The 93,997-nt window shown below is 62.0% G+C and carries 90 protein-coding genes, 1 tRNA gene and 2 pseudogenes; 44 read left to right on the forward strand and 49 right to left on the reverse strand.

Annotation, left to right across the window (positions count from 1 at the left end; all coding sequences use genetic code 11):
* Positions 1–288 precede the first annotated feature (288 nt).
* Positions 289–1,191, forward strand: a complete 903-nt coding sequence (locus HX814_RS29175) for a LysR family transcriptional regulator (RefSeq protein WP_003208975.1) — start codon at positions 289–291, stop codon at positions 1,189–1,191.
* A gap of 9 nt (positions 1,192–1,200) precedes the next feature.
* On the opposite strand, the gene HX814_RS29180 is transcribed toward HX814_RS29175, so the two are convergent.
* From HX814_RS29180 to HX814_RS29210, 7 genes are all read right to left on the reverse strand, one after another.
* Positions 1,201–2,547, reverse strand: coding sequence for an OprD family outer membrane porin (locus HX814_RS29180; RefSeq protein ID WP_177009369.1), 1,347 nt, complete (start codon positions 2,545–2,547; stop codon positions 1,201–1,203).
* 101 nt (positions 2,548–2,648) lie between these two features.
* A complete protein-coding gene (locus HX814_RS29185) occupies positions 2,649–4,001 on the reverse strand; it encodes a citrate-proton symporter (RefSeq protein WP_003208972.1) in 1,353 nt (450 codons plus the stop codon).
* A 95-nt stretch (positions 4,002–4,096) separates the two neighbouring features.
* Entirely contained in the window at positions 4,097–5,485 is a 1,389-nt protein-coding gene (locus HX814_RS29190; RefSeq protein ID WP_008436038.1) for an amidase, read from the reverse strand.
* A gap of 161 nt (positions 5,486–5,646) precedes the next feature.
* The gene (locus HX814_RS29195) at positions 5,647–6,453 is read right to left on the reverse strand and encodes a hypothetical protein (RefSeq protein ID WP_177009368.1); all 807 of its coding nucleotides are present in this window, start codon (positions 6,451–6,453) and stop codon (positions 5,647–5,649) included.
* On the reverse strand, positions 6,441–6,647 hold the full coding sequence (locus HX814_RS29200; protein WP_177009367.1) for a hypothetical protein: 207 nt from the start codon (positions 6,645–6,647) through the stop codon (positions 6,441–6,443). The genes HX814_RS29195 and HX814_RS29200 overlap by 13 nt, the downstream gene beginning before the upstream one ends.
* Before the next feature lie 121 nt (positions 6,648–6,768).
* Entirely contained in the window at positions 6,769–7,347 is a 579-nt protein-coding gene (locus HX814_RS29205; RefSeq protein ID WP_238544244.1) for a helix-turn-helix domain-containing protein, read from the reverse strand.
* A complete protein-coding gene (locus HX814_RS29210; protein WP_177009366.1) occupies positions 7,335–9,290 on the reverse strand; it encodes an FAD-dependent oxidoreductase in 1,956 nt (651 codons plus the stop codon). Before HX814_RS29210 ends, HX814_RS29205 begins: the two co-directional genes overlap by 13 nt.
* A gap of 131 nt (positions 9,291–9,421) precedes the next feature.
* On the opposite strand from HX814_RS29210, the gene HX814_RS29215 reads away from it, so the two are divergent.
* The 11 genes from HX814_RS29215 to HX814_RS29265 all read left to right on the forward strand — a co-directional run bounded on the left by HX814_RS29215 (position 9,422) and on the right by HX814_RS29265 (position 22,633).
* A complete protein-coding gene (locus HX814_RS29215) occupies positions 9,422–10,180 on the forward strand; it encodes a class II aldolase/adducin family protein (protein WP_177009365.1) in 759 nt (252 codons plus the stop codon).
* A gap of 41 nt (positions 10,181–10,221) precedes the next feature.
* The gene (locus HX814_RS29220; RefSeq protein ID WP_003208961.1) at positions 10,222–10,860 is read left to right on the forward strand and encodes a TetR family transcriptional regulator C-terminal domain-containing protein; all 639 of its coding nucleotides are present in this window, start codon (positions 10,222–10,224) and stop codon (positions 10,858–10,860) included.
* A 154-nt stretch (positions 10,861–11,014) separates the two neighbouring features.
* Positions 11,015–11,806, forward strand: coding sequence for an enoyl-CoA hydratase/isomerase family protein (locus HX814_RS29225; protein ID WP_023658721.1), 792 nt, complete (start codon positions 11,015–11,017; stop codon positions 11,804–11,806).
* Positions 11,807–11,847: 41 nt separating this feature from the next.
* Complete coding sequence (locus HX814_RS29230; protein WP_008436052.1) at positions 11,848–13,008, forward strand: acyl-CoA dehydrogenase family protein; 1,161 nt, start codon at positions 11,848–11,850, stop codon at positions 13,006–13,008.
* 18 nt (positions 13,009–13,026) lie between these two features.
* Positions 13,027–15,126: an acetate--CoA ligase family protein gene (locus HX814_RS29235; protein WP_177009364.1), complete on the forward strand. Its 2,100-nt coding sequence runs from the start codon at positions 13,027–13,029 to the stop codon at positions 15,124–15,126.
* 11 nt (positions 15,127–15,137) lie between these two features.
* Entirely contained in the window at positions 15,138–16,748 is a 1,611-nt protein-coding gene (locus HX814_RS29240) for a 5-guanidino-2-oxopentanoate decarboxylase (RefSeq protein WP_008436054.1), read from the forward strand.
* 12 nt (positions 16,749–16,760) lie between these two features.
* A complete protein-coding gene (locus HX814_RS29245; protein ID WP_177009363.1) occupies positions 16,761–18,347 on the forward strand; it encodes an ABC transporter substrate-binding protein in 1,587 nt (528 codons plus the stop codon).
* Positions 18,348–18,512: 165 nt separating this feature from the next.
* Positions 18,513–19,472, forward strand: coding sequence for an ABC transporter permease (locus tag HX814_RS29250; protein WP_008436056.1), 960 nt, complete (start codon positions 18,513–18,515; stop codon positions 19,470–19,472).
* Positions 19,473–19,475: 3 nt separating this feature from the next.
* Positions 19,476–20,303, forward strand: a complete 828-nt coding sequence (locus HX814_RS29255; RefSeq protein ID WP_003208948.1) for an ABC transporter permease — start codon at positions 19,476–19,478, stop codon at positions 20,301–20,303.
* Between the two features lie 2 nt (positions 20,304–20,305).
* Positions 20,306–21,925 (forward strand): ABC transporter ATP-binding protein, encoded by a 1,620-nt coding sequence (locus tag HX814_RS29260; RefSeq protein ID WP_177009362.1) that lies wholly within the window; start codon positions 20,306–20,308, stop codon positions 21,923–21,925.
* 9 nt (positions 21,926–21,934) lie between these two features.
* Positions 21,935–22,633 carry an NAD(P)H-dependent oxidoreductase gene (locus HX814_RS29265; RefSeq protein WP_003208945.1) on the forward strand — a complete coding sequence of 233 codons (699 nt, stop codon included), beginning with the start codon at positions 21,935–21,937 and terminating at the stop codon, positions 22,631–22,633.
* A 124-nt stretch (positions 22,634–22,757) separates the two neighbouring features.
* Here HX814_RS29265 and HX814_RS29270 read toward each other — a convergent pair whose 3' ends face one another.
* Together HX814_RS29270 and HX814_RS31600 are read right to left on the reverse strand one after the other, a co-directional pair.
* Complete coding sequence (locus HX814_RS29270) at positions 22,758–23,834, reverse strand: 3-deoxy-7-phosphoheptulonate synthase (RefSeq protein WP_177009361.1); 1,077 nt, start codon at positions 23,832–23,834, stop codon at positions 22,758–22,760.
* A gap of 339 nt (positions 23,835–24,173) precedes the next feature.
* Positions 24,174–24,308 carry a hypothetical protein gene (locus HX814_RS31600; RefSeq protein WP_256344006.1) on the reverse strand — a complete coding sequence of 45 codons (135 nt, stop codon included), beginning with the start codon at positions 24,306–24,308 and terminating at the stop codon, positions 24,174–24,176.
* 145 nt (positions 24,309–24,453) lie between these two features.
* Here HX814_RS31600 and HX814_RS29275 point away from each other — a divergent pair, with 145 nt between their 5' ends.
* Together HX814_RS29275 and HX814_RS29280 are read left to right on the forward strand one after the other, a co-directional pair.
* The gene (locus HX814_RS29275; RefSeq protein WP_177009360.1) at positions 24,454–25,206 is read left to right on the forward strand and encodes a carbon-nitrogen hydrolase family protein; all 753 of its coding nucleotides are present in this window, start codon (positions 24,454–24,456) and stop codon (positions 25,204–25,206) included.
* A 13-nt stretch (positions 25,207–25,219) separates the two neighbouring features.
* Positions 25,220–25,654, forward strand: a complete 435-nt coding sequence (locus HX814_RS29280; RefSeq protein ID WP_087694876.1) for a GNAT family N-acetyltransferase — start codon at positions 25,220–25,222, stop codon at positions 25,652–25,654.
* A gap of 64 nt (positions 25,655–25,718) precedes the next feature.
* Here HX814_RS29280 and HX814_RS29285 read toward each other — a convergent pair whose 3' ends face one another.
* The gene (locus tag HX814_RS29285) at positions 25,719–25,958 is read right to left on the reverse strand and encodes a DNA-binding protein (protein WP_003208935.1); all 240 of its coding nucleotides are present in this window, start codon (positions 25,956–25,958) and stop codon (positions 25,719–25,721) included.
* A gap of 81 nt (positions 25,959–26,039) precedes the next feature.
* Here HX814_RS29285 and HX814_RS29290 point away from each other — a divergent pair, with 81 nt between their 5' ends.
* The 5 genes from HX814_RS29290 (at position 26,040) to HX814_RS29310 (ending at position 29,770) form a co-directional block, all read left to right on the forward strand.
* Positions 26,040–26,405, forward strand: coding sequence for a helix-turn-helix domain-containing protein (locus tag HX814_RS29290; RefSeq protein ID WP_023658724.1), 366 nt, complete (start codon positions 26,040–26,042; stop codon positions 26,403–26,405).
* 151 nt (positions 26,406–26,556) lie between these two features.
* Positions 26,557–27,198 carry a UvrY/SirA/GacA family response regulator transcription factor gene (gene uvrY / locus HX814_RS29295; protein ID WP_008436066.1) on the forward strand — a complete coding sequence of 214 codons (642 nt, stop codon included), beginning with the start codon at positions 26,557–26,559 and terminating at the stop codon, positions 27,196–27,198.
* 1 nt (position 27,199) lies between these two features.
* Complete coding sequence (gene uvrC, locus HX814_RS29300; protein WP_218170317.1) at positions 27,200–29,038, forward strand: excinuclease ABC subunit UvrC; 1,839 nt, start codon at positions 27,200–27,202, stop codon at positions 29,036–29,038.
* A 32-nt stretch (positions 29,039–29,070) separates the two neighbouring features.
* The gene (gene pgsA / locus HX814_RS29305) at positions 29,071–29,631 is read left to right on the forward strand and encodes a CDP-diacylglycerol--glycerol-3-phosphate 3-phosphatidyltransferase (RefSeq protein WP_003208929.1); all 561 of its coding nucleotides are present in this window, start codon (positions 29,071–29,073) and stop codon (positions 29,629–29,631) included.
* A gap of 63 nt (positions 29,632–29,694) precedes the next feature.
* Positions 29,695–29,770: transfer RNA gene (locus HX814_RS29310), tRNA-Gly, on the forward strand.
* A 297-nt stretch (positions 29,771–30,067) separates the two neighbouring features.
* On the opposite strand, the gene HX814_RS29315 is transcribed toward HX814_RS29310, so the two are convergent.
* Complete coding sequence (locus tag HX814_RS29315) at positions 30,068–31,111, reverse strand: LLM class flavin-dependent oxidoreductase (RefSeq protein ID WP_102368697.1); 1,044 nt, start codon at positions 31,109–31,111, stop codon at positions 30,068–30,070.
* 344 nt (positions 31,112–31,455) lie between these two features.
* On the opposite strand from HX814_RS29315, the pseudogene HX814_RS31820 reads away from it, so the two are divergent.
* Both HX814_RS31820 and HX814_RS31825 read left to right on the forward strand, forming a co-directional pair.
* A pseudogene (locus HX814_RS31820) lies at positions 31,456–32,388 on the forward strand (cache domain-containing protein); the annotation flags it as partial.
* A gap of 129 nt (positions 32,389–32,517) precedes the next feature.
* On the forward strand, positions 32,518–33,246 hold the full coding sequence (locus tag HX814_RS31825; protein WP_371132431.1) for a methyl-accepting chemotaxis protein: 729 nt from the start codon (positions 32,518–32,520) through the stop codon (positions 33,244–33,246).
* 42 nt (positions 33,247–33,288) lie between these two features.
* Here HX814_RS31825 and HX814_RS29325 read toward each other — a convergent pair whose 3' ends face one another.
* Positions 33,289–33,774: a flavin reductase family protein gene (locus tag HX814_RS29325; protein WP_087694309.1), complete on the reverse strand. Its 486-nt coding sequence runs from the start codon at positions 33,772–33,774 to the stop codon at positions 33,289–33,291.
* 321 nt (positions 33,775–34,095) lie between these two features.
* Here HX814_RS29325 and HX814_RS29330 point away from each other — a divergent pair, with 321 nt between their 5' ends.
* Positions 34,096–35,502, forward strand: a complete 1,407-nt coding sequence (locus HX814_RS29330) for a cytosine permease (RefSeq protein WP_087694308.1) — start codon at positions 34,096–34,098, stop codon at positions 35,500–35,502.
* A gap of 183 nt (positions 35,503–35,685) precedes the next feature.
* Here HX814_RS29330 and HX814_RS29335 read toward each other — a convergent pair whose 3' ends face one another.
* From HX814_RS29335 to ribBA, 5 genes are all read right to left on the reverse strand, one after another.
* Positions 35,686–36,840, reverse strand: a complete 1,155-nt coding sequence (locus HX814_RS29335) for an ABC transporter ATP-binding protein (RefSeq protein WP_087694307.1) — start codon at positions 36,838–36,840, stop codon at positions 35,686–35,688.
* Between the two features lie 17 nt (positions 36,841–36,857).
* Positions 36,858–37,667, reverse strand: coding sequence for an ABC transporter permease (locus HX814_RS29340; RefSeq protein WP_177009358.1), 810 nt, complete (start codon positions 37,665–37,667; stop codon positions 36,858–36,860).
* 6 nt (positions 37,668–37,673) lie between these two features.
* Positions 37,674–38,591, reverse strand: coding sequence for an ABC transporter permease (locus HX814_RS29345; protein ID WP_168197505.1), 918 nt, complete (start codon positions 38,589–38,591; stop codon positions 37,674–37,676).
* On the reverse strand, positions 38,588–39,613 hold the full coding sequence (locus HX814_RS29350) for an ABC transporter substrate-binding protein (protein ID WP_087694314.1): 1,026 nt from the start codon (positions 39,611–39,613) through the stop codon (positions 38,588–38,590). The genes HX814_RS29345 and HX814_RS29350 overlap by 4 nt, the downstream gene beginning before the upstream one ends.
* 228 nt (positions 39,614–39,841) lie before the next feature.
* On the reverse strand, positions 39,842–40,951 hold the full coding sequence (gene ribBA / locus HX814_RS29355; RefSeq protein WP_087694304.1) for a bifunctional 3,4-dihydroxy-2-butanone-4-phosphate synthase/GTP cyclohydrolase II: 1,110 nt from the start codon (positions 40,949–40,951) through the stop codon (positions 39,842–39,844).
* Positions 40,952–41,019: 68 nt separating this feature from the next.
* Here ribBA and HX814_RS29360 point away from each other — a divergent pair, with 68 nt between their 5' ends.
* Positions 41,020–41,313, forward strand: a complete 294-nt coding sequence (locus tag HX814_RS29360) for a DUF1330 domain-containing protein (RefSeq protein WP_087694313.1) — start codon at positions 41,020–41,022, stop codon at positions 41,311–41,313.
* 47 nt (positions 41,314–41,360) lie between these two features.
* Here the strand turns inward: HX814_RS29360 and HX814_RS29365 are convergent, their stop codons facing one another.
* Genes HX814_RS29365 through HX814_RS29395 form a run of 7 tightly spaced genes read right to left on the reverse strand, consistent with a single transcriptional unit; the run spans position 41,361 to position 46,546 of the window.
* Positions 41,361–41,924 carry an NUDIX hydrolase gene (locus HX814_RS29365; protein ID WP_087694303.1) on the reverse strand — a complete coding sequence of 188 codons (564 nt, stop codon included), beginning with the start codon at positions 41,922–41,924 and terminating at the stop codon, positions 41,361–41,363.
* Between the two features lie 2 nt (positions 41,925–41,926).
* Positions 41,927–42,679 carry a GntR family transcriptional regulator gene (locus HX814_RS29370; RefSeq protein ID WP_087694302.1) on the reverse strand — a complete coding sequence of 251 codons (753 nt, stop codon included), beginning with the start codon at positions 42,677–42,679 and terminating at the stop codon, positions 41,927–41,929.
* A gap of 23 nt (positions 42,680–42,702) precedes the next feature.
* A complete protein-coding gene (locus HX814_RS29375; RefSeq protein ID WP_087694301.1) occupies positions 42,703–43,092 on the reverse strand; it encodes a carboxymuconolactone decarboxylase family protein in 390 nt (129 codons plus the stop codon).
* A gap of 11 nt (positions 43,093–43,103) precedes the next feature.
* Positions 43,104–43,589 carry a flavin reductase family protein gene (locus tag HX814_RS29380; RefSeq protein WP_010567340.1) on the reverse strand — a complete coding sequence of 162 codons (486 nt, stop codon included), beginning with the start codon at positions 43,587–43,589 and terminating at the stop codon, positions 43,104–43,106.
* Positions 43,590–43,601: 12 nt separating this feature from the next.
* Entirely contained in the window at positions 43,602–45,083 is a 1,482-nt protein-coding gene (locus HX814_RS29385) for an aldehyde dehydrogenase (protein ID WP_087694300.1), read from the reverse strand.
* A complete protein-coding gene (locus tag HX814_RS29390) occupies positions 45,080–45,913 on the reverse strand; it encodes an alpha/beta fold hydrolase (RefSeq protein ID WP_102368700.1) in 834 nt (277 codons plus the stop codon). The genes HX814_RS29385 and HX814_RS29390 overlap by 4 nt, the downstream gene beginning before the upstream one ends.
* Before the next feature lie 42 nt (positions 45,914–45,955).
* Positions 45,956–46,546 carry an amino acid synthesis family protein gene (locus HX814_RS29395; protein WP_087694298.1) on the reverse strand — a complete coding sequence of 197 codons (591 nt, stop codon included), beginning with the start codon at positions 46,544–46,546 and terminating at the stop codon, positions 45,956–45,958.
* A gap of 278 nt (positions 46,547–46,824) precedes the next feature.
* Between HX814_RS29395 and katG the strand changes: the two genes are divergently transcribed.
* Positions 46,825–49,095, forward strand: a complete 2,271-nt coding sequence (gene katG / locus HX814_RS29400; RefSeq protein WP_177009357.1) for a catalase/peroxidase HPI — start codon at positions 46,825–46,827, stop codon at positions 49,093–49,095.
* Between the two features lie 44 nt (positions 49,096–49,139).
* Here katG and HX814_RS29405 read toward each other — a convergent pair whose 3' ends face one another.
* Positions 49,140–50,900: an EAL domain-containing protein gene (locus HX814_RS29405; protein WP_177009356.1), complete on the reverse strand. Its 1,761-nt coding sequence runs from the start codon at positions 50,898–50,900 to the stop codon at positions 49,140–49,142.
* A gap of 216 nt (positions 50,901–51,116) precedes the next feature.
* Positions 51,117–51,956 carry an EcsC family protein gene (locus HX814_RS29410; RefSeq protein WP_177009355.1) on the reverse strand — a complete coding sequence of 280 codons (840 nt, stop codon included), beginning with the start codon at positions 51,954–51,956 and terminating at the stop codon, positions 51,117–51,119.
* A 163-nt stretch (positions 51,957–52,119) separates the two neighbouring features.
* Here HX814_RS29410 and HX814_RS29415 point away from each other — a divergent pair, with 163 nt between their 5' ends.
* The 5 genes from HX814_RS29415 (at position 52,120) to HX814_RS29435 (ending at position 57,275) form a co-directional block, all read left to right on the forward strand.
* On the forward strand, positions 52,120–53,247 hold the full coding sequence (locus tag HX814_RS29415; RefSeq protein WP_177009354.1) for an alpha/beta hydrolase: 1,128 nt from the start codon (positions 52,120–52,122) through the stop codon (positions 53,245–53,247).
* A gap of 142 nt (positions 53,248–53,389) precedes the next feature.
* Complete coding sequence (locus HX814_RS29420; RefSeq protein WP_003208921.1) at positions 53,390–54,259, forward strand: oxaloacetate decarboxylase; 870 nt, start codon at positions 53,390–53,392, stop codon at positions 54,257–54,259.
* A gap of 165 nt (positions 54,260–54,424) precedes the next feature.
* Positions 54,425–55,411 (forward strand): taurine ABC transporter substrate-binding protein, encoded by a 987-nt coding sequence (tauA, locus tag HX814_RS29425; protein WP_087694293.1) that lies wholly within the window; start codon positions 54,425–54,427, stop codon positions 55,409–55,411.
* A 2-nt stretch (positions 55,412–55,413) separates the two neighbouring features.
* Positions 55,414–56,247, forward strand: coding sequence for a taurine dioxygenase (gene tauD, locus HX814_RS29430; protein WP_087694292.1), 834 nt, complete (start codon positions 55,414–55,416; stop codon positions 56,245–56,247).
* A gap of 14 nt (positions 56,248–56,261) precedes the next feature.
* Positions 56,262–57,275, forward strand: a complete 1,014-nt coding sequence (locus HX814_RS29435) for a GNAT family N-acetyltransferase (RefSeq protein WP_177009353.1) — start codon at positions 56,262–56,264, stop codon at positions 57,273–57,275.
* A 2-nt stretch (positions 57,276–57,277) separates the two neighbouring features.
* Here the strand turns inward: HX814_RS29435 and HX814_RS29440 are convergent, their stop codons facing one another.
* The 13 genes from HX814_RS29440 to paaG all read right to left on the reverse strand — a co-directional run bounded on the left by HX814_RS29440 (position 57,278) and on the right by paaG (position 70,273).
* The gene (locus HX814_RS29440; RefSeq protein ID WP_177009352.1) at positions 57,278–57,829 is read right to left on the reverse strand and encodes a GNAT family N-acetyltransferase; all 552 of its coding nucleotides are present in this window, start codon (positions 57,827–57,829) and stop codon (positions 57,278–57,280) included.
* A 248-nt stretch (positions 57,830–58,077) separates the two neighbouring features.
* Positions 58,078–60,132 (reverse strand): phenylacetic acid degradation bifunctional protein PaaZ, encoded by a 2,055-nt coding sequence (gene paaZ / locus HX814_RS29445; protein WP_177009351.1) that lies wholly within the window; start codon positions 60,130–60,132, stop codon positions 58,078–58,080.
* A gap of 29 nt (positions 60,133–60,161) precedes the next feature.
* Positions 60,162–61,808, reverse strand: coding sequence for a cation acetate symporter (locus HX814_RS29450; RefSeq protein ID WP_003208909.1), 1,647 nt, complete (start codon positions 61,806–61,808; stop codon positions 60,162–60,164).
* Complete coding sequence (locus tag HX814_RS29455; RefSeq protein ID WP_177009350.1) at positions 61,805–62,113, reverse strand: DUF485 domain-containing protein; 309 nt, start codon at positions 62,111–62,113, stop codon at positions 61,805–61,807. The genes HX814_RS29450 and HX814_RS29455 overlap by 4 nt, the downstream gene beginning before the upstream one ends.
* Positions 62,114–62,274: 161 nt before the next feature.
* Positions 62,275–63,351, reverse strand: coding sequence for a 1,2-phenylacetyl-CoA epoxidase subunit PaaE (paaE, locus tag HX814_RS29460; RefSeq protein ID WP_003208905.1), 1,077 nt, complete (start codon positions 63,349–63,351; stop codon positions 62,275–62,277).
* Between the two features lie 33 nt (positions 63,352–63,384).
* Positions 63,385–63,918, reverse strand: a complete 534-nt coding sequence (gene paaD / locus HX814_RS29465) for a 1,2-phenylacetyl-CoA epoxidase subunit PaaD (RefSeq protein WP_003208903.1) — start codon at positions 63,916–63,918, stop codon at positions 63,385–63,387.
* Positions 63,905–64,666 carry a 1,2-phenylacetyl-CoA epoxidase subunit PaaC gene (paaC, locus tag HX814_RS29470; RefSeq protein WP_177009349.1) on the reverse strand — a complete coding sequence of 254 codons (762 nt, stop codon included), beginning with the start codon at positions 64,664–64,666 and terminating at the stop codon, positions 63,905–63,907. The genes paaD and paaC overlap by 14 nt, the downstream gene beginning before the upstream one ends.
* Positions 64,667–64,674: 8 nt before the next feature.
* Entirely contained in the window at positions 64,675–64,956 is a 282-nt protein-coding gene (gene paaB / locus HX814_RS29475) for a 1,2-phenylacetyl-CoA epoxidase subunit PaaB (RefSeq protein WP_003208899.1), read from the reverse strand.
* 27 nt (positions 64,957–64,983) lie between these two features.
* Entirely contained in the window at positions 64,984–65,973 is a 990-nt protein-coding gene (paaA, locus tag HX814_RS29480; RefSeq protein ID WP_003208897.1) for a 1,2-phenylacetyl-CoA epoxidase subunit PaaA, read from the reverse strand.
* Between the two features lie 413 nt (positions 65,974–66,386).
* Positions 66,387–67,712 (reverse strand): phenylacetate--CoA ligase PaaK, encoded by a 1,326-nt coding sequence (paaK, locus tag HX814_RS29485; protein ID WP_177009348.1) that lies wholly within the window; start codon positions 67,710–67,712, stop codon positions 66,387–66,389.
* A 101-nt stretch (positions 67,713–67,813) separates the two neighbouring features.
* Entirely contained in the window at positions 67,814–69,025 is a 1,212-nt protein-coding gene (gene pcaF / locus HX814_RS29490) for a 3-oxoadipyl-CoA thiolase (protein ID WP_063029023.1), read from the reverse strand.
* The gene (paaI, locus tag HX814_RS29495) at positions 69,018–69,467 is read right to left on the reverse strand and encodes a hydroxyphenylacetyl-CoA thioesterase PaaI (RefSeq protein ID WP_177009347.1); all 450 of its coding nucleotides are present in this window, start codon (positions 69,465–69,467) and stop codon (positions 69,018–69,020) included. Before paaI ends, pcaF begins: the two co-directional genes overlap by 8 nt.
* Before the next feature lie 14 nt (positions 69,468–69,481).
* Complete coding sequence (paaG, locus tag HX814_RS29500) at positions 69,482–70,273, reverse strand: 2-(1,2-epoxy-1,2-dihydrophenyl)acetyl-CoA isomerase PaaG (RefSeq protein WP_003208887.1); 792 nt, start codon at positions 70,271–70,273, stop codon at positions 69,482–69,484.
* A gap of 361 nt (positions 70,274–70,634) precedes the next feature.
* Here paaG and paaY point away from each other — a divergent pair, with 361 nt between their 5' ends.
* The 3 genes from paaY (at position 70,635) to feaR (HX814_RS29515) (ending at position 73,201) form a co-directional block, all read left to right on the forward strand.
* Positions 70,635–71,225: a phenylacetic acid degradation protein PaaY gene (gene paaY / locus HX814_RS29505; protein WP_003208885.1), complete on the forward strand. Its 591-nt coding sequence runs from the start codon at positions 70,635–70,637 to the stop codon at positions 71,223–71,225.
* Between the two features lie 61 nt (positions 71,226–71,286).
* Positions 71,287–72,210 (forward strand): phenylacetic acid degradation operon negative regulatory protein PaaX, encoded by a 924-nt coding sequence (gene paaX, locus HX814_RS29510; protein ID WP_003208883.1) that lies wholly within the window; start codon positions 71,287–71,289, stop codon positions 72,208–72,210.
* 76 nt (positions 72,211–72,286) lie between these two features.
* Complete coding sequence (feaR, locus tag HX814_RS29515) at positions 72,287–73,201, forward strand: transcriptional regulator FeaR (RefSeq protein ID WP_003208881.1); 915 nt, start codon at positions 72,287–72,289, stop codon at positions 73,199–73,201.
* 130 nt (positions 73,202–73,331) lie between these two features.
* Here feaR (HX814_RS29515) and HX814_RS29520 read toward each other — a convergent pair whose 3' ends face one another.
* The 6 genes from HX814_RS29520 to HX814_RS29545 form a co-directional block, all read right to left on the reverse strand.
* Positions 73,332–73,853, reverse strand: coding sequence for a cytochrome C (locus HX814_RS29520; protein WP_087694284.1), 522 nt, complete (start codon positions 73,851–73,853; stop codon positions 73,332–73,334).
* Between the two features lie 124 nt (positions 73,854–73,977).
* Entirely contained in the window at positions 73,978–74,499 is a 522-nt protein-coding gene (locus tag HX814_RS29525) for a methylamine dehydrogenase light chain (protein WP_003208877.1), read from the reverse strand.
* A 19-nt stretch (positions 74,500–74,518) separates the two neighbouring features.
* Positions 74,519–75,139, reverse strand: a complete 621-nt coding sequence (mauD, locus tag HX814_RS29530) for a methylamine dehydrogenase accessory protein MauD (protein WP_008431059.1) — start codon at positions 75,137–75,139, stop codon at positions 74,519–74,521.
* 3 nt (positions 75,140–75,142) lie between these two features.
* Entirely contained in the window at positions 75,143–75,682 is a 540-nt protein-coding gene (locus HX814_RS29535; RefSeq protein WP_003208874.1) for a MauE/DoxX family redox-associated membrane protein, read from the reverse strand.
* Between the two features lie 12 nt (positions 75,683–75,694).
* Entirely contained in the window at positions 75,695–76,843 is a 1,149-nt protein-coding gene (locus HX814_RS29540; RefSeq protein ID WP_177009346.1) for an amine dehydrogenase large subunit, read from the reverse strand.
* 249 nt (positions 76,844–77,092) lie between these two features.
* Entirely contained in the window at positions 77,093–78,217 is a 1,125-nt protein-coding gene (locus tag HX814_RS29545) for a sensor histidine kinase (RefSeq protein ID WP_177009345.1), read from the reverse strand.
* Between the two features lie 211 nt (positions 78,218–78,428).
* Between HX814_RS29545 and HX814_RS29550 the strand changes: the two genes are divergently transcribed.
* The 9 genes from HX814_RS29550 (at position 78,429) to feaR (HX814_RS29590) (ending at position 86,272) form a co-directional block, all read left to right on the forward strand.
* Complete coding sequence (locus HX814_RS29550) at positions 78,429–79,577, forward strand: acyl-CoA dehydrogenase family protein (protein ID WP_102368716.1); 1,149 nt, start codon at positions 78,429–78,431, stop codon at positions 79,575–79,577.
* A gap of 17 nt (positions 79,578–79,594) precedes the next feature.
* Complete coding sequence (locus HX814_RS29555) at positions 79,595–79,966, forward strand: hypothetical protein (RefSeq protein WP_003208867.1); 372 nt, start codon at positions 79,595–79,597, stop codon at positions 79,964–79,966.
* Between the two features lie 3 nt (positions 79,967–79,969).
* On the forward strand, positions 79,970–80,440 hold the full coding sequence (locus HX814_RS29560) for a nuclear transport factor 2 family protein (RefSeq protein WP_177009344.1): 471 nt from the start codon (positions 79,970–79,972) through the stop codon (positions 80,438–80,440).
* Complete coding sequence (locus HX814_RS29565; protein WP_177009343.1) at positions 80,437–81,564, forward strand: amidase; 1,128 nt, start codon at positions 80,437–80,439, stop codon at positions 81,562–81,564. The genes HX814_RS29560 and HX814_RS29565 overlap by 4 nt, the downstream gene beginning before the upstream one ends.
* A 24-nt stretch (positions 81,565–81,588) precedes the next feature.
* Positions 81,589–82,872 carry a Rieske 2Fe-2S domain-containing protein gene (locus tag HX814_RS29570; RefSeq protein ID WP_087694279.1) on the forward strand — a complete coding sequence of 428 codons (1,284 nt, stop codon included), beginning with the start codon at positions 81,589–81,591 and terminating at the stop codon, positions 82,870–82,872.
* On the forward strand, positions 82,869–83,360 hold the full coding sequence (locus tag HX814_RS29575) for an aromatic-ring-hydroxylating dioxygenase subunit beta (protein WP_177009342.1): 492 nt from the start codon (positions 82,869–82,871) through the stop codon (positions 83,358–83,360). The genes HX814_RS29570 and HX814_RS29575 overlap by 4 nt, the downstream gene beginning before the upstream one ends.
* Positions 83,361–83,499: 139 nt before the next feature.
* The gene (locus tag HX814_RS29580) at positions 83,500–84,240 is read left to right on the forward strand and encodes an SDR family NAD(P)-dependent oxidoreductase (protein WP_003208858.1); all 741 of its coding nucleotides are present in this window, start codon (positions 83,500–83,502) and stop codon (positions 84,238–84,240) included.
* A gap of 100 nt (positions 84,241–84,340) precedes the next feature.
* Complete coding sequence (locus tag HX814_RS29585; RefSeq protein ID WP_177009341.1) at positions 84,341–85,291, forward strand: PDR/VanB family oxidoreductase; 951 nt, start codon at positions 84,341–84,343, stop codon at positions 85,289–85,291.
* A gap of 60 nt (positions 85,292–85,351) precedes the next feature.
* Positions 85,352–86,272: a transcriptional regulator FeaR gene (feaR, locus tag HX814_RS29590; RefSeq protein ID WP_177009340.1), complete on the forward strand. Its 921-nt coding sequence runs from the start codon at positions 85,352–85,354 to the stop codon at positions 86,270–86,272.
* Between the two features lie 147 nt (positions 86,273–86,419).
* Here feaR (HX814_RS29590) and HX814_RS29595 read toward each other — a convergent pair whose 3' ends face one another.
* Positions 86,420–87,025, reverse strand: a complete 606-nt coding sequence (locus HX814_RS29595; RefSeq protein ID WP_003212609.1) for a response regulator transcription factor — start codon at positions 87,023–87,025, stop codon at positions 86,420–86,422.
* A 219-nt stretch (positions 87,026–87,244) separates the two neighbouring features.
* Between HX814_RS29595 and hpaC the strand changes: the two genes are divergently transcribed.
* Positions 87,245–87,757 (forward strand): 4-hydroxyphenylacetate 3-monooxygenase, reductase component, encoded by a 513-nt coding sequence (gene hpaC, locus HX814_RS29600; RefSeq protein WP_003212611.1) that lies wholly within the window; start codon positions 87,245–87,247, stop codon positions 87,755–87,757.
* 130 nt (positions 87,758–87,887) lie between these two features.
* Here hpaC and HX814_RS31830 read toward each other — a convergent pair whose 3' ends face one another.
* The 3 genes and pseudogenes from HX814_RS31830 to HX814_RS29610 all read right to left on the reverse strand — a co-directional run bounded on the left by HX814_RS31830 (position 87,888) and on the right by HX814_RS29610 (position 91,405).
* The gene (locus HX814_RS31830) at positions 87,888–88,718 is read right to left on the reverse strand and encodes a methyl-accepting chemotaxis protein (protein WP_371132386.1); all 831 of its coding nucleotides are present in this window, start codon (positions 88,716–88,718) and stop codon (positions 87,888–87,890) included.
* A gap of 24 nt (positions 88,719–88,742) precedes the next feature.
* Positions 88,743–90,029: pseudogene (locus HX814_RS31835) on the reverse strand (HAMP domain-containing protein); the annotation flags it as partial.
* 53 nt (positions 90,030–90,082) lie between these two features.
* The gene (locus HX814_RS29610) at positions 90,083–91,405 is read right to left on the reverse strand and encodes a hypothetical protein (RefSeq protein ID WP_177009338.1); all 1,323 of its coding nucleotides are present in this window, start codon (positions 91,403–91,405) and stop codon (positions 90,083–90,085) included.
* Positions 91,406–91,631: 226 nt separating this feature from the next.
* On the opposite strand from HX814_RS29610, the gene HX814_RS29615 reads away from it, so the two are divergent.
* Together HX814_RS29615 and HX814_RS29620 are read left to right on the forward strand one after the other, a co-directional pair.
* Positions 91,632–92,021 (forward strand): cytochrome c family protein, encoded by a 390-nt coding sequence (locus HX814_RS29615; RefSeq protein WP_003212617.1) that lies wholly within the window; start codon positions 91,632–91,634, stop codon positions 92,019–92,021.
* A gap of 13 nt (positions 92,022–92,034) precedes the next feature.
* Positions 92,035–93,525: an aldehyde dehydrogenase family protein gene (locus HX814_RS29620; protein ID WP_177009337.1), complete on the forward strand. Its 1,491-nt coding sequence runs from the start codon at positions 92,035–92,037 to the stop codon at positions 93,523–93,525.
* Positions 93,526–93,997 lie beyond the last annotated feature (472 nt).

A 93,997-nucleotide genomic window follows, 5' to 3' on the forward strand; every position in this document is an offset into this window, starting at 1 on the left:
GTTTAGAAGCAAAATCAAAAGCTGAAGCGGGCACGGTCAAATGTGGGAGCTGGCTTGCCTGCGATGGCATCAACTGGGTGTACCTGATGCACCGAGTTGTCTGCATCGCAGGCAAGCCAGCTCCCACAGAAAAGCAGATTTGCTTTTGATCTTGATCTGAGCGAACGCGGGTAGTGCAGAGCGGGTAAACCGGCAGGACGCCGTGACCGAAGAAACGGATATGTACACCCGCATGGCGCAGTAATTGCGTCCTCCCCAATCCACCCCCCCAAAAAAGGAGCACCCCCCATGCAACTACGCGCCTTGCGATATTTCCACGAGGTCGCCCGCTGCGCCTCCCTGCGTAAGGCCGCCGAACGTCTTTACGTCACCCCCACCGCCGTCAGCCGCCAGATCGAACACCTGGAACACTTCTTCGGCGCCGCCCTGATTGAGCGCGGCCCCCGCGGCATCCGCCTCACCGCCGAGGGCGAGTGCCTGGCCGAACAAGTCACCTCAACCCTGCGCGGCCTCGACCAGGTACGCGAAGTCATCGCCAGCCGCCAAAGCCAGGTGGCCGGTAACATCAGCATCCATGTGTCAGAAAGTATCGTTTCCACCGTGCTCGCCCCGGTGCTCGCCACCTTCTACCGCGCCCACCCCAAGGTCACCTTCAACATCGTGATCGCCAGCGCCTCGGCCACCCTCGACGCCCTGTGCAGCGGCGAGGCGGACCTGGGCCTGGCGTTCTACCTGCAAGAGCGCGCCGACGTCGAAGTCACCGCCCACTGCCAGTTATGGCACCGGGTGCTGGTCAGCGCCGAACACCCCTTCGCCCAGCGCGACAGCATCGAATTGAGCGAACTGCAAGGCCAGCCCCTGGCGATTCCCGACTCGGCCTACGGCGTGCGCCAGGCCCTGGAAGTGGCGGCAAAAAAACGCGGCGTCACCCTCGAACCGGTGTTCACCACCAGCTCCCTGGAAGTGCAGAAGAGCCTGGCCCGGCAACGGGCAGCGGTGCTGATTTTGCCCCAGGTCGAGGCAGACGTGCGGGACCTGGGCGACGGCCTGGTCGCCGTGCCGATCGCCGATGAAGACCTCGGCCGCATCCGCATCGACCTCTGCGTGTACCGCAACCGCCCCCGCTCGGTGGCGGTGCTCAAGTGCCAGGAAATGCTGGCGGGGGCGATGCAGCGTTGTTCGCTGAACTGAGCCTGAGCCTCAGAAGATGTTGATCGGCACATTGGCGACGAGGCGGAACTCATCGTAGCTGCCGTCAATCTGCCCGCCGCTGGCGCGATGGTTGTAGACGATGGTGCGCAGTACGGTGTTCTTGAGTGTTCCGGACTGAATCACATAGGCCAGCATCAAGCCGTTTTCGTTGTGCTTGGCGCCATCCAGGCTGCGCACGTTGTAGCCGGTGTTGTGGCCGTTGCGGTCGCCATCGTAATGGGTGCCGTCGATGTCCCAACCCTTGGCGTGCCACAGGCTGGCGGTGAGGCCGGGCACACCGTAGGCGGCGAAGTCCAGGTCGTAGCGCAACTGCCAGGACTTTTCGTTGGGGCCGTTGTAGTCCGAGTACAGCGAGTTGGCCATGTAGTTGCCGGTGGACTCCCACACGTAGTCGAAGTATTCGTTGCCGAATACCTGCTGCCAGGCCAGGGTCAGGCTGTGGGCCAGGTGCGTGGCGGTGAAGGCCAGGCTGGCGGCGTTATTGTCGATGTAGCCGAGGTTTTTGTCGCCCGAGTCGCTGGTGTGGTAGTAGTTGAAGACGGTCTTCAAGGCGATGTCGCTTTTGTCACCGATGCGGTGGGTCAGGCCGACGTAGGTCTGGTCCCACATGTCTTCGAAACGCGACGCGTAGACGCTGGCTTCCAGCCCGTAACCCGGTTTTACCGTGGCTCCCAGGTAGCTGATGCGTGCGCCGCTGTAGGCGCGGTTGCCGAAGGTGGTGGTGAGCTTTTCGGCGCCGGTGCCGGTGCGTGGAATCGCCCGCTCGAAGCTGCCGCCCTGCACCGACAGCCAGTCGAATTCGTTGCTGAACAAGCCCACGCCCTGGAAGCTGGAGGGCAGGGCGCGGTTGTCCTTGTAACGCAGGATCGGATTGTCGGTCATCAGCCGACCCGCCTTGATCTCGGTGCTCGACAGGCGAAAACGCACGTCGCCCACCCCCAGGCGGCTCCAGGTGGGAATCGCATCGCCGTCGCCGTCCACCAGCACCCGGTCGCCGCCAGTGGCCACCTTGCCGTGCCCGCGCTCCAGGTTGACCGCGCTGAAGATCCCCGCATCCACGCCCACGCCAATCAGGCCCTGGGTGTAGCCGGAGCTGTACTTGAGCATGCTGGTCTGCACCCAGGTTTCCCGTACACGCGTGGGCTCGACGCCGCCGGCTTTCTTGATGCTCAAGTGGGTGGTGCGTTTGGTGTGCTGGTTGGAATAGTAGTGGCGCAGGTTCAGGTCCAGGGTGCTGCCTTCGAGAAAGCCCGGTGCGCTGGCCTGGGCGTTTTCCTGGGCGAAAGCCTGGGTGCTGGACGCCAGGGTGACGGCCAGTAAAAGACGTGGATACATGGTAAATCCCCATACAAATCAGACGTAAGGCGACCGTCCCGGCAGGCCCTCAGGTGCTGCCGGTCGGTGGCGAAAAGACGCGGGACAGTGGGAAAAGGTATTCAGCGAACCGAAGCTTCTGCGAGCCGGGTTTCGCGGGCCGGGCTGCCGGGCAGCGGCGGACGGGTTTCCTTGGCGAACCAGGCGGCGGTGAGGCACACCAGGTTGGCGATCAGCAGGTACCAGACCGGCGACATCGGGTCGCCGGTGGTGCCGATCAACCAGGTGATGATGATCTGCGCGGTGCCGCCGAACGCTGCCACACCGAAGGCGTAGACGATGGAGAAACCGGTGGAGCGCACGGATTTCGGGAAGCTTTCCACCAGCAACACGATCAGCGCCGCGCCACTCATGCCGTGCAGGCCCGAGAGTACCGCCAGGGTCAACAGGAAGGTCGCCGGGCTTGGGTGCTCGGTCATCAGTTGCAGGGCCGGGAATAAAATCAACAGCAACACCACCCGCGGTGTCATCAGGATCGTACGGCGCCCGAAGCGGTCGCAGAGCATGCCGCCAGCCACCGCGCACACGGCCATCGCGGCGCCGGCCACCAGGGTCGAGAGCATCGAAATGCTGGTGGGAAGCTTCAGTTCGGTGAGGGCGAAGGTGGTCATGTAGTTGAGGAAGTACTGGGTGATGGTGCTGCCGGAAAGGATCAGCAACCCCAGCACCAGTGCGCGCCGGTGCTTGCCGCAGACTTCCCGTACCAGGTCGCCGGTGCTGGTTTGCTCGCCGTGGCCGTGGAAGGTTTCGGCGAGGTTGCGGCGGATGTAGATGCCGATCGGCAACACCAGCAGGCCGAACACGAACGGCACGCGCCAGCCCCAGCTGTTGAGGTCTTCCGGGGACATGACCTTGGTCAGGGTGAACCCTACCAGCCCGGCCACCATGGCTGCGACGCCCTGGGCGACTACTTGCCAGCAGGCGTAGGTCCCGCGTTTGTGGGGTGGCGCCGCTTCGAGGATGTAGGTGGTGGCGGGGCCGGCTTCACCGCCCCAGGCCAGGCCCTGGATCATGCGGGTGAGTACCAGCAGGATCGGCGCCGCGATACCGATGGTCTCGTAACCGGGCAATATCGCGATGCTGCCGGTGCCCACGGCCATCATTACCAGGGTCAACAGCATCGCCGGTTTGCGCCCGACGCGGTCGGCGTAGGCGCCGATCAGTACTGCGCCCAGGGGCCGGACGATAAAGCCGATACCGAACGCCGTGACCGACAGCATCAGGCTGACGAAGGCGCTGTCGGACGGGAAGAACGTGTGGCCGATCATCACCGCAAAGGTTGCGTACACACCAAAGTCGAAAAACTCCACGGCGTTGCCCAGGACCACGGCGAAGATGCTCTTTTTGCCGGCGTCCGGGGACGGTGTTTCGGGTGCGTGATCAGGATCGGATCGTGTCAATTGCTCAGTGTGCATACCAGCCCCTCAATTTTAGTTATAGGTCGTCCGAGCTCCAGGCCAAGAGGGCCCGGAGCTGGCGTGTGGGTGGGCAGTTCTTACAGCGTCAAAAGTCAGGAAGGATTCGGCCAGTGGTGGATTGCGCCACGCCAGCTCTCGTAGGTTTTAGCGATTTGCAGCAGCCATTGATCGGCAAAACGCGGGGCGATCATCTGCAGGCCGATGGGCATGCCATCGGCGGCGAAACCGCAGTTGATCGACAACGCCGGTTGCTCGCCCATGTTCCACGGCACCGTGAACACGATGTGTTCGAACGGCAGTTGCGGGTTGTTGCTCGGTGATGGCCACTCGGCCGGGAAGGCATTGACCTGGTTAGTGGGGGACAGCACCAGGTCGAGTTCGGTGAACACCTGCGCGGCGCGGCGGCGCATTTCAAAGGTCTGGTTGAAACCCTTTACGGCTTGTACGCCGCTGATCTCGGCGCCCGGCGCGGCCCAGTCGCGGATGTACGGCAAGACCTTGTCGAACTGCTCGCTGCTCAGGGCCGACAAATCGCCCCACTGGCGGGCGCGCCAGAAATGGTCGAGGCCATCGAGTTGTGCGCGGTCCATGATTGGCGGGATCAGCGTGACCTTGGCGCCGTGGGCTTCGAACAGCCGCGCGGCTTGCTCCACGGCTTCACACACGAAGCCCTCAGGCTGCATGCCTGCGCCGGGTTCAAGCATCAGGCCGACGCGCAGGCCCCTGACTGACAGCGGCTGGTTACTCCACTGGGTGGTGAGCGGCGGAAGGCTGGTGGCATCGCGGGCATCGGGGCGGGCCAGGTGTTGCATCAACAGCACGCAGTCGTCGACGGTGCGGGTCATGGGCCCGGCGGCGCGGCCGGTGTAGTACGGGTCGATGGGGATGCGGCCCAGGGTCGGCTTGAATCCCACCAGGCCGCACCAGGCGGCGGGCAGGCGCACCGAGCCACCGATGTCGGTGCCCACGTGCAGCGGGCCGTAACCGGCGGCGGCCGCTGCGGCGGCACCGGAGCTGGAACCTCCGGTGTTGTTGGCGGTGTTCCACGGGTTGCGGGTGATGCCGTGGAAGCTCGACAGGCCGGAAGACAGCATGCCGAAGTCCGGGTTGGTGGTCTTGGCCAGGATTATCGCGCCCGCTTCACGCATGCGGGCTGCGGGCGGTGCGTCCCTGAGGGCCGGGGTCAGGCGGGTGGCCGCGCTGCCGAGGGGAATGGGCACGCCTTCGGTGGCGATCAATTCCTTGAGAGTCACCGGTACGCCATCAAGGGCGCCGTTGGGTTGGCCCTTGTTCCAGCGTTCGGTGGAGGCCTGGGCCTGCTGACGCACCTGTTGCGGGTCGAAGGCATAGAGCGCGTTGATCTGCGGCTCCCAGCGGTCGATGTGGGCCAGGAGTTGGTCGTAGTAGTCGATGGGCGCGAGTTGCCGGCTGGCAAATTGCGCCAACAGTTCGGCGGCCGTAAGGGTATGCAGGTCAGTCATCGAACGCTTCCTTGTGATGGGCCGGCTGGCTCATGGCGGGTTGCAGTAGGGACGACTATATAAACCCCGGTGTGAAGCGGCCATCACAATCGGTGCAGTTCAGTGTTGCGTTTTTGTGTGCACTGAACCCCGAGGCGCAGCCCCTGGATTATTTCAAAACCTCAGGCGCAGGCGCTTGAGGCTTTTGTCGTACGGATGGAGCGGTGATTGAAGAACGGCTCCTGTCGAGGTGGGTGGTTCGTTCGAGCGTGTGAAGTGTTCCAGGTGGTGAAGTCGAAGCGAGTGACGGAGACTACGTTTTCCTGGATGAGCATGATGGGGGCAGGGTGGCTGTTGTCTGAATAACGCGTGCCCAGGTTGACTTCCAGTGTGTCCTTGTCACGGTAGCCGCTGAGCAGGGGCAGAAGAGTGAAGGTGTGGTCCATTCCTTCTGACTCGGTGGGCATGCCCACGAATACGAAAATGCCGACATACACCTTTCGATCGTTCAAGCTGAACATGCAAGGCGTGTACTTCTGGATGGATTCTTTGAGCAGGTATTTGAAAGGCGTGCCTTCAAGGATGTTCAAGGCGAGCCGGCAGTTGAGTTGTTCATCGGATTTCAACTTCAGCTGTTTTTTCTTCGCGTTGACATACAGTCTCGCCCAGAGGGAAGGAATGACCAGGGTGGTCAAACCGGTCTGCAGCCAAAAAACCCAAAGTGCGGCATTCTTTTTGTTGGCAATATCGAGCTCTACCAACAGGGCGCCAAGATAGCTGCCGTAGTCTGTTGCAACCTCACGACCTGCAAATGCCAGAGTCAAGGCACTTGCCAGGCTAGCGACGACCAGGCAAACCAGCCCCAGTCGCGCAACCTGTAGATAGAGTAACTGCCCTTCAAAACGATGCAGCCGGCAGTAGTAATAGGGATGCTTGATACACACCAGATAACCGCTGACCAGTAACGGGAAAATGATCAGCAGGCCCATGAATCATTGGCCTCCATTTTGCGGACTTGGCGAATTGCTGCTTTGTAGGCCTCGGATTCCATGACTTCTTCGGCGGAGACTGAAATACCCCATTCTCCCTCAATCCTCATGGTTCTTTTTGACTTGATGGCTTCTACCGTATCCAAGTCATCCTGAGTCGGCTTACCGGCAAACAACGAATACAATCCAAACATGGCGACGACCTCGAAAAGATGTAGTCGTTTTTATAGCAAGCGGCCTTGACCCCCGCCATTGATGGCCGGCGTGCCAGCGTCGCCAGTTCCCGTAGGAAACGTCTCCATTCACTCCAACGGTCTAAAACGTCGGCGGCGTAATCACCCAGATCACCACCGCATCCACCTTTCCGGGGTTGCCATAGCGATGGGGCTCACTGCTGGGGAAGCTGAAACTGTCGCCTTCAACCAGCTGAAAATGCCGCTCGCCCACCCATAACTCAAACGTTCCGCTCAACACATAACCCGCCTCTTCACCCTCATGGCTATAGCTCTGCTGGCTATAGGTGCCCGGTGGAAAGCGCGAGTGCAGCATCTCCAATTGATGATTGGGCAGGGGCGTCAGCAACTGGTCGACGATCCCGTCCTCATAGTGAATGCTCTGGCGATTGTTCCTGCGCACCACAAAACCTTCATCCTCCGCTGCCGGCGTGGTCTCACTGGCAAAAAACCACTGGATCGTCACCCCCAGGCTGCGGGCGATGTTGAACAAGGCCGGGATCGACGGGTAGGCGAGGTTGCGTTCCAGTTGGCTGATATAGCCGGCCGTCAATTCGCTCATCTGCGCCAATTCGGTAAGCGTCATGCCCCGGGCCTTGCGCAAGCCGCGGATGCGGGTGCCGAGAAACAGCTGTGGCGGTTGGTCGTTCAAATGTCCCACGCTACTTTCAATCCTTCATAAATCGCCTCTTCGGCGGTACGCGGCGCCAGGCAATCGCCGATCTGCGTGAACGCCACCAGGCCTTCCAGTTCTGCGCCCAGAGTGTCCACCGGCTGGTGGCCCTGGCACAACACCAGGGTGTCGATATTTTCCAGCAACATCGGCTCGCCGCTGGCGGTGTGTTGCAGGTAGACGGTAGTGTCGTCGCAGCCGTACAAACGGGCGTAAGGGATGATCGGAATGCCCAGCCGATGCAGTTCGCCGGCCAGTTGGTCACGCACGTACAACGGCAGGTTTTCCCCGCAATGGGTGCCGTTCACCGCCAGTTGCACCTGATGGCCGGCGCGGGTGAGGCGCTCGGCAATGCCCGGGCCGATCCAGTCGCAACGCCAGTCCACGACGACCACCGAACGGCCCAGTTGCACCTCATCGCGCAGTACTTGCCAGGCATCCACCACCTGTAGCTCGCCGCCGCGTTCGAAGGCCGGCCAGTAGGGCTCGGCGCCGGTGGCGATGATCACCCGGTCAGGTTGTTCGCGTTCCACCAATGGGCGGTCGACGCGGGTGTTGCGCACCACGCGGACCCCGGCCAGTTCCATCTCGCGCTGCAGGTTGGTACTGGCGCCGCCGAACTCGCTGCGTCGGGGCAGTAACTGCGCCAGAAGCACCTGGCCGCCCAATTGGGCACTGGCTTCATACAAGGTCACCTCATGTCCGCGCTGCGCCGCCACCGCTGCCGCTTTCATCCCTGCCGGGCCGCCACCGGCGACCATGATCCGCTGGCGTCGCAGTGCCGGTTGCAGTTGGCCAAACTGCAATTCGCGGCCGGTCTCGGGATGCTGGATGCAGGAGATCGGCAGGCCTTTGTGGAAGTGGCCGATGCACGCCTGATTGCAGGCGATGCAGGCGCGTATATCCTCGGCATGGCCGCTTGAGGTCTTGACCGGCATGCGCGGGTCGCAGATCAGCGCGCGGGTCATGCCGCACACATCGGCCTGGCCGCGTTGCAGCATCAATTCGGCCTCCTGGGGCTGGTTGATGCGCCCGGTAACGAACAGCGGAATCGACAGGTGCGTCTTGAACGTCGCCGCTTCTGTCGCCAGGTACGCCGGGGCAATGGCCATGGGCGGCACGATATGGATCGCGCCGCCGAGGGAGGCCGAGGTGCCGGCAACGATGTGCACATAATCCAGGTGTGATTGCAGCTGTTGCACGGCGGCCAGGGAATCCTCTTCGGTCAGGCCTTCGGGGTCGCGTTCATCGGCAGAAATGCGCAGCCCGATGATGAAGTGCTCGTCGGTTTCGGCACGCACCGTGGCGATGATTTCCCGCAGGAAACGCAGGCGTTGTTCCAGCTCGCCGTTGTAGCCGTCGGTGCGGCGATTCACCCGCGGGTTGAGAAATTGCGCGGGCAGGTAACCATGGCTGGCGACCACTTCCACACCGTCAATCCCGGCCTGATACAGGCGCCTTGCCGCAGCGCCGTAGCCGGCGACGATCTCGTCGATCATTGTCTGGTCAAGGGCGCGCGGCATCACCCGGAAGCGTTCGTTGGGCACCCCGGAAGCCGAGTAAGCCACCGCCAGCAAACCGTCGGCCGACTCCATGATTTCCCGCCCCGGATGGAAAATCTGCGACAGCACCACGGTGCCGTGGGCGTGGCAGGTTTCGGCCAGTCGGCGATAGCCGTCGATGCAGCTGTCATCGGTGGCCATCAGCACATGGGAGGTGTAGCGGGCGCTGTCGTGCACCCCGGCCACCTGCAACACAATCAACCCCACGCCGCCTTCGGCGCGTGCCCGGTGGTAGGCGATCAACTGCTCGTTGACCTGGTTGTCGGTGGGCATCGAGGTGTCGTGCCCGCTGGACATGATGCGATTTTTCAGGCGTTTGCCGCGCAGTACCAGCGGTTCAAAAAGATGCGGAAAGGCATGGGGCGACATGGTGCGGATACTCCAGGCGCTGTTGTTATTATTTTTCTATAGGAGGTCAGCCTCAGTAAAAAATCAACTTGTTTTTTTACTGGCGACTGGATTAGCGTCAACCACATCACCCACCCGCCTGGAGAATAAAAATGCCTGGGGCCACCGAACAACAGCTGCGCGAAGAGCTTGCCGCCTGCTACCGGCTGATCGCGCACTTTCGCATGAGCGATTTGATTTTCACCCATATCTCGGTGCGTATCCCGGGGCCCGAGCATCACTTTTTGATCAACCCCTATGGGCTGATGTTCGAGGAGATCACCGCCTCCAGCCTGGTGAAGATCGGCCTGGACGGACGTGCGGTCGAGGCTTCGGCCCATGGCGTCAACCCGGCGGGGTTTGTGATTCACAGCGCGATTCACGGCGCCCGCGAAGATGCGCAGTGCGTGCTGCACACCCACACCCGCGCCGGCTGTGCGGTGGCGGCACTGGAATGCGGGCTGTTGCCGGTGAACCAGATTTCCATGGAGTTCTACGGCAAGGTCGCCTACCACGACTACGAAGGCGTGGCGCTGGACATGGACGAGCAACAGCGACTGGTGCGCGACCTCGGCGACAAGCCGGTGTTGATACTGCGCAACCATGGTTTGTTGACGGTAGGGGAGACGGTCAGCCAGGCGTTCCTGCGCATGTATTACCTGGAGAAGGCCTGCGATATCCAGATCGCCGCCCAGGCGTGCGGCAAGCTGATCCTGCCGCCTGCGCACGTGTGTGAATACACCGAGCGGCAGTTCAATGAGCCAGGCCGACCACTGGAAGAGGGCGAACTGGCAGACCCGGACGCCATGCAACTGGCATGGGCGGCATTGCTGCGGTTACTGGATCGGGTGTCGCCGGGGTTCCGGGAGTGAGGTAGAGTCGTCCAGCCGACTCAACCCAAGGACACCGCCTCATGACCCAGGAATCCCGTTTCTCCCGCATGGAACCGGAGTTGCGCAAGGCCAATCTGGTGCAGGCGACGTTGGCCTGCCTCAAGCGCGACGGCTTCCAGGGCGCGTCGATCCGCAAGATCAGCGCCGAGGCCGGGGTGTCGGTGGGGCTGATCAGTCATCACTACTCGGGCAAGGATGAGCTGGTGGCCGAGGCCTATCGGTCAATCACCCGGCAGGTCATGGACTTGCTGCGGGATGCGATGGCCAAGGCGCCGCCCAGTCCGCGGGAGCGGCTGTCGGCGTTCTTCCGCGGCTCGTTCTCCCCCGAATTGCTCGACCCGCAACTGCTGGATGCCTGGCTGGTGTTCTGGGGGGCGGTCAAGACGGCCCCGGCGATCAACCAGGCCCACGAACACTCCTATGGCGAGTACCGCACCATCATGCGTTCGGCCTTGGTGGACATGGCCGGGGAGGAGGGCTGGAAGCAGTTCGATGCCGATTTGGCGGCCATCGCCTTGAGCGCCTTGCTCGACGGCTTGTGGCTGGAATCGGGGCTCAATCCCGGCACCTTCACCCCGGAGCAGGGCATCCAGATCTGCGAAGCCTGGGTCGATGGCTTGCAGTCGGGCGGGCGCAAGCGCTTCCAGATCAAACCCTGAACTGACGATTCCGCGCCGCCTGGACGCAATGTCCGGGCCGGCATTTTCCCCTCGAAAAATATTTGCAGTTACCCGATTGCCTCCTTACTGAACACTCGTTTAGTATCGCCCCATGTCGCACCCCTCAAGCCAATTAAAATAATTCGAGGATTCCATGACTACAGATCCGTCCGTGCTCACTCAGGTGCAGGCAGGTGTTGCCTGGATCACCCTCAATCGCGGCCCCCAGCGCAACGCCCTGGACATCCCGACCCTCAAGCACCTGCATGCCTTGCTGGACGGTTTCAACCGCGACCCGGCTGTGCGCGTGGTGGTACTGACCGGCAGCGGTCGCAGCTTCTGCGCCGGTGCCGACCTTGCCGAATGGGCCGATGCCGAAGCCCGTGGCGCCCTCGAAACCTACGGCTGGACCGAAACCGCCCACGCCCTGATGACCCGCCTGCACACCCTCGACAAACCTACCCTCGCCGCCATCAACGGCACGGCGGTCGGTGCCGGCATGGACCTCACCCTGTGCTGCGACCTGCGCGTCGCCGCGCAATCGGCACGCTTCAAGGCCGGCTACACCAGCATGGCCTACTCGCCGGACGCCGGCGCCAGCTGGCATCTGCCGCGCCTGATCGGCAGCGAGCAAGCCAAGCGCCTGCTGTTCCTCGATGAATTGTGGAGCGCCGACCGCGCCCTGGCCGCCGGGCTGGTGGGCGAAGTCGTTGCCGACGAGCAACTGCATACCCACGTCGCCGAGCTGGCCACGCGCCTGGCCAACGGCCCGACCTTTGCGTTTGCCCAGACCAAAACCCTCATCCGCGAAGGCGCCGGGCGCAGCCTGCCCGAGCAGCTCCAGGCGGAACTCGCCGCCGGCCTGCTGTGTGGACGCAGCGCCGACGGTGCTGAAGCCCTGCGCGCCTCGATGGAAAAGCGCCCACCGAACTTCTCCGGCAACTGATTCCCCTTCAAAACACCCTCGAACGATCGACAGGTAGCGCCATGAATTTCCAGCCCAGCCAAGAACAAGACATGTTGGTGGACGCGGTACGCAGTTTTGTTGCCAAGGAGTTGTTGCCCCACGAGGAGGCGGTGGACCGCGCCGATGAAGTTTCGCCGGAGCTTGCCGCGCAGATTCGTGACAAGGCCATCGCTGCCGGTTTCTATGCCTTCAACATGCCGGAAGACGTCGGCGGTGGCGGCCTGGATTACCTGTCACAGGCGTTGATTGAGCGCGAGTTGTCGAAAGTCTCCTGGGCGCTGCATGTGTTTGTCGCCCGGCCGTCGAAAATCCTCATGGCCTGCACCGGCGCGCAGATTGGCGAGTACCTGTTGCCGTGCGTGCAGGGCAAGAAGATCGACTGCTTTGCCCTGACCGAACCGGGTGCCGGTTCCGACGCCAATGCGATCAAGACCCGCGCCGTGCGCAGCGGTGATGACTTTGTGCTCAATGGCAGCAAGCACTTCATCAGCCACGCCGGCCACGCGGATTTCGCCATCGTGTTTGCCGTTACCGACACCTACGAACACAACGGTCGCCAACGCAATGCCGTGACCTCGTTCCTGGTGGACCGTGGCACGCCGGGCATGACCATTCGCCGGGGCCCCAAGTGCGTCAGCAACCGCGGCTACCACACTTATGAAATGTTCTTCGACGACTGCCGCGTACCAGCCTCCAAAGTCCTCGGCGAAGTCGGCAAAGGTTGGGAAGTCGCCAATGCCTGGCTGACCGCAGGCCGGGTGATGGTGGCTGCCAACTGCGTCGGCCAGGCCCAGCGTGCGCTGGACGTTTCCCTGCAATGGGCGGCCGACCGCAAGCAGTTCGGCCAGCCCATCGGCACCTATCAAGGCATCTCGTTCAAGCTCGCCGACATGGCCACGCAAATCCGTGCGGCCGAACTGCTGACCCTGAACACCGCCTGGAAAATGGACCAAGGCACCATGACCGACGGCGAGGCCGGCATGGCCAAGTTGTTTGCCAGCGAAGTACTGGGCAAGGTTGCCGATGAAGCAGTGCAGATCTATGGCGGCATGGGTTTGATGGACGAAGGCCCGGTGGAGCGCATCTGGCGCAACGCGCGGATCGAGCGGATCTGGGAAGGCACTTCGGAAATCCAGCGCCACATTATTGCCCGCGAACTGTTGCGGCCACTGTTGCGCTGATCGGGTCGGAGAACGCTTATGTCCCAGGCTATTCGCGACAATCTCAAGCGCCTGCTGGCGCCCCGTCACCTGGCATTCGTCGGTGGGCGTAGCATGGCCCGTGCCCTCAAGCGCTGCGCAGAAGGTGGTTTTGCCGGCCAGATGTGGCTGGTCAATCCGCAGCATGACAGCCTCGATGGCATTCCCTGCGTACGCCGCGTGGCCGATTTGCCGTGCGGCCCGGACGCGGTGTTTATTGCCACCAACCGCGAGCTGACCCTGACCTGCGTTGCCGAACTGGCGGCCATCGGCACCGGTGGCGCCATCTGCTACGCCTCCGGATTTGCCGAAACCGGCGCCGAGGGCCAGGCCTTGCAGCAACAACTGCTCAAGGCCGCTGGCGAGATGGCGCTGTTGGGCCCCAATTGCTATGGCCTGCTGGATTACCTGCACAGCTCGGCGTTGTGGCCGGTGGCCCATGGCGGCAAGCCGGTCGAGAAGGGCGTTGCGGTGCTGACCCAGAGCGGCAACTTTGCCTACAACCTGTCCATGAGCGACCGTTCGCTGCCGGTGGCCTATATGGCATCGGTGGGCAACCAGGCGCAGCTGGGGGTTGCCGAGTTGATGGACGTGCTGCTCGACGAGCCGCGCGTTACAGCGATTGGCTTGCACCTGGAAGGCTTGAAGAATGTGCCGGGGTTCGCCAGTGCGGCCCACAAGGCCCTGGAAAAAGGCATTCCGATCATCGCCCTGAAAACCGGGGTGTCACAGATCGGCGCCGAGTTGGCTTTGAGTCATACCAGTTCGTTGTCGGGTTCCGATGCGCTGTACGACAGTCTGTTCGCGCGCCTGGGTGTGATCCGGGTCAGCGGGCCGGTGAGTTTTGTCGAGACCCTGAAAGCGGCGGCCTGCGGTAATCTGCCGGCGGGCAACAGCCTGATCGCCCTGGCCTGTTCCGGTGGTGATGCCGGGTTGATTGCCGACTACGCCGAGCGCAACGATTTGAGCCTGCCGAAGCTCGACGAAGGCCAGCGTGAAGAGTTGGCGCAGGTGCTGCCCAGCTACGCCAATCTGGTCAACCCGCTGGATTTCACCACGGCCATCTGGGGCAACAGCGACGCGCTTAATACGATGCTCGACACGGCACTGCGCACCGAGGCGGATGCGGCAATGCTGGTGCTCGACTACCCGGCGGAATTTACCGGTGAGCGCAAGGAGTGCGACCTGCTGCTGGAGCTGTTTTGCAGCGCACTGGCTCGCCACGGCAAGACTGGCTTTGTCACCTCTGCATTTCCTGAATTGCTCCCGGCCCACGCTCGCGAGCGTCTGCATGCCCAGGGCGTTGCCGCGTTGCAAGGCGTGGAAGATGCGCTGGCGGCCTGGGGCCGGATTGCCGACTATCAAGACAATCGCCGGGCGTTGTTGGCGCGGGGTGAGTCGATACTGGTGCCGCTGTGCCCGCAAGCGCTTGAACAACACGGACAGTCGCTTGATGAGTGGGATTCCAAGCAGGCTTTACGGGCTTTCGGCCTGACCACGCCAGCCGGTGTCTTGAGCACTCCCGAGCGGGCCATAGCCGATGCCAAAGTGCTGGGTTACCCGCTGGTACTCAAGGCCGTCAGTGCCGACTTGCCGCATAAAACCGAAGCTGGCGCCGTGGCGCTCAACCTGCAGGACGGCTTCGCCTTGACTGCTGCCCTGGCTCATATGCGCGAGCAAATCGCCGCTTATGCGCCGGATGTGCCGTTCGATCATCTGCTGCTGGAGTCCATGGCTACGTCGCCGCTGGCCGAGCTGATTGTCGGCATCAAGCGCGAAAACGACTTCGGCCTGGCGCTGGTGATCGGCGCCGGTGGAATCCTTGTGGAGTTGCTCAAGGACAGCCGCAGCCTGCTGTTGCCGACCACCGACGACGCAATCCGCAACGCCTTGCTCAGCCTGCGCAGCGCCGCATTGCTGCAAGGCTTTCGCGGACGCGAAGTGGCCGACATGGAAGCCCTGGTGGCGGCGATTCGTGCGGTGGCCGACTACGCCTGCGCCAACGCCGGGCAATTGCTGGAACTCGATGTAAACCCATTGCTGGTCAATGCCCGGGGCGCCACGGCGGTCGATGCATTGATCCGTCTCGCCCAGGCGTGAAGGAGATGACAATGCAAAGCAAAACCTTGACGGGCGGCCAGGCCCTGGTGCGATTGCTGGCCAACTATGGTGTCGACACGGTGTTCGGGATTCCCGGCGTGCACACGCTGGAGCTGTATCGCGGCTTGCCGGGCAGCGGTATTCGGCATGTGCTGACCCGCCACGAGCAGGGCGCCGGCTTTATGGCCGACGGTTATGCGCGGGTCAGCGGCAAGCCGGGGGTGTGTTTCATCATCACCGGGCCGGGGGTGACCAACGCCGCGACGGCGATCGGCCAGGCGTATGCCGACTCGATTCCGCTGCTGGTGATTTCCAGCGTCAACCACACCGCCAGCCTCGGCAAAGGCTGGGGCTGCCTGCATGAAACCCAGGACCAGCGGGCGATGACCGCGCCCATCACTGCGTTTTCAGCGGTGGCGTTGAGCGCCGAGGATTTGCCGGAGTTGATCGCGCGGGCCTACGCGGTGTTCGACAGTGAGCGACCGCGCCCGGTGCATATTTCGGTGCCGCTGGATGTACTGTCGGCGCCGATCAAACGGGACTGGAGCAATGAGGTGGTGCGCCGTCCCGGACGCGGTTTGCCATCGGCTGAAAGCCTTGATCAGGCAGTGGCAAAACTGGCCGCGGCCAAGCGCCCGATGATCATTGCCGGTGGTGGTGCACTGTTGGCGGCCGATGCCTTGCAGCGCTTGAGTACGCAGTTGGCGGCGCCGTTTTTCAGCAGTGTCGCCGGCAAGGGATTGTTGCCGGTGGAGCATCCGCTGAATGCCGGTTCGACCCTGTGTGTCGAGCCCGGCTGGCAGCTCATCGCCGAGGCGGATGTGGTGTTGGCCATCGGCACCGAAATGGCCGATACCGACTTCTGGCGTGAACGCCTGCCGATTAATGGCGAGCTGCTGCGGGTGGATATCGACCCGCGCAAGTTCAACGATTTCTATCCTTGCGCCGTCGCGTTGCACGGTGATGCCCAGCAAACGACGCTGGCTTTGCTGGAACGCTTGCCAGCCACGCCGCGCAACGCGGATGCCGCCACCGCTGCGGTCGCGACGTTACGCCAGGCAGTCAGCAGCGGCCATGGTCCGTTGCAACGCATTCACCAGGCGATTCTCGACCGCGTGGCCGCCGAGTTGCCCGCCAATGCCTTCATCAGCAGCGACATGACCCAACTGGCTTACACCGGCAACTACGCCTTTCCCAGCAACGCCACCCGCAGTTGGCTGCATCCCACCGGCTACGGCACCCTGGGCTATGGCCTGCCGGCCGGTATCGGCGCCAAGTTCGGCGCACCGCAACGGCCCGGCCTGGTGCTGGTGGGCGACGGGGGCTTTCTCTACACCGCCCAGGAACTGGCCACGGCCGTGGAAGAACTGGACAGCCCGCTGGTGGTGTTGCTCTGGAACAACGACGCCCTGGGGCAGATTCGCGACGACATGCTGAACCTGGACATCGAACCCATCGGCGTACTGCCGCGCAACCCGGACTTTGCCGCCCTGGCGCGGGCATTCGGCTGCACGGTCAGCGAGCCACAGAACCTGGATGAGCTGCAGACGGATTTGCGTAACGGTTTCAAGCGCAACGGCGTGACCTTGATCGAGTTGAAGCATGCCTGTGTGAACCTTTAGAGGAGCAACACCATGAGCGAAAACAACAACAAAATGACTCAAGCGATGCACCGGCGGGACTTCCTCAAGCACAGCGCCGTAGCCGGTGCCGTGGCCGCCGCGTTTTCCATGGGCCTGCCGCTGCAGGCCTTTGCCGAGGAGGCCACGCCCAAGCCGGGCGGCGTGCTGCGCATGGGCCTGGCCGGCGGCAGCACCACCGACTCCCGCGACCCGGGATCCTGGGTCGACACCTTCACCTTCGTCGGCTTTTCGGCGGTGTACAACACCCTCACGGAAATCGCGGTGGACGGCAGCGCTATCCCCGAATTGGCCGAAAGCTTCGAGTCGACGCCCGACGCGCGCATCTGGACCTTCAAGCTGCGCCAGGGCGTGACCTTCCATAACGGCAAAAGCCTGACCGCTGACGACGTGGTGGCCTCGATCAACCATCACCTGGCAGCCAACTCCACCTCGGCGGCCAAGACGGTGATCGGCGATGTGGCCAGTGTCAGCGCCAAGGGCAGCGATGCAGTGGTGTTCGAACTGCACTCGGGCAATGCCGATTTCGCCTATGTGGTCGCCGATTACCACCTGGTGATCATGCCCGCCAAGGACGGCGCCGCCGACTGGCAGGCCGGGATCGGTACCAGCGGTTATCGCCTGAAAAGCTTCGAGCCGGGCGTACGCATGGACCTGGAGCGCAACCCTGATTACTGGAAGCCGGGCAGGGCACACTTCGCCAGCGCCGAGCTGTTGGCGATTGCCGACGGCGCAGCGCGGGTCAATGCGCTGGTCACCGGGCAAGTCGACGTGATCAACAAGGTCGACCTGAAAACTGTGGCCTTGCTCAAGCGCAATCCCACGCTGGTCATCGAAGAAACCAAGGGCGCCCAGCACTACACCTTCCCGATGTTGTGCGACAGCAACGAGTTCAAGAACAACGACATCCGCATGGCGATGAAGCATGCGATCAACCGCGAAACCCTGCTGGCCTCGGTGCTGCATGGCTATGGCCTGGTGGGCAACGACCATCCGATCCAGCCCGGCAGCCGCTTCATCAACGCCGCCCTGGAGCAGCGCACCTACGACCCGGACAAGTCGCGATTCTACCTGCGCAAGGCCGGTGTGGAGGCGCTGAAGGTGCGCCTGCAAGCTTCCGATGCCGCCTATACCGGCGCGGTGGATGCTTCGGTGCTGTTCAAGGAGCAGGCACGCCAGGCCGGGATTGATATCGACGTGGTGCGCGAGCCGGCGGATGGCTATTTCTCCAATATCTGGATGAAGCAGCCGTTCACCACCTCGTTCTGGTACAGCAGCCTGACTGCCGACCGCATGTTCAGCATCGGCTACGCCAAGGGCGCCGCGTGGAACGAAACTCATTGGGATAACGACCGCTTCAACCAGTTGCTCAACACAGCGCGGGGCGAGATGAACGCGCCGCTGCGCCAGGAGATGTACAACGAAATGCAGAGCCTGTGCCGGGACGATGGCGGGGCGATTGTGCCGTTGTTCGCCAGCTCCGTGGCGGCCCGCTCGAACCGCGTCAGCCATGGACCGCTGACGGCGCCGTATGGGGAACTGGATGGGTTGCGGCTGATCGAGCGGTGGTGGCAGGCGTGAAGATTTCAGAAACGCCACCAATCAAATGTGGGAGCGGGCTTGCTCGCGAATGCGGTGGGTCAGTCTCTATCTGTATTGGCTGACACACCGCTTTCGCGAGCAAGCCCGCTCCCACATTGGTCCTGTGTCGCCTTCGAGAACATGCCCCACTCATGAGAACCGAACATGAATAGCCTATTCAAACTGGTACTCCAACGCCTCGCCCTTGGCCTGCTGTCGTTGTTCGCCGTCTCGGTGATCATCTTCCTGGCGGTCGGCATGCTCCCCGGTGATATCGCCCAGGCCATGCTCGGCCAGTCCGCCACGCCGGAAACCATCGCCGCCTTTCGCGCCCAACTGGGCCTGGACCTGCCGCCCCTGAGCCGGTTCGTGCAATGGCTGCTGCGCCTCCTGCACGGCGACCTCGGCGCTTCCCTGGCCAACCAGCGGCCCATCGCCGAACTGATCGGCGCTCGCCTGGGCAACACCTTGCGCCTGGCGGCACTGGCGGCGTTGGTCTCGGTGCCCCTGGCGCTGGTGCTGGGGATGCTCGCCGCGCTGTACCGCAACAGCTGGTTCGACCGCCTGCTCAACACCTCGGCCCTGAGTGCGGTGTCGTTCCCGGAGTTCTTCGTCGCCTACCTGCTGATCCTGGTGTTTTCGGTCAAGCTGGGCTGGTTTCCCAGCCTGTCCAACCTGGCGCCGGATGCCTCATTCGCCACCATTCTCGAACGTTCGGTGTTGCCGGTGGCCACCCTGAGCCTGGTGGTGATCGCGCAGATGATGCGCATGACCCGCGCCTCGCTGATCAACCTGCTGGCCAGCCCGTATATCGAAATGGCCCGGCTCAAGGGCATCAGCCAGTCGCGGATTATCTGGCGCCACGCACTGCCCAATGCCCTGGCGCCGATCGTCAACGTGATCGCGCTCAACCTCGCGTACCTGGTGGTGGGCGTAGTGGTGGTGGAAGTAGTGTTTGTCTACCCGGGCCTCGGCCAGTTGCTGGTGGACTCGGTGTCCAAGCGCGATATCCCGGTGGTGCAGGCGTGCAGCCTGATCTTTGCCGCCACCTACATCCTGCTCAATACCGGCGCCGATGTGCTGTCCATCGCCACCAACCCACGCCTGATGCATCCCAAGGGGTAGACCATGAGCCTTCTCACACAACTGGCCCGGGCGCCATTGAGCGCGAAGTTCGGCCTGCTGGTCATCGTGCTGTACGTGCTGGTGGCGTTGTTTGCGCCGGTGCTCGCACCTTACGGGGAAACCCAGGTGGTGGGTGACGGGTTTGCGCCCTGGAGCGGCCAGTTCCTGCTGGGCACCGATAACCTCGGGCGGGACATGTTCAGCCGCCTGGTGTATGGCGCGCGCAACACCCTGGGCATCGCTTTTTTGACCACGGTGCTGGCGTTTTTGCTGGGCGGTTTGAGCGGCTTGATAGCCGCGATCAAGGGCGGCTGGGTCGACCAGGGATTGTCGCGGGTGGTGGATATCCTGATGGCGATCCCGCAACTGATCTTCGCCTTGCTGATCCTCAGCGTGGTGGGCACCAATGCCACCTCGCTGGTGCTGGTGATTGCACTGCTGGATTCGACCCGGGTGTTTCGCCTGTCCCGGGCCGTGGCGATGACCGTGGTGGTGCAGGACTTCGTCGAAGCCGCGCGCTTACGTGGGGAAGGGCTGTGGTGGCTGGTCACCCGCGAAGTGCTGCCCAATGCCGCCGCGCCATTGATTGCCGAGTTCGGCCTGCGGTTCTGTTTCGTGTTCCTGTTTATCAGCGCGCTGTCGTTCCTTGGCCTGGGCATTCAACCGCCCACCGCCGATTGGGGCAGCATGGTCCGCGACAACGCGGTGCTGATCACCTTCGGTGACATCAGCCCGTTGCTGCCGGCGCTGGCAGTGGCGTTGATCACCGTCAGCGTGAATTTTGTCGTCGACTGGATGCTGCATAAATCCAGCGGCCTGAAGGAGTGTTGAGGATGGACAAGCCATTGCTGGAAATCCGCAACCTGCAGATTGAAGGGCATTACGAAGACGCCTGGCATCCGTTGATCAAGGGTATCGACCTGACGTTGCAACGGGGTGAGGTACTGGGGCTGATTGGTGAGTCTGGCGCGGGTAAATCAACGTTGGGCCTGGCGGCCATGGGTTTTGCCCGCGATGGTTGTCGCATCACCGGTGGCTCGGTGTGCTTTGACGGTATTCAGCTGTTGCAGGCCAAGCCAGAAGCGCTGCGCAAGCTGCGAGGACTGCGGATTGCCTACGTTGCGCAAAGCGCTGCCGCGTCGTTCAACCCGGCCCACCGGCTGATTGACCAGCATGTGGAAACCGCCGTGATCAACGGTGGCATCAGCCGCGCCCAGGCTGAACGTGAGGCGGTGGAGTTGTACCGCGTGCTGCGCCTGCCCAATCCGGAAACCATCGGCCAACGGTATCCGCATCAGGTCTCCGGTGGGCAGCTGCAACGGGTGATGACCGCCATGGCGATGGCCAGCCACCCCGACCTGATCATCTTCGACGAACCCACCACCGCCCTCGACGTCACCACCCAGATCGAAGTGCTGGCGGCGATTCGCGATGCGGTGAAAACCTTCGGCAGTGCCGCGCTGTATATCAGCCATGACCTGGCGGTGGTCGCGCAGATGGCCGACCGCATCATGGTGCTGCGCCACGGCAAGCTGGTGGAGGAGGCCGAGACCCGCACCATGCTCAGCGCCCCGCAGCAGGACTACACCAAGTCCCTGTGGGCGGTGCGCAGCTTTCGCACCGAGCCCAAGGCCTGTCCCCAGCAGCAGATGCCGTTGCTGGAAGTGCGTCAGGTGTGCGCCAGCTACGGGCATCAGCCGGTGCTGCATGACGTGTCGATGAGCTTGCATCGCGGCCAGACGTTGGCGGTGATCGGTGAGTCCGGCAGCGGCAAAAGCTCCACCGCACGCTTGATTACCGGGTTGCTGCCGGCTACGGCGGGGCAGGTGCTGTATGACGGTGAAGCGTTGCCGGCGGACTTTCGTCGGCGCAGCAAGGAGCAGTTGCGACGGATCCAGATGATCTACCAGATCCCCGATACCGCGCTGAACCCGCGCCAGCGCATCGTCGACATCATTGGCCGGCCACTGACCTTCTACCTCGGCCTCAAGGGCAAGGCCATGCGCGCCCGAGTCGCCGAGTTGCTGGAGATGATCGAGCTGGACCCGGCCACCTTCATGGAGCGTCAGCCCCGTGAGCTGTCCGGCGGCCAGAAGCAACGTATCTGCATCGCTCGCGCCCTGGCGGCCGACCCACAATTGATCATCTGCGACGAAGTGACCTCGGCCCTGGATCAGTTAGTGGCCGAGGGCGTGCTGAAACTGCTCAACCGCATTCAGCAGCAGTTGGGCGTGGCCTACCTGTTTATCACCCATGACGTGGCCACGGTGCGCGCCATCGCCGACGAAGTGGTGGTGATGCAGCGGGGTAGGGTGGTGGACCAGGGCAGCCGCAGCGCGATCTTCACCCCGCCGTATCAGGACTACACCGGCTTGCTGTTTTCATCGGAGCCGGAAATGGACCCCGACTGGCTCGACCATTTGCTGGCCAAACGGGCCGCGCTTACTTCTTGAGGAGTTTTTATGAAGGTGTTGATTGTCCACGCCCATCCCGAGCCGCAGTCGTTTACCGCGGCCTTGCGTGACCAGGCCACGGCTACCCTGCAAGCGCAGGGGCATGAGGTGCAGGTCAGTGATTTGTACGCGATGCACTGGAATCCCGTAGCCAGCGCCTCGGACTTCACCTCGCGGGAGAACCCCGACTACCTGGTGTATGCCCTGGAGCAGCGCCTGGGGGTGAAAAGCCAATCCATCGCGGCGGATATCCGGCAGGAGTTGGACAAGCTGCTGTGGGCCGATCTGCTGATCCTCAACTTCCCGATCTTCTGGTTCTCGGCGCCCGCGATGCTCAAGGGCTGGATTGACCGGGTGCTGGTGTCGGGCGTGTGCTACGGCGGCAAGCGGTTTTATGATCAGGGCGGGCTCGCCGGCAAGAAAGCGCTGGTCACGGTGACCCTCGGCGGGCGCGAGCATATGTTTGGCGAGGGTGCGATTCACGGGCCGTTGGAGGACATGCTGCGGCCGATCCTGCGTGGCACGCTGGCGTATGTCGGGTTTGAGGTGCTGGAGCCGTTTGTGGCGTGGCATGTGCCGTATATCAGCGCCGAGGCCCGGCAGACTTTCCTGCACAGTTACCAGCAGCGATTGGAAGGGCTGGCGGATGACCAGCCGTTGGTGTTTCCGAAGTTGGCGCAGTTTGATGAGGCTCTTTATCCACTTTAGTCAAGTGAATGAAGATCCAGTGTGGGAGCGGGCTTGCTCGCGAAAGCGGCGCGCCAGTTGATGCATGTGCTGGCTGAACCACCGCATTCGCGAGCAAGCCCGCTCCCACATTTGATCTTCATTGTCAGGCGCGATTGTGTGCCCGCAACCGCTCGGCAGCGCTGCGCAGCAGCTGTTCCGTGCCGTCCCAGCCCAGGCAGCCATCGGTGATCGACACGCCGTATTTCATCGACGGGCTCAATGGTTGGCAGCCTTCAAACAGGTGGCTTTCGATCATCATGCCGATCAGCGACGTGTCGCCCTGCAAGCGCTGCTCCAGCACGTCGTTGAACACTGCCGGTTGGCGCAGCGGGTCTTTGCCGCTGTTGGCGTGGCTGCAGTCGACCATGATCCGCGGCGCGACTTTGCTCTTGGCAAGGTCGGCGTGAACCTGGGCCACGCTCTGGCGATCGTAGTTCGGCCCACGATGGCCGCCGCGCAATACCAGATGCGTATCGGGGTTGCCCGGGGTCTGGATGATCGCCGGATGGCCCTGGCTGTCGACACCGAAGTGACGGTGCGGGTGAGCGGCGGAGCGCATGGCGTCACAGGCGATGGCCACGCCGCCGTCGGTGCCGTTCTTGAAGCCGACGGGCATGCCGAGGCCGCTGGCCATTTCGCGATGAATCTGCGATTCGGTGGTGCGCGCGCCAATGGCGACCCAGCTCAGCAGGTCATCGAGGTAGCCGGCAGCCATCGGTTGCAGCAGCTCGGTGGCCACCGGCAGGCCCAGGCGCAGCATTTCACGCATCAGTTCCCGGGACAGGGTCAGGCCTGCGGCCATGTCGTCGCTGCCATCCAGGCGTGGGTCGTAGGCCAGGCCTTTCCAACCGATGGTGGTACGGGGTTTTTCGACGTAGGCACGGATCACCAGCAGCATCTGGTCACTGACTTCATGGGCCAGTTTTTTCAGGTTGCGTGCGTATTCCATGGCCGATTCCGGGTCGTGGATCGAGCACGGGCCGACAATCACCAGCAGGCGTGAGTCTTCACCCTTGAGAATGGCGCGCACGGCTTGGCGATGGGCGTGGATCTGTTCATTGAGGAATGGGCTCAGGGGCAGTTGGTGCTTGAGCTCAAGGGCACTGGGCAAACGCTGGGTCAGCGCTTCATTGGCGCAGGACAGGGTGGAAACAGGCAGAGCGGCGATCGAGGCGTTCATATTCGGGCTTCCTGGGCAAGCGGCGGGCTGTTCCCGCACGCTCTGCCCTACTGGGGTGTTCGACAATTGGCCGTATTGGCTACGTGTGTTGGCTTGCCACCAATAGGTGACCGGTCGGAGGCGGCAGGCTGTCCCGAACGGAGCTTGCTAAATCGCCAGGCGGTGGAGGTGTCGTAGCGGTAATAGGTGGCGTAGTTCATGGCGTGAGTCCTTTAAGTGTTCGGTGTGTGGCAAAAATAATGAAGGGCTTAAAAAACAAAACCCCCGGTCGGGGAGCCGACCGGGGGTTAGATTTCTCTGGTAGGCGACCCCTTGAGTAGTGGGCGCCGATTTCAGGTATCAGGCGCGCCAGTGGCTAAACCAATACCCAAAATAAAAGCTGACCAGTGCGCTCAAACCGCTCACACGGGCAGCCACAACCGAGCGCTGGACGCTGGCAGCAGGGCAAACCTGAATGTGGGTGAGTTGCAACATGGTGTGTCTCCAAATGATGGGGGGAGCTTAACTGAGGCGAGCGGGTGGATTCAATCAGTAATTTCTATTGAGTGTGGGTACTTACGGCTATGACCCCAGTATCGATATGCTGCACCCACCTCACGATGATTGCCTGGATGCGACCATGACGGCCTTGACGATTGCTGCTGCCCAATCCATTTCCATTGCGGGCGACGTACCCGGAAATATCGCGCGTCACTTGGCTTTCATGCGCGTGGCGGCGGAGCACGGCGTGCAGTTGCTGGTGTTTCCGGAACTGTCCCTGACCGGCTATGAACCGTCACTGGCCGCCGGGCTGGCGATCGCGCCCGGCGATGAAGCGCTGGCGCCGCTGCGGGAGATGGCCCGTGAGTTGCGCATCACCGCGGTGGTGGGCATGCCGATTCGCTTGGGAGCCGCCGGTGAGGTGTTGATCGGCGCGCTGGTGCTGGGGCCGGATGGTTCGGTGTCGGTCTATACCAAGCAGCATCTGCATCCCGGTGAAGACGTGGCGTTTGCTGCGGGGCAGGGCGGGGCGGCCCTTGAATGGGGTAACGACCGGATTGCCCTGGCGGTATGTGCAGACTTCTCCCACCCCAGTCACCCACGGCAGGCAGCCGAAGCCGGGGCGAATATCTACGTTGCGGGTGTGCTGATCAGCGAAGGTGGCTACGCTCCCGATACGACGTTGCTACAAGGCTACGCCGCCGAGCACCAAATGCTGGTGCTGATGGCCAATCACGGTGGCCCGACCGGTGGCTGGACCTGCGCCGGACGCAGTGCGATCTGGGGCGCTGACGGCACTTTGATCGCAGTCGCCCCTGGTGTGGGCGATTCGTTGGTGATTGCACGTCGCAGCAGCGCTGGCCAATGGCGCGGGGAACAGGTGGCGATTTAGGAGGCGCAGGCACATGGCGTTTCAACTACAGGCTGCAACCAGCCAGCACCTGGCCTTCGCCCGAACCCTGACCCATCAGGCCATGGGCAACTATTATCGCCAATACGACTTGTCCTGGTCCGATGCCGGGTTCGATAGCGCCTGGGCGGGTCGGGAAAACTGGTTGATCTGTCGCGATACCCAGGTGCTGGGTTTCATCAGTCTGAGTCGTGACCCCAAAGCGTTGTATATCCGCGAATTGCACATCCTTGAGGCGTTTCGTCATCAAGGGGCTGGCGGCTGGGTTATCGAGCAGATGGTGTACAAGGCGCGCGCGGAAGGGCTGGGTCTTTTACGGTTGACCGTTTTCAAGACCAACCCGGCGCGACGGCTGTATCAACGCAAGGGCCTGGAAATCGTAGATGCGGAGGATTGCTTCTGGCGCATGGAGCGCAATTGCCGGCCGTGATCAGGTGTGAGTACTGCCAATTTTGGGAAAACAGGCACTTGGTTTTAATAAGCGCATACTGACTTCAAGAAATGACTTCCTGATCTTGCCTTACGGTTTCGTCCTCAACCGGGATGATCCCGTCCTTCATGCCTAACAGGACCGCGACCTTGTGGGCTTCTCCCCGCCGTCCCTTTTTGCGCCCAGCGAGCACTTGATAAGTGGTTGCCGGGTCCACGCCATGTTCCCGGGCGAACGCTTGAACAGACTTACCTTGATGTTCCAGCCAAGCCTTGGCTTGTGCAGCAGTGCGAATACCGGGCATAGTTCAAAACCGTTCAAGTTTGTGTAAAACGAGATGAGTGTGTCACCTCTTGGGGTGTGCCAAATAGGATCATACATCCAAATGAGTGGAATCGGTTTCCGGTTAAGGCAAGAAAGAGAGCGACTTGGCCTGTCGCAGAAAACTTTTGGTGAAATAGGAGGTGTAGAAGCTAACGCACAGGGGAAATACGAAAATGGCGGCCGTGCGCCCAAGGCCGATTACTTGTCCCGCGTGGCAGAAAAAGGTGTCGATATCCTGTACGTGTTGACCGGCACGCCGACGCCGACCCAACTGGAAAATCTGAGCCAAATCGAAGAAAAAGTGCTGGGCAACTACCGTGCGATGTTCAAGGAAGACCAGGATGCAATCCATCGCCTGACCTCTACCCTGGCCGAGCATTCACTCTCCACCAATGGAAAAAACCGGTCATCGGCCCCGGATTCCTGACCTTTTACCCAGGAAATTGAGCCGCCCGCCACTCGGCGGCGGCCCGTTGTGCATTGAAACTCTATATATATGACGCTTGCAGCTAGGTCTGCGCCGTGGTTTTTTGCTAAGGTGTTCAGCAACCTATAAGACCATATCGCGAGGTGTCTGCTTGATTAGGGTGCTAGTAGTCGATGACCATGATCTCGTTCGTACAGGCATTACACGAATGCTGGCTGACATCGATGGCCTGCAAGTAGTCGGCCAGGCCGAGTCAGGGGAGGAATCCCTGATCAAGGCCCGGGAGTTGAAGCCCGATGTGGTTTTGATGGACGTCAAGATGCCTGGGATCGGCGGTCTTGGCGCCACTACAAAGTTGTTGCGCAGCCATCCGGATATCAAAGTCGTGGTAGTGACCGTGTGTGAGGAAGATCCTTTTCCTACACGGCTGCTACAAGCGGGCGCGGCTGGCTATCTGACAAAAGGCGCGGGATTGGCGGAAATGGTCCAGGCCATTCGCCTGGTATTTGCCGGCCAACGCTACATCAGCCCGCAGATTGCCCAGCAGCTGGCGATCAAGTCGTTCCAGCCCACCAGCGACTCGCCGTTCGATGCGCTGTCGGAGCGCGAAATCCAGATCGCCCTGATGATTGTCGGCTGTCAAAAAGTCCAGTCGATCTCCGACAAGCTGTGCCTGTCGCCGAAAACCGTGAACACCTACCGTTATCGGATTTTCGAAAAGCTTTCCATCAGCAGTGATGTTGAATTGACCCTGCTGGCGGTACGCCACGGCATGGTAGACGCCAGCGCCTGAAATGACAGCCTCTGAAATTAAAGTGCTGTTCGATCCGAGTGCGTTCCTTGCAACCTGCAGTGGCCGTCCTGGCGTGTATCGCATGTTCGACAGCGAAGCGCGCCTGCTCTACGTCGGTAAAGCCAAGAACCTGAAGAGCCGCCTGGCGAGTTACTTCCGCAAGACCGGCCTGGCAACGAAGACGGCGGCACTGGTGGCGCGTATCGCCCAGGTGGAAACCACCATCACCGCCAATGAAACCGAGGCGCTGCTGCTTGAGCAGACGCTGATCAAGGAATGGCGGCCGCCCTACAACATCCTGCTGCGTGACGATAAGTCCTACCCGTACGTGTTTCTCTCGGACGGCGACTTTCCGCGCCTGAGCATCCATCGTGGCGCCAAGAAGCAGAAGGGCAAGTACTTCGGGCCTTACCCCAGCGCCGGCGCCATCCGCGAAAGCCTGAGCCTGCTGCAAAAGGCGTTTTTCGTGCGCCAGTGCGAAGACAGTTTCTACAAGAACCGCAACCGCCCGTGCCTGCAGTACCAGATCAAGCGCTGCAAGGCGCCGTGCGTGGGCCTGGTTGAGCCTGCGGAATATGCCGAGGACGTGCGTCACTCGGTGATGTTCCTCGAAGGCCGCAGCAATGCCCTGGCCGATGAGCTGTCCGGCGCCATGGAGCAAGCGGCCAGCACCCTGGATTTCGAGCGCGCCGCAGAGCTACGCGACCAGATCTCCCTGCTGCGCCGCGTACAGGACCAGCAGAGCATGGAAGGCGGCACCGGCGACGTCGACGTCATCGCCGCCTTCGTCAACCCGGGCGGCGCCTGTGTTCACCTGATCAGCGTGCGCGGCGGCCGGGTGCTGGGCAGCAAGAACTTCTTCCCCCAGACCGGTATAGAAGAGGAGGTCGCCGAAGTCATGGCGGCGTTCCTCGGCCAGTACTACGTCAGCAGCCCCGAGCGCGACCTGCCGAGCGAACTGATCGTCAACGTGGTGCACGAGGACTTCCCGGCGCTGATCGAAGCGATTCACGAACTGCGTGGCCGCGAGCTGGACATCAGCCACCGCGTGCGCGGCACCCGTGCGCGCTGGCAGCAGTTGGCCGTGACCAACGCCGAACAGGCCCTGGGCGCACGCCTGGCCAACCGCCAGCACGTCGCCGCGCGGTTTGACGCCCTGGCCGAAGTGCTCAAGCTCGACGAGCCGCCCCAGCGCCTGGAGTGCTACGACATCAGCCACTCCAGCGGCGAGGCTACCGTGGCTTCCTGCGTGGTGTTCGGGCCGGAAGGGCCGATCAAGTCCGATTACCGGCGCTACAACATCGAAGGCGTCACCCCGGGCGATGACTACGCCGCCATGCACCAGGCCCTGACCCGCCGCTTCAGCAAACTGAAGGACGGCGAGGGCAAGCTGCCGGACATCCTGCTGGTGGATGGTGGCAAGGGCCAACTGTCCATGGCCCGCGACGTACTCAACGAACTGGCGGTACCCGACCTGATCCTGCTCGGCGTGGCCAAGGGTGCCACCCGCAAGGCCGGTTTTGAAACCTTGTACTTGAATGATGCAGCCCATGAGTTCACCTTGAAGGGCGACTCCCCGGCGCTGCACCTTATCCAGCAGATCCGCGACGAAGCCCACCGTTTCGCCATCACCGGCCACCGTGCCCGACGTGGCAAAACCCGGCGTACCTCAACCCTGGAAGGGGTGGCAGGGGTCGGGCCGACACGGCGGCGGGACTTGTTAAAACATTTTGGTGGCTTGCAGGAGCTGTCCCGTGCCAGCATCGAAGAAATAGCCAAAGCTCCCGGTATCAGTAAAAAGCTCGCAGAGTTGATTTATGCAAATCTGCACAGCGAGTAGAATGCCTTCTCACCTCGTAGCCAGTTGTGCCGATGAATATCCCTAATCTGATCACCGTACTACGCGTCCTGCTCATACCGATTTTCATATTGCTGTTTTACCTGCCGTACGAATGGAGCTACATGGCATCCAGTTCGGTGTTTGCCTTCGCAGCCGCCACCGACTGGCTGGACGGTTACCTGGCCCGTCGCCTGGAACAGAGCACGCCGTTTGGCGCGTTCCTGGACCCGGTGGCCGACAAACTGATGGTAGCGGTCGCCCTGGTGCTGCTGGTGCAGGAACACGGCAACCTGTGGCTGACGTTGCCGGCGGCCGTGATCATCGGTCGCGAGATCGTCGTCTCCGCCCTGCGGGAGTGGATGGCCGAAATCGGCGCCCGAGCCCACGTGGCCGTTTCCAACATGGGCAAATGGAAAACCGCGGCGCAGATGCTTGCCCTGGTGATCCTGCTGGCCAACCCGTCGGATTTCTCCTTCTGGGTATTGCTGGGCTACGCCTTGCTGCTGATCGCTGCGGGCCTGACCTTGTGGTCCATGCTGCAATATTTGCGCGCCGCCTGGCCGCATCTGCGCACCGAGGTTGAAAAGAAATAAAACTTTTTTGAATCAAGGGGTTGACGGGTGATGAGGATTCTATAGAATGCGCATCACCAAGACGCGGGAATAGCTCAGTTGGTAGAGCACGACCTTGCCAAGGTCGGGGTCGCGAGTTCGAGTCTCGTTTCCCGCTCCAAACACAAAGAAAAAGCCACTCAATAGAGTGGCTTTTTTTTGCCTGCGATTTAAGGAATAGACGCTTCGGCGTCTTTTTTCGTTTCTACGCAAAACTACTGAAATCCGTCTCCAGCCACTTTTTTTAGTACATTTTTGAGTACATGGAATACGGGCAGTGGGCACAGCGGTTTTTGGGCGGAGCACCCCGGTCCGGCATCGTATACATCTCCTCGACCCGAAGCACATGCCGCATTCCCGCCACCCGAAACAACAACGCCGGCAAGTGCCGGCGCTGTGTGCGGTTCAGGCATTACCCTCAGCGAAATGCCGGCACCACGTGCTTGATAAACAGCTCAAGGGATTTTTTCTTCTCCGCGTGGGGCAAGCTGTTATCACACCAGAAGCTGAACTCGTCCACACCCAGCTCCTGGTAGTACTGGATGCGCGGGATGATTTCTTCAGGCGTGCCAATCATTGCGGTCTTGTGCAGGCTTTCCAGTTCAAACTCCGGACGCCCGGCGAATTTTTCTTCCGGGCTCGGGTCAAGGAAGCCGTTGACCGGCACGGTCTTGTTGCCGAACCAGGCATCAAAGGTGCGATAGAATCGGGCGATTGCCTTGGCCCCGACTTTCCAGCCGTCAGGGTCGTCTACCGCGTGCACGTGGGTGTGACGCAACACCATCAGTTGTGGGCGTGGCACATCCGGGTTGTTGTCCAGGGCAGCCTGGAATTTATTTTTCAGGTCGAGGACTTCTTCGTCGCCCTTCATCAACGGCGTGACCATCACGTTGCAGCCATTAGCTACCGCAAAGTTATGCGAGTCCGGGTCGCGTGCGGCAATCCACATCGGCGGGTTGGGCTGCTGGATCGGCTTGGGCACGCTGGTGGAGGTGGGGAACTTCCAGATGTCGCCGTCATGGGCATAGTCGCCTTTCCACAACGCACGTACCACCGGCACCATCTCGCGCAGCGCCTGGCCGCCGGATGAGGCGGGCATGCCGCCGGCCATGCGGTCGAACTCCACCTGGTAGGCACCACGGGCCAGGCCGACTTCCATGCGTCCGTTACTGATCACGTCGAGCAGCGCGCATTCGCCTGCCACCCGCAGTGGGTGCCAGAACGGCGCGATGATGGTACCGGCGCCCAGGTGAATGGTGGTGGTTTTGGCCGCGAGGTAAGCCAGCAGCGGCATCGGGCTGGGCGAGATGGTGTATTCCATGGCGTGGTGTTCGCCAATCCAGACGGTGCTGAAACCACCGGCTTCCGCCATCAGGGTCAGTTCGGTCAAGTCTTCGAACAACTGGCGATGGCTGACACTTTCATCCCAGCGTTCCATGTGCACGAACAGGGAAAATTTCATGACGCTTACCTCGGATCTATTGTGATCGGCCTGTCGACTGCGGGCCCTTAGGTGCTCTCGCCAATGTGAAGCTTGCCAGTGATGAAGGCTATTCGGCGGATTGATTGTTGGTATACCATAATACGGAATATCTGCAAAACTTTTCTCTCCAGCGGTCGCACATTCACTTCACAAGGAAGGCGAGCTAGATGAACATAAAACAAAAATTGATCCTGGCCTTTGCGGTGATCGCCAGCCTGCCAGTCATTCTGGTGGCAGTGATGATCATCCTCAACGTGCGCCATGAGGCACGGGACGGCTTTATCGACGGCAGCGAACGCGAGATTCGCCAGGTCGACAATGCCATGCAATTGTTTTTTGAAGGTATCAGTCAGAACGTCGCCTACCTGGCGGCGCATCCGCAGTTGCAAAGTATCAACGGTGAAGTGAAACGCTATCTGGCCAGCGACGCCGCCCAAGTCGCACTCGGCGAGCGCGATCAGCAGTTGTTCAAGCTGTTCGAGGGCCTGGCCAAGAGTCATTCGGCCTACACCTACCTGTCACTGGGTACTGAAGATGGCGGCTATGTATTCTGGCCGGGTGACCCGAAACTGGCGAGCTACGACCCGCGCACCCGGCCCTGGTACAAGACGGCCATGGCGCAACCGGGCAAGACCCTGCGCACCGAGGCGTATTACTGGGCCGCCGATGACGTGGTGCTGGTCAGTACGGTGCGAAGCTTCAATGACCGCCAGGGCAACGCGAGCGGGGTGGTGAACATCGATGTTTCCCTCAAGCAACTGACCGACCTGGTCAAACAAATCAAGCTGGGTGACAGCGGCTACCTGATGTTGATGGAAGCCAATAACACCGTGTTGGTGGACCCGAATGACCCGTCTCACAACTTCAAGAAACTTAGTGAGTTGGGCGAGGGTTACCGGCAGTTGAGCGAGGCTGGGCAGGGCCTGGTGCAGGTCGAGTTGGCAGGCGAGCGCTACATGGCGTTTGTCTGGCCGTCCAGGGCATTGGGCTGGCGGTTTGTCGGGGTGGTGCGGGAAAGTGAAGTGATGGCCGGCGCGGCGCGCCTGACCTGGCTGATCGCGGCGATCGCCCTGGTGTGTGCCGTGTTGTTTGCAGTGGTGGGCGCCTGGTTTGCCGGGCTGATCGTCAAGCCGATTCGTGGTGTGGCCAGCGGCCTGGAAGGCATCGCCCAGGGCGAAGGAGACCTGACGGCGCGCCTGCCGGTAAAAGGGCGAGACGAGACGGCACAACTGGCCGGCTGGTTCAACCAGTTCCTCGAAGCGATCCGCACGCTGATCCAGCGCATCGGCCAGGCGGCCGGGCAGATCCACAGCAGTTCGGGGAGTGCCATGGAGGTCTCGGTGGAAATGGCTGAGGTCGCCTCACGCCAACGGGAGGCCGTGGACATGGTGTCCACCGCGTTTCATGAGATGGTCGCCACCTCCAATGAAGTCGCGCGCTCCTGCAGCCAGGCCGCCGACTCTGCCGACAACGGACAGCGCCAGGCGCACACCGGCCAGCAGCAGATCGACGCAGCAGTGAGCAGCGTAGGGCGCCTGAGTGAGGAAATCGGCCACTCCGCCCAGTCCATGGAGCAACTGGAAAAAGACAGCAACGACATCCAGTCGATACTCGGCACCATCCGCTCCATCGCCGAACAGACCAACCTGCTGGCGCTGAACGCTGCCATCGAAGCCGCCCGAGCCGGTGAACAGGGGCGTGGTTTTGCCGTGGTGGCAGACGAAGTGCGGGCCCTGGCCAAGCGTACGTCGGACTCCACCGGCGAGATCGACGGGCTGCTGGGCAACCTCGCCCGGCGTACCCATCAGATGGGTAAACAAATGCATGCCAGCCTGGAGGTGTCCCAGGAAACGGTGGTGTCGATCAACGACGCACGGGCCAGTTTTGGGTTGATTCGCGAGTCGGTGGACGTGATCCGCGACATGAATACGCAAATCGCAACGGCTGCCGAAGAGCAGCACCAGGTGGCTGAAGACATCAATCGGCACATCAGCCAGATTCACGGGGATGCACAGTTGGTGGCGAGCCTGGCTGATTCCACGCGCCAGGATGCGCAGCAATTGACGACGTTGTCTCAGACGTTGAATCAGTTGGTCAGCCGCTTCCGCACCTGACCGGTGGGCGCCCGGGCTGCCGGGCGCCTGCAACGGTAACGATCAGGCAATGGCGGGCAGGGCGCCCATCTTGCCGTGGCAATACACCAGTGGCCCGGCGTTCTGCCGGGGCACGATCAGGTTCTTCACCGCACCGACCATGATTGCATGGTCACCGCCTTCATACTCACGCCACAACTCGCACTCGATCACCGCCGTGGCATTGGCGAGGATCGGGTTGCCCAGTTCACTCAACGTCCATTCGATGCCCTGCGCCTTGTCTTTGCCCTTGCGCGCAAAAGCATAGGCTTCGCTTTGCTGCCCACCGGACAGCACATGAATGGCAAAGCGCTGGTTCTTGATCAGCACCGGATAGGAGTCGGAACTGTAGTTGGGGCAGAACAGCACCAGGGCCGGCTCCATGGACAACGAGCTGAACGCACTGGCGGTAAGTCCGACTATCTGCCCGTCATCATCGAGCGTGGTGATCACGGTGACTCCGGACGGAAACGAACCCATCACTTGTTTGTAGATGGCGGCATCGATCATGGGACGGTCCTCGTAGGGTGAAGCGGATTTTATAGATTTGTAGGTCTGATGGTATACCGTAATACAATCTAATCAAGGGCTTTTTCAGGCGGCCGATGAACGTTGACCTTTGGTCTTATAGCCAATGAATACGGGGGTTAGCCCGCTGAATGAAGAGGGGCCGTGTGGCACAATAGCGGATCAGATGCGTGCCAGGACTACGGATCAGTCTTGTGAAAATGTTGGAATACCATAATATGGTGTTCGTATGGGGGTGACCAGAGAGCTCCCCCGGTTTGGCGTCAAACAACTATAAGATCAGACAAACGCGAGTTCATTTCCATGCCCCAGATGTCCCGGCAAGATCCCCTGATCGAGAATCACACGGTCGATTACGTCCCCCTCGCGGAGCGCCATGGAAAGGCCCGCGACCTGTTCACCCTATGGTTCAGCACCAACATTGCACCGCTGCCCATCGTCACCGGCGCTATGGTGACTCAGGTGTTCCATCTCAACCTAGTGTGGGGGCTGCTGGCGATTGCCCTCGGGCACATGCTCGGCGGTATTGTCATTGCCCTCGCGTCGGCCCAGGGCCCGCGCATGGGCATCCCGCAGATGGTGCAGAGCCGGGGTCAGTTCGGGCGCTACGGAGCGCTGCTGATCGTTTTCTTCGCGGCCCTGATCTACATTGGCTTTTTCATCTCCAACATTGTGCTGGCGGGCAAGTCCATCGTCGGCATCGTGCCGTCGGTACCGGTGCCGGCCAGCATCCTGATCGGCGCGCTCAGCGCCACGGCCATTGGCGTGATCGGCTATCGCTTTATCCATACCCTGAACCGCATCGGCACCTGGGTGATGGGCAGCGCATTGCTGGCGGGTTTCCTCTACATTTTTTCCCACGACCTGCCGGCAGACTTCCTCACCCGTGGCGGCTTCAATCCGGCCGGCTGGCTGGCGACGGTGTCGTTGGGAGTGATCTGGCAGATCAGCTTCTCCCCCTATACCAGCGATTATTCGCGCTACCTGCCGGCTGATATCGGCATCACCCGACCCTTTGTCGCCACCTACCTGGGGGCCACTCTCGGCACCATTTTGTCGTTCTCCTTTGGCTTGGTCGCCGCCCTGGCGACACCCGAAGGCACTGAGGCGATGGTCGCGGTCAAGCAAGCCACCGGCTGGCTGGGGTCGATCCTGATGGTGCTGTTTCTGCTCAATATCATCAGCCACAACGCCCTGAATCTGTATGGTGCGGTGCTGTCGATCATCACCTCGATCCAGACCTTCGCCAGCCAGTGGACACCCGGCATCAAAGTGCGTGTGGTGCTGTCCAGCGTGGTGCTGGCCGGATGCTGCGTGGTGGCATTGGGCGCGTCGGCGGACTTCATCTCGCAATTTATCGGCCTGATCCTTGCGCTGCTATTGGTGCTGGTGCCGTGGGCGTCGATCAACCTGATCGATTTCTACATCATCAAGCGTGGCGCCTATGACATTGCGTCGATCTTTCAGGCGGACGGCGGGGTTTACGGACGCTTTAACCTGCATGCGATCGTGGCGTATTTCATCGGCATCATCGTGCAACTGCCGTTTGCCAATACGTCGCTGTACGTGGGGCCATGGGCCAATCTGGTAGAGGGCGCAGACCTGTCGTGGCTGGTGGGGTTGGTGGTGACGTGTCCGCTGTATTACTGCCTGGCGACGCGCGAGCATAGCCGGAAGATGAGGACGGTAAAGTTGGGCTATACCGACTGATCATCGAATGAACTGAAATGCCCGGCCAATGCCGGGCATTTTTTTATCTGCAGTTAAGGCCTGCCGATGCAGCCGTATCCTTGTAGCAAGCTGGCTTGATGATCAATGACATCCGGCCAGGTCCATTGTTAGCAGGCAAAAAAAGGCCGCCACAACCCGACGTTGTGGCGGCCCAAGGGTGACTCAATGGGCGCCGGCGGCCTTGTTCAGATCGCTTTCAGCCCATGCGGTATAGACGCAAGCATCCGCCGTGGCCCAGCGCACGCGCACCGGGTCGCCGGCCTTGAGTGGCATGCCCGCAGCAGACAACGCCTTGACTGTCATCGAGGTGCCGCCAAGGGTTTTCACGGTGCAGGTCTGGCTTTCGCCGAGGAACAGCACCTCGCCTACAATCGCTGACACCTCATTCCAACCCGCCGCCAATGCCTGCTCGGTAGCTTGCTCGACACTCAGCGCCAAGGCTTTTTCCGGGCGTACCATCAACAGCACCTCCTGCTCGGTTTGCAAGCCGCTGGTCAGGCGGATCGACAGCGATTGGCCTTCAAACGATGCCACCGCATTCCCCTGCGCCTTGAGCTTGAGGAAGTTGGAGTTACCGAGGAACGAGGCTACAAACGCATTTGGCGGGTTCTGGTACAGGTCGTAGCCACTGCCCAGGCCGACAATCTTGCCGTGGCTGAAAATCGCGATGCGCTGGGACAGGCGCATGGCTTCTTCCTGGTCGTGGGTTACGTAGACGATGGTGATGCCCAGGCGCCGATGTAATTGGCGCAGTTCGTCCTGCAGGTCTTCACGCAGTTTTTTGTCGAGGGCGCCGAGGGGTTCGTCCATCAGCAGGATGCGCGGCTCGTACACCAGCGCCCGCGCGATGGCGACGCGTTGCTGCTGGCCGCCGGAGAGTTGCGAAGGGCGGCGATGGGCAAATTGCTCAAGCTGCACCAGCTTGAGCATGGCGTCGACGCGCTTCTCGCGCTCGGCGCTGGCCAGTTTGCGAATCGCCAGGGGGAAGGCGATGTTGTCGCGCACCGACAAATGCGGGAACAGCGAGTAACGTTGGAACACCATGCCGATGTCGCGTTTGTGCGGCGGCACATTGACCAGGGATTGGCCGCTCACCAGGATCTCGCCGCTGCTTGGCGTTTCAAAGCCTGCGAGCATCGACAGGGTGGTGCTTTTGCCAGAGCCGCTGGAGCCGAGGAAGGTCAGGAATTCGCCGTCCTTGATGTCCAGCGAGATGTTATCCACGGCGGCAAATTCACCGTAGTACTTGTTCAGGTTGCGCAAGCTGACCAGGGGTTGGCCATGGTTTTGCGCGGTATCTTGGATCACTGCACTCATGTCTTGCTCCTGGGCGCTCAAGCGCGGGTTTCTGTGCGCCGGCGAAGGGCGGCGGCGATGACCATGACGAGCACCGAGAGGCCGATCAGCAACGTCGAGGCGACGGCAATCACAGGCGTCAGGTCCTGGCGCAGGGTGGTCCACATTTTTACGGGAAGGGTTTGCAGGGTCGGGCTGGCCATCATCACGCTGAGCACCACTTCGTCCCATGAGACGAGAAAGGCGAACAACGCGCCGGCCACCATTCCCGGGCGAATCGCCGGGAATGTCACCATGAATACGGCCTGCAGGCGCGATGCGCCGCAGATCACCGCCGCATCTTCAATCGATTGGTCGAACAGCTTGAGCGAGTTGATGATCGAGATAATGGTGAACGGCAGCGCGACAATCACATGGCTCACTACAAAGGCGAACATCGTGCCGGTATAGCCGAGCTTGAGGAACAGTGCGTACACCGCCACCGCGATGATCACCAACGGCACGATCATCGGCAGGGTGAACAGGCCGTAGAGCAACTCGCGGCCAGGAAATCGCCCACGCACCAGGGCAAATGCGGTGGGCAGGCCCAGCGCCACGGCGAACACGGTGGTCAGTACCGCAACCTTGAGGCTCGCTACCGCCGCGTTCATCCAGTCGGCATTGGAGAAGAACTGGCCGTACCATTTCAGCGTCCAGCCCGGTGGCGGGAACACCAGCCATTGGGACGAGCCGAACGACAGCAACACGATGAACACGATCGGCAACAGCAAGAACAGGCCAATCATGCCGGTGGTGGTGTAGAGGCCCAGGCGCATCCTGCGGCTCATGGCATTGGAAGTCAGGAGCATGACGGCTTACCTCGCGTTGCTGGCGCCAACCGGGGATTCCGGCTGAAGCTTCAGGTAGAAGTAGAACAGCACCAGCGTGATAAAGATCAGCAATGCGGCGCCGGCACTCGCCAGGCCCCAGTTGAGGAACGACTGCACCTGCTGGATGATGAACTCAGGCAGCATCATGTTCTGCGCGCCGCCGAGCAGCGCCGGGGTGACGTAGTAACCGAGGGACATCACAAACACCATCAAGCCGCCGGAAAACAACCCCGGTCGGCACAGCGGCAGGAACACCCGGAAGAAGTTGGTCCAAGGGCTGGCACCGCAGATGGAGCCGGCCTGCAGGATCATCGGGTCGATGGCCTGCATGGTTGCCTGCAATGGCAGCACAATGAACGGGATCATGATGTAGCTCATACCGATCACCACACCGGTCAGGTTGTGCACCATCTCCAGCGGCTGGTCGATGATGCCCATCGCCATCAGTGCCTTGTTGATCACCCCGGAGGCTTGCAGCAATACCAGCCATGAATAGGTGCGGGCGAGCAGGCTGGTCCACATCGACAGCAGCACGATGTTCAGGATCCAGCGCCCCCAGCCGCGTGGTACCAGGGTAATCACCCAGGCCAGCGGGAAGCCCAGCAACAGGCTGAACAGGGTCACCAGGCCGGCCACCGAAAAGGTATTGAGCAGTACCCGGGCGTATGCCGAGTTAGCGAACAGTTGCTCATAGTTGCCAAGGCCCGGTACGGGCTCCAGCACGCCGCGCAGCAACAGGCCGATCAGCGGCGCGAGGAAGAACAGGCCGAGGAACAGCAGCGCCGGGATCAGGTTGCTCGACCCCCGCCAGCGCTGCGCCAGGGATGGCGCACCTGGTTTGCAGGAAACTGCGCCAGCAACGCCGAGGGCGCTCCCGGTCGGCGTGGTTGCCGTCATTTTCATTTGACTAGCCATTCATTCCACCGTGTCGCAATGGCCGGACCGTTCTTGGCCCAGTAGGCGAAATCGAGGGTGATCTGGTCCTTGGCATACGCCGTCGGCAGGTTGGGCGCCAGCACTGAGTCCAGGCGCTGCACACTGTCGATGTTCACCGGTGCATAAGCGGTCAGGTTAGAGAAGTCGGCCTGGCCCTTGGCGCTGCTGGCACTGGCCAGGAACTTCATCGCCGCGCCTTTGTTTTTGCTGCCTTTAGGCACGACCAGGATGTCCGCCATCACCAGATTCTGTTTCCAGCTTACGCCTACGGGTGCGCCATCTTCCTGCAGGGCATGAATGCGGCCGTTCCAGAACTGACCCATGCTGACTTCGCCCGAGGCCAGCAGTTGCTGGGACTGTGCGCCGCCGCCCCACCAGACGATGTCTTTCTTGATGGTGTCGAGTTTCTTGAAGGCGCGGTCCAGGTCCAGGGGGTAGAGCTTGTCGGCGGGAACGCCGTCAGCCAGCAGCGCCAGTTCGAGCACGCCAGGGCTTGGCCATTTGTAGAGGGCACGTTTGCCGGGGTAGGTTTTGGTGTCGAACAGCGCGGCCCAGTCCTGTGGCTTGCCAGCGCCGAGCTTGCCCTCGTTGTAGCCGAGTACGAAGGAGAAGAAAAACGAGCCGACGCCATGGTCGGAGACAAACCGCGGGTCGATCTTGTCGCGCTGGATCACCGAAAAATCCAGGGGTTCGAGCAGCCCTTCAGCGGCGGCGCGCAAGGCGAAGTCAGCCTCCACGTCTACCACGTCCCACTGCACGTTGCCGCTCTCGACCATGGCCTTGAGCTTGCCATAGTCGGTGGGACCGTCCTGCACCACAGTGATCCCGCTGGCCTTGCTGAAAGGATCGGCCCACGCCTGCTTTTGCGCATCCTGGGTGCTACCGCCCCAGCTCACGAAATTGACGCTTTCGGCCGCCAGGGCCGCGTGAGTGGCCGTGGCCAGCAAACCCGCGAACAGCATCGCGGTTGCACGTTTGTTCAACACCATTTTCACGCCCTCATTTGTTTTGTTATTGAGCGGGCCTGGTAATGCCCGCCTATCGGGAGCAGTAGGTCTCTCGAAGCCGCTATTGCGAAGCCTCAAAAGTCGACCGTACCAAGGCTTGTTACTGGCGCTATCCCTGGCATGCGCACTTGGCAAAAGTACTCGGTCGATGGAATATCATATTATGGTATTCCAAGCTTTGTGCAAGCACTTTGCCTTACCGGTTATCCGTCATTCGGTGAACGGAATGCTTTCCACCACCTCCAGGTCGTAGCCTGTCAGCCCGGCGTATTTCAGCGGAGGGCCAAGGTGGCGCAGCTTGCAGACGCCAAGGTCCTGCAATATCTGCGCGCCGGTGCCGACTTCCGAATAGATCCGCGACTGCGAACGGCTGAACTGGCGCGGCGTCTGGGTCAACTGCGGGACGCGTTCGAGCAGGGCCTGGGAGGATTCATGATTGGCCAGCACCACCACCACGCCGCTGCCTTCTGCGGCGACGCGTTGCAGGGCGGCCCATAAGGTCCAGTTGGAGGGGCCGCTATACTCGGCGCCCACCAGGTCGCGCAGCGGGTCGATCACGTGCACGCGCACCAGGGCGGGCGTGTCGCGGTGTAACTGCCCCATGACCATCGCCATGTGCACGCCGCCATCAATGCGGTCCTCAAAGGTGATCAGGCGGAACGTGCCGTGCACTGTGGGCAGGTCGCGCTCGCCGATGCGCACTACGGTGCGCTCGGTACTGAGGCGGTAGTGGATCAGATCGGCGATGGTGCCGATCTTGATCCCATGCTTGTGCGCGAACACCTCAAGGTCAGGGCGACGTGCCATGGTGCCGTCATCGTTCATCACTTCGACGATCACCGAGGCTGGTGTGTGCCCGGCCAGGCGCGCCAGGTCGCAACCGGCTTCGGTGTGCCCGGCGCGCGTCAAAACGCCGCCATCCTTGGCGCGCAACGGGAAAATATGCCCCGGTTGCACGATGTCGGCCGGCCCCGCATCGGCATTCACGGCCGCGGCCACCGTGCGCGCCCGGTCGGCGGCGGAGATGCCGGTAGTCACGCCGGTGGCGGCTTCGATGGACACGGTAAACGCGGTGCTGAACACGCTGCCATTGCTCGGCACCATCTGCTGCAGGCCGAGGCGCTGGCAGTGTTCGTCGGTGAGGGTCAGGCAAATCAGGCCACGCGCTTCCCGGGCCATGAAGCTGATAGTCTCGGCGGTGCAGCACACCGCGGGCAGCAACAGGTCGCCTTCGTTCTCCCGATCCTCGTCGTCCACCAGGAGCACCATTTTGCCTTGGCGGTAGTCTTCGATGATGTCTGCGATGTTGTTGAAAGACATGGTGGCTGCTCGATTTATTGGTTGTATGTATTATGGTATACCACAAAACCAAGCAAGAGGATGTCACGATGAAGGCTTACTGGATTGCCCATGTAAATGTGTCCGATGCAGAGCAGTACACGCAGTACACCCAGCGCGCGCCTGCGGCCTTCGCGAAGTTTGGCGGGCGCTTCCTGGCCAGGGGCGGGCGCAGCGCCGCGATGGAAGGCGGGCCTGCCAGGCAACGTAATGTGGTGATCGAGTTCGACAGCTACGAGCAGGCGCTGGCCTGTTATGAGTCTGCGGAGTATCAGGAGGCAAAGGCGCGTCGTGAAGGGGCGGGCGAGGCGCAGATCATCATCGTGGAAGGGCTGGTGCCTTAGGGGTATCAGGCATACATCACATTTTTGATCCGTGTCGGGTCTGACGATCAGCGGATGAAGTGAATCTTGCCGCTGTCGTCGTTACCGATGTAGATGCCATACACCCCAGCCTGGCGTTCCTCGATATAACGCTCGAGGATCTGCCGGATCGCCGGGTAGTAGATGCTGTCCCAGGGAATGTCCTCGGGCGCGAAGAACTTGTAGTCGAGGGTCTCCGGCCCGAACTGGCCGGTGATCTGCAGCGCGATGGCGCGGAAGATGATGTACACCTCGCTGATCTTCGGCACGCTGAAAATCGAGTAGGGCGAGAGGATCTCCGCGCGTACGCCGCTTTCTTCCCAGACTTCGCGTAGTGCGGCCTGTTCAGTGGTTTCGCCACCTTCCATGAAGCCGGCCGGCAGCGTCCAGGTGCCAGGACGCGGCGGGATGGCCCGCTGGCAAAGCAGATATTTGCCGTCCTGCTCGATGATGCAGCCGGCGATAATCTTCGGGTTGATGTAGTGGATGTAGCCGCAGCCCCGGCACATCAGGCGCTCATGGGTATCACCCGGTGGCAGCTGGTGACCGAGGTCACTGCTGCCACATGTCGGGCAAAAACTGGGGCTGGGCATGGTCAGTGACCTATGCGCGGTTCTTTGAGGGCGATGGGCAGTGTGATCTCGGGGATCTTGCCGGTCTCTTCCTGCTTGCGCTTGAGGTAATCCAGGGCCACGGCGGCGGCGGCGCGCACGTGGTCGACACAGGCCTGGTGGGCGGCGAGCGGGTCGCCGCTCTTGATCGCCTGGACCATACGCTCCATTTCCTGGTTGCTGGTACCGCGACGGTTTTCCTGGGATACCGAGGTCGCGCGCAAGTAGCTGATACGTGCCTGCAACTGACGCAGTTGGGTGGCCGCCACGTGGTTGCCGGAGCCTTCGAGCAACACGTCGTAGAATCCTTGTACCGAATCAATGACCTGTTGCAGCTCACCGTCCTTGAGGGCCTTGCGGTTTTCCTCGAGGGCTTTTTCCAGTGCCTTGATGTCCTTGGCCTTGGCGCGCAGGGTGAACAACTGCACGATCAAGCCTTCGAGCACGCAACGCAGTTCATAGATGTCGACGGCATCGGCCAGGGTGATGATCGCCACTTGCGGGCCCTTGGCATCGGCGAACTCCACCAGGCCTTCGGACTCCAGGTGACGCAAGGCTTCGCGCACCGAGGTGCGGCTGACGCCGAGGCGGTCGCAAAGGTCGCGTTCCACCAGGCGGTCACCCGGCAGCAGTTGGAAGTTCATGATGGCGCTGCGCAGTTTTGCCAGCACGATTTCGCGCAGGGTGACCGGGTTGTGATTGACCTTGAAGCTGTCGTCGAGTGGCAGGCGTTTCATGGGGGCTGCTCTGAATGTTGCGGTTAACTGGAGGCCTCGGCGTCGGTTTCGGCGAAGGCTTCACGGGCCAGTCGGAAACTGTCCACGGCGGCGGGAACCCCGCAATAAATGCCGACCTGAAGCAGAATTTCGCGTATTTGTTCACGACTCAGCCCGTTACGCAAGGCGCCGCGCACGTGCAGCTTGAGTTCATGGGGCCGATTGAGGGCCGAAATCATCGCCAAGTTTATCATGCTGCGTTCTTTAAGCGACAAACCCTCACGGCCCCACACATGGCCCCAGCAGTATTCGGTGACCATCTCCTGCAGGGGGCGAGTGAAGTCGTCGGCGTTCTCGATCGAACGTTGCACATAGGCTTCGCCCAGCACTTGCGTACGGATTTTCAGGCCCCGTTGGTACTTGTCGTCGCTCATCAATCAGCTCCTCAGGCCAGGGTGGGCAGCGGGCCCAGCTTGCCCTTGTGGTAGATCATCGGTGTGACCGGTTGCTCGGGCAGGATCAGGTTTTTCACCGCTCCGACGATGATCGCGTGATCGCCACCGTCGTATTCGCGCCACAACTCGCACTCGATGATCGCCGTTGCCTTGGCCAGCAGCGGATTGCCCAGTTCGCTCAAGTGCCACTCGATGCCCTTGGCCTTTTCCTTGCCCTTGCTGGCAAAGGCATAGGCTTCGGCGGTCTGGTCGGCGGACAGCAAATGAATCGCAAAGCGCTTGCTGTCGCGCAGGATCGGATAGGTGTCCGATGCATAGTTGGGGCAGAACAGGACCAGTGCCGGGTCGATCGACAGCGCACTGAATGCGCTGGCGGTGATGCCGACGATGCCGCCATCCGGGTCGAGGGTAGTGACGACCGTCACCCCGGACGGGAATGAACTCATGACGTCTTTGTAAATGCCGGGTTCGATCATGGTCGGGGTCTCTTAACGCATCACAAAAGGATCAGGCATGGGCGCCTGGGAAAGGTTGATCCACACCGTCTTCAGCTCGGTGTAAGCCAGTACCGAATCGATGCCACTTTCACGTCCATAGCCGCTGTTCTTGAAGCCGCCAATGGGCGCCATGGCCGAGACGGCGCGGTAGGTGTTGACCCAGATAATCCCCGAACGCACGTCGCGGGCCAGGCGGTGGGCACGACCGAGGTCGCGGGTCCAGATGCCGGCGGCGAGGCCGAACTGAGAGTCGTTGGCGATGGCCAGGGCTTCGGCTTCGTCCTTGAAACGGATGACCGAGGCCACCGGGCCGAACACTTCTTCCTGCATGATCTTCATCGAGTTGCGGTCGCACTCGAACAGGGTCGGCTCATAGAACCAGCCTTCGCCCAGGTTCTGCGGACGCTTGCCACCGGTACGCAGGCGCGCACCTTCAGCGATGGCATCCGCCACCAGGCCTTCGACCACGGCCAGTTGCTGTGCGGTGGCCATGGGGCCCATTTCACTGGCGTCGTCCTGCGGGTTGCCGATGCGAATGCGTTTGGCGCGCTCTACCAGGCGCTCGACGAATTCGTCGTAGATTTCATCCTGCACCAGCAGGCGCGAGCCAGACACACAGCTTTGCCCCGACGCCGCGTATATCCCGGCAATCGCACCATTGATGGCGCTGTCGAGGTCGGCATCGGCAAAGATGATGTTCGGTGACTTGCCGCCCAGTTCCAGCGACAGCTTGGCGAAGTTCTCGGCGCTGCTGCGTACTACGTGCCGCGCCGTGGCTGCGCCGCCGGTAAAGGCGATCTTGCGCACCAAAGGGTGGCGGGTGAGGGCGGCGCCGGTGCTTGGGCCGTAGCCAGTCACCACATTGACCACGCCCGGCGGAATGCCAGCCTCCAGGGCCAGGCGCGCCAGTTCGAGGATGGTCGCCGAGGCGTGCTCCGACGGTTTGATCACGATGGTATTACCCGCTGCCAGGGCCGGCGCGAGTTTGATCGCGGTCAAGTACAGCGGGCTGTTCCATGGAATGATCGCGGCCACCACGCCCATGGCTTCGTGCACGGTGTAGGCGAAGAGGTCCGGCTTGTCCAGCGGCAGGGTGCCGCCCTCAAGCTTGTCGGCCAGGCCTGCCGTGTAATGGAAGAACTCCGGCAGGTAACTGACCTGACCGCGTGTCTCGCGGATCAGCTTGCCATTGTCGCGGCTTTCGAGCTGTGCCAGTTGTTCCTTGTTTTCGGCAATCAAATCTCCCAGGCGGCGCAGCAGTTTGCCCCGCGCGGTAGCGGTGAGGCCACGCCAGGCCGGGCTGTCGAAGGCGCTTTGCGCGGCCTGCACGGCGCGCTCCACATCCGTCTCGTCGGCGTCGGGCAGTTGCGCCCAGGGTTCGGCCAGGGCCGGGTTGAGGCTGTCGAAAGTCTTGCCGGACAGAGCATCGACCCATTCACCGCCGATGCACATCTGGAAGCGTGCGAGTGTCATGCAACGATCCCCTTTATTGGATTTTTTTGGGTGTACACCGTGTCAAGAAAGCCCAGCAGCAGTTGGTTGACCAGCCGCGGCGATTCCACTGGCATCATATGCCGTTGCTCGGCCAGCACTGCAACCGTCGCACCGGGAATGCGATCGGCCAGTTGCCGGGCCATCTCCGGGGTCGAGCCCGGGTCGAGTTCACCGGTGGCGACCAGGGTCGGCGCGCGCAAACCCTTGAGGTCGTCGGCGCGGTACATGTCCTGGGTCGCGAACAGCTCGTACGTGGTGAGGTAGCCCTGGGGGTCGTTGCCCGCCAGGGTTTCACGCAGCGCAGCGATCTGCGCCGGGTTGGCTGCCTGGTACTCGCGGCTGAACCAGCGTGACAGCGCGGCTTCGGCATTCGCATCCGGGCCATGCTCGGCGGCCTGGGCAGTGCGTGCGATCACCCCGGCACGCTGTTCGGCGCTGCGGTTGAACACACTGTTGAGCACCACCAGGCCTTGCAGGCGTTCGGGGTAATGCAAGGCAAACGCCCGCGCAACCAGGCCGCCCATGGAAAACCCGATCACCGTTGCCTGAGGCAGTTGCAGGTGGTCGAGCAGTTCCAGCAACTGGTCGGCATACCCCAGCAGCGGGGTGCCGGCAGCCGGGCGCGGGCTGGCGCCATGGCCCAGCATGTCATAGGTGATCACGCGATAATTCGTGGCCAGGCCAACGACTTGCCCGCCCCACATTTCTTTATTCAGGCCCACGCCGTGGATCAAAACCACAGGCTGGCCTTGGCCGGTCGCCAGATAACTGGTGCCAGCCGGGGTGCGATCAGCGGTGAGCTGAATCATGGAGCGCTCCTGCATGTTTTTTGTTTGGGTGACCGGTCTTGCTTACTGGGCTTTCTCGGCTGCCAGCTCTTCCAGGTCGATGTAACGGTTGCCGATGCGTGGGTGCAGGCGGCCGCCGTCGGCGCACCCAAGGACCACCACGATCTCGTCGGCACGCGGGGAATCTTCTATCTGCATTTCCAAGGTGATGTAGTGCGAGCGCAGCCCTTCGTCATCCTTGTGCATCATCGGGATTTGAATCGATGTGCCCGGGCCACCGCGCTTGTTGGTAAAACTCAGGTAGCTCTTGGCCTTGACCGCTTCGCGGTAGTGGTTGCCAAAGCGCAGGGTATGGATGATTGCCGAGGCGTGTTCGATTTCACCGTCGGCACCGACCACGGCGGCCTTGCCATAGGCTTCGATATTGTCTGCACCACCGATAATGCCAATCAGGCGCTCCACCATCAGTGCGCCGAGATCCGAGCAGTTGGCACGGATTTCCGGTTTCAGGTCTTCGACAAAACCGCGACCCAGCCACGGGTTTTTCAGGACGACAGCCAGGCCCACCATAGTCACTGGCGTGTCGGAGGCCTTGCCGCCTTCAATAAAGGTTTCTTCTACATAGCTGACGATCTTGCGGATTTCAAAACTCATGGCTGCTCCACCTGGGTGCTGATTGGTTTGTGTATGATGGTATACCATAATACCGCAAGCGCAAGAGCTGCAAGCAAACTGAAGATGGGTTCGCGCGATAAAAGGTCGAGCGGATGGCTTTTTCTGGTCTTGAGATCCCAGTGGCTCTTATGCAGGGCGGGGCCCCAGGACGGCTTTCAATCCCAAGAACAGGTCTATCAGGGGATAACGTTGCAGCTATTAGAGTTTTCTGCGAACGAGGCTAATCTTTGAAAACGTCACTAAAAGGTGTGCCAAGCATGTCAACTGAATCGAAATGCCCTTTCAACCACGCTGCGGGTGGCGGCACCACGAACCGAGACTGGTGGCCCCAGCAACTGAACCTGAAGATCCTGCATCAGCATTCCTCCCTCAGCGACCCCATGGGTCAGGGCTTCGATTACGCCAAGGCGTTCAAGAGCCTTGACTTCGAAGCGGTCAAGCAGGATTTGCGCGATGTCATGACGCAATCCCAGGACTGGTGGCCTGCGGACTTTGGCCATTACGGCCCGCTGTTCATTCGCATGGCCTGGCACAGCGCCGGGACCTACCGTACCGCCGACGGTCGCGGCGGTGCCGGTTCCGGTCAGCAGCGCTTTGCACCGCTCAACAGCTGGCCTGACAACGTCAGCCTGGATAAGGCCCGTCGCCTGATCTGGCCGGTCAAGCAAAAGTACGGCCGGCGGATTTCCTGGGCCGATTTGATCGTACTCACCGGTAACGTCGCGCTGGAGTCCATGGGGTTCAAGACCTTCGGGTTCTCCGGCGGTCGCCCGGATGTCTGGGAGCCGGACGAGGACGTTTACTGGGGCGCCGAGACCACGTGGCTGGGGGGAGAAGAGCGTTACGGCGTGCAAAAGAAAATGCAGCAGCCGGGTGATGGTCCGTTGGTGGCTGAACCGCAGAACCATGGCAACGAAGAAAGCCGCACCGGAGGCGGTGAGCGCAACCTGGAAAATCCCCTCGCCGCTGTGCAGATGGGCTTGATCTACGTGAACCCGGAAGGGCCTGAAGGTGTTCCGGATCCGGTCGCCTCGGCGAAGGATATCCGTGAAACCTTCGGTCGCATGGCGATGAATGACGAAGAGACCGTAGCCCTGATCGCCGGCGGTCACGCCTTCGGCAAGACCCACGGCGCAGGTCCGGCGGATAACGTCGGCCCGGAACCGGAAGCGGCTGGCCTGGAAGAGCAGGGGCTGGGCTGGAAAAACAGCTTCGGCAGCGGCAAGGGCGGTGACACCATCACCAGCGGGCTGGAGGTGACCTGGACTTCGACGCCGACAAGATGGAGCAATGAGTACCTCGAAAACCTCTTCGGCTTTGAATGGGAACTGACCAGGAGCCCGGCGGGCGCCCATCAGTGGACACCGAAGAACGGTGCCGGCGCCGGCAAGGTTCCGGATGCCCATGATGCCGGCAGGCGGCATGCGCCGAGCATGCTGACCTCGGACCTGGCGCTGCGTTTCGATCCGGCGTACGAACAAATCTCCCGACGTTTCCTGGCCAACCCGGACCAACTGGCAGACGCCTTTGCCCGTGCCTGGTTCAAACTTACCCACCGCGACATGGGCCCGCTTGCGCGTTATCTCGGCCCGGAAACCCCCGCGGAAGAGTTGCTGTGGCAGGACCCGATTCCTGCGGTCGATCATCCACTGGTGGATGAGCAGGATGTGGCGGCGCTCAAGCAGAAGATTCTCGCCGCGGGGCTGACGGTCTCGCAGCTGGTTTCGACGGCATGGGCAGCGGCGTCCACCTTCCGCGGCTCCGATAAACGCGGAGGAGCCAATGGCGGGCGCCTGCGCCTGGCTCCGCAGAAGGACTGGGCGGTCAACCAGCCTGAGCAACTGTCGGGCGTACTGAAGCGTCTCGAAGCTATTCAGGGCGACTTCAATGCCGCACAGACGGGAGGCAAAAAGATTTCCCTGGCCGATCTGATCGTGCTGGCGGGCAGCGTGGGAGTTGAGTTGGCGGCAAAAAATGCCGGCCGCCAGACCACGGCGCCTTTCACGGCAGGGCGCACGGATGCTTCCCAAGAGCAGACGGATGTCGAGTCGTTCGGTTTCCTTGAACCGGTCGCCGATGGCTTTCGCAACTACCAGAAGGGGCACTACAAGGTGTCGGCCGAAGCGTTGCTGATCGACAAGGCGCAACTGCTGACATTGACCGCACCCGAAATGACGGTGCTGTTGGGCGGACTGCGGGTCTTGGGTATCAATGTCGGGGAAAGCAAGCACGGGGTGTTCACCGAGCGCCCGGGAACCCTGACCAATGACTTCTTCAGGAACCTGCTGGACATGGGCGTTGAATGGAAGCCAGTCACCGGCAGCCACGATACCTTTGAGGCGCATGACCGCAAGACCGGTGCCGTCAAGTGGACTGGCACCCGGGTCGACCTGGTGTTCGGTTCGCATGCCCAGTTGAGGGCGCTGTCCGAAGTCTATGGCAGCGCCGACGCCGAGGAGAAGTTCGTCGAGGACTTCGTGGCGGCCTGGACCAAGGTGATGAACCTGGATCGCTTTGAACTGGCCTGACACTGGCGCCTGACGTTTACAGGCCCACGCTGTGGGCCTGTTCGCTAGCGGCCTTGGCTTATCCAGGTTTCCAGGTCCGTTGCGGTCATGGGCTTTGCTATCAGGTAGCCCTGCGCTTCGGAACATCCCCACTGTATCAAGAGGTCGAGGATTTCCTGGTTTTCTACGCCTTCGGCAACGACTCGGTAGCCGAGCCCTTTCGCCAGGCCTATCAGGGTTTTAACCAACTGCTTGTCATTTTGATTGCTGCCCAGCCCGCTGATCAATGATTGATCCAGCTTGACGGTAGTGGCCGGCAGTTCCTTCAGGTACGCCCAGTTACTGTAGCCCGTGCCGAAATCATCAACCGCGACCTCTATGCCAATCTGCCGAACGCGCTGCAGTTGCCGGATGACTTCCTCAGGGTTGGTCATCAACATGCTTTCGGTAAACTCAAGTTCAAAGTCGGCAGGGTCAAGGTCATGCCGGTGAAGCTCATGAATCATCGCGTCCACGAACTCGGAGCTTTCCAGATCGCTGACGGTAATGTTCATCGCTATTCGCAGGCGCACGCCTTGTGCTTTCCAGGCTGCAGCTTGCCGGATGATTGCCTTGAGCACCCATAATCCAACGGACGGTATCAACGCGGTTTTTTCGGCCAGGGGGATGAACTCGGCAGGGCTGATGGGGCCAAGCAACGGATGGTTCCAGCGTAGCAATGCCTCTACCGAATCACAGCTTCCCGAGGGCAGTTTGATTTTGGGCTGATACACCAGGCTGAACTGTTTGTCGCAGCTGACCGCTTCCGGCAACGAACTCAGCAACATGAACGCGCGTTGTTGAGCCGCATCAAACTGGGGTTCATAAAGAGACCATCCCAGCTTGCGGTCACGCGCCTCATCTGCCGCACTCACCAGCAGGCGCAGCCAGTCTTGCTGGCCGGAGTGGTGAAGGGGCAGCACGCCAATCCCGACTTGCATGAGGATGGGGATGCCGTGGCATTCAACAGGCTTTTTGAAGTCCTTGAGAATACTTTCGCAGATGTGCTCGGTGGTTTGATTCTCCTCTAGGATGAAGCCAAACCGCGTCGGGCTGATTTTGTAAAGCAGGCACTGCGCGGGTAACAGGTTTTGCAGGCGAGATTTGATCGCCAGAACCAGGTCTCCGGCAAAGCTGTAGCCCAGGGCCTTTACAATATCGTTGAGAAACTTTGGCGAGATAATGTCAACTGCGTACACATGGCACGCGTTTTCAAGCTTAAGCGCTTGACGTATATCTTCCTCAAGCCTGAGTCGATTGAATAGCCCCGTGGGTTGGTCTACGAAGTTGCGGGACCGCATGCCCTGTATGCGCATCATGACCAGCTCGGCAAAGTCGTTGAGCATTGCACTGTCACGCTCGCTCATGGGAGGGCGGGGGACAGTATCAATGATGCAGAGACTTCCCAGGGTAAAGCCATCCTCCGTGATCAATGGCGCGCCCGCGTAATAACGAATATGCGGCGGCCCCGTGACCAGGGGATTGTCTTTGAAGCGGGCATCCAGCGTTGCGTCCGACACCTCCAGCAGGGCGTTGTCCAGGGTAGAGTAGGCGCAAAAAGACACTTCTCGCGGTGTCTGCGTTTCTGTAATTCCCACGCGTGCCCTGAACCATTGCCGGTGTTTATCGACAATTGAAATCAGTGCGATGGGGGCGTTGTAATAGGCAGACGCCATCTCGACGATCTTTTCAAATACATCATCACTATCGCTGTCGGTTGGACAAAATTTCGCGACCTCTTTTAGCCGTTCAATTTCATTCGGCGGAATAGGAGCGCCTTCGCCCATGACAATCCTCAAAGTGGTTATGTTCGTACAACAAGGTATCAGACAGTGCCATCATTATGATGTTGTTTTTCTATTCATCAGATAGCTCAAGGGTATGGCGTCCGGGTGATCTCTTCCTGCGTATCTCCCTAATTCTTGCGCCCTGCGGATGAATGTACGCGCGGGGCAGCGAAGTGGATGCACGGCATTAAAAATTTTTCCGGCATTTCCGCGCTTCTAGTTCACCCGTGGCGCCGCCTTGATGGCCATGTACGCATCCTTGATGGGCTCAAAACCATATTTCTCTTCCAGCCGTTTAACGATGAAGTGCCCCCGCGCCATGTCCTGGTAGAAGTGGGTGAACAGTGCATTGATTGTCGCCCCGGTAAAGGCGCCCATCACGGGAACGGCCTGGGCTGCGAACTTGCTGGAAATGGTAAAGCCAAAACGTGTCGCGACTTTATCGATGAGGATCGCCAGCCATTTCCCGGCTTGGCCCGGGGACAAGCTGCTGATGGCCTTGGAGCCCTGCTTGGCGGCGATCCCCGCCAGTTCCTTGGACAGTTGTTGCATGGCCTGGGTGGTGAAGCTGCGGGTCATGTAGTAACCGGTCTCCGTTGCATCGTCGGCCTGGCTGGTGCCACCCATGGCAAACACCTCGATGCAGGCTTGTTTGGTCGAAAAGTCGCCCAGGTCGAAACCCTCGCTGCGCGCCACGTCGGCGACCGCGCGCATCATGATGGTGGTGGAGATCGGCAGCTCGATAAACAGCGCCGCGAAACCGAAGGCCCCGCCGATGGCGCCCGAGGTGGCCGCAAAAGCCTTGTGCAGCCGGGTCGAGGCCGGTTTTCTCGGACTGTTGTCCAGGCTTTTCAGCGCCGCGCCGGCGGATGAATGCAGCGCTGCCGCCACCGCGCCATTGATCCGTTTGGAAACCACCCCCGGCAATGCCTTTACCGCGCTTTCAATCGGGGAGCCGATCATGCCGGACAGCCTGGCCGTCAGGGAGGGTGACTCCAGCAAACCGACGGCCCGCTTGAGATCCTGATAGTCCTCGGGATTGTCTCTGATGCTCACAGGCGTCTCCTTGAAATTTTTCCGGCTTTGATAAAACAAAGACCCGCGAAGAGGGCCATCGTGCCGTCACGCTTTACCCATTCTTTACCTGCGCGGGTGCTGCGTTCGCCGGCGGGTCGGTTAGGCTGCCAGTTACCTTGAACTGAACGGCGGTGTGAATCGAATGAACCTTCAACCTCGGTACTGGCTGGCGGTGAGCGCCCTGGTGGGCAGCCTGGGATTGATTGCGGGGTGTGCGGGCGATCCGCCAAACCCGCGGGCCGAATTCAGCGAGCGGGTCAACAAGGAACTGAGCACCGCGTATCAACCGTCCCATTATGAAACGTCCGGCTGGGGCGCGACCTGGCAGCTCGATAAGCAACCGGTGAACGTTGCGTGGCTGGCACCGGTGACCCATGAGCGCCTGCCGCTGATTATCTACTTGCCGGGTTTGGGTGAGCCGGCCTCGGGCGGGGTGGCGTGGCGCAAGGCTTGGGCGCAGGCCGGTTATGCGGTGTTGTCGGTTCAGGAGCCCGCCCATGATCAGTCGATCTTTGCCTCGCAGCAGGCGTTATATGGCGACTTTCGCGGGATGGCGAGCAGTCATTACTCCGCCGCCGCCCTGCGTGACAGGCTGTCGACCTTGCAGAAAGTCCTGAGCGAAGTTCGGGCACGGGCCGCCAAAGGCGACGCGCAACTGGCGGCCATCGACTGGAACCAGGTGGTGGTGGCCGGCTTTGATTTTGGCGCGCAGACCGCTGAGGCACTCGCCGGGGCGTTGGAGCCCGGGGCCACCCCGGGTGTCGGGCTTCAACCCAAGGCGGTGTTGCTGCTCAGCCCTTATGTGGACGCCGATGCCCGGCCGGACGTGTTTGCCCGGATAACGGCGCCCGTGCTGTCGATGACCGGCCAGCAGGATGAAGACCCGTTCAACTGGGTCAGCTCTTACCGTCAGCGAGAGGTGTTGGGCGAGTCGGTGACAGCGGCGGGCAGTGTTCAGCTGGAGTTGAACAGTGCGACGCACAAGACCTTGTCCGGGAGCGAGCTGTTCAGCCGGCCGGCGAAAAGGGCCGACAAGGGCAGTGCTTCGTCTGGCGACGCGCCCAAGGGGCGGGGGCACAAGCACGGCGCCAAACCTGGCGGCGGCGGCCCGATGGCGGGCGAACCGGCGCCGGACCCCAAGCAGGTGGCCGCGATTCAGGCCATGGGTGTGGCGTTCCTGGATAGCCGGGTCAAACACAATCCCGCCGCCACCGAATGGTTGCAACAGGGCGCGTCAACCTGGCTGGGTGAGGCGGGACGGTTGAAATAATGGCGGCGGGCTTCCCCCCGCCAAGCGTGATGTATAAGTTTCTCAAACGTCATCAACCATCTTTTTCCGGCGTGATACGCTAGCCTTACTTTTGAATTGGCACTGGTCGTTCCCGCGTATACGGCGACAGTGAGGAGTGAACATGTCGAAAATTTCCCACCAGGATCTACGGCGCTCGTTTCGCGAGCTGCTGGCCTCCCAACACTGCTTTCACACCGCCTCGGTGTTCGACCCGATGTCCGCCAGGATCGCTGCAGACCTGGGCTTCGAAGTCGGCATCCTGGGAGGCTCGGTGGCGTCATTACAGGTCCTGGCTGCACCGGACTTCGCGCTGATTACCCTGAGTGAGTTCGTCGAGCAGGCCACCCGCATCGGCCGGGTGGCGCAGCTTCCGGTGATCGCCGACGCCGACCACGGCTACGGAAATGCACTGAACGTGATGCGCACCGTCCAGGAACTGGAGCGTGCTGGCGTCTCGGCGCTGACCATTGAAGATACCCTGCTGCCCGCGCAGTTCGGGCGCAAATCCACCGACCTCATCAGCACGGAAGAGGGCGTGGGCAAGGTCAAGGCGGCCCTGGAGGCCCGGGTCGATCCGCAGCTTTCGATCATCGCCCGGACCAACGCCGCCGTATTGCCGGTGGAAGACGTTATCCATCGCACCAAGGCGTATCAAGAGGCTGGCGCAGACGGCATCTGCATGGTGGGTGTCCGTGACTTCGACCACCTTGAACAGATCGCCGAAGGCCTGACGGTGCCGTTGATGCTGGTGACCTACGCCAACCCGCATCTCAATGACAACGAACGCCTGGCCAAACTGGGTGTGCGGATTGTGGTTGCCGGCCACGGCGCGTACTTCGCCTCGATCAAGGCCACCTACGACAGCCTTCGCGAACAGCGCAACCTGACGCGCAGCACGTCAAACCTGACCGCCAGCGAACTGACCCACACCTACACGTTCCCCGACACCTACGTGAGCTGGGCCAAAGAGTTCATGGATGTCCAAGAGTGACATGACCCTGCAGGAGCGAGCTTGATCGCTCCTGCAGAAGCTCTAAGCTAATTCCATAAAATTATTTATTTTATTTTTTATAGATCAATATCATCTAACTGAGTTGACCCTTGGAGAGCCGGAGTCCGCGCTGTTCAAGTCTTATCCGCTCAGGAATCTATAAAAATGAACACGCTGAAACTGGCCCGCAACCTCCTCTCGGCCGTGGGCCTCGCTGTCCTCTCCCTAAGCGCTCAATCCGCTGACCTCACCATCGGCTACATCAACGGCATCGACCCGATCAAACGCGCCATCGCCGATGGCGAATATGAAAAAGGTATCGGCCAGAAGATCGATTGGCGCAGATTCGACGCGGGCCCGGCCGTCCTGGCCGCCATGGCTTCCGGTGATGTGCAGATCGGCAACCTGGGTTCCAGCCCGTTGGCCGCGGCGGCTTCGCGAAACATGCCGCTGGTGGCGTTCATTGTCAGCGCGCAGATTCGCAGTTCCGAGGCCCTGGTGGTTCGCGACGGCAGCGGGATCAAGACCCCTGATGACCTGATCGGCAAAACCATCGCCGTGCCCTTTGTGTCGACCTCCCATTACAGCCTGCTGGGCGCGCTGAAGCACTGGAACCTGGACCCGCGCAAAGTCAACATCGTCAACCTGACACCGGCACAAATCACCGCCGCCTGGGCCCGCGGCGATATCGACGGGGCGTTTACCTGGTCGCCTGCCCTGGGTGAAATCCGCAAGACCGGCAAGATCCTCACGGATGCTGCCGAAGTTTCCAACTGGGGCGCCCCGACCTTTGAGGTGTGGGTAGCGCGCAAGGATTTCGCTGAAAAGAATCCGAAGGTCGTTGCCGATTTTGCCAGGGTCAGCCTGGCGGCGATTGCCGATTACGCCGCGCATAAAAAAGACTGGACCGCTGATTCTGCCCCCGTGAAAAGCATCGCCCGACTCACAGGCGCCAACGCTGCGGACATTCCCGAGCTGCTCGAAGGCTCGTCGTTCCCGACGGCCGCCGAACAAAAAAGCGCGCAATACCTCGCCGGTGGCACCGCCAGGGAAATCGGCAAGACCGCCGAATTTCTGAAAGAGCAGGGAAAAATCGAAAAGGTCCTGCCTGACTATTCCGCCTTCGTCAGCGACAAGTTCATCGGAGAATAATCATGGGCCTGACGCTTCATCCCCTTGGCCCTACCATCGGCGCCGAGGTTGAGGGGCTGGATATGGCCCTGCCTCTGACGGATCAACAACACGACTGGGTGGAGCAAGCACTGCTGCAGCACCAGGTGTTGTTCTTCCGTAACCAGGCCATTACCCCCGGGCAGCACGTGGCATTTGCCGCGCGGTTTGGTGATTTGCACCGGCATCCGATTTACCCGCACGTTGACCGGCACCCGGAACTGCTGCTGATCGACACCGCCGTGACCGATGTCCGCGACAACGCCATCTGGCACACCGATGTGACCTTCCTCGCCGCACCGGCGATGGGCTCCGTGTTGGCGGCCAGGCAAGTGCCTGCGTTCGGCGGGGATACGTTGTGGGCCAATGGCGTGGCTGCGTTTGAAGGGTTATCGGCCCCCGTCAGGCAACTGCTCGACGGCCTGACCGCCACCCACGAATTGACCAAATCATTTCCCACCGAGCGCTTCGGCAGCACGCCCGAAGCATTGGCGCGCTACGAAAAAGCCCGGAAGGATCACCCGCCGCTGTCACACCCGGTGGTCAGGACGCATCCTGCCACCGGGCGCAAGGCGTTGTTTGTGAATGAAGGCTTTACCACGCGGATCAATGAGCTTGAGGCGGCGGAAAGTGATGCGTTGTTGCGGTTATTGTTCAGCCACGTGAGCCGTCCGGAATTCACCGTGCGTTGGCGATGGAAGGCGAATGATGTAGCGTTCTGGGATAACCGCATTACCCAGCATTACGCGATTGATGATTACCGACCGCAAAGGCGGGTGATGCACCGCGCGACGATTTTGGGCGACGTGCCTTTTTGATGGAGGATCGGTCGATGGACTTGCCCTTGGTGATCAACCCTGACGACTATCTGGAAACCGAGTTCGGCAGGGAATTCACGCCTGAACGAAATCGACAGGCATGGCAGCTCGCGTATGCGCGGTTGAGGCACGAGCTGTCACAGGCGGCAAAGGGCACTCATGTGTACGTGGTCATGGGCGTGCAGGGGGCGGGCAAATCTCGCTGGGTGGCGGAAAACCTTGAGCGATTGGGGCACGGCGCAATCGTCTTCGATGCTGCTTTGCCGGCGCGTCGTCATCGGCAGGAGCTGCTGTCCATCGCGAGGCACTATGCAGTCCCGGTGATCGGCATCCTGGTGAGCGCACCGCTGGAGCTGGCGTTATCGCGAAATGCCCAACGCAATGCCGACAAAAAGGTGCCGGAGGACGCGCTGAAAAGCGTGTTCAGCATGCTCGAACCACCCAGTGAAGACGAAGGATTCGTGTGGGTGCAAACCATTGAACAGCAGGCGCCGCTGCCCACAACCCTGCAAACTGACCGGATGACCCTGGTTGCGCCTGATGTGGCGCTCGCTGAAAAACTCGCCGATGCCTTGAACGCCAGCTACGCACTGCACCGCCGGTTTCTCGTATGGAGCAAGCCGCACTGGACGCGGGAGGACACGCAGGAAAGCCTGCAGCGCGCGGCCAAAGACTTCGATGCGCCTGTCGGGGAGAAACGGTATTTCCTGTTATCTCGCGACGAGCCCCAGGCATTGGTGGGCTGTATCGGCCTGCTGCCGCTGGCCGATGAGATTCACAGCTACGAAGTTGGCTATTGGGGCAATCAGGCACACGCCGGTCATGGGCTGATGAGGGAGGCATTGACCGCTCTGGTTTCGCAGTTGAGCGGGCACACACTGCGCCTGACCACTTCTTCGGCGAACATATCCAGTCAACGACTGGCTGAGGCAACGGGGTTTGAATGGGTGGAAACCCTTCAAGGCGCGCGGCGCTGCGAGTACTTCGGCGTACGCGATACGCTGGTTTACCGCCGGACCGCGCGCTGACACTAAAGGTACTCACACTCCCCACGCAGCAGCGAAAGCTGAACCAGGTCTTGATGAGCTGCGTTCCAGTAACCCGCCTGCCTCAACGTTCCTTCACGCACGAACCCGGCTTTCTCAAGCAGGTTCAGTGACCGAGCGTTGTCAGGATGAACCAGCGCCTCGATCCTGTTGAGTTCCATGTGCTGGAACGCCCATCGAAGGGCGGCGTAAACCGCCTCCTTCATGAGCCCCTGTCCCTGTGCCGATTGCGCCATCTCAAACCCGATGGCGCAACTGCGCCACGCACGATTCCATTTGAAGAAACCACAGGTGCCGATCAGCGCTGCCGTGGCTATGTCCTCAATCCCCCAGCGAATCCCCGGATTGGGTGAGGTGCGCCAACTGGCAAACAGCTCGATCAGTTGCTCCGCTTGATGAGGCGCGGTGATTGGGTCGGCACCGAACCACTTCATTGCTTCAGCGTCGCTATGAATCGCAAACAACCCCACCGCATCCTCCTGTGTAAGTTCTCTGAGGGTCAGGCGTTCGGTTTTGAGAGTCGGAAAATCGGACACTGCGGGCGTCACCTTTTAGAAAAACGATTCGCTAAGGTGTGTCGTGCGGAATAAAAAATCAATCTGTTCAGTGGTGACGCAGGGCGTCACGGGATACGAACACACGCTCCTGATCAACTGGGATCAACTGTGGGAGCTGTCGAGCCTCAGCGAGGCTGCGATGCAGGCGCCGCAGTCTGGCAGGTACGGCGCGGTGATCCCATCGCAGCCTCGCTGGGGCTCGACAGCTCCCACATTGGTCTCAGCACTCACTCCTCGCGTTTGACCACCAACGTCAAGATGTCATAACTGGCCACCAGCTCACCCAACTGGTTGGTCACCTCCACATCCCACGCCACCACGCCTTGCGGAATGCCCTGGGGGCTCTTCTTGCCCTGGTCGATCTTGCGCTTGCAGGTCAGCCGCGCCTGGATGGTGTCGCCAATGCCCACCGGGTTGATAAACCGCAGGGTGTCCAGCCCGTAGTTCGCCAGCACCGGCCCCGGTGCCGGGGACACAAACAGCCCGGCCGCCGCCGACAGCACAAAGTAACCATGGGCAATGCGTTTGCCGAATTGCGATTCCTTGGCGGCGATGTCATCGAAGTGCATGTAGAAGTGATCGCCCGACAGACAGCCGAAGTTCACCAGGTCGGCCTCGGTGACGGTGCGGCGGTGGGTCAGCAGCGATTCGCCAATCTGCAGGTCCTGGAAGAAGCGGCGGAACGGGTGCACTTCGGTCTCGATGACCTTGGCGCCGCGTACGTACTCGCCGGTGACCGCCGCCAGCATGGTCGGTGAGCCCTGTACCGCTGCGCGTTGCAGGTAGTGTTTCACGGCGCGCAAGCCGCCGAGTTCTTCGCCGCCACCGGCGCGGCCCGGGCCGCCGTGCTTGAGTTGCGGCAGGGGCGAGCCGTGGCCGGTGGATTCGGCGGCGGATTCGCGGTCGAGCACCAGCAGGCGGCCGTGCCACGCGGCAGCCACCGGGATGGCTTTGGCAGCGATCTGCGGGTCTTTGGTGATCAGGCTCGCGACGAGGCTGCCTTTGCCGCGTGCGGCCAGGGCCAGGGCTTCGTCGAGGTCGTCGTAGGCCATCAGCGTGCTCACCGGGCCGAAGGCCTCGATGTCGTGGGCGCCGCCTTCTGCATGCGGGTCGCGGGCTTGCAGCAGGGTCGGGGCGAAGAACGCGCCCTGGCTGACGTTTTCACCGCGGGGTTCAAAGCCGTCGCGGGCGCCGAACAGCATGTCGCTGCTCTGCAACAGGCTTTCCAGGCGGTCGGCCACGTCTTTCTGCTGGTCGTGGGAGGCCAGTGCGCCCATGCGCACGCCTTCCACCGACGGGTCGCCCACCACAACTTTTTTCAGGCGGTCCCGCAGGCGGGTGGCGACGGCGTCGATGTGTTTGGCCGGCACGATGGCGCGGCGAATGGCGGTGCATTTCTGCCCGGCCTTGGTGGTCATTTCCCGGGCGACTTCCTTGATGAACAGCTCGAACTCTTCGTCGTCCGGGCTTACGTCCGGGGCGAGGATCGCGCAGTTCAGCGAGTCGGCCTCGGCGTTGAACGGCACCGAGTTGCGGATCAGGTTCGGGTTGACCCGCAGCTTGGCGGCGGTGTCGGCGGAGCCGGTGAAGGTCACCACGTCCTGGCCTTGCAGGCGGTCGAGCAGGTCGCCGGTGCTGCCGATCACCAGTTGCAGGCTGCCGGGTGGCAGCAGGCCGGATTCGTCCATCAGGCGCACCACGGCTTCGGTCAGGTAGCTGGTGGCGCTGGCCGGCTTGACGATGCATGGCATGCCCGCCAGGAAACTCGGGGCGAATTTTTCCAGCATGCCCCAGATCGGGAAGTTGAACGCGTTGATGTGCACCACCAGGCCGCCACGAGGCACCAGGATATGGGTGCCGGCAAAGCTGCCGAGCTTGCTCAGCTGCATCGCCGGGCCTTCGTGGACGATATTGCCCGACGGCAACTCCCGCGAGCCCAGGCTGGCGTAGGTGAACAGCGTGCTGTTGCCGCCTTCGATATCGATCCAGCTGTCGGCACGGGTCGCGCCGCTGTGGTGGGAGAGGGCGTAGAGCTGTTCCTTGCGCTCGCTCAGGTACAGCGCGATGGCCTTGAGGCGCTGGGCCCGCTGCTGGAAATCCAGGGCCATCAGCCCGCTGACACCCTGGCGGCGCCCGTGTTCGATGGCTTCGGCGAAGTCCGGGCGCTCCTCGTGAGTGCGTGCCAGCTCGTGGCCGTCAATGGCGCTGCGCAGCACCTGGGCGCCGTGTTGGCCGATCCAGCGACCAGCGATAAAACTTTGCAGGGTAGGGGCGTGAGACATCACGATTCCTCCGGGTTGGAAAATGAGAGTTAGTGTTTGCTGGCGCCTGCGGCACCAATGCCGGTCATGGAGCGAATGAACTGCGCCAGGTAACGCCCGCGTTCAACGGCAGCGCGGGGCGAGCGGTCGGTGACGGAAAAGACCCAGGCGCTGAAAAACGCCAGGCTCATGGAAAACAGGGCCGGGTTGGAATAGGGGAACAGCGCCTTGTCGTAATGCAGTACGTTGACCCACACCGCCGGGCTCAGCACCAGCAGCACGATGGCCGAGACCAGTCCCGCCAGGCTGCCGGTCACCGCGCCACGGGTGGTCAGGCCCTTCCAGTACATCGAGAGGAACAGCACCGGGAAATTCACCGAGGCGGCGATTGCCAGTACCAGGCCGGACAGGAACGCGATGTTCTGCGACTCAAACAGCAGGCCGAGGATGATCGCCAGCACGCCGATGCACAGCGTGGCGATGCGCGACACGCGGATTTCCTGCTGCTCGCTGGCCTGGCCCTTGCGGATCACGCAGGCATACAGGTCGTGGGACACCGCCGACGCGCCGGACAACGCGAGCCCGGCGACCACGGCCAGGATGGTCGCGAAGGCCACCGCCGAAATGAACCCGAGGAACAGGTTGCCGCCCACGGCCTGTGCCAGGTGCACGGCGATCATGTTGCCGCCGCCGATGATCGCGCCGTTGGCATCCCGGAAGCTTGGGTCAGTACCCACCATGACGATGGCGCCGAAGCCGACGATGATCAGCAGCAGGTAGAAGTAGCCAATGAAACCGGTGGCGTAGAACACGCTCTTGCGCGCTTCCTTGGCGTCGCTGACGGTAAAGAAGCGCATCAGGATATGCGGCAATCCGGCGGTGCCGAACATCATGCCCAGCCCCAGGGAAATCGCATCGATCGGGTTCGACAGCAAGCCGCCCGGCGCCATGATCGCGCTGCCCTTGGCGTGCACGGCGGTGGCCCCGGCGAACATCGCCTCGGTGCTGAAACCAAAGTGCTTGAGCACCATGAACGCCATGAAGGTGGTGCCGAACAGCAACATCACCGCCTTGATGATCTGCACCCAGGTGGTGGCGAGCATGCCGCCGAAGGTCACGTAGAACACCATCAGCACGCCCACCAGCATCACCGCGTACAGGTAGTCGATGCCGAACAGCAGCTCGATCAGCTTGCCGGCGCCCACCATCTGCGCCACCAGGTACATCAGCGCCACGGTCAGGGTGCCGAAGGCCGAGGTCAGGCGCACCGGGGTCTGCTCCAGGCGGTAGGACACCACATCGGCAAACGTGTACTTGCCCAGGTTGCGCAGGCGCTCGGCGATCAGGAACAGGATGATCGGCCAGCCGGCCAACACGCCCAGGGCGTAGAGCAGGCCGTCATAACCGTTGAGGAACATCATCGCCGAGATGCCGAGGAATGACGCCGCCGAGATCATGTCGCCGGCAATCGCCAGGCCATTCTGGAAGCCGCTCATGCCGCCGCCGGCGGTGTAGAAGTCGCTGGCGGAACGGGTGCGCAGGGCGGCCCAGCGAGTCACGCCGAGGGTGAACAGCACGAACACCAGGAACATGCCGATGGCGTTCCAGTTCAGTGGCCGGGATGCGCCGTCGGCGGCGACTGCAAGGTCCGTGGCCAATGCCAGCGGCAGGAGAAACCACGCTACCAGCCGGCTCATACTGTGCACTCCTGCTTGAGTTTGTCGTTCAGCGGGTCGATCACATGGTTGGCGCGGTACACATAAAAGCCGGTCAGCGCGAACGCCAGCAGCACAATCACCACACCCACCAGCATGCCCACGGTGGTCACGCCGCCGCTCAACGACTGCCCGAGGGTAGCCGGGGAGAACGCCACCAACAGCACAAACCCGAAATAGATCACCAGCATGATCAGCGACAGCGACCAGTACAGGTTCTGTTTGTGGCGTACCAACTGGATGAAATCGGGATGTCGACGGATGCGCTCGATATCGTCGGGGGTCATGGTGGTGTGCTCCTTTTTATTGTTGTTGTGGTTAAACCTGCGTCCTGTAGGAGCGAGCTTGCTCGCGAAAAACCTGAGGGCGCCGCGTTGATTCAGGCTACCCGCGTCATCGTTAACGATCTTCGCGAGCAAGCTCGCTCCTACAGGGGAGCGGTGTGTCCTTAAAGCTGATCGAAATCCAGTACCACCTTGTCGCTGACCGGGAATGCCTGGCACGACAGCACATAGCCGGCGGCCACTTCGTAGTCTTCGAGGGCGTGGTTGCTGTCCATCTCCACTTCGCCTTCGATGACTTTGCATTTGCAGGTGGAGCACACGCCGGCCTTGCACGAATACGGCAGCTCGGCGCCCTGGGCATTGCCCGCGTCGAGGATGCTCTGAGTGTTGCGGGGCAGGTCGAAGGCGAGGGCGCGGCCATCGCTGATCACCGTGATCTGGCTGACCGCCGCATCCACTTGCCGCGCCGCTTCGCGGGCCTCGCGCTTGTGCTGGCTGCCGGCGGCGGCGAACAGTTCGAAATGGATGCGCTCCGGCGCCATGCCCTTGGCCTTGAGGCTGTCGCGCACGGTCTCGGTCATCTCCTGCGGGCCGCAGATAAAGGCCGCGTCGAGGGCTTTTACGTCGAGCCAGCGGGAGAACAGTTGCTCGCACTTCTCGGCGTTAATGCGGCCGTTGTAAAGGTCGACATCCTGCTGCTCGCGGCTGAACACGAAGATCAGGTTCAGGCGCTGCAGGTAGCGGTTCTTCAGGTCTTCCAGCTGTTCGCGAAACAGTGCACCGGAGCTGGAACGGTTGCCGTACAGCAGCGTCACGCGGCTGTGGGGCTCGGTTTGCAGGGTGGTCTTGATGATCGACAGGATCGGCGTGATACCGCTGCCGGCCGCCACTGCCAGGTAATGGCCGTGGCGAGCGGGATCAAGGTCCACATGAAAATGTCCGGCGGGCGGCATCACTTCCAGGCTGTGCCCGGCCTTGAGCTGCTCATTGGCAAAGGCGGAGAACCGTCCACCGGCCACGCGCTTGATGGCGATGCGCAGTTCGCCGTCATTGACCCCGGTGCAGATCGAATAGGAACGGCGCACTTCCTCGCCATCCAGCTGGGTGCGCATCACCAGGTGCTGGCCCTGGGTGAAGTGGAAGCTGTCTTGCAGATGCTGCGGAATCTCGAAGGCGATGGACACCGCGTCACGGGTCTCGTTGCGCACATCCTTGATGGTCAGGCTGTGAAATTTGCTCATTGTTGTTCTCCAACCAAGCGGGCCGCTGGCCCCTCAGATGCACTTGAAATAGTCGAACGGTTCCAGGCAATCGCGGCAGCGGTGCAGCGCCTTGCAGGCGGTGGAGCCGAATTCGCTGAGCACTTCGGTGTGGGTGCTGCCGCATTGCGGGCAAGCAATCACCGGGCTTTCTCCCAGCAGGCTGCGTTTGCTGCTACTGCCTTGGGGCGGTGCGATGCCGTAGGCCCGCAGGCGTTCGCGGCCGCTGCTGGTGATCCAGTCGGTGGTCCAGGCCGGGGTCAGCTTGCGTTCCAGTTGCGGCGCGCGGAAACCTGCCAGCTCCAATGCATCGCGGATATCGCCCTCGATCACTTCGGTGGCGGGGCAGCCGGAGTAGGTCGGCGTGACCACCACATGCAAGTGGCCGGCCTGCCAGTCCAGGTCGCGCACTATGCCCAGGTCGACCACGCTCACCACCGGCACTTCCGGGTCCATGACCTGCGCCAGGGTGGCCCACGCGGCAGCCAGGTCGGTGGGTTGCGCCGGGCGTGCGCCCTGGTCGCTGGCGATCAGCTCACCAGGTTGCATCGGGGTACGCTCGGGGCAAAAACTGCATTTCCGCCAACAAAATTCCCAGGTGCTCGCTGTGCAAACCGCGGCGTGCATCCAGGTAGAAATAGCTCGCAGCAGGCGGCAGGGGCAGGGTGGCGCTGGTAAAGATTTCGCTGACCTGGGTCTGCCACGCTGCGGCAACCTGAGCGGCGTCCGGCGTAATGCCGGCGGCGTGCAGGCGCTGTTCACTGTCGTCGGCGCTGGTCAGTTCCACGGTGAACCGCCACAGCTCGGGGATCGCCGCGAGCATGCGTTTATGGCTTTCCTCGGTGCCGTCCCCGAGGCGCTCCACCCACTCGCCGGAGCGGCGCAGGTGATAGGTGACTTCCTTCACCGCCTTGGCCGCGATGCCGGCGATGCGTTCGTCGCTGGATTGGGCCAGGCCGCTCAACACCGGCAAGTGCCAGGCGTCATACAGGAATTGCTTGAGGATGGTCACCGCGTAGTCGCCGTTGGGTTGTTCCACCAGCAGCAGGTTGCGATAGGCCCGCTCATCCCGGCGGAAGGCCAGGTGATCGGCGTCGCGCCCGTCGTCCAGCAGCTCGGCGGCGTATTCCAGCCAGTTGCGCGCCTGGCCCACCAGGTCGAGGCCGACGTTCATCAGCGCCAGTTCTTCTTCCAGCGCCGGCGCATGGCCGCACCACTGGCACAGGCGCTGGCCCTGGATCAGGGCGCTGTCGCCGAGGCGCAGCAGGTATTCGATCAGATCGGTTTCAGGGTTCATGGTCGACCTCACATATGCCCGACTTCGGCCGGCAACTCGTAGAAGCTGGCGTGGCGGTAGACCTTGTCATCGGCCGGGTCGAACAGCGGGTCTTTCTCGTCCGGCGACGAGGCGGTGATCAGCGCGGAAGGCACTACCCACAGGCTCACGCCTTCACTGCGGCGGGTGTACAGCTCCCGGGCATTCTCGATGGCCATGGTGGTGTCGGCGGCGTGCACGCTGCCCACATGCTTGTGATTCAGGCCGTGCTTGCTGCGCACGAAGACTTCAAACAGGGTCCATTCAGACATAACGGTGACTCCACATCAGGTGGCCGATCAGGCGGCGTTCTTGTTCTGTTTTTTACGGGCGTGGGCGACGGCGGCTTCGCGTACCCAGGCACCGTCTTCAATCGCCTTGCGGCGGGTGGCGACGCGTTCCTGGTTGCACGGGCCGTTGCCCTTGAGCACTTCGTAGAACTCGCTCCACTGGATCTCGCCGAAATCGTAATGGCCGCGTTCGGCGTTCCACTTCAGGTCCGGGTCGGGGCAGGTGCAGCCCAGCAGCTCCAGCTGCGGGATGGTCTGGTCGATGAAGCGCTGGCGCAGTTCGTCGTTGCTCTGGCGCTTGATTTTCCAGGCCATGGATTGGGCGCTGTTGGGGGAGTGTTCGTCGCTGGGGCCGAACATCATCAGCGATGGCCACCAGAGGCGGTTGATCGCGTCCTGGACCATGTCTTTTTGCGCCTGGGTGCCCTGGCGCATCATGGTCAGCAGCAGTTCGTAGCCCTGGCGCTGGTGAAAGCTTTCTTCCTTGCAGATGCGCACCATGGCCCGGGAGTAGGGGCCGTAAGAGGTGCGCTGCAGTACCACCTGATTGACGATGGCGGCGCCGTCTACCAACCAGCCTACTGCGCCCATGTCGGCCCAGTTCAGGGTGGGGTAGTTGAAGATGCTGGAGTACTTGGCCTTGCCGCTGTGGAGCTTGGCGATTTCTTCGTCGCGGTCGGCGCCCAGGGTTTCCATGGCGCTGTAGAGGTACAGGCCGTGGCCGGCTTCGTCCTGGATCTTGGCCATCAGTTGCAGCTTGCGTTTGAGGGTGGGGGCGCGGGTGACCCAGTTGCCCTCGGGCAGCATGCCGACGATTTCCGAGTGGGCGTGTTGGGAGATCTGGCGGATCAGGGTTTGACGGTAGGCGTCGGGCATCCAGTTCTTGGCTTCGATCTTGATTTCGGCGTCGATTTTTTCCTGGAAAGCGCGTTCCTGGTCGGACATCTCGGAGAGGTCCTTGATGCGCTTTACTCCGGTTTCTACAAGCTGTGCGTACATGGGGGGTCTCCCGCCTTGTGTTTTTGTCGTAGGCATGGAGGACTTTATAAGCGATACGGAAATTAATATCAAACACAAAATATGGTGTCGTTATTTGATTTTGTATCGCTTTGCGGGAAGGGAGCAGATATCTGTCGCTACGGTAACGGCGGCATACGGTTCCCGGTCATCGTGGTAAGCAGGGCCAGTAGGCAAAAAACAGGGCCGCTTTATGTGGGAGCGGGCTTGCTCGCGAAGAACCTGAGTGCGCCGCGTTGAATCAGGATGCCCGCGTCATCGTTAACGACCTTCGCGAGCAAGCCCGCTCCCACATTTGAACCGTGTGCGCCTTTGATTTTGCTGGTGCTCTACCCCCACCCCAAAAAACGAGCAAAAAAAAGCCCCGCAAATGCGGGGCCAAAAAGGTGCAGCAGTCATGCTTTAGGGCGACGATCCTTCACATGGCATGCCTTCCCCTCAGACCGCTTGATCGAATGCAGCGGCTGCAAAACGATGCGCGAGCTGATCCCGATATACGTCTTGATGTGCCTGCTCAGTTCGCTGGAAACGGCTTTCTGTTGTTCAGCATTGAGGTGCTGATGCTCAGCCTTGAGCTCCACATGCACATCCACACTGTCCAGGTTGCCATTACGATACAGATGTATCTCATAACACTCTGAAAGCTGTTTTATTTTAAGCACCTGCTCCTCGATCTGGGTGGGAAACACATTAACCCCGCGAATGATCAACATGTCATCACTGCGCCCGGTGATCTTGTCGATCCGCCGCATCGGCCGCGCTGTCCCCGGCAGCAACCGCGTCAAATCCCGGGTGCGGTAGCGAATCATCGGCAGCGCCTCCTTGCTCAAGGAGGTAAACACCAGTTCACCCATCTGCCCGTCCGGCAGCACCTCACCCGTCACCGGGTCGATGATCTCCGGGTAGAAGTGATCCTCCCAAATGGTCGGGCCATCCTTGGTTTCCGCACACTCCATGGCCACCCCAGGCCCCATGATTTCCGACAGCCCGTAAATATCCAGCGCCGTAATCCCCAGTCGCGCCTCGATTGCACTGCGCAGCTCGGCAGTCCACGGCTCGGCCCCAAAGATCCCCAGTCGCAACGCCAGCTTCTGTGGATCAATGCCCTGGCGCTCGATTTCATCGGCAATGTTCAGCATGTACGAGGGCGTGACCATGATGATGTCCGGCTGGAAATCCTTGATCAGTTGCACCTGTTTTTCCGTCTGCCCGCCGGACATCGGAATCACCGTACAACCCAGGCGTTCCGCGCCGTAGTGGGCACCAAGGCCGCCGGTGAACAGCCCGTAGCCATAGGAAATATGCACCTTGTCGCCACGTCGCCCACCGGCCGCGCGGATCGAGCGGGCCACCACGTTGGCCCAGGTGTCGATGTCGTTCTGGGTGTAACCCACCACCGTCGGCTTGCCGGTGGTGCCGCTGGACGCATGCAGGCGCACCACCTCGTTCATCGGCACGGCAAACATGCCGTAGGGGTAACTGTCCCGCAGGTCGCCCTTGGTGGTGAACGGGAACCTGGCCAGGTCGTCCAGGGACTTGATGTCATCCGGGTGCACCCCCAGCGCGTCGAAGCGCTGACGGTACAGCGGCACATTCTGGTAGGCGTGGCGCAGGCTCCAGCGCAGGCGCTCCAGTTGATGGGCGCGCAGTTCGTCGACGCTGGCGGTTTCCAGCGGGTCCAGCACAGGGTTAAGCACGGCGTTTGGAATAGGCATGTTCATGAGTTCACTCGAATTATTTTTGTGTATCAGCCCACCGCACACCGTGGGCTTTGAGTGCATGCCCCAAGGATACCGCTAGGCTCCCCGGGAATCGCGAATCTTTAGTCGGACAGGCGCTCGATGATCAGCGCGATGCCCTGGCCCACGCCGATGCACATGGTGCACAGGGCGTAGCGGCCACCACGTTCCTCCAGTTCATGCAGGGCGGTGGTTACCAGCCGTGCGCCGCTCATCCCCAGTGGATGGCCGAGGGCGATGGCGCCGCCGTTGGGGTTCACCCGTGGGTCGTTGTCCCCCAGGCCCAGCTCGCGCAGCACCGCCAGGCCCTGGGCGGCGAAGGCTTCGTTGAGCTCGATCACGTCCATGTCCGCCAGGCTCAGGTTGGCCAGTTCCAACACCTTGCGGGTCGCCGGCACCGGGCCGATACCCATGATGCGCGGTTCCACGCCGGCGGTGGCCATCGCCACCACCCGGCCGCGGGCGACCAGGCCGTGACGCTTGGCAACTTCCGCGCTGGCCAGCAGCAGGGCGCAGGCGCCGTCGTTGACCCCGGATGCATTGCCGGCGGTGATGCTGCCACCCTCGCGGAATGGCGTGCCGAGTTTCTGCAGTTGTTCAAGGGTGGTGTCGCCGCGGGGGTGTTCGTCGTGTTCCACCACCTTGGCCGGGCCTTTGCGCTGGGGGATTTCCACCGCGACGATTTCCCTGGCCAGGCGCCCGCTGGCCTGGGCGGCGGCTGCACGTTGCTGGCTGCGCAGGGCAAACGCGTCCTGGTCGGCGCGGGAGATATTGAACTGCTCGGCGACGTTTTCAGCGGTCTCCGGCATTGAGTCGATCCCGTAGGCCTTTTTCATCAGCGGGTTGACGAAGCGCCAGCCAATGGTGGTGTCGTATAGCTGCGCATCGCGGGAAAACGCCTGTTCGGCCTTGCCCATTACCAGCGGTGCCCGGGACATCGATTCCACGCCGCCCACCAGCATCAAGCCGGCCTCGCCACAGCGAATCGCCCGGGCCGCGCTGCCGATGGCGTCCAGCCCCGAGCCGCACAAACGGTTGAGGGTGGTGCCCGGCACGCTCACCGGCAGCCCGGCCAGCAGCGCCGACATGCGCGCCACGTTGCGGTTGTCTTCGCCGGCCTGGTTGGCGCAGCCGTAGATCACATCGTCGACGCTGCTCCAGTCCACTTGCGGGTGGCGGCGCAGCAGTTCGCGCAGCGGCACCGCTCCGAGGTCGTCGGCGCGCACGCTGCTCAAGGCGCCGGCGTAGCGGCCGATCGGGGTGCGGACTGCGTCGATGATCAAGGCGTCATTCATTCGGATTCTCCTGCGCCAGCACCGTGCCGCGCACTTTGTAGGATTTGCCATGGAACAGCGCAATCAGCTGGCCCAGTTGGTTTTCGATACGGACGTCGTAGTTGCCGGTGCGACCCGAGCGGCTTTGCTCGCGGCAATCGGCACTCAAGGTGTCGCCCAGGTGGGCCGGGGCGATGTAGTCGATGCTGCAGCCGAGCGCCACGGTGGCGTCGTTGTAGCTGTTGCAGGCCAGGGCGAATGCCGAGTCCGCCAGCGCAAACAGGTAGCCGCCGTGGCAGGTGCCGTGGCCCTGGATCATGTCGGCGCGCACGCTCATGCCCAGTCGTGCGCAACCCGGCGCCACCGAGAGCAGGCGCATGCCCATGCCCTGGCTGGCGGCATCGCGGCTGAACATGGTCTGGGCGCACTGGTTGGCCAGGTTCATGGCTTCATGGTTGGTCATGTGGTGCGCTCCTTTCAGCGGCCCTTGAAGCTTGGGCTGCGTTTTTCCATGAAGGCGGCGACGCCTTCGCGGTAATCCTCGCTGCGCCCGGCCAGGCGTTGCAGGTCGCGCTCCAGCTCCAGTTGTTGGTCAAAGCTGTTGCTCAGGCTGGCGTTCAGGCTGCGCTTGATCAGCGCCAGGCCGTAGGTCGGTTGCGTGGCCAGGTGGCGGGCGAGGGTCAGGGCTTCGTTGCGCAATTCGGCGTCGTCCACGCAGCGGTAGATCAGGCCCCATTGCTCGGCCTGCTCGGCGCTCAGGCGGTTGCCCAGCAGGGCCAGCGCCTTGGCGCGGGCCATGCCCACCAGGCGCGGCAGGGTCCAGGTGCCGCCGGAATCGGGGATCAGGCCGATCTTGCAGAAGGCTTGGATGAAGTTCGCCGAGCGTGCTGCCAGCACCAGGTCGCAGGCCAGCGGGATGTTCGCGCCGGCACCGGCCGCCACGCCGTTGACCGCGCAGATCACCGGCAAAGGCAGGTCGCGCAGTTGGCGGATCAGCGGGTTGTAGAACTTCTCGATGGATTCGCCCAGGTCCGGCACCGCGCTGCCGGGTGCCACGTTGCGGTCGCTGAGGTCTTGCCCGGCGCAAAAGCCGCGGCCTTCACCGGTCAGCAGCAGCACGCGCACGTCGGGGTTTTCCTGGACTTGCTTCAACGCCTGCTGGACTTCGCCGTGCATCTGCGTGTTGAAGCTGTTGAGCTGGTCGGGGCGATTGAGGCTGAGCAGGGCGACGCCGGCCTCGATGGAAAACAGGATGTGTTCGAAGTTCATGGTCGTGAGGCCCTCACGGTGCACGCTCGGCGGTCAGCCGGCTCATTATTGGATCGGCGTGGTCAGCCGGTTTTGCCGGAGTATAGCTTTAACGTGATACATAAATGCAACGATAAAATTGATTTGGTGTGTCTTGTTTTGAGTTTGATGAAAATGAACTGCTCGCTGTGCTGGTCGGTAAATACCTGATAAATCCCCTATTTTATTGGCTTTACGTCGATTATCAGCGGCCCCGTATCAAGCCACGGCGACACATGATTCAAGCGATACGCTTTTTCAGCTTTGTGCTTGTAAAAATGATGTGATACAAAATAAGCCAAGATCGGCATCGCTTTGCGAATACGCCATAAAAGGAATCCCCATGACTTGCTACAGCCTCGACGGCCTGACCCCGGTGGTCGACCCCACGGCCTACGTCCATCCCTCGGCGGTACTGATCGGCGACGTGATCATCGGCCCCCATTGCTATGTAGGGCCGCTGGCGAGTTTGCGCGGCGACTTCGGGCGCATCGTCCTCGAAGAAGGCGCCAACCTGCAGGACACCTGTGTGATGCACGGCTTCCCGGACAGCGATACGGTGGTCGAGCGCAACGGCCATATCGGCCACGGCGCCGTGCTGCACGGTTGCCGGATCGGCACCGATGCGCTGGTGGGCATGAATGCGGTGGTGATGGACAACGCCCGTATCGGCGCTCGCTCATTCGTCTCGGCGGCGGCGTTCGTCAAAGCCGGTTTCGAGTGCCCTGAGCAGTCGCTGGTGATGGGCGCGCCGGCCAGCGTCAAGCGCAGCCTCAGTGATGAAGAGGTGCACTGGAAACAAACCGGCACCCGTGAATACCAGCGCCTGGCTCAGCGTTGCCTGGAGCAGATGCAGGAATGCGCACCCCTGAGCGCACCGGAAGCTGATCGCCCACGCATCAGCGACAGCGGCCTGCGGCCCAAGGGCAGATGAATCGCCTGCATCCCGACGCCGCTAAAAACGGTATATTTTCTCTTTTTGCCTCGGTACGCCCATGTCGTCACTGACACCCCTGAACCAACTGATTACCCGCTTCCAGGAGCAGACGCCGATTCGCGCCAGTTCCTTGATCATCACCTTGTACGGGGACGCCATCGAACCCCACGGCGGGACGGTGTGGCTGGGCAGCCTGATCCAGTTGCTCGAACCCATCGGCATCAATGAACGGCTGATCCGCACCTCGATCTTTCGCCTGACCAAGGAAGGCTGGCTGACCGCCGAAAAAGTCGGGCGCCGCAGCTACTACAGCCTGACCGGTGCCGGGCGTCGGCGTTTCGACAAGGCCTTCAAGCGGGTCTACAGCTCCAGCGTGCCGGCATGGGATGGCTCGTGGTGCCTGGTGATGCTCACGCAGTTGACCCAGGACAAGCGCAAACAAGTGCGTGAAGAGCTGGAGTGGCAAGGTTTTGGTGCGATTGCCCCGACCGTGCTGGCCTGCCCACGCAGCGACCGCGCCGACGTCAACGCCACCTTGCTCGACCTCGGCGCCCAGGAAGACACCATCGTCTTCGAAACCACCGCCCAGGATGTACTGGCCTCCAAGGCCCTGCGGGTGCAGGTGCGCGAGAGCTGGAACATCGAGGAGCTGGCGGCCCATTACAGCGAGTTCATCCAACTGTTCCGACCGCTCTGGCAAGCGCTTCGCGAGCAGGAACAGCTACAGCCTGCGGATTGTTTCCTGGCACGGGTCCTGCTTATTCATGAGTACCGCAAACTGCTGCTGCGCGACCCGCAATTGCCCGATGAATTGCTCCCCGGCGATTGGGAAGGCCGAGCCGCCCGCCAGTTGTGCCGCAATATTTACCGGTTGATCTACGCCAAGGCCGAGGAATGGCTGAACAGCGCGCTGGAAACTGCCGACGGCCCGTTGCCGGACGTTGGCGAAAGCTTTTACCGGCGGTTCGGAGGCCTGAAATAAGGAGCGACGCTGTTCAGGAGAACGGGTGGAGTAATGTGGCGTAGAGAATAAAAATAAGCCTGCGTGAGGCCTGAACATGATGTCTTCAATTGCACAGCGCTGTGATGGGTTCGACCAATGGATCCATCAGATCAATCAGATCTGTGGCGCATTCGATGGGCAGATCCTGGGGGATGGTTTTTCCGGGCAGATCCGCGAGTACCAGAGCGGCGCGCTGAAACTCAGCTTTGTCGACGCCTGCCAGGCTCGCTTGTTTCGTACCCCCAGCCAAATCGCGGCGGGCGAGGGCGGCAAGTACTTTGCCGTGTTCCAGCTCGACGGCACGGCCGGCATGGCCCAGGGTGACAGCAAGGCGCTGTTGCGCGCCGGCGACATTACCCTGATCGATGCGGCGCACCCCAGCGACTTCACCTACAGCGAGAATTCGCGGCAGTTGTCGTTGATCCTGCCGTCGTACCTGGTGGAGCAGACCTTGCGTTTCAACCCGGTCAAATGCGGGCACCGGATCGAGGCGACGTCGCCGATGGCGATGCTGTCCCGGCAGCTGATTCTGGAGGCCACCCGGCAAGACAACCTGACCTTGCAGGAAAGCGAGGCGACGCTGGAGGCGATCATCAACCTGCTGCGCCCGGCGATCAGCCAGGCGGGCGAGGGCAGCGACGCCCATGAGCGAGTGTTCCGCAAGACGCTGGAGTGCATTGACCAGCACATTCGCTCCGAAGAGCTGTGCCCCGAGTGGCTGGCGCGGGAGGTGGGGATGTCGGTGCGCGGGCTGTACCGGATCTTTGCCCGCAAGGGCCTGGTGGTGGCGCGGTACATCAAGAACCGACGGCTGGATTTGTGTGCTGAATCCCTGCGCCAATCCAGGGTGGAGGAAAAGCTTTCGGTGCTGGGGTACTCGTGGGGGTTTTCGGATTCGAGTTATTTTTCGACGGCGTTCAAGTCACGGTTTGGCATTGCGCCGGGTGAGTACCGCAAACAACACGCCTGATCAGGGGATACGCCGATCAAAAATGTGGGAGCGGGCTTGCTCGCGAATGCGGTGGTTCAGTTGATGCATTGGGTGACTGACACACCGCATTCGCGAGCAAGCCCGCTCCCACATTTGGATCGCGTTTCGTTCAGTTGGGCATTCCGTCTTCAATCGCAATCCCTTGCGCCCGCATTTCCTTGATCAACCCCGCCCTTGTGCCCGGCAGATTGAGCATCGCTTTGTGCCGCAACTCAGTCACTTCCTCGGCGCTATAGGGCTTGTAATCCACCGGCGTACTCTTGCCCGCCATCCCGTCCGGGCGCATCAGCCAGTTCAGCAAATCCGCCAGTTGCCCATCGTTCAGCGCCGACTGCGACATCCCCGGCACCCGTACCAAAAACTCCCGCCCGCCTGGCACCTTCAGAAAGTTGCCGACAAACCCGGTCATCCTCGGTGTGTCGTTGGCCGCCGAGCCCATGCCGCTGCCCAGATGGCAGCCGGCACACTGCAGCTGATAGTTTGTCGCCACGCTGTACCCGGCCTGGGCGATCGGCGTTTGCGGCGACTCATTGCCCGGTGCGTGCTTCTGGTTTGGATTGGGAATGGCCCGAGCCTGGGCGAGCGGGGTGGCGAAGACACACATCAAGCTCAGCAAAAACAACGTACGCATGACAAGCCTCTTGCACTGACCTGTGGCGAGGGCGCTTGCTCCCGTTGGGCTGTGCTGCGGCCCCAAGATCTCTGGGAGCGCTTCGCACTCCAACGGGAGCAAGCTCCCTCGCCACAAGGGTGAGTTAAACCGCGACGCCGCGAATGATCGAGACCGTGCAGTGGTAGATGTGGGATTTGGCCGCCAGGCACCAGTTCACATCGTTGTTGTTGAACGGCCGGTACGCCGGTTCCTCACTGTCGTTACGCGTGCACGCGCACTGGGCGCAGCTTTGCTTACCGCAGCAGTCGTTATAGGAAATGATGTAGTCCTTGCCATCCGCCGGGTTGCGGCAGGTGCCGATCCAGGTCACCTGGGACGCCTCGGTGCCCGGTGGGCAGGAGGTCACCGAACCGCCACAGCAACTGCACAGGAAACCGTCGATGGAGCAGTAGCGCCAGTAGTCGCAACTGTTCGGGTCGCCCGGGTCACCGGCTTTCGGATTATCGGCAGCCAGCGCCTTGCTGGTGCGGTCCAGGGGCAGCAGCAGGGGCAACGCGGCGCCTGCGACCATCAGCGAACCCATACGGGCCAACAGTTTGCGTCGCGACGTGGTGTCGGCCAGGCGACGGGTCGAGCGCTCGAATAACAGATCCAGCAATTTCATGAGAGTCTCCCTGCCTTAATCAGTGGCTATGGCCGTGGCTGTGGTCGTGGGGCTGCGGCTGGCTGTTGAGGTATTCCTGCAGCGTCGCGCTTTTCAGGTGTTCGACTTCGAACAGGCTGTCCAGGTGCTCGCGGGAATTGACCAGGCCCTTGGCGCGCAAGGTGCCGCTCTTGTCGATCAGCGCGGCATACGGCAGCTTGCCGATCTGGTAGGTCATGCCGACTTCCGGGCCGACCACGTAGGTGACGTCGTCCAGCTTGTGTTCGGTGATCAGCGCTTGCTGGGCTTCCATGTCGCCGTCGCTGATAAACACCACGTCGAGTCGGTCAGCCTGTTCCCTGGCGATGGACTTGATCGCCGGCAACAGGGATTTGCAGATCGGGCAGGTGGGCGAGAGGAAGAACAGCAACTGGTTCTTCTCACCGGCATAGCCGAAGTTCACCGGGCGGCCTTTACGGTCGGAAGCGGTGACTTGCGGGGCCGGCTCATTCACCGCCACGCCCTTGTCGACCATCAGTGCGCCGGCCGGGGCGATGCGCCCGTGCAGCACACCAATCTGGCGCACCAGGCCCATCACGGCAAACGCCAGCGCCAGCAGCAGTACCCACAGCAGTACGTTGGAAACAATAAGGCCTTCCATTGATCACCTACCAATCAGTTTGAGCAGAAGAGGGGAGTTCGCCAGCAGGCCATCGGCTGCGGCGTAAATCAGCAGCGCGACGGCGCTGGCGGCGACGGTGACGAAGCCGTCGAAAAAACCCAGGTCACGGGCAATCGGCAGCACGCTGGCCAGCAGGGCCACGGCCACCAGTGCGCCGTTGCGCAACAGCAGGATTGGCCGCAACGGCTGCGCCTGGTCGGGGCCTGCGCAGCCGCAGTCGATGTCCCGGCGGCCGCGCCACAGGTTGATGCCAATGGCGGCGGCGTACAGTGCAATCAGGCCGGCGGCGCCGAGGGCGGCCCAGGAACGGCTGGCCGGCACCAGCAGGGCAAAGGCAATCACCAGTTCCAGCACCGGGATTACCCGGGCGGCGGGGCGAGTCACTGCTTCTGGCAGCAACTGGTAATCGGCCAGTTGCCGGGCGAAGCGTGCCGGTGCGCGCAACTTGTGGGTCGCGGCACTGGCCAGCAACACCGCGATGGCGAGGGCGCTGGCAATGATGAAGATCGGGTCGATATGCATGGCCGAACCTCTTTAGTAGCTCATGATCTGGGTCGCGGTCTTCGCTACCTTGGCCATGCTACCGGTGAGTTTATTGGTCTTGAGGTCGAAGATCTGCAAGCCGCCTTCGACGTCGGCGCCCAGCAACAGGGGCTTGTCGTCGCCGGTGGCCTGCATGCTCCAGACCGGGGTCGGGGCTTCCAGGGTGGCTATCTTCTTCATGGTCTTGAGGTCGTAGGCCCAGATGATGGTGCTCGGGTCTTCCCACTTCATCGGCTCGTGGTTGTCGTGCATCAGCACGTACATGCGGTTGAGTTTCGGTGCCACGGCCATCAACTGCCAGCCACCCGGGGCCCAGCCGGTTTTCTTTTCCGCGTCGGTGGTGAGTGACCAGGACGGCAGGATTTTCGGCTCATCGCCGGAGAAATCTACCGGGCGGATGGTGCCGGTGGTGGTGGTGAAGTAGTAGGTGTCGCTCACGTTTACCGCGCGTTCGTTGAGCTTCTCGGCGTTGGGGTCGAAGAAGTGCGTGCGGTTGCGCGAGGTTTCCTGGCCCTGCTCGTTCAGCGTCACCACTTGCAGGCTGCCGTCACCGCACAGGGAGGCGAAGCGGCGAGTGCCGACCGGGTAATTGAGTACGCAGCCCGGGATCGCGATTTCGGCGGTGACGGAGCGGGACTGGGTGTCGACCACGGTCACCGAGGTGGAGGGTGTGAAGTTGTAGACGTAGACGAAGCGGTCATCGCCGCTGGTCTTCAGGCCATAGCGCTGGGTCAGGGATTCGGCGCGTTTGTTCGGGATCAGCACTTCCCAGGCGGGCGACAGGCTGGAGCTGTCCCAGGCGGTGAGCACATCGGTGCGATCGCCCCGGGTGCCGCGGGAATAGTAGATGTCGGCGCTGTACAGGGTCTTCTGGTCGTGGCTCAGGGCCGAGGGCGCGGCGAAGCCGGTGGGGACCATGCCGAGGACGCGCTTCTTGTCGGGATCTACCACGGTGACGCGGCCGACCACGAAGCTTTCGAATTCGACGTCTACCACGAATGCGCGGTGGGCTTCCGGTGGAAAGGCCAGGGTGGTCTGGCCGATGGTGTCTGGCGGTAAATCCGCCCGGGCGCTGTTCAAGCCGAGTACAAGCAGGCCCAGACCCAGCGCTGACTGTACGTTGATCCTGTTGCTTCGCATTAGTGGCACTCCCTGAATTATTGTGTTTTGCTAATCGCGGGTGCTTTGGCAGATTCTTGCAAGTGGATTCTGCCTTGTGGGGCGATTGCAAGAATTGTTGTGTCTGCCAAGTGGTTGTGTGTCTGTGCCAATGGTTTGGGGAGGGGGGTATATCGGTTATTTTTGTTATGGCAGAAACGGGTTCCGCTCTTGCAGCGGCTCACTTTTGAACAGCTCCTACAGAAAAGCCGCTTCGCAAATGCCCCAATCTCACGACCCCATCAAAGGCAACGAAAAACTGAACACCGCCCCACACGGCTCCAGATTCTGCGCCCAGATATCCCCCTGATGTCGACCAATGATGTTCTTGCACAACGCCAGCCCAATCCCGTTACCACCCACCTTCGACGAAAAGAACCCGTCAAAGATTTTCTCCCGCGCCACGGCCTGAATCCCGCGCCCACAATCCTCGACACTCAACCGCGCCACGTTTCCATCCCGGCAGGCATGCAACCGCAGCACCCGACGCTCCACGGGCAGCTCACTCATCTCTTCAATGGCATTGAACGCCAGGTTCAGAATCACCTGCCCAATCAGCACCCTCTCGCACTGCACCATCAGCGGTTGCGCGCTCGGGACGATCTCCAGCCGCACCTGACTCGGCTCGGCCCGCAGGCTGATGAAATATCGGGTTTCCTGCAGCAACTCATTGAGGTCCACCCACTCCGCGCTCTGCTCCAGCTTGACCACATAATCACGCACACTCTTGATGATCGTTGACGCATGCTCGACCTGCCGCACGGCACTTTGCAGCCCCCAGTTCACCCCCTGGTCGGCACTGTGGGTATCGCCCAGACGAATCAAAACCCCCTCGATAAAGTTGCGCGTGGCCGCCAGTGGCTGGCTCAACTCATGAGCAATCGCCACCGCCATCTCGCCCATGGCGTTGTATCGGGCCAGGTATTCAAGCTGCTGTTCACTGACACGCCGGGCTTCCTCGGCGCGGATCAGGTCCCGCTTCACCTTGTCTTCCCGGGAAATATCACGGAACTGCACCATCAGCACGTCGCGCCCGTCCAGGTGCACCAGCGTCGCGACCGCTTCCGAAAGAATCTCCACCCCGGCCTTGGAGCGATAACACCACTCGATGGTGCGCTGGCCACTGCGGGCCGCGCGCTCGAGCCAACGCAGGCCGATGGAGCGCTTGTACTTCGGTGCGTCCCGGGTCATGTCCGGGGCCTTGAGCGGGATCAGTTCTTCCAGGGTAAACCCCAGCGCCGACAGCGCCGCGGTGTTGGCCCAGAGGATGTCCTTGCTCTGCGCATCGTGAAGGATGGTGCAGATCGGCATGGCTTCGATCAGGGTGTGGAAATCATTGTTATTGGGTAGGTACATCGCGTAGCCCTTGGCGGTGGAGGGGACGACTACGGTGGCAAGTTATACCGGTTTGCATCCGGGGGCACGCTCAGAAGTAATCGGGGGCGCACTAGGGGATTTCTTTAGCCGGTGGGCTGCACGCCCCAATAGTTGACGGTGGTCGGGCTTTTTACACTGGACCTATCAACGCCCGACACGGCGTCCATAACAACTACAACGGAGAAAGCCCATGCTGCGTTCGGCCCTCGTGCAACCAGACGCTTTACCCGACGTGCAGCCCGCGCTGTTCCAGCAGGTGCTCGATGAAGTGCGCCAGCGCCGCGACGAGTTCGACGCCGGCTCCCACGTGCCACGGGACATGATCGAACGCTTCAAGCAGGTGGGCATCTACCGGGCGGCCACGCCCCGTTGTTTCGGCGGCGATGCCCTGGCCCCCGCAACGTTCTTGCAGATGATCGAGCGCATATCCGAAGCCGATGGCTCTGCCGGCTGGGTCGCCAGCTTCGGCAGCGCCGGGGTGTATCTTGCGGCCTTGCCCCAGGAAACCCTCGCCGAACTGTATGCCGACAGCCCCGATCTGGTGTTTGCCGGTGGCCTGTTCCCGTTGCAGCCGGCGGAAACCGTCGAGGGCGGCTGGCAGGTCAACGGCACCTGGAAGTTTGCCAGCGGCTGCAAAGGCGCCGACCTGCTGGGCGTGGGCATCGGTGCGGCGGGCGGCAAGCCACGCACTGCCGTGTTCAAGCCCGGCCAGGTTGAAATCATCGAAAACTGGGACGTGGTCGGCCTCAAGGGCACCGGCAGCCATGACCTGCGAGTTACCGACCAATACATCGACGAGCGCTGGACCTTCATCCGTGGCGGCGCCGCCACCATCGACGAGCCGCTGTTTCGTTATCCCTCGATTGCCTACGCCGCACAGGTGCTAGCGGTGGTCAACCTCGGCCTGGCCCGCGCGGCCCTCGATGAAATCAGCGCCATGGCCAGCGGCAGCGGCATCACCGGCGCGCCGAAACTGGCGGACCGCGCCTACGTGCGCATCGAAATCGCCAAGGCCGAAGCCCGGCTGAGCGCCGCTCGGGGCTTTTTCTACGGCGCCACCGAACAAGTGTGGAACTCGATCCTCGCCGGCAACCCGGTCACGGCCGAGCAAACCAGCCTGCTGCGCCTGACCGCCATTCACGTGTCCCAGGCCGGCGCCGCCGTGGTGCAGAGCGCCTACAGCCTGGCGGGCACCACCGCGATCTACCTGCGCCACCCGCTGCAACGCTACCTGCGCGACGCCATGGTGGTGACCCAGCACGCCTTCCTCAGCGAAGGCCTGTACGACGGCGCGGGCTCGGTGTTCCTCGGCGTTCCTCCATTTCCTGGCTACATCTGACTTTCAAGGATCAACCCATGTCCCAAGCCACTCAAGAACCGCTGCGCGTCGTCTTCTGCATCGGCATCACCCAGAACTTTTTCGACCTGCCTACCGGCGAAGGCCTGAGCGTGTGGAAAGGCTTCAGCCAGATGATGGGCGACCTCGGCGCCATGCCGGGCATCAACGTGCTGGGGGCGATGGATGACGACCGCTTGATGGTCGGCCCGTCGACCACCTCGCCGTGGACCGTCTACATCATGGCCGACGTCGACTGCCACCAGTCGGTGATCGACGCCTGCAACCTGTTCCGTACCACGCCGGTGGGTGAATACAGCCTGTGGCGCTACGCCAAGGTTGAAGCGCGGATCGGCCGCCCGCTGACCATTCCCGAAGCGGCCAGGGTGTGAGCCATGGACCTGTTGCAGCGTGTTGAAACCCTTGAAGGGGAGAGCCAGGTAAGGCGCTTGATGGCGCGCTACATGGACCTGTGCGACGTGCCCCGGGCGGCGACCAACGTTCGCGAGTTGGCCGAGCTGTTCACCGTGGATGCGGTGTGGGAAGGCATTGGCACAAGTACCGCGCAGACCTTCGGCCAGCATCGGGGGCGCGACGCGGTGGCGGCGTTTGTCGGCAGCTACCTGCCACCGTCGGAACACTTTGCGCTGAACCTGCATTACCTCACCAGTGAGTCGATCCAGGTAGACGGCAGCGCGGCTGCAGGGCATTGGATCATGCAACAGATTTCCACCTACGCCGACCAGCGCAGCGAGTTGTTCGGCACGCGGCTGACCATCGATTTTCGCCGTGTCGACGGCACCTGGCTGATCGCGCATTTCCGTACGCAGCGCCTGTTCAATAGCATGTTGGGGGTGAACCCATGAGTACCTTCGTCAGCGAATTTTTACTCGGTGGCAGCGGCCGACGCGTGGCCATCAAGGATTCCATCGACATCGCCGGGTATCCGACCCGCTCGGGCAGTCGTGCCTTTGCCGATGCTCCGCCGGCGACGCGGCATGCGCACGTGGTGCAGGCGGTCCTGGATGCCGGCTGGCAGATCGTCGGCAAGACCAGCCTGCATGAACTGGCATTTGGCGTCACCGGCATCAACGACTGGAGCGGTACGCCCGTCAATCCCCAGGCGCCAGACCGCGTGCCGGGCGGCTCCTCCAGCGGTTCGGCCGCGGCGGTTGCGGCGGGCCTGGCGGATATCGCCATTGGTACCGACACCGGCGGCTCGGTGCGGGTGCCGGCGGCGTGCTGCGGGATTGCCGGGTTGAAACCGACCTATGGCCGAGTCAGCCGCATTGGCGCGCAACCGGCGGTATCCAGCCTCGATTGCGTCGGGCCGTTTGCCGCGAACATGCAGGACCTGATTGCCGCGATGCAGGTGATTTGCCCGGGTTTCCAGGCACAGGCGGCGCCGTCCGGCAGCGTGCCGGTGGGCTTTCTGGATGTGGCCTGTGAGCCATGGCTGAAGGCGAGCCTGATGGCTGCCGTCGACGCGGCCGGCTGGCGTCAGCAGCGTCTGCATCTGGACGACTTTGACACGGCGTTCGGCGCCGGCCTTACGGTAATTAACGTCGAAAACTGGGCAGCCTTCGGTCACCTCACCGGCAAGGGCCTGATCGGTGCGGATGTCGAACAACGCTTGTTGGCTGCCAGCCGCACCAGCGCTGCTGATTTGGCCGCAGCCGAAGTCGTGCGCACCCGCTTCAGCCACCAGGTGGACGCCGCGCTCGAAGAATTCTCCGTGTTGCTGCTGCCGACGATGCCGGACCTGCCGCCGACCCTGGCCGAAGCCCGCAACGGCAGCCAGGCCGTGGCCCGCATGACGCCATTGGTGCGGCCATTCAACCTCAGCGGCCACCCGGCGTTGACGGTGCCGGTGACCCTGGCCGACAGCGGGCTGAAGGTCGGGCTACAGATTGTCGGCCGTAAGGGCCAGGACGAATGGGTGTGTGCCCTCGGCGCACAACTGCAACAGAGCATCACGGCTCGCCAATAAGAACAACGCCTTGAGGAGGGCTCCATGAGTACCCATGAATACCGGCTGATTGCCAAATCGAAAAGCCTCGACGAGTTGGTCAAGCACGATCGCGTCGACGTCTCGCTGTACAACGACCCGGCGCTGTTCGAGGCCGAACTGGAAAAGATCTTCTACCGCACCTGGGTCTGGGTCGCCCATGAAAGCGAAGTGCGCAACAGCGGCGACTTCAAGACCGCGACCATCGGCCGGCGCCCGGTGATTGTGGTGCGCGACAAGAAAGGCGCGATCAACGTGCTGGAAAACCGCTGCCGCCACCGTGGCGCCACGGTTTGCGAGAAGCACAAGGGCAACGCCAGCGGCTTCACCTGCCCGTATCACAGCTGGTCCTATGGTTTGGACGGCAAGCTGCGGGCGCTGCCTTACCCGGACGGCTACGAAGGCATCCTGGAAAAGTCCGAGTTACCCCTGACCAGCCTGCGGGTGGACAGCTACGCCGGGATGGTATTCGCCAGCTACAACGACGATATCGAACCGTTGGCCGACTTTCTCGGCGGCGCCAAACACTGGATGGACCTGTTCATGAAGCAGGGCGCCGGCTACCCGATCAAGACCCAGGGCGAACACAAGTTCAGCTTCAAGGGCAACTGGAAGATCCAGCTGGAAAACACCACCGACGGCTACCACTTCCCGATCGTGCACAAGTCGTTCATGTCGTCGGTGGACGCCGAGACCTCGGAAATGCTCTCGTTCATGACCGACGAGCAGGCCGTCACCCATTCCCTGGGCAATGGCCACAGCGTGATGGTGATGGTGCCCGAGCATGTCGACCTGGACCACGACGACGGTACCGAGCAGTTGCAGGAGCGTTTCGCCCACGTCACCGAAGAACTGTCGAAAACCATGGAGCCGGCCCAGGTGCGACGCATCGTGCGCTCGCTGCACGGCGCCGGGTTCAACCTCAACCTGTTTCCCAATGTCGCCATGTCGATGTCGTTCTTCCGGGTGCTGCGCCCGGTGTCGGTCACCGAGACCGAAATCCGCCACGTCGCCCTGGGCATGGAGGGCGGCCCACAGGTTGCCAACCGCGAGCGCCTGCGCATCCACGAACACTTCCAGGGCCCGTTCGGCTTTGGCAGCCCCGACGACGCCGAAGCCTGGGACCGGGTGCAACGCGGCTCGTATGCCGGCGTTGACGCACCGATCCTGGTCAACCGTGGCCTGAACCGCGAAGTGCTGGCCGACAACGGCGACAAGGTATCCCACGCCACTGATGAAGGCGGCATGCGCGGGGCCTATGACATGTGGAAAAGGATGATGAGCCAATGAACACCCTGACTGGTTTTACCGCACCGCTGGCCCAGGCCATCGAATTCATCTGGCGTGAAGCCCAACTGCTGGACCACAAGGACTACGTGCAATGGGCCGCGTTGTGGAGCGAGAGCGGGCGCTACGTCGTACCGATCGACCCGGACACCGAGGATTTTGAAGCCAACCTCAACTATGCCTATGACGATGCGCGCATGCGTGACCTGCGCATCGAACGGCTGACGGCGGGGTATTCACCGTCGGCGGTGGATGCGGCGAAAACCGTGCGCAGTGTCTCGCGATTCACCCTGGTGGAAGCAGCGGGCGAGGTGGTGGAGGTTAACTGTGCGCAGCTGCTGTACGCCTACAAGCGCGGGGTACACACGCCGTTCGTGGCCGACCTGAATTACCGCATCCGGTTCAGCGCCGGGGTCGCGACCCTGGAGCGCAAGGTGGTGCGGCTGATCAATTCCACCGACAGCCTGAGTGCGCTCGGCTTTCTGTTGTAAGCACGATTCAAACAACGACACAAAACCAATGTGGGAGCGGGCTTGCTCGCGAATGCGGTGGATCAGTCGCTACATGCATTGACTGACACACCGCATTCGCGAGCAAGCCAGCTCCCACAGTTGAGATGAGGACATCCTGATGAACCGAATCGCGCTTGTAACCGGCGCCTCCCGTGGCCTCGGCGAATGCATCGCCCGGCGCCTGCACGCCGCAGGCTACCGCGTGGGCCTGGCGGATGTGCACCTGGACGGCGTGCAGCGCCTGGCCTCTGAACTCGACAACCGCGGCGAAACCGCCGTCGCCATCGAGCTGGATGTGCGCAACAAGGCCGATTTTATTCGCGCCCGGGACCTGCTCAGCGAGCGCTGGGGCGGCACCGATATCCTGGTGAACAACGCCGGGGTGTCGAAAGTTGCGGCGCTGATGGACATCACACCCGAGGAATTCGACGAATCGATGGCGATCAACCTGCGGGGCACGTTCGTGGCCTGCCAGGTGTTTGGTGCGCATTTCGCCGAACGAGGGTTCGGGCGCATCGTCAATATCGCCTCCCTCGCCGGGCAAAACGGCGGAACTGCCACTGGCGCGCATTACGCCGCGGCCAAGGGCGGCGTGGCTACGCTGACCAAGGTCTTCGCCCGTGAACTGGCGCCCCGAGGCGTGACGGTCAACAGCATTTCGCCAGGCCCGCTTGATTTGCCGGTGGTGCGCGAAACCGTGGCGCCGGAGCGCCTGGAGCAGATCCTCAAGATTATCCCGACGGGCACCCTCGGCGACCCGCACACCATCGCCGACACCGTGCTGCTGTTGATCGCCGACCACGCCGCCTCGATCACGGGCGCGTGCTGGGACATCAACGGCGGGCTGTTCATGCGCTAGTCATCGCCGAAGAGAGTGGGCCTGCTGCGCAGTCCAGCGGGAGCAAGCTCCCTCGCCACAGGTTAGCGTTCAACCGAAACAACAGGATTCAGGTGCTGCAATGATGAAGGTGAAGATCGAACGCATCGTCGATGAAGCGCTGGATATCCGTTCCTTTCGCCTCGTGCGCAGTGACGGCCAGCCCCTCGACAGTTATGAGCCCGGGGCCCATGTGGACCTCACCGGGCCAACCGGCGTCACCCGCCAGTATTCGCTGTGCAGCCCGCCCCACGATGGCCGCGCGTACCTGGTGGCGGTGAAGAAAGAGGCGCAATCCCGTGGCGGCTCCCTGGCCCTGCATGAGCAGGTGCGGGAGGGCATGGAACTGGAGATGGGCGCGCCGCGCAACCTGTTCCGCCTCGACCCGGAGGCGCCGGCCCATGCGCTGTTTGCCGCCGGTATCGGGGTGACGCCGCTGTTGAGCATGGCCTATCGACTGGCCGACAGCGGCCAGCCGTGGCGCCTGCACTATTTTGCACGTTCGGCGCAGTACGCGGCGTTTACCCAGCTGTTGGCCGATACATTCGGCGAGCATGTGCAGTTTCACTATGGCGTCGAGCCGGGCGCGCTGGATGCGGCCTTGAGCGCCTGCCTGGAGCAGGCGGGCGCGGCTGCCCACGTCTACACCTGCGGCCCCGCACCGTTCATGCACAAGGTGGTGGAAGTGGCGGCCCGCAGCCGTCCAGAGGACGCGATCCACCTGGAGCACTTCCAGGCCGACCCAGCGGCGAATGTCGGGCCCAGCGGTGGTTTCGAGGTTGAGCTGGCCAGCTCCGGCGTGGTGCTGCAAGTACCGGCGAATACCAGCCTGGTGGACGTATTGCAGGCCCACGGTTGCGACATCGACACCGAGTGCCGCGAAGGCCTCTGCGGCACCTGCATTGTCGAGGTGCTGGAAGGCGTGCCCGAGCACCGTGACAATTGCCTGTCGACCAAGGAGAAGGCCGCCAACCGGCAGATTTGTGCGTGTGTTTCCCGGGCGGTTTCCGCTCGTCTGGTATTGGATATTTGATCGGCGCTACCCGTAAGATTGCTGGGACCAAAAAAATAAAAAACGTGAGGCCTTGCGGTCATGATGAGTTCAACGGTGCAACGTAACGAATCGTTCGAGCGTTGGTTACAGCAGGTTAACCAGGCCTGTGGACGCTTCGATGCCAGGGCCCTGGGCGCGGGGTTTTATGGGGAGTTGAGCGAGTTTCGCAGCGGCGCGATCAAGCTCAGCGTGGTCGATATGGCCCAGGTGCATCTGTATCGCAGCAGCAAGGAAGTCAGTACGGGCAATGAAGGGCACTACTACGCGGTGTTCCAGTTGCAGGGCAGCGCACAGCTGGAACAGGGCGACAACCGTGCGCAACTGGGCTGCGGTGACATCGCCCTGATCGACGCCTGCCGCCCCAGTGACATGACCTACCACGACAACTCCCGGCAATTGTCGCTGATCCTGCCGCGCCAGGTGGTGGAGCGCGGTTCGCACTTCACGGTGGTCAACTGCGCGACGCGGATCTCGGCGCGCACGCCGTTGGCGCTGATGGCCAGCCAGATGGTGCTCGACACCCGCCAGCAAAACGACCTGGGCATGCAGGAAAGCGAAGCCGTGCTGGATGCATTGGTCAGCCTGCTGCTGCCGGGGATCAGCGCCCGGGACAACGGTGTGGACACCCAGGAACGGCAGTTTCGCAAGACCATCGCCTACATCGATGCGCACATCGGCGCCGAAGAACTCTGCCCCGAGCTGATCGCCCGGGAAGTCGGAGTGTCGGTGCGCGGGCTGTACCGGATGTTTTCCAAGCGCGGGCTGGTGGTGGCGCAATACATCAAGCACCGACGCCTGGATTTCTGCGCCGAAACCCTGCGCCATTCGCCGGCGGAGCAGAAGCTGTCGGCACTCTGTTATGCCTGGGGCTTCTCCGACTCCAGCTACTTCTCATCGGCGTTCAAGTCGCGCTTCGGCGTGTCACCGGGCGAGTACCGCAAGCGCTATAGCCATCATTGATGCGTGCCGCTCCCGAACCTGGAATGCATTTTCCTGTGGGAGCCGGGCTTGCCCGCGATGCAGGCCACTCGGTCTGACAGGTACACCGCCGCGATCCCTTCGCAGCCTCGCCAAGGCTCGACAGCTCCCACATTCAATCATCGCGCCCTAGGGATACAACACCTCGCGGACCAGCATGGCGATGCTGGTCACGCCCATCTTTTCCTTGATCTTGGTGCGGTGCACGTCAACGGTCTTCACGCTGATGTTCAGCTCGCGGGCAATCACCTTGCTCGCCTTGCCGTCCACCACCAGCATCAACACTTCTCGCTCCCGGCTCGTCAGCAGCGCCAGCTTGCCTTGCAGGTGCTCGCGCTGTTCCTGGTCGGCCTGGGCCTGTACAGCGGTCTTCAGCGCGGCCTGGATGCGGTCGATCATCTGTTGCGGGTTGTAGGGCTTCTCGACGAAATCCAGCGCGCCGTTTTTCATTGCGGTGACCGACATCGGTATGTCGCCGTGGGCCGACACGAAGATGGTCGGCAAGGTGCTGCCGCGCCGGTTGAGGATCTCCTGCAACTGGAAGCCGCTGGTCTGCGGCATGCGCACGTCCAGCACCAGGCAGGCGGGCTGGCGCGGGTCGTAGTGCGCAAGGAACTCTTCGGCCCCGGCGAAACATTGGGCCTTTACGCTGACCGACTCCAGCAGCCAGGCCAGCGAGGTACGCAGGTCTTTGTCGTCATCAACGATGTAAACAATAGGTGTGCGAATTTCCATCAGGGACTGCCACGAGAATTTCTAATTGTTGTTTTCGCACGCGGGCACGCTGCGGCGGACATTGGCTCATCTGTGGAGCCTTGCCAGCAGAATACCCAGTGTGAACGGCCCTGACGATAAAGAAACCACCTAGTCGGCATGGGGATCGTCTGAATGGTCGCGCCGCACGGGGCGTCTTAGTCTTGTGGCATCACCCACGGACCGTAAAGGGGCACCGACATGGCCGACCTGAGCCAGCAGCAAATCGACTTTCGCAACGCCATGGCGCAACTGCCGGCCGCGGTGAACATCATCACCACCAACGGCCCCGGCGGGCGTTGCGGGATCACGGCGAGTGCGGTGTGCTCGGTGACGGATTCGCCCCCCACGGTGTTGGTGTGCGTGAACCGCGGGAGTGCGACCCATGATGTGTTCCGTACCAATGGGCAGCTGTGCGTGAACGTGCTGTGCGGGGAGCAGGAAGAGCTGGCGCGGCACTTTGCCGGGATGACCCAGGTGCCCATGGCGGAGCGGTTTGCCTGGGACCTGTGGGACGGAGGCGAGGCGGGGGTGCCGGTGCTGCGGGATGCGCTGGTGCAGCTGGAAGGGCGTATCAGTGAGTGCAAGGAGGTAGGGTCGCATTCGGTGATGTTCGTGGAGTTGTCGCGGGTTGGGGTGCGGGGGCAGGGCGACAGCCTGGTGTACTTCAACCGGCTGTTTCACCGGATTGAGCATGCTGGCGCCCATTGCTGAAGGTTCAGGAGATCAAATGTGGGAGCGGGCTTGCTCGCGAAGGCGGTGTATCAGAAACCTATTCAGTGGCTGACACTCTGTCTTCGCGAGCAAGCCCGCTCCCACATGGGGCCTGCGGGGCAGTTGTTGGTCAGATGCGAAAGCTGCCCACCAGCTGATTCAAGCGTTCCGCTTCACGCTCAAGCTCGGTACAGGCTTGCAGCGTCGACTGCAGGTTTTCCACCCCGGCCTGGTTCAGCATATTGATCTCGGTAATGTCCACATTCAGCGCTTCCACCACCGACGTCTGTTCCTCGGTCGCCGCCGCCACCGACTGGTTGACGTTATCAATCTCGCCAATCCTCTGCGTCACGCTGGCCAGCCGCGTACCCGCCAGGTTGGCGATGCTCACGCTTTCCTCGCTGTGCTGCTGACTCTCGGTCATGGTGCTGACGGATTCCCGTGCGCCCACCTGCAGCTCTTCGATCATCTGCTGAATCTCCAGCGCCGACTCCTGGGTGCGATAGGCCAGGCTGCGCACCTCATCGGCCACCACCGCAAACCCGCGCCCGGCCTCACCGGCCCGGGCCGCTTCAATGGCGGCGTTCAGTGCCAGCAGATTGGTCTGCTGGGAGATGCCCTTGATCACCTCCAGGATTTGCCCGATGTTCACCGTCTTGTGATTCAGCGCATCGATGTGCACGCACGAGGCGCTGATTTTGCCCGACAGTTCATTCATCACGGCAATCGTGCGCTCCACCACCTGGCGCCCGTCCTCAGCCTGTTGCCGGGCGCCGGAGGCTTGCTGCGAAGCGTCGGAGGCATTACGGGCGATTTCCTGGGCGGCGGCGCCCAGTTCGTTGATCGCCGCCGCGACACTGTTGGTGCGGGTCGCCTGTTCATCGAAGTTGTTCAGCGAGGAATTCGAGGCCAGCAGCACCCGCTTGACCACCTGGTTGACCCCGAGCCCCGCTGAAGACACTTCGCGAATTGACTGGTGGATGCGTTCGACAAAACGGTTGAAGGCGCTGGCCAACTGGCCGATCTCGTCCCGGGATGGCACCTCCAGCCGCCGCGTCAGGTCGCCTTCGCCCCGGGAAATGTCTTCCATCACCCGGGTCAGGGTTTGCAGCGGCCGGGTGATGCGCAGCGCGGCGTACCAGATCAACAGCAGGCCGAGCAGGGCTGAGCCGCCACCCAGCAGCAGTTCCAGGGCGGTGCTTTTCACCCCTTGGGCATCGAGTTGCTGTTGCAGCGCAGTGACCGGCGCCAGCAGCACCGACTGCGGCACGCCCACCAGAACGCCCCACGGTGCGGCACCGGCAATCGGTGCCAGCGGTTCGAGTAGCTTGATTTGCTGTTGATCGACAAAGGTTTGCGGTTGCCCCTGGCGCAACGCGTCCAGTACCTGGGCGCCATCGTGCATGACTTCGCTGATCGGCTGCCCGAGGCGGCTGGCGTCCTCGCTGTAGGCGGAAATCACGCCTTCGGGGCTGACGATGCTGACTTGCCCGTGGCCGTCGAACAGTTGCCCGGCGCTGGTTTGGCTGGCCTGTTGCAAGGCCGCCAGGTTGATGTCCAGGCCAATCACCGCGATCACCTTGCCGTGCTCCATCAGCGGGAACGCAATGCTGGTCACCAGCTTGCGGCTGCCGGAAGCCTCGTCGAAATACGGCTCCAGCACACAGGCCCTGGCGGTGTCGCGGGCGCAGGTGTAGAAGGCGTTGTACGGCGCGCCGCTGGGGCCGGGCGAGGTATTGGCCAGCAGCGCTTCGTCGCCGACTACCGCTGTCAGTTCACCCGGGGTGGCCTGCACCCAGTATTGGGCGAAGCGCCCGGCCTCGTTGCTGCCGACGGCGGCCTGGTCGACGAAGTGGGCATCGTCACCGTCCAGAGCATTGGCTTCGAAAATGACGTAAATCCCGAGCAGGTCGGGCTTGTCGACCAGGGCCTGGCGCAGCTGGGTATTCAGCTCCTGGCGCAACTCTGGGCGGGTCAGTTTGCCCTGTTGTTGCAGTTGCCGCAGGTACAGCACATAACGCGACAAGCCCTGGCCGTATTCATGGGTTTGCATGAAGGTGCGTTGCACCTGCATGGCCTGAACTTGCCCCAGGGCCTGCATGTGTTCCTTGGCGGCGGCAGCGAGCATGTCGCTGCTGGCCTGGGCCACGTGCTGGCTGCTCTGGTGGGTCTGGTACAGCGACAGGCTCATCAGCAGGCCGACCACCAATAACAGGCAGAGGCCGGCGAGCAGGGCGATCTTGCTCTGGATCGTGAGGAATTTCGTGTGCATTGCGAAGGCCTTGGCCAGGCGGGGCGATGGCGGCGCCACCGCCCCGGCCGGGCTTAGAAGTTAGTGGCGAACACCACTTGGCTGTAGAGGTTTTTATCGTGGTTGCCCAGCTGCGTGCCGCCTTGCTCGGCGCTCTTGTCCGGCTGGTACAGGCCGATCAGCGGCATCACTGTCAAGTGGTCGTTGACGTGCCATTCGGCATACAGGTCCAGCTCGTGGCCGTCGCTGTTGCCGAGGTTGCGGTCGATGGTCTTGAAGTCGAACAACACCGCGCCGACGTTGAGGTTCTGCAGGGGCGAAACCTTGAACGTGACGTTCTGGATGCGTGAGTTGTTGTTGAACGGCCCGGCGTAGTTGCCCGCCACTTCACCCTGGAACCAGGTGCCGTAGCCACGGCTGAAACCGTAGAACAGCGGGTCGAAACCTTCCGAGAAACGGCTGTAGCGGTAGCTCACATACGGCGTCCAGGTCACGTCGGAGAAGGTCCAGCCAGCTTCCAGGTACCAGGCGTCTTCGTTGCCGGTGTGGGGCTTGTCCTGCCAGGCGTATTCGCCGGACAGGAACAGGTTGGTCACCCCGGCATTGCCCGTGGCCCGCAGGCTGTAGGTCTTCATGCCATCGCGTTCCAGCTGCGTGGGGGAGGCGTACTGCTTGTCGACGTCGGTGGTGTCGATGTACGTCAGCCCCACGGTGCCTTCGGCGGCCACGTGTTCGAGGGTGGCGACGTACATCTCGGTCTTGGCCTGGGCACGGTTATCGGACTTGAGCCACATCAGGTCGCTGCGCCAGCCGTCCTTGCCGCCCAGGCGCAACACGGCGGTTTCGTCGAAGGCCTTGCGGGCGGCGATGTAGTAGCCGCCGCCGCGATTGAGGTCGCCATCGGCCACGCCCTTGCCGAAGTTCAGCGCGTCGCCGTCAATCAGGAAACCGTCGCCGACCACGATGTTCTGGCGGCCGAAGGACAGGTCCACGCCATTCTCGCCCAGGGCCTCAAACAACTTGCCCGAGCGCCAGCCGAGGTAGGCGTCTTCGAATTTTGTGGTGCGCTCCGAACCGTCGCTGAAACCTGCGGCATCGCCGTCGCCCCAGGTGCCGGAACTCAGCAGGTTGGCCGCACCGTAGGTGGTGCCGGCGCCGCTGAAGCTTTTGTCGAAGCTCAGGCCGTACTTCACGTAGCCCTCGCGCCAGGACGAGGAGCCCTTGGCCAGGCGGCCGGATTGACTGTAGTTCTGCTGGCTGTGGAAGGCACCGAATACCGCTTCCAGCGTGGCGTTCAGATGACTGCTGTCATCGGCGTACAGCTCATAAGCGCCGGCCGGGTTGGCGCCGATCATCAGCGCGAGGGTCGAGAGACGAAGCAAGGGGGACTTGAGCATGGTGTGGCATCCATTCTTGTTCATGACCACAGGGTTGGGGTCTGCCGCGATACTAATGCTGGCGAAGTGACGTGCCTTTTGTCTGGTTGCCAAAGACTTGACTGTGCTTGCCAGAATCCACGGTTTGGCAGCCCGGCCAATACGACTGGCACGCAGGGCAAAACCCGAGCGACCTTGAGCCCTGACAATCGTCGGCAACTTCGATGATTTCCAAGGTCGTTTTTCTATGTTCACTGCACACAGATTTTCCCTGGCCGGCCTGCTGTCGCTGGTCCTGGCCCACAGCGCATTCGCCGCTGAATGCAGCCCTGACCAGAGCCGTGGCGCCCAGGTTTTCGCCAACGAATGCAGCGTGTGCCATGCGGTGGCGAAGGGCGGCGCGACAATGATGGGGCCGAACCTGGCAGGCGTTTACGGGCGTAAATCCGGCTCCCTGGCGGGCTTCAGCTACTCCCAGGCGATGCGTGACAAAAACGTCGAGTGGCAAGCCGAGACCATCGCGCAATTCATCACCCAACCCCAGGCGTTTGTGCCCGGCACCTACATGCCCTACATGGGCCTGGCTTCGGCCGACGATCGCCAAGCGGTCGCCTGCTTTCTCAAAGAACAGCATTGAATACAGGTGAATCATGAGCAACGTTGAAATCCTGCCGCAGGTGGCTGCATTCCTGGACCGTCGTCATGGCTGCTTTATCGATGGCCAATGGGTATTTGCCGAGGGCGAACACATCAAGGTGATCAACCCGGCCACCGGGCAAACCCTGTGCGAAACCCTCGACGCGCCGCTGCACGTGGTGGAGCAGGCGGTGCAGTCGTCCCATGCGGCGTTCAAGTCCCGCGTGTGGTCGGGATTGCGCCCGGCCGACCGTGAGCGGATTTTGCTGAAATTCACCGCGTTGGTTGAGACCCATGCCGAGGAGCTGGCGCAGCTGGAAACCCTGAGCCAGGGCAAGTCGATCAACCTGGCGCGGGGGCTGGATCTGAACGCCACGGTGGAGTTCATGCGCTACATGTCGGGCTGGGCGACCAAGATCGAAGGGCAGACCTTCGACGTGTCCATCCCTTTGCCGCCGGGGGCCAGGTTCACTGCGTTCACCAAGCGCGAGCCAGTGGGCGTGGTGGTGGGCATCGTGCCGTGGAATTTCCCGCTGCTGATTGCGGCCTGGAAATTGATGCCGGCGCTGGCGACCGGGTGCACGGTGATCATCAAGCCGGCGATGGAAACGCCGCTGACGGCGATGCGCCTGGCGGAGCTGGCGCTGGAGGCGGGGATTCCGGCGGGGGTGTTCAACGTGGTGACCGGCGGCGGGGCCTCGGTGGGGGGCGTTCTGACTGCTCATCCGTTGGTGAGCAAGGTGTCGTTTACCGGTTCGACTGCGGTGGGCAAGAGCGTGGGGGTGGCGTGCATGGAGAACATGACGCGGTTTGCCCTGGAGTTGGGGGGCAAGAATCCGATGATCGTGTTGGCGGATGCGGATATTGATAAGGCGATCCAGGGGGCGATCCTGGGTGGGTTGCTGAACAACGGGCAGGTGTGTGCGGCGGCTTCGCGCTTTTATGTGCATCGTTCGGTTTATGACCGGTTTGTCGAGGGGTTGGCGGCGGCGGTGTCAGCGATGCCGTTGGGGGCGGGGATGGATGGTGAGGCGGCGATTAATCCGTTGGTGTCGCGCAAGCAGCAGCAAGGGGTACTGCGCCATATCGAGCAGGCCCGGGCTGAAGGGGCGCGGGTGGTGATCGGTGGGGATGAGGTTGCGGGTGAGGGGTTTTATGTGCGGCCGACGATTTTGGCGGATATCGATCATGGGATGGCGGTGGCCCGGGAGGAGGTGTTTGGGCCGGTGTTGGGGGTGATGGCGTTTGATGATGAGGATGCGGTGATTGAGTTGGCCAATGACAATCGGTATGGGTTGGCGGCCAGTCTTTGGACCAATGATCTGGGTAAGGCGATGAACCTGGTGCCGCGGATCGAGGCGGGGACGGTTTGGGTGAATGCGCATGTGTTGCTGGACCCGGCGATGCCGTTTGGCGGGGTGAAGCAATCGGGGATGGGGCGGGAGTTTGGGCGGGCGGTGATTGAGGCTTATACCGAGCTGAAGTCGGTGTGTATTGCGCATTGATTGGGGGCATATCCGTTATTTAGGTCATGGCTGCTTATGGTTTCGCTCTTACAGCGAGTCACTTTGCAAAAGCGACAAAGTAACCAAAGCGCTCTGCCCCGCCTGTCGGCGCCTCGCCTAGGCTCGGCGTTCCCTCACTCCGGCAGCACGAAGCGGGCCGCCGCGACGGGCCATCCATGGCCCGGCGCGGGTAAACCGGCGTCCTGCCGGTTTACCCNNNTTATTGGGGCAGTCAGATCAAGATCAAAAGCAAGAGCACGGCGGCCTGAAAGCCGACCTGAGTGTTAAAAGCCAGATCAAAAGCCAGAGCGAAGGCAGAGCTGCTTTTCTGTAGGAGCTGGCTTGCCGGCGATGCAGACAACTCGGTGAATCAGACACACCGAGGTGATGCCATCGCCGGCAAGCCAGCTCCTACAGTGGACCGTGCCCGCTTTAGCTTTTGATTTGGTTTTTAAACACTCAAGCCGGCCGG

The organism is Pseudomonas sp. C8002, assembly GCF_013385765.1.
GTDB lineage: Bacteria > Pseudomonadota > Gammaproteobacteria > Pseudomonadales > Pseudomonadaceae > Aquipseudomonas.

Excerpts from the sequence above, each read along its gene's own strand:
- HX814_RS29175 (WP_003208975.1), top strand. The coding sequence starts at position 289 with ATGCAACTACGCGCCTTGCGATATTTCCACGAGGTCGCCCGCTGCGCC.
- HX814_RS29180 (WP_177009369.1), bottom strand. The coding sequence starts at position 2,547 with ATGTATCCACGTCTTTTACTGGCCGTCACCCTGGCGTCCAGCACCCAG.
- HX814_RS29185 (WP_003208972.1), bottom strand. The coding sequence starts at position 4,001 with ATGCACACTGAGCAATTGACACGATCCGATCCTGATCACGCACCCGAA.
- HX814_RS29190 (WP_008436038.1), bottom strand. The coding sequence starts at position 5,485 with ATGACTGACCTGCATACCCTTACGGCCGCCGAACTGTTGGCGCAATTT.
- HX814_RS29195 (WP_177009368.1), bottom strand. The coding sequence starts at position 6,453 with ATGGGCCTGCTGATCATTTTCCCGTTACTGGTCAGCGGTTATCTGGTG.
- HX814_RS29200 (WP_177009367.1), bottom strand. The coding sequence starts at position 6,647 with ATGTTTGGATTGTATTCGTTGTTTGCCGGTAAGCCGACTCAGGATGAC.
- HX814_RS29210 (WP_177009366.1), bottom strand. The coding sequence starts at position 9,290 with ATGTCGCCCCATGCCTTTCCGCATCTTTTTGAACCGCTGGTACTGCGC.
- HX814_RS29215 (WP_177009365.1), top strand. The coding sequence starts at position 9,422 with ATGCCTGGGGCCACCGAACAACAGCTGCGCGAAGAGCTTGCCGCCTGC.
- HX814_RS29220 (WP_003208961.1), top strand. The coding sequence starts at position 10,222 with ATGACCCAGGAATCCCGTTTCTCCCGCATGGAACCGGAGTTGCGCAAG.
- HX814_RS29225 (WP_023658721.1), top strand. The coding sequence starts at position 11,015 with ATGACTACAGATCCGTCCGTGCTCACTCAGGTGCAGGCAGGTGTTGCC.
- HX814_RS29230 (WP_008436052.1), top strand. The coding sequence starts at position 11,848 with ATGAATTTCCAGCCCAGCCAAGAACAAGACATGTTGGTGGACGCGGTA.
- HX814_RS29235 (WP_177009364.1), top strand. The coding sequence starts at position 13,027 with ATGTCCCAGGCTATTCGCGACAATCTCAAGCGCCTGCTGGCGCCCCGT.
- HX814_RS29240 (WP_008436054.1), top strand. The coding sequence starts at position 15,138 with ATGCAAAGCAAAACCTTGACGGGCGGCCAGGCCCTGGTGCGATTGCTG.
- HX814_RS29245 (WP_177009363.1), top strand. The coding sequence starts at position 16,761 with ATGAGCGAAAACAACAACAAAATGACTCAAGCGATGCACCGGCGGGAC.
- HX814_RS29250 (WP_008436056.1), top strand. The coding sequence starts at position 18,513 with ATGAATAGCCTATTCAAACTGGTACTCCAACGCCTCGCCCTTGGCCTG.
- HX814_RS29255 (WP_003208948.1), top strand. The coding sequence starts at position 19,476 with ATGAGCCTTCTCACACAACTGGCCCGGGCGCCATTGAGCGCGAAGTTC.
- HX814_RS29260 (WP_177009362.1), top strand. The coding sequence starts at position 20,306 with ATGGACAAGCCATTGCTGGAAATCCGCAACCTGCAGATTGAAGGGCAT.
- HX814_RS29265 (WP_003208945.1), top strand. The coding sequence starts at position 21,935 with ATGAAGGTGTTGATTGTCCACGCCCATCCCGAGCCGCAGTCGTTTACC.
- HX814_RS29270 (WP_177009361.1), bottom strand. The coding sequence starts at position 23,834 with ATGAACGCCTCGATCGCCGCTCTGCCTGTTTCCACCCTGTCCTGCGCC.
- HX814_RS31600 (WP_256344006.1), bottom strand. The coding sequence starts at position 24,308 with ATGTTGCAACTCACCCACATTCAGGTTTGCCCTGCTGCCAGCGTCCAG.
- HX814_RS29275 (WP_177009360.1), top strand. The coding sequence starts at position 24,454 with ATGACGGCCTTGACGATTGCTGCTGCCCAATCCATTTCCATTGCGGGC.
- HX814_RS29280 (WP_087694876.1), top strand. The coding sequence starts at position 25,220 with ATGGCGTTTCAACTACAGGCTGCAACCAGCCAGCACCTGGCCTTCGCC.
- HX814_RS29285 (WP_003208935.1), bottom strand. The coding sequence starts at position 25,958 with ATGCCCGGTATTCGCACTGCTGCACAAGCCAAGGCTTGGCTGGAACAT.
- HX814_RS29290 (WP_023658724.1), top strand. The coding sequence starts at position 26,040 with ATGAGTGGAATCGGTTTCCGGTTAAGGCAAGAAAGAGAGCGACTTGGC.
- uvrC (WP_218170317.1), top strand. The coding sequence starts at position 27,200 with ATGACAGCCTCTGAAATTAAAGTGCTGTTCGATCCGAGTGCGTTCCTT.
- pgsA (WP_003208929.1), top strand. The coding sequence starts at position 29,071 with ATGAATATCCCTAATCTGATCACCGTACTACGCGTCCTGCTCATACCG.
- HX814_RS29315 (WP_102368697.1), bottom strand. The coding sequence starts at position 31,111 with ATGAAATTTTCCCTGTTCGTGCACATGGAACGCTGGGATGAAAGTGTC.
- HX814_RS31825 (WP_371132431.1), top strand. The coding sequence starts at position 32,518 with ATGGTGTCCACCGCGTTTCATGAGATGGTCGCCACCTCCAATGAAGTC.
- HX814_RS29325 (WP_087694309.1), bottom strand. The coding sequence starts at position 33,774 with ATGATCGATGCCGCCATCTACAAACAAGTGATGGGTTCGTTTCCGTCC.
- HX814_RS29330 (WP_087694308.1), top strand. The coding sequence starts at position 34,096 with ATGCCCCAGATGTCCCGGCAAGATCCCCTGATCGAGAATCACACGGTC.
- HX814_RS29335 (WP_087694307.1), bottom strand. The coding sequence starts at position 36,840 with ATGAGTGCAGTGATCCAAGATACCGCGCAAAACCATGGCCAACCCCTG.
- HX814_RS29340 (WP_177009358.1), bottom strand. The coding sequence starts at position 37,667 with ATGCTCCTGACTTCCAATGCCATGAGCCGCAGGATGCGCCTGGGCCTC.
- HX814_RS29345 (WP_168197505.1), bottom strand. The coding sequence starts at position 38,591 with ATGAAAATGACGGCAACCACGCCGACCGGGAGCGCCCTCGGCGTTGCT.
- HX814_RS29350 (WP_087694314.1), bottom strand. The coding sequence starts at position 39,613 with ATGGTGTTGAACAAACGTGCAACCGCGATGCTGTTCGCGGGTTTGCTG.
- ribBA (WP_087694304.1), bottom strand. The coding sequence starts at position 40,951 with ATGTCTTTCAACAACATCGCAGACATCATCGAAGACTACCGCCAAGGC.
- HX814_RS29360 (WP_087694313.1), top strand. The coding sequence starts at position 41,020 with ATGAAGGCTTACTGGATTGCCCATGTAAATGTGTCCGATGCAGAGCAG.
- HX814_RS29365 (WP_087694303.1), bottom strand. The coding sequence starts at position 41,924 with ATGCCCAGCCCCAGTTTTTGCCCGACATGTGGCAGCAGTGACCTCGGT.
- HX814_RS29370 (WP_087694302.1), bottom strand. The coding sequence starts at position 42,679 with ATGAAACGCCTGCCACTCGACGACAGCTTCAAGGTCAATCACAACCCG.
- HX814_RS29375 (WP_087694301.1), bottom strand. The coding sequence starts at position 43,092 with ATGAGCGACGACAAGTACCAACGGGGCCTGAAAATCCGTACGCAAGTG.
- HX814_RS29380 (WP_010567340.1), bottom strand. The coding sequence starts at position 43,589 with ATGATCGAACCCGGCATTTACAAAGACGTCATGAGTTCATTCCCGTCC.
- HX814_RS29385 (WP_087694300.1), bottom strand. The coding sequence starts at position 45,083 with ATGACACTCGCACGCTTCCAGATGTGCATCGGCGGTGAATGGGTCGAT.
- HX814_RS29390 (WP_102368700.1), bottom strand. The coding sequence starts at position 45,913 with ATGATTCAGCTCACCGCTGATCGCACCCCGGCTGGCACCAGTTATCTG.
- HX814_RS29395 (WP_087694298.1), bottom strand. The coding sequence starts at position 46,546 with ATGAGTTTTGAAATCCGCAAGATCGTCAGCTATGTAGAAGAAACCTTT.
- katG (WP_177009357.1), top strand. The coding sequence starts at position 46,825 with ATGTCAACTGAATCGAAATGCCCTTTCAACCACGCTGCGGGTGGCGGC.
- HX814_RS29405 (WP_177009356.1), bottom strand. The coding sequence starts at position 50,900 with ATGGGCGAAGGCGCTCCTATTCCGCCGAATGAAATTGAACGGCTAAAA.
- HX814_RS29415 (WP_177009354.1), top strand. The coding sequence starts at position 52,120 with ATGAACCTTCAACCTCGGTACTGGCTGGCGGTGAGCGCCCTGGTGGGC.
- HX814_RS29420 (WP_003208921.1), top strand. The coding sequence starts at position 53,390 with ATGTCGAAAATTTCCCACCAGGATCTACGGCGCTCGTTTCGCGAGCTG.
- tauA (WP_087694293.1), top strand. The coding sequence starts at position 54,425 with ATGAACACGCTGAAACTGGCCCGCAACCTCCTCTCGGCCGTGGGCCTC.
- tauD (WP_087694292.1), top strand. The coding sequence starts at position 55,414 with ATGGGCCTGACGCTTCATCCCCTTGGCCCTACCATCGGCGCCGAGGTT.
- HX814_RS29435 (WP_177009353.1), top strand. The coding sequence starts at position 56,262 with ATGGACTTGCCCTTGGTGATCAACCCTGACGACTATCTGGAAACCGAG.
- paaZ (WP_177009351.1), bottom strand. The coding sequence starts at position 60,132 with ATGTCTCACGCCCCTACCCTGCAAAGTTTTATCGCTGGTCGCTGGATC.
- HX814_RS29450 (WP_003208909.1), bottom strand. The coding sequence starts at position 61,808 with ATGAGCCGGCTGGTAGCGTGGTTTCTCCTGCCGCTGGCATTGGCCACG.
- HX814_RS29455 (WP_177009350.1), bottom strand. The coding sequence starts at position 62,113 with ATGACCCCCGACGATATCGAGCGCATCCGTCGACATCCCGATTTCATC.
- paaE (WP_003208905.1), bottom strand. The coding sequence starts at position 63,351 with ATGAGCAAATTTCACAGCCTGACCATCAAGGATGTGCGCAACGAGACC.
- paaD (WP_003208903.1), bottom strand. The coding sequence starts at position 63,918 with ATGCAACCTGGTGAGCTGATCGCCAGCGACCAGGGCGCACGCCCGGCG.
- paaC (WP_177009349.1), bottom strand. The coding sequence starts at position 64,666 with ATGAACCCTGAAACCGATCTGATCGAATACCTGCTGCGCCTCGGCGAC.
- paaB (WP_003208899.1), bottom strand. The coding sequence starts at position 64,956 with ATGTCTGAATGGACCCTGTTTGAAGTCTTCGTGCGCAGCAAGCACGGC.
- paaA (WP_003208897.1), bottom strand. The coding sequence starts at position 65,973 with ATGTACGCACAGCTTGTAGAAACCGGAGTAAAGCGCATCAAGGACCTC.
- paaK (WP_177009348.1), bottom strand. The coding sequence starts at position 67,712 with ATGAACATGCCTATTCCAAACGCCGTGCTTAACCCTGTGCTGGACCCG.
- pcaF (WP_063029023.1), bottom strand. The coding sequence starts at position 69,025 with ATGAATGACGCCTTGATCATCGACGCAGTCCGCACCCCGATCGGCCGC.
- paaI (WP_177009347.1), bottom strand. The coding sequence starts at position 69,467 with ATGACCAACCATGAAGCCATGAACCTGGCCAACCAGTGCGCCCAGACC.
- paaG (WP_003208887.1), bottom strand. The coding sequence starts at position 70,273 with ATGAACTTCGAACACATCCTGTTTTCCATCGAGGCCGGCGTCGCCCTG.
- paaY (WP_003208885.1), top strand. The coding sequence starts at position 70,635 with ATGACTTGCTACAGCCTCGACGGCCTGACCCCGGTGGTCGACCCCACG.
- paaX (WP_003208883.1), top strand. The coding sequence starts at position 71,287 with ATGTCGTCACTGACACCCCTGAACCAACTGATTACCCGCTTCCAGGAG.
- feaR (WP_003208881.1), top strand. The coding sequence starts at position 72,287 with ATGATGTCTTCAATTGCACAGCGCTGTGATGGGTTCGACCAATGGATC.
- HX814_RS29520 (WP_087694284.1), bottom strand. The coding sequence starts at position 73,853 with ATGCGTACGTTGTTTTTGCTGAGCTTGATGTGTGTCTTCGCCACCCCG.
- HX814_RS29525 (WP_003208877.1), bottom strand. The coding sequence starts at position 74,499 with ATGAAATTGCTGGATCTGTTATTCGAGCGCTCGACCCGTCGCCTGGCC.
- mauD (WP_008431059.1), bottom strand. The coding sequence starts at position 75,139 with ATGGAAGGCCTTATTGTTTCCAACGTACTGCTGTGGGTACTGCTGCTG.
- HX814_RS29535 (WP_003208874.1), bottom strand. The coding sequence starts at position 75,682 with ATGCATATCGACCCGATCTTCATCATTGCCAGCGCCCTCGCCATCGCG.
- HX814_RS29540 (WP_177009346.1), bottom strand. The coding sequence starts at position 76,843 with ATGCGAAGCAACAGGATCAACGTACAGTCAGCGCTGGGTCTGGGCCTG.
- HX814_RS29545 (WP_177009345.1), bottom strand. The coding sequence starts at position 78,217 with ATGTACCTACCCAATAACAATGATTTCCACACCCTGATCGAAGCCATG.
- HX814_RS29550 (WP_102368716.1), top strand. The coding sequence starts at position 78,429 with ATGCTGCGTTCGGCCCTCGTGCAACCAGACGCTTTACCCGACGTGCAG.
- HX814_RS29555 (WP_003208867.1), top strand. The coding sequence starts at position 79,595 with ATGTCCCAAGCCACTCAAGAACCGCTGCGCGTCGTCTTCTGCATCGGC.
- HX814_RS29560 (WP_177009344.1), top strand. The coding sequence starts at position 79,970 with ATGGACCTGTTGCAGCGTGTTGAAACCCTTGAAGGGGAGAGCCAGGTA.
- HX814_RS29565 (WP_177009343.1), top strand. The coding sequence starts at position 80,437 with ATGAGTACCTTCGTCAGCGAATTTTTACTCGGTGGCAGCGGCCGACGC.
- HX814_RS29570 (WP_087694279.1), top strand. The coding sequence starts at position 81,589 with ATGAGTACCCATGAATACCGGCTGATTGCCAAATCGAAAAGCCTCGAC.
- HX814_RS29575 (WP_177009342.1), top strand. The coding sequence starts at position 82,869 with ATGAACACCCTGACTGGTTTTACCGCACCGCTGGCCCAGGCCATCGAA.
- HX814_RS29580 (WP_003208858.1), top strand. The coding sequence starts at position 83,500 with ATGAACCGAATCGCGCTTGTAACCGGCGCCTCCCGTGGCCTCGGCGAA.
- HX814_RS29585 (WP_177009341.1), top strand. The coding sequence starts at position 84,341 with ATGATGAAGGTGAAGATCGAACGCATCGTCGATGAAGCGCTGGATATC.
- feaR (WP_177009340.1), top strand. The coding sequence starts at position 85,352 with ATGATGAGTTCAACGGTGCAACGTAACGAATCGTTCGAGCGTTGGTTA.
- HX814_RS29595 (WP_003212609.1), bottom strand. The coding sequence starts at position 87,025 with ATGGAAATTCGCACACCTATTGTTTACATCGTTGATGACGACAAAGAC.
- hpaC (WP_003212611.1), top strand. The coding sequence starts at position 87,245 with ATGGCCGACCTGAGCCAGCAGCAAATCGACTTTCGCAACGCCATGGCG.
- HX814_RS29610 (WP_177009338.1), bottom strand. The coding sequence starts at position 91,405 with ATGCTCAAGTCCCCCTTGCTTCGTCTCTCGACCCTCGCGCTGATGATC.
- HX814_RS29615 (WP_003212617.1), top strand. The coding sequence starts at position 91,632 with ATGTTCACTGCACACAGATTTTCCCTGGCCGGCCTGCTGTCGCTGGTC.
- HX814_RS29620 (WP_177009337.1), top strand. The coding sequence starts at position 92,035 with ATGAGCAACGTTGAAATCCTGCCGCAGGTGGCTGCATTCCTGGACCGT.